This is a genomic window from Bacillus sp. ISL-39 (assembly GCF_018613295.1).
Taxonomy (GTDB): domain Bacteria; phylum Bacillota; class Bacilli; order Bacillales; family Cytobacillaceae; genus Mesobacillus.
In genome coordinates this window covers 173,014-284,468 of record NZ_JAGGQM010000002.1, presented here as the reverse complement: position 1 = coordinate 284,468, position 111,455 = coordinate 173,014, and the positions used below count along the sequence as shown (strand labels likewise).

General features: G+C 41.4%; 133 protein-coding genes, 1 tRNA gene, 1 pseudogene and 2 riboswitches (1 of these 137 running past the window's edge). Of the genes and pseudogenes, 102 read left to right on the top strand and 33 right to left on the bottom strand.

Going from position 1 to position 111,455, the window contains the following annotated elements; genetic code table 11:
• Together J7E37_RS03185 and J7E37_RS03180 are read left to right on the top strand one after the other, a co-directional pair.
• A protein-coding gene (locus J7E37_RS03185; RefSeq protein WP_214776832.1) for an MFS transporter crosses the window boundary here: on the top strand, positions 1-996 show its 3' portion. 300 nt of this gene lie to the left of the window's left edge; the window shows 996 of its 1,296 coding nt (coding positions 301-1,296); its start codon lies beyond the left edge, outside the window; it ends in the stop codon at positions 994-996.
• 115 nt (positions 997-1,111) lie between these two features.
• Entirely contained in the window at positions 1,112-1,753 is a 642-nt protein-coding gene (locus J7E37_RS03180) for a Type 1 glutamine amidotransferase-like domain-containing protein (protein ID WP_215022450.1), read from the top strand.
• A gap of 496 nt (positions 1,754-2,249) precedes the next feature.
• Here the strand turns inward: J7E37_RS03180 and J7E37_RS03175 are convergent, their stop codons facing one another.
• Entirely contained in the window at positions 2,250-2,603 is a 354-nt protein-coding gene (locus J7E37_RS03175) for a response regulator transcription factor (RefSeq protein ID WP_215022448.1), read from the bottom strand.
• Between the two features lie 340 nt (positions 2,604-2,943).
• On the opposite strand from J7E37_RS03175, the gene J7E37_RS03170 reads away from it, so the two are divergent.
• From J7E37_RS03170 to J7E37_RS03150, 5 genes are read left to right on the top strand one after another with little or no spacing between them, the layout of a single operon-like run.
• Complete coding sequence (locus J7E37_RS03170) at positions 2,944-3,591, top strand: class I SAM-dependent DNA methyltransferase (RefSeq protein WP_215022446.1); 648 nt, start codon at positions 2,944-2,946, stop codon at positions 3,589-3,591.
• A 23-nt stretch (positions 3,592-3,614) separates the two neighbouring features.
• The gene (gene mtnN, locus J7E37_RS03165; protein ID WP_215022444.1) at positions 3,615-4,313 is read left to right on the top strand and encodes a 5'-methylthioadenosine/S-adenosylhomocysteine nucleosidase; all 699 of its coding nucleotides are present in this window, start codon (positions 3,615-3,617) and stop codon (positions 4,311-4,313) included.
• Positions 4,313-4,780, top strand: coding sequence for an S-ribosylhomocysteine lyase (locus J7E37_RS03160; protein ID WP_214737839.1), 468 nt, complete (start codon positions 4,313-4,315; stop codon positions 4,778-4,780). Before mtnN ends, J7E37_RS03160 begins: the two co-directional genes overlap by 1 nt.
• A gap of 15 nt (positions 4,781-4,795) precedes the next feature.
• On the top strand, positions 4,796-5,719 hold the full coding sequence (locus J7E37_RS03155) for a PLP-dependent cysteine synthase family protein (RefSeq protein WP_215022442.1): 924 nt from the start codon (positions 4,796-4,798) through the stop codon (positions 5,717-5,719).
• Positions 5,720-6,853, top strand: a complete 1,134-nt coding sequence (locus J7E37_RS03150) for a bifunctional cystathionine gamma-lyase/homocysteine desulfhydrase (protein ID WP_215022440.1) — start codon at positions 5,720-5,722, stop codon at positions 6,851-6,853.
• A 124-nt stretch (positions 6,854-6,977) separates the two neighbouring features.
• Here the strand turns inward: J7E37_RS03150 and J7E37_RS03145 are convergent, their stop codons facing one another.
• The gene (locus J7E37_RS03145; protein WP_215022438.1) at positions 6,978-8,288 is read right to left on the bottom strand and encodes a nucleobase:cation symporter-2 family protein; all 1,311 of its coding nucleotides are present in this window, start codon (positions 8,286-8,288) and stop codon (positions 6,978-6,980) included.
• Positions 8,285-8,890 (bottom strand): xanthine phosphoribosyltransferase, encoded by a 606-nt coding sequence (locus tag J7E37_RS03140; RefSeq protein WP_215022436.1) that lies wholly within the window; start codon positions 8,888-8,890, stop codon positions 8,285-8,287. Before J7E37_RS03140 ends, J7E37_RS03145 begins: the two co-directional genes overlap by 4 nt.
• Before the next feature lie 131 nt (positions 8,891-9,021).
• A riboswitch (purine riboswitch) is annotated at positions 9,022-9,123 on the bottom strand.
• Positions 9,124-9,316: 193 nt separating this feature from the next.
• Between J7E37_RS03140 and J7E37_RS03135 the strand changes: the two genes are divergently transcribed.
• Entirely contained in the window at positions 9,317-11,065 is a 1,749-nt protein-coding gene (locus tag J7E37_RS03135; protein ID WP_215022434.1) for an ABC transporter ATP-binding protein, read from the top strand.
• Positions 11,066-11,068: 3 nt separating this feature from the next.
• A complete protein-coding gene (locus J7E37_RS03130) occupies positions 11,069-12,862 on the top strand; it encodes an ABC transporter ATP-binding protein (RefSeq protein ID WP_215022432.1) in 1,794 nt (597 codons plus the stop codon).
• A gap of 60 nt (positions 12,863-12,922) precedes the next feature.
• Here J7E37_RS03130 and J7E37_RS03125 read toward each other — a convergent pair whose 3' ends face one another.
• Complete coding sequence (locus tag J7E37_RS03125) at positions 12,923-13,093, bottom strand: aspartyl-phosphate phosphatase Spo0E family protein (protein WP_192471306.1); 171 nt, start codon at positions 13,091-13,093, stop codon at positions 12,923-12,925.
• A 301-nt stretch (positions 13,094-13,394) separates the two neighbouring features.
• Between J7E37_RS03125 and J7E37_RS03120 the strand changes: the two genes are divergently transcribed.
• The 16 genes from J7E37_RS03120 to J7E37_RS03045 all read left to right on the top strand — a co-directional run bounded on the left by J7E37_RS03120 (position 13,395) and on the right by J7E37_RS03045 (position 22,423).
• Complete coding sequence (locus J7E37_RS03120) at positions 13,395-14,102, top strand: cytochrome c biogenesis CcdA family protein (RefSeq protein ID WP_213367218.1); 708 nt, start codon at positions 13,395-13,397, stop codon at positions 14,100-14,102.
• A 293-nt stretch (positions 14,103-14,395) separates the two neighbouring features.
• Positions 14,396-14,755: a response regulator gene (locus J7E37_RS03115; RefSeq protein WP_214776811.1), complete on the top strand. Its 360-nt coding sequence runs from the start codon at positions 14,396-14,398 to the stop codon at positions 14,753-14,755.
• Positions 14,756-14,837: 82 nt separating this feature from the next.
• The gene (locus tag J7E37_RS03110; protein WP_215022430.1) at positions 14,838-15,320 is read left to right on the top strand and encodes a CcdC family protein; all 483 of its coding nucleotides are present in this window, start codon (positions 14,838-14,840) and stop codon (positions 15,318-15,320) included.
• Positions 15,321-15,520: 200 nt separating this feature from the next.
• Complete coding sequence (locus J7E37_RS03105; RefSeq protein WP_215022428.1) at positions 15,521-16,075, top strand: HAD-IIIA family hydrolase; 555 nt, start codon at positions 15,521-15,523, stop codon at positions 16,073-16,075.
• A complete protein-coding gene (locus J7E37_RS03100) occupies positions 16,072-16,212 on the top strand; it encodes a hypothetical protein (protein ID WP_215022426.1) in 141 nt (46 codons plus the stop codon). Before J7E37_RS03105 ends, J7E37_RS03100 begins: the two co-directional genes overlap by 4 nt.
• Positions 16,209-16,373, top strand: a complete 165-nt coding sequence (locus J7E37_RS03095) for a hypothetical protein (RefSeq protein WP_214776802.1) — start codon at positions 16,209-16,211, stop codon at positions 16,371-16,373. The genes J7E37_RS03100 and J7E37_RS03095 overlap by 4 nt, the downstream gene beginning before the upstream one ends.
• Before the next feature lie 135 nt (positions 16,374-16,508).
• Positions 16,509-17,138: a class I SAM-dependent methyltransferase gene (locus tag J7E37_RS03090; RefSeq protein WP_215022424.1), complete on the top strand. Its 630-nt coding sequence runs from the start codon at positions 16,509-16,511 to the stop codon at positions 17,136-17,138.
• Positions 17,139-17,204: 66 nt separating this feature from the next.
• The gene (locus J7E37_RS03085) at positions 17,205-17,741 is read left to right on the top strand and encodes a hypothetical protein (RefSeq protein ID WP_215022422.1); all 537 of its coding nucleotides are present in this window, start codon (positions 17,205-17,207) and stop codon (positions 17,739-17,741) included.
• A 246-nt stretch (positions 17,742-17,987) separates the two neighbouring features.
• The gene (locus J7E37_RS03080) at positions 17,988-18,464 is read left to right on the top strand and encodes an NUDIX hydrolase (RefSeq protein ID WP_215022420.1); all 477 of its coding nucleotides are present in this window, start codon (positions 17,988-17,990) and stop codon (positions 18,462-18,464) included.
• Between the two features lie 34 nt (positions 18,465-18,498).
• Complete coding sequence (locus J7E37_RS03075; protein WP_251009424.1) at positions 18,499-19,050, top strand: nucleotidyltransferase domain-containing protein; 552 nt, start codon at positions 18,499-18,501, stop codon at positions 19,048-19,050.
• 11 nt (positions 19,051-19,061) lie between these two features.
• A complete protein-coding gene (locus J7E37_RS03070) occupies positions 19,062-19,430 on the top strand; it encodes a cupin domain-containing protein (RefSeq protein WP_215022416.1) in 369 nt (122 codons plus the stop codon).
• An 18-nt stretch (positions 19,431-19,448) separates the two neighbouring features.
• Entirely contained in the window at positions 19,449-19,985 is a 537-nt protein-coding gene (locus J7E37_RS03065) for a GrpB family protein (protein ID WP_215022414.1), read from the top strand.
• 54 nt (positions 19,986-20,039) lie between these two features.
• The gene (locus J7E37_RS03060; RefSeq protein ID WP_215022413.1) at positions 20,040-20,579 is read left to right on the top strand and encodes an O-methyltransferase; all 540 of its coding nucleotides are present in this window, start codon (positions 20,040-20,042) and stop codon (positions 20,577-20,579) included.
• Between the two features lie 6 nt (positions 20,580-20,585).
• Positions 20,586-21,017, top strand: a complete 432-nt coding sequence (locus J7E37_RS03055; RefSeq protein WP_215022412.1) for an NUDIX hydrolase — start codon at positions 20,586-20,588, stop codon at positions 21,015-21,017.
• Between the two features lie 10 nt (positions 21,018-21,027).
• The gene (locus J7E37_RS03050; protein WP_215022411.1) at positions 21,028-21,585 is read left to right on the top strand and encodes a GNAT family N-acetyltransferase; all 558 of its coding nucleotides are present in this window, start codon (positions 21,028-21,030) and stop codon (positions 21,583-21,585) included.
• A 13-nt stretch (positions 21,586-21,598) separates the two neighbouring features.
• Positions 21,599-22,423, top strand: coding sequence for a DUF2268 domain-containing putative Zn-dependent protease (locus J7E37_RS03045; protein ID WP_215022410.1), 825 nt, complete (start codon positions 21,599-21,601; stop codon positions 22,421-22,423).
• 47 nt (positions 22,424-22,470) lie between these two features.
• Here J7E37_RS03045 and J7E37_RS03040 read toward each other — a convergent pair whose 3' ends face one another.
• Together J7E37_RS03040 and J7E37_RS03035 are read right to left on the bottom strand one after the other, a co-directional pair.
• Entirely contained in the window at positions 22,471-23,055 is a 585-nt protein-coding gene (locus J7E37_RS03040) for a histidine phosphatase family protein (RefSeq protein WP_215022409.1), read from the bottom strand.
• Positions 23,056-23,067: 12 nt separating this feature from the next.
• Entirely contained in the window at positions 23,068-23,457 is a 390-nt protein-coding gene (locus tag J7E37_RS03035; protein WP_215022407.1) for an NUDIX domain-containing protein, read from the bottom strand.
• 489 nt (positions 23,458-23,946) lie between these two features.
• Between J7E37_RS03035 and J7E37_RS03030 the strand changes: the two genes are divergently transcribed.
• From J7E37_RS03030 to J7E37_RS03015, 4 genes are all read left to right on the top strand, one after another.
• Entirely contained in the window at positions 23,947-25,119 is a 1,173-nt protein-coding gene (locus tag J7E37_RS03030; protein ID WP_215022405.1) for an FAD-dependent monooxygenase, read from the top strand.
• A 163-nt stretch (positions 25,120-25,282) separates the two neighbouring features.
• Positions 25,283-25,837, top strand: a complete 555-nt coding sequence (locus J7E37_RS03025) for an NUDIX hydrolase (RefSeq protein WP_251009423.1) — start codon at positions 25,283-25,285, stop codon at positions 25,835-25,837.
• A 35-nt stretch (positions 25,838-25,872) separates the two neighbouring features.
• The gene (locus tag J7E37_RS03020) at positions 25,873-26,268 is read left to right on the top strand and encodes a VOC family protein (RefSeq protein WP_214776775.1); all 396 of its coding nucleotides are present in this window, start codon (positions 25,873-25,875) and stop codon (positions 26,266-26,268) included.
• Positions 26,261-26,533 (top strand): DUF3977 family protein, encoded by a 273-nt coding sequence (locus tag J7E37_RS03015; RefSeq protein ID WP_215022402.1) that lies wholly within the window; start codon positions 26,261-26,263, stop codon positions 26,531-26,533. Before J7E37_RS03020 ends, J7E37_RS03015 begins: the two co-directional genes overlap by 8 nt.
• 50 nt (positions 26,534-26,583) lie before the next feature.
• Here J7E37_RS03015 and J7E37_RS03010 read toward each other — a convergent pair whose 3' ends face one another.
• On the bottom strand, positions 26,584-27,057 hold the full coding sequence (locus J7E37_RS03010; RefSeq protein ID WP_215022400.1) for a hypothetical protein: 474 nt from the start codon (positions 27,055-27,057) through the stop codon (positions 26,584-26,586).
• A gap of 113 nt (positions 27,058-27,170) precedes the next feature.
• On the opposite strand from J7E37_RS03010, the gene J7E37_RS03005 reads away from it, so the two are divergent.
• The 5 genes from J7E37_RS03005 to J7E37_RS02985 all read left to right on the top strand — a co-directional run bounded on the left by J7E37_RS03005 (position 27,171) and on the right by J7E37_RS02985 (position 29,577).
• Positions 27,171-27,623 (top strand): GNAT family N-acetyltransferase, encoded by a 453-nt coding sequence (locus J7E37_RS03005; protein WP_353049984.1) that lies wholly within the window; start codon positions 27,171-27,173, stop codon positions 27,621-27,623.
• Positions 27,620-28,093: an 8-oxo-dGTP diphosphatase gene (locus J7E37_RS03000; RefSeq protein ID WP_215022398.1), complete on the top strand. Its 474-nt coding sequence runs from the start codon at positions 27,620-27,622 to the stop codon at positions 28,091-28,093. The genes J7E37_RS03005 and J7E37_RS03000 overlap by 4 nt, the downstream gene beginning before the upstream one ends.
• A 32-nt stretch (positions 28,094-28,125) precedes the next feature.
• Positions 28,126-28,617: a GNAT family N-acetyltransferase gene (locus tag J7E37_RS02995; protein WP_251009422.1), complete on the top strand. Its 492-nt coding sequence runs from the start codon at positions 28,126-28,128 to the stop codon at positions 28,615-28,617.
• A gap of 51 nt (positions 28,618-28,668) precedes the next feature.
• Complete coding sequence (locus tag J7E37_RS02990) at positions 28,669-29,133, top strand: GyrI-like domain-containing protein (protein ID WP_215022396.1); 465 nt, start codon at positions 28,669-28,671, stop codon at positions 29,131-29,133.
• Positions 29,134-29,211: 78 nt separating this feature from the next.
• Complete coding sequence (locus tag J7E37_RS02985; protein WP_215022394.1) at positions 29,212-29,577, top strand: DUF2500 domain-containing protein; 366 nt, start codon at positions 29,212-29,214, stop codon at positions 29,575-29,577.
• A gap of 51 nt (positions 29,578-29,628) precedes the next feature.
• On the opposite strand, the gene J7E37_RS02980 is transcribed toward J7E37_RS02985, so the two are convergent.
• Positions 29,629-30,129 carry a CBO0543 family protein gene (locus J7E37_RS02980; protein ID WP_215022392.1) on the bottom strand — a complete coding sequence of 167 codons (501 nt, stop codon included), beginning with the start codon at positions 30,127-30,129 and terminating at the stop codon, positions 29,629-29,631.
• 120 nt (positions 30,130-30,249) lie between these two features.
• Between J7E37_RS02980 and J7E37_RS02975 the strand changes: the two genes are divergently transcribed.
• The 8 genes from J7E37_RS02975 to J7E37_RS02940 all read left to right on the top strand — a co-directional run bounded on the left by J7E37_RS02975 (position 30,250) and on the right by J7E37_RS02940 (position 35,654).
• Positions 30,250-30,576, top strand: a complete 327-nt coding sequence (locus J7E37_RS02975; protein ID WP_214776767.1) for a hypothetical protein — start codon at positions 30,250-30,252, stop codon at positions 30,574-30,576.
• 134 nt (positions 30,577-30,710) lie between these two features.
• Positions 30,711-31,130, top strand: a complete 420-nt coding sequence (locus tag J7E37_RS02970) for a VOC family protein (protein WP_215022390.1) — start codon at positions 30,711-30,713, stop codon at positions 31,128-31,130.
• The gene (locus tag J7E37_RS02965; RefSeq protein ID WP_215022388.1) at positions 31,127-31,687 is read left to right on the top strand and encodes a DEAD/DEAH box helicase family protein; all 561 of its coding nucleotides are present in this window, start codon (positions 31,127-31,129) and stop codon (positions 31,685-31,687) included. The genes J7E37_RS02970 and J7E37_RS02965 overlap by 4 nt, the downstream gene beginning before the upstream one ends.
• Positions 31,688-31,743: 56 nt before the next feature.
• Positions 31,744-32,511, top strand: coding sequence for a phosphotransferase family protein (locus tag J7E37_RS02960; protein ID WP_214776764.1), 768 nt, complete (start codon positions 31,744-31,746; stop codon positions 32,509-32,511).
• Positions 32,512-32,522: 11 nt separating this feature from the next.
• Positions 32,523-32,957 (top strand): GyrI-like domain-containing protein, encoded by a 435-nt coding sequence (locus tag J7E37_RS02955; protein WP_214776762.1) that lies wholly within the window; start codon positions 32,523-32,525, stop codon positions 32,955-32,957.
• Positions 32,958-33,198: 241 nt separating this feature from the next.
• Positions 33,199-33,939, top strand: coding sequence for a class I SAM-dependent DNA methyltransferase (locus J7E37_RS02950; protein WP_214776760.1), 741 nt, complete (start codon positions 33,199-33,201; stop codon positions 33,937-33,939).
• Positions 33,940-33,946: 7 nt separating this feature from the next.
• Positions 33,947-34,411 carry a GNAT family N-acetyltransferase gene (locus J7E37_RS02945; protein ID WP_215022386.1) on the top strand — a complete coding sequence of 155 codons (465 nt, stop codon included), beginning with the start codon at positions 33,947-33,949 and terminating at the stop codon, positions 34,409-34,411.
• Position 34,412: 1 nt separating this feature from the next.
• A complete protein-coding gene (locus tag J7E37_RS02940) occupies positions 34,413-35,654 on the top strand; it encodes a S41 family peptidase (RefSeq protein WP_215022384.1) in 1,242 nt (413 codons plus the stop codon).
• A gap of 893 nt (positions 35,655-36,547) precedes the next feature.
• Here the strand turns inward: J7E37_RS02940 and J7E37_RS02935 are convergent.
• Positions 36,548-37,456 (bottom strand): nuclease-related domain-containing protein, encoded by a 909-nt coding sequence (locus J7E37_RS02935; protein ID WP_215022382.1) that lies wholly within the window; start codon positions 37,454-37,456, stop codon positions 36,548-36,550.
• Between the two features lie 138 nt (positions 37,457-37,594).
• On the opposite strand from J7E37_RS02935, the gene J7E37_RS02930 reads away from it, so the two are divergent.
• On the top strand, positions 37,595-37,816 hold the full coding sequence (locus J7E37_RS02930) for a hypothetical protein (protein WP_215022379.1): 222 nt from the start codon (positions 37,595-37,597) through the stop codon (positions 37,814-37,816).
• A gap of 27 nt (positions 37,817-37,843) precedes the next feature.
• Here the strand turns inward: J7E37_RS02930 and J7E37_RS02925 are convergent, their stop codons facing one another.
• Entirely contained in the window at positions 37,844-38,134 is a 291-nt protein-coding gene (locus J7E37_RS02925; protein WP_214784631.1) for a hypothetical protein, read from the bottom strand.
• 86 nt (positions 38,135-38,220) lie between these two features.
• Here J7E37_RS02925 and J7E37_RS02920 point away from each other — a divergent pair, with 86 nt between their 5' ends.
• On the top strand, positions 38,221-38,397 hold the full coding sequence (locus tag J7E37_RS02920) for a hypothetical protein (RefSeq protein WP_215022377.1): 177 nt from the start codon (positions 38,221-38,223) through the stop codon (positions 38,395-38,397).
• Positions 38,398-38,416: 19 nt separating this feature from the next.
• Entirely contained in the window at positions 38,417-38,938 is a 522-nt protein-coding gene (locus J7E37_RS02915; RefSeq protein ID WP_215022375.1) for a P-loop NTPase family protein, read from the top strand.
• A gap of 34 nt (positions 38,939-38,972) precedes the next feature.
• On the opposite strand, the gene J7E37_RS02910 is transcribed toward J7E37_RS02915, so the two are convergent.
• Positions 38,973-39,404, bottom strand: a complete 432-nt coding sequence (locus J7E37_RS02910) for a DUF2621 domain-containing protein (RefSeq protein WP_214784640.1) — start codon at positions 39,402-39,404, stop codon at positions 38,973-38,975.
• A gap of 138 nt (positions 39,405-39,542) precedes the next feature.
• Here J7E37_RS02910 and J7E37_RS02905 point away from each other — a divergent pair.
• Positions 39,543-39,639: transfer RNA gene (locus J7E37_RS02905), tRNA-Sec, on the top strand.
• 195 nt (positions 39,640-39,834) lie between these two features.
• Here J7E37_RS02905 and J7E37_RS02900 read toward each other — a convergent pair.
• Positions 39,835-41,109 (bottom strand): aminotransferase class I/II-fold pyridoxal phosphate-dependent enzyme, encoded by a 1,275-nt coding sequence (locus J7E37_RS02900; RefSeq protein WP_215022373.1) that lies wholly within the window; start codon positions 41,107-41,109, stop codon positions 39,835-39,837.
• Between the two features lie 224 nt (positions 41,110-41,333).
• Here J7E37_RS02900 and J7E37_RS02895 point away from each other — a divergent pair, with 224 nt between their 5' ends.
• From J7E37_RS02895 to J7E37_RS02885, 3 genes are all read left to right on the top strand, one after another.
• Entirely contained in the window at positions 41,334-43,028 is a 1,695-nt protein-coding gene (locus tag J7E37_RS02895) for a M3 family oligoendopeptidase (RefSeq protein ID WP_215022371.1), read from the top strand.
• Between the two features lie 292 nt (positions 43,029-43,320).
• Complete coding sequence (locus J7E37_RS02890) at positions 43,321-44,541, top strand: hypothetical protein (protein ID WP_215022369.1); 1,221 nt, start codon at positions 43,321-43,323, stop codon at positions 44,539-44,541.
• 233 nt (positions 44,542-44,774) lie between these two features.
• Positions 44,775-45,287, top strand: coding sequence for a GNAT family N-acetyltransferase (locus J7E37_RS02885; protein WP_251009421.1), 513 nt, complete (start codon positions 44,775-44,777; stop codon positions 45,285-45,287).
• 87 nt (positions 45,288-45,374) lie between these two features.
• On the opposite strand, the gene J7E37_RS02880 is transcribed toward J7E37_RS02885, so the two are convergent.
• Together J7E37_RS02880 and J7E37_RS02875 are read right to left on the bottom strand one after the other, a co-directional pair.
• Positions 45,375-46,304 (bottom strand): LCP family protein, encoded by a 930-nt coding sequence (locus tag J7E37_RS02880; RefSeq protein WP_215022367.1) that lies wholly within the window; start codon positions 46,302-46,304, stop codon positions 45,375-45,377.
• 160 nt (positions 46,305-46,464) lie between these two features.
• Positions 46,465-47,220 carry a DUF3891 family protein gene (locus tag J7E37_RS02875; protein ID WP_215022365.1) on the bottom strand — a complete coding sequence of 252 codons (756 nt, stop codon included), beginning with the start codon at positions 47,218-47,220 and terminating at the stop codon, positions 46,465-46,467.
• 116 nt (positions 47,221-47,336) lie between these two features.
• On the opposite strand from J7E37_RS02875, the gene J7E37_RS02870 reads away from it, so the two are divergent.
• Both J7E37_RS02870 and J7E37_RS02865 read left to right on the top strand, forming a co-directional pair.
• Positions 47,337-47,645, top strand: coding sequence for a DUF3817 domain-containing protein (locus J7E37_RS02870; RefSeq protein WP_214784058.1), 309 nt, complete (start codon positions 47,337-47,339; stop codon positions 47,643-47,645).
• Positions 47,646-47,912 carry a DUF1450 domain-containing protein gene (locus J7E37_RS02865; RefSeq protein WP_215022363.1) on the top strand — a complete coding sequence of 89 codons (267 nt, stop codon included), beginning with the start codon at positions 47,646-47,648 and terminating at the stop codon, positions 47,910-47,912.
• A gap of 31 nt (positions 47,913-47,943) precedes the next feature.
• Here the strand turns inward: J7E37_RS02865 and J7E37_RS02860 are convergent, their stop codons facing one another.
• Together J7E37_RS02860 and J7E37_RS02855 are read right to left on the bottom strand one after the other, a co-directional pair.
• Complete coding sequence (locus J7E37_RS02860) at positions 47,944-48,129, bottom strand: hypothetical protein (RefSeq protein WP_215022361.1); 186 nt, start codon at positions 48,127-48,129, stop codon at positions 47,944-47,946.
• Positions 48,130-48,147: 18 nt separating this feature from the next.
• Complete coding sequence (locus J7E37_RS02855) at positions 48,148-48,303, bottom strand: hypothetical protein (RefSeq protein ID WP_214784008.1); 156 nt, start codon at positions 48,301-48,303, stop codon at positions 48,148-48,150.
• A gap of 107 nt (positions 48,304-48,410) precedes the next feature.
• Between J7E37_RS02855 and J7E37_RS02850 the strand changes: the two genes are divergently transcribed.
• The 6 genes from J7E37_RS02850 (at position 48,411) to J7E37_RS02825 (ending at position 53,143) form a co-directional block, all read left to right on the top strand.
• The gene (locus J7E37_RS02850) at positions 48,411-48,758 is read left to right on the top strand and encodes a hypothetical protein (RefSeq protein ID WP_215022358.1); all 348 of its coding nucleotides are present in this window, start codon (positions 48,411-48,413) and stop codon (positions 48,756-48,758) included.
• 204 nt (positions 48,759-48,962) lie between these two features.
• Positions 48,963-49,475, top strand: coding sequence for a cell wall hydrolase (locus J7E37_RS02845; RefSeq protein ID WP_214784002.1), 513 nt, complete (start codon positions 48,963-48,965; stop codon positions 49,473-49,475).
• Between the two features lie 336 nt (positions 49,476-49,811).
• On the top strand, positions 49,812-50,591 hold the full coding sequence (locus J7E37_RS02840) for an SGNH/GDSL hydrolase family protein (RefSeq protein WP_215022356.1): 780 nt from the start codon (positions 49,812-49,814) through the stop codon (positions 50,589-50,591).
• Between the two features lie 13 nt (positions 50,592-50,604).
• Positions 50,605-51,516 (top strand): ABC transporter ATP-binding protein, encoded by a 912-nt coding sequence (locus J7E37_RS02835; protein WP_215022354.1) that lies wholly within the window; start codon positions 50,605-50,607, stop codon positions 51,514-51,516.
• Positions 51,509-52,489: an ABC transporter permease subunit gene (locus J7E37_RS02830; protein ID WP_215022352.1), complete on the top strand. Its 981-nt coding sequence runs from the start codon at positions 51,509-51,511 to the stop codon at positions 52,487-52,489. Before J7E37_RS02835 ends, J7E37_RS02830 begins: the two co-directional genes overlap by 8 nt.
• Before the next feature lie 477 nt (positions 52,490-52,966).
• Positions 52,967-53,143, top strand: coding sequence for a hypothetical protein (locus J7E37_RS02825; RefSeq protein WP_215022350.1), 177 nt, complete (start codon positions 52,967-52,969; stop codon positions 53,141-53,143).
• A gap of 37 nt (positions 53,144-53,180) precedes the next feature.
• On the opposite strand, the gene J7E37_RS02820 is transcribed toward J7E37_RS02825, so the two are convergent.
• On the bottom strand, positions 53,181-54,593 hold the full coding sequence (locus J7E37_RS02820; RefSeq protein ID WP_215022348.1) for a LysM peptidoglycan-binding domain-containing protein: 1,413 nt from the start codon (positions 54,591-54,593) through the stop codon (positions 53,181-53,183).
• A gap of 165 nt (positions 54,594-54,758) precedes the next feature.
• Here J7E37_RS02820 and J7E37_RS02815 point away from each other — a divergent pair, with 165 nt between their 5' ends.
• The 11 genes from J7E37_RS02815 (at position 54,759) to J7E37_RS02765 (ending at position 64,650) form a co-directional block, all read left to right on the top strand.
• Positions 54,759-55,127: a hypothetical protein gene (locus tag J7E37_RS02815; protein ID WP_214783984.1), complete on the top strand. Its 369-nt coding sequence runs from the start codon at positions 54,759-54,761 to the stop codon at positions 55,125-55,127.
• A gap of 103 nt (positions 55,128-55,230) precedes the next feature.
• Entirely contained in the window at positions 55,231-55,569 is a 339-nt protein-coding gene (locus J7E37_RS02810) for a YolD-like family protein (RefSeq protein WP_215022346.1), read from the top strand.
• A gap of 146 nt (positions 55,570-55,715) precedes the next feature.
• Entirely contained in the window at positions 55,716-56,381 is a 666-nt protein-coding gene (gene rpiA / locus J7E37_RS02805; RefSeq protein WP_215022344.1) for a ribose-5-phosphate isomerase RpiA, read from the top strand.
• 166 nt (positions 56,382-56,547) lie between these two features.
• A complete protein-coding gene (locus tag J7E37_RS02800; protein WP_215022341.1) occupies positions 56,548-57,081 on the top strand; it encodes a cysteine hydrolase family protein in 534 nt (177 codons plus the stop codon).
• A 132-nt stretch (positions 57,082-57,213) separates the two neighbouring features.
• A complete protein-coding gene (locus J7E37_RS02795; RefSeq protein WP_214783973.1) occupies positions 57,214-58,134 on the top strand; it encodes a DMT family transporter in 921 nt (306 codons plus the stop codon).
• Between the two features lie 604 nt (positions 58,135-58,738).
• Positions 58,739-59,401 (top strand): sigma-70 family RNA polymerase sigma factor, encoded by a 663-nt coding sequence (locus J7E37_RS02790; protein WP_215022339.1) that lies wholly within the window; start codon positions 58,739-58,741, stop codon positions 59,399-59,401.
• A 20-nt stretch (positions 59,402-59,421) separates the two neighbouring features.
• Positions 59,422-60,003 carry an ATP-dependent Clp endopeptidase proteolytic subunit ClpP gene (gene clpP, locus J7E37_RS02785; RefSeq protein ID WP_215022337.1) on the top strand — a complete coding sequence of 194 codons (582 nt, stop codon included), beginning with the start codon at positions 59,422-59,424 and terminating at the stop codon, positions 60,001-60,003.
• Between the two features lie 349 nt (positions 60,004-60,352).
• Positions 60,353-61,534: an LL-diaminopimelate aminotransferase gene (locus tag J7E37_RS02780; protein WP_215022335.1), complete on the top strand. Its 1,182-nt coding sequence runs from the start codon at positions 60,353-60,355 to the stop codon at positions 61,532-61,534.
• A gap of 82 nt (positions 61,535-61,616) precedes the next feature.
• Positions 61,617-61,722: riboswitch (SAM riboswitch) on the top strand.
• Between the two features lie 142 nt (positions 61,723-61,864).
• Positions 61,865-62,914 carry an LLM class flavin-dependent oxidoreductase gene (locus J7E37_RS02775; protein ID WP_215022334.1) on the top strand — a complete coding sequence of 350 codons (1,050 nt, stop codon included), beginning with the start codon at positions 61,865-61,867 and terminating at the stop codon, positions 62,912-62,914.
• Between the two features lie 30 nt (positions 62,915-62,944).
• Positions 62,945-63,898 (top strand): ATP-grasp domain-containing protein, encoded by a 954-nt coding sequence (locus tag J7E37_RS02770; RefSeq protein ID WP_215022332.1) that lies wholly within the window; start codon positions 62,945-62,947, stop codon positions 63,896-63,898.
• A gap of 209 nt (positions 63,899-64,107) precedes the next feature.
• Complete coding sequence (locus J7E37_RS02765; RefSeq protein WP_215022330.1) at positions 64,108-64,650, top strand: hypothetical protein; 543 nt, start codon at positions 64,108-64,110, stop codon at positions 64,648-64,650.
• A 54-nt stretch (positions 64,651-64,704) separates the two neighbouring features.
• Here J7E37_RS02765 and J7E37_RS02760 read toward each other — a convergent pair whose 3' ends face one another.
• Positions 64,705-65,541 carry a DUF2785 domain-containing protein gene (locus J7E37_RS02760; RefSeq protein WP_215022328.1) on the bottom strand — a complete coding sequence of 279 codons (837 nt, stop codon included), beginning with the start codon at positions 65,539-65,541 and terminating at the stop codon, positions 64,705-64,707.
• 232 nt (positions 65,542-65,773) lie between these two features.
• Between J7E37_RS02760 and J7E37_RS02755 the strand changes: the two genes are divergently transcribed.
• A complete protein-coding gene (locus J7E37_RS02755; RefSeq protein ID WP_215022326.1) occupies positions 65,774-65,965 on the top strand; it encodes a hypothetical protein in 192 nt (63 codons plus the stop codon).
• A gap of 89 nt (positions 65,966-66,054) precedes the next feature.
• On the opposite strand, the gene J7E37_RS02750 is transcribed toward J7E37_RS02755, so the two are convergent.
• Positions 66,055-67,476, bottom strand: coding sequence for a VWA domain-containing protein (locus J7E37_RS02750; protein ID WP_353049980.1), 1,422 nt, complete (start codon positions 67,474-67,476; stop codon positions 66,055-66,057).
• Positions 67,477-67,761: 285 nt separating this feature from the next.
• Positions 67,762-68,421, bottom strand: a complete 660-nt coding sequence (locus J7E37_RS02745) for a YqcI/YcgG family protein (protein ID WP_353049979.1) — start codon at positions 68,419-68,421, stop codon at positions 67,762-67,764.
• A gap of 370 nt (positions 68,422-68,791) precedes the next feature.
• Between J7E37_RS02745 and J7E37_RS02740 the strand changes: the two genes are divergently transcribed.
• Positions 68,792-69,364, top strand: a complete 573-nt coding sequence (locus J7E37_RS02740) for a hypothetical protein (protein ID WP_215022322.1) — start codon at positions 68,792-68,794, stop codon at positions 69,362-69,364.
• A gap of 107 nt (positions 69,365-69,471) precedes the next feature.
• Positions 69,472-69,861: a thiol-disulfide oxidoreductase DCC family protein gene (locus tag J7E37_RS02735; RefSeq protein WP_215022320.1), complete on the top strand. Its 390-nt coding sequence runs from the start codon at positions 69,472-69,474 to the stop codon at positions 69,859-69,861.
• Positions 69,862-69,902: 41 nt separating this feature from the next.
• Here the strand turns inward: J7E37_RS02735 and J7E37_RS02730 are convergent, their stop codons facing one another.
• On the bottom strand, positions 69,903-71,225 hold the full coding sequence (locus tag J7E37_RS02730; RefSeq protein ID WP_215022318.1) for a DUF3238 domain-containing protein: 1,323 nt from the start codon (positions 71,223-71,225) through the stop codon (positions 69,903-69,905).
• Between the two features lie 239 nt (positions 71,226-71,464).
• Between J7E37_RS02730 and J7E37_RS02725 the strand changes: the two genes are divergently transcribed.
• Positions 71,465-72,394, top strand: coding sequence for a DMT family transporter (locus J7E37_RS02725; RefSeq protein ID WP_215022316.1), 930 nt, complete (start codon positions 71,465-71,467; stop codon positions 72,392-72,394).
• Between the two features lie 1,551 nt (positions 72,395-73,945).
• Here the strand turns inward: J7E37_RS02725 and fosM are convergent.
• Positions 73,946-74,365, bottom strand: coding sequence for a FosM family fosfomycin resistance protein (gene fosM, locus J7E37_RS02720; protein WP_215022314.1), 420 nt, complete (start codon positions 74,363-74,365; stop codon positions 73,946-73,948).
• 181 nt (positions 74,366-74,546) lie between these two features.
• Between fosM and J7E37_RS02715 the strand changes: the two genes are divergently transcribed.
• The 4 genes from J7E37_RS02715 (at position 74,547) to J7E37_RS02700 (ending at position 77,115) form a co-directional block, all read left to right on the top strand.
• The gene (locus J7E37_RS02715) at positions 74,547-75,341 is read left to right on the top strand and encodes an NUDIX hydrolase (RefSeq protein ID WP_215022312.1); all 795 of its coding nucleotides are present in this window, start codon (positions 74,547-74,549) and stop codon (positions 75,339-75,341) included.
• Between the two features lie 207 nt (positions 75,342-75,548).
• Complete coding sequence (locus J7E37_RS22420; protein ID WP_353049978.1) at positions 75,549-75,974, top strand: CPBP family intramembrane glutamic endopeptidase; 426 nt, start codon at positions 75,549-75,551, stop codon at positions 75,972-75,974.
• A 218-nt stretch (positions 75,975-76,192) separates the two neighbouring features.
• Positions 76,193-76,690, top strand: a complete 498-nt coding sequence (locus J7E37_RS02705) for a GreA/GreB family elongation factor (RefSeq protein ID WP_214782619.1) — start codon at positions 76,193-76,195, stop codon at positions 76,688-76,690.
• Positions 76,691-76,731: 41 nt separating this feature from the next.
• The gene (locus J7E37_RS02700) at positions 76,732-77,115 is read left to right on the top strand and encodes a VOC family protein (RefSeq protein ID WP_214782622.1); all 384 of its coding nucleotides are present in this window, start codon (positions 76,732-76,734) and stop codon (positions 77,113-77,115) included.
• 624 nt (positions 77,116-77,739) lie between these two features.
• Here the strand turns inward: J7E37_RS02700 and J7E37_RS02695 are convergent.
• The gene (locus tag J7E37_RS02695) at positions 77,740-78,606 is read right to left on the bottom strand and encodes a PIG-L deacetylase family protein (protein WP_215022308.1); all 867 of its coding nucleotides are present in this window, start codon (positions 78,604-78,606) and stop codon (positions 77,740-77,742) included.
• 318 nt (positions 78,607-78,924) lie between these two features.
• Between J7E37_RS02695 and J7E37_RS02690 the strand changes: the two genes are divergently transcribed.
• Positions 78,925-80,262, top strand: a complete 1,338-nt coding sequence (locus tag J7E37_RS02690; RefSeq protein WP_215022306.1) for a S8 family serine peptidase — start codon at positions 78,925-78,927, stop codon at positions 80,260-80,262.
• Positions 80,263-80,611: 349 nt separating this feature from the next.
• Entirely contained in the window at positions 80,612-80,839 is a 228-nt protein-coding gene (locus J7E37_RS02685; protein ID WP_214782629.1) for a hypothetical protein, read from the top strand.
• Here J7E37_RS02685 and J7E37_RS02680 read toward each other — a convergent pair.
• Together J7E37_RS02680 and J7E37_RS02675 are read right to left on the bottom strand one after the other, a co-directional pair.
• Positions 80,836-81,306 (bottom strand): DODA-type extradiol aromatic ring-opening family dioxygenase, encoded by a 471-nt coding sequence (locus tag J7E37_RS02680; protein WP_215022304.1) that lies wholly within the window; start codon positions 81,304-81,306, stop codon positions 80,836-80,838. The genes J7E37_RS02685 and J7E37_RS02680 overlap by 4 nt on opposite strands.
• A complete protein-coding gene (locus J7E37_RS02675; RefSeq protein ID WP_215022302.1) occupies positions 81,240-81,668 on the bottom strand; it encodes a DODA-type extradiol aromatic ring-opening family dioxygenase in 429 nt (142 codons plus the stop codon). The genes J7E37_RS02680 and J7E37_RS02675 overlap by 67 nt, the downstream gene beginning before the upstream one ends.
• Before the next feature lie 154 nt (positions 81,669-81,822).
• Between J7E37_RS02675 and nhaC the strand changes: the two genes are divergently transcribed.
• The 4 genes from nhaC (at position 81,823) to J7E37_RS02655 (ending at position 85,900) form a co-directional block, all read left to right on the top strand.
• On the top strand, positions 81,823-83,232 hold the full coding sequence (nhaC, locus tag J7E37_RS02670; RefSeq protein WP_215022896.1) for a Na+/H+ antiporter NhaC: 1,410 nt from the start codon (positions 81,823-81,825) through the stop codon (positions 83,230-83,232).
• Positions 83,233-83,338: 106 nt separating this feature from the next.
• Positions 83,339-84,181, top strand: a complete 843-nt coding sequence (locus J7E37_RS02665; RefSeq protein WP_215022300.1) for a manganese catalase — start codon at positions 83,339-83,341, stop codon at positions 84,179-84,181.
• A gap of 425 nt (positions 84,182-84,606) precedes the next feature.
• Positions 84,607-85,176 (top strand): hypothetical protein, encoded by a 570-nt coding sequence (locus J7E37_RS02660; RefSeq protein WP_215022298.1) that lies wholly within the window; start codon positions 84,607-84,609, stop codon positions 85,174-85,176.
• Between the two features lie 118 nt (positions 85,177-85,294).
• Positions 85,295-85,900 carry a hypothetical protein gene (locus J7E37_RS02655; RefSeq protein ID WP_215022296.1) on the top strand — a complete coding sequence of 202 codons (606 nt, stop codon included), beginning with the start codon at positions 85,295-85,297 and terminating at the stop codon, positions 85,898-85,900.
• Positions 85,901-86,037: 137 nt separating this feature from the next.
• On the opposite strand, the gene J7E37_RS02650 is transcribed toward J7E37_RS02655, so the two are convergent.
• Positions 86,038-86,556, bottom strand: coding sequence for a ferritin-like domain-containing protein (locus J7E37_RS02650; protein ID WP_215022295.1), 519 nt, complete (start codon positions 86,554-86,556; stop codon positions 86,038-86,040).
• A gap of 136 nt (positions 86,557-86,692) precedes the next feature.
• On the opposite strand from J7E37_RS02650, the gene tatA reads away from it, so the two are divergent.
• On the top strand, positions 86,693-86,887 hold the full coding sequence (gene tatA / locus J7E37_RS02645) for a twin-arginine translocase TatA/TatE family subunit (protein ID WP_214782647.1): 195 nt from the start codon (positions 86,693-86,695) through the stop codon (positions 86,885-86,887).
• A gap of 81 nt (positions 86,888-86,968) precedes the next feature.
• Here tatA and J7E37_RS02640 read toward each other — a convergent pair whose 3' ends face one another.
• Complete coding sequence (locus tag J7E37_RS02640) at positions 86,969-87,262, bottom strand: hypothetical protein (RefSeq protein WP_214782650.1); 294 nt, start codon at positions 87,260-87,262, stop codon at positions 86,969-86,971.
• Complete coding sequence (locus J7E37_RS02635; protein WP_215022293.1) at positions 87,262-88,554, bottom strand: TolB family protein; 1,293 nt, start codon at positions 88,552-88,554, stop codon at positions 87,262-87,264. Before J7E37_RS02635 ends, J7E37_RS02640 begins: the two co-directional genes overlap by 1 nt.
• A gap of 227 nt (positions 88,555-88,781) precedes the next feature.
• On the opposite strand from J7E37_RS02635, the gene J7E37_RS02630 reads away from it, so the two are divergent.
• The 5 genes from J7E37_RS02630 to J7E37_RS02610 all read left to right on the top strand — a co-directional run bounded on the left by J7E37_RS02630 (position 88,782) and on the right by J7E37_RS02610 (position 94,775).
• The gene (locus tag J7E37_RS02630; protein WP_215022292.1) at positions 88,782-89,024 is read left to right on the top strand and encodes a hypothetical protein; all 243 of its coding nucleotides are present in this window, start codon (positions 88,782-88,784) and stop codon (positions 89,022-89,024) included.
• Between the two features lie 1,161 nt (positions 89,025-90,185).
• Entirely contained in the window at positions 90,186-90,431 is a 246-nt protein-coding gene (locus tag J7E37_RS02625; protein WP_215022290.1) for a hypothetical protein, read from the top strand.
• 332 nt (positions 90,432-90,763) lie between these two features.
• Positions 90,764-91,540, top strand: coding sequence for a TerC family protein (locus J7E37_RS02620; protein WP_214782663.1), 777 nt, complete (start codon positions 90,764-90,766; stop codon positions 91,538-91,540).
• 158 nt (positions 91,541-91,698) lie between these two features.
• A complete protein-coding gene (locus J7E37_RS02615; protein WP_215022288.1) occupies positions 91,699-93,330 on the top strand; it encodes an acetolactate synthase large subunit in 1,632 nt (543 codons plus the stop codon).
• Between the two features lie 17 nt (positions 93,331-93,347).
• Entirely contained in the window at positions 93,348-94,775 is a 1,428-nt protein-coding gene (locus J7E37_RS02610) for an aldehyde dehydrogenase family protein (protein ID WP_251009418.1), read from the top strand.
• A 154-nt stretch (positions 94,776-94,929) separates the two neighbouring features.
• On the opposite strand, the gene J7E37_RS02605 is transcribed toward J7E37_RS02610, so the two are convergent.
• The 3 genes from J7E37_RS02605 to J7E37_RS02595 form a co-directional block, all read right to left on the bottom strand.
• Complete coding sequence (locus J7E37_RS02605) at positions 94,930-95,526, bottom strand: hypothetical protein (protein WP_215022285.1); 597 nt, start codon at positions 95,524-95,526, stop codon at positions 94,930-94,932.
• Between the two features lie 496 nt (positions 95,527-96,022).
• Positions 96,023-96,778 (bottom strand): nucleotidyltransferase domain-containing protein, encoded by a 756-nt coding sequence (locus J7E37_RS02600; protein WP_215022283.1) that lies wholly within the window; start codon positions 96,776-96,778, stop codon positions 96,023-96,025.
• A gap of 2 nt (positions 96,779-96,780) precedes the next feature.
• Positions 96,781-97,632 (bottom strand): patatin-like phospholipase family protein, encoded by an 852-nt coding sequence (locus J7E37_RS02595; RefSeq protein ID WP_215022280.1) that lies wholly within the window; start codon positions 97,630-97,632, stop codon positions 96,781-96,783.
• A 475-nt stretch (positions 97,633-98,107) separates the two neighbouring features.
• On the opposite strand from J7E37_RS02595, the gene cls reads away from it, so the two are divergent.
• From cls to J7E37_RS02560, 7 genes are all read left to right on the top strand, one after another.
• Positions 98,108-99,289 (top strand): cardiolipin synthase, encoded by a 1,182-nt coding sequence (gene cls / locus J7E37_RS02590; RefSeq protein WP_215022278.1) that lies wholly within the window; start codon positions 98,108-98,110, stop codon positions 99,287-99,289.
• 86 nt (positions 99,290-99,375) lie between these two features.
• Entirely contained in the window at positions 99,376-100,110 is a 735-nt protein-coding gene (locus tag J7E37_RS02585; protein ID WP_251009417.1) for a phosphatase PAP2 family protein, read from the top strand.
• A gap of 85 nt (positions 100,111-100,195) precedes the next feature.
• On the top strand, positions 100,196-101,041 hold the full coding sequence (locus J7E37_RS02580) for a metallophosphoesterase (protein ID WP_353049977.1): 846 nt from the start codon (positions 100,196-100,198) through the stop codon (positions 101,039-101,041).
• 99 nt (positions 101,042-101,140) lie between these two features.
• Positions 101,141-101,443: a hypothetical protein gene (locus J7E37_RS02575; protein ID WP_214782685.1), complete on the top strand. Its 303-nt coding sequence runs from the start codon at positions 101,141-101,143 to the stop codon at positions 101,441-101,443.
• Between the two features lie 111 nt (positions 101,444-101,554).
• Complete coding sequence (locus tag J7E37_RS02570; RefSeq protein ID WP_215022276.1) at positions 101,555-102,580, top strand: processed acidic surface protein; 1,026 nt, start codon at positions 101,555-101,557, stop codon at positions 102,578-102,580.
• Positions 102,580-103,200, top strand: coding sequence for a class D sortase (locus J7E37_RS02565; RefSeq protein ID WP_251009416.1), 621 nt, complete (start codon positions 102,580-102,582; stop codon positions 103,198-103,200). Before J7E37_RS02570 ends, J7E37_RS02565 begins: the two co-directional genes overlap by 1 nt.
• Positions 103,201-103,220: 20 nt before the next feature.
• The gene (locus tag J7E37_RS02560) at positions 103,221-103,427 is read left to right on the top strand and encodes a hypothetical protein (RefSeq protein ID WP_215022274.1); all 207 of its coding nucleotides are present in this window, start codon (positions 103,221-103,223) and stop codon (positions 103,425-103,427) included.
• 124 nt (positions 103,428-103,551) lie between these two features.
• Here the strand turns inward: J7E37_RS02560 and J7E37_RS02555 are convergent, their stop codons facing one another.
• Positions 103,552-104,298 (bottom strand): AAA family ATPase, encoded by a 747-nt coding sequence (locus tag J7E37_RS02555; RefSeq protein ID WP_215022272.1) that lies wholly within the window; start codon positions 104,296-104,298, stop codon positions 103,552-103,554.
• Between the two features lie 365 nt (positions 104,299-104,663).
• Between J7E37_RS02555 and J7E37_RS02550 the strand changes: the two genes are divergently transcribed.
• The 6 genes and pseudogenes from J7E37_RS02550 to J7E37_RS21990 all read left to right on the top strand — a co-directional run.
• Entirely contained in the window at positions 104,664-104,807 is a 144-nt protein-coding gene (locus J7E37_RS02550) for a hypothetical protein (protein ID WP_215022270.1), read from the top strand.
• 139 nt (positions 104,808-104,946) lie between these two features.
• Positions 104,947-105,180: a glutaredoxin family protein gene (locus J7E37_RS02545; protein WP_214782697.1), complete on the top strand. Its 234-nt coding sequence runs from the start codon at positions 104,947-104,949 to the stop codon at positions 105,178-105,180.
• 325 nt (positions 105,181-105,505) lie between these two features.
• A complete protein-coding gene (gene lepB / locus J7E37_RS02540; RefSeq protein WP_215022268.1) occupies positions 105,506-106,051 on the top strand; it encodes a signal peptidase I in 546 nt (181 codons plus the stop codon).
• A gap of 618 nt (positions 106,052-106,669) precedes the next feature.
• Entirely contained in the window at positions 106,670-107,410 is a 741-nt protein-coding gene (locus tag J7E37_RS02535; RefSeq protein ID WP_215022266.1) for a PAS domain S-box protein, read from the top strand.
• Between the two features lie 350 nt (positions 107,411-107,760).
• Positions 107,761-109,419 carry a catalase gene (locus J7E37_RS02530; protein WP_483297194.1) on the top strand — a complete coding sequence of 553 codons (1,659 nt, stop codon included), beginning with the start codon at positions 107,761-107,763 and terminating at the stop codon, positions 109,417-109,419.
• A 136-nt stretch (positions 109,420-109,555) separates the two neighbouring features.
• Positions 109,556-109,679, top strand: a pseudogene (locus J7E37_RS21990) (NAD(P)-dependent oxidoreductase); the annotation flags it as partial.
• A gap of 248 nt (positions 109,680-109,927) precedes the next feature.
• On the opposite strand, the gene J7E37_RS02525 reads toward J7E37_RS21990, so the two are convergent.
• Entirely contained in the window at positions 109,928-110,068 is a 141-nt protein-coding gene (locus tag J7E37_RS02525; RefSeq protein ID WP_215022264.1) for a hypothetical protein, read from the bottom strand.
• A 335-nt stretch (positions 110,069-110,403) separates the two neighbouring features.
• Here J7E37_RS02525 and J7E37_RS02520 point away from each other — a divergent pair, with 335 nt between their 5' ends.
• A complete protein-coding gene (locus J7E37_RS02520; RefSeq protein WP_215022262.1) occupies positions 110,404-111,420 on the top strand; it encodes an STAS domain-containing protein in 1,017 nt (338 codons plus the stop codon).
• The last annotated feature ends 35 nt before the right edge of the window (positions 111,421-111,455 follow it).

Below are 111,455 nucleotides of genomic sequence, written 5' to 3'. Positions count from 1 at the left end.
GGCCTGGCATCAGGATTTTTAACAGGTGGAATTGGTGCGATTGGTGTAATCATTGCCGCAGTGACGAATAACATCTTCCTGTTATTTGCGTCTCTATTGGTTTATGGTGCAGGGAGTGCGACAAATTTACAAGCTCGCTATGCAGGGACAGACCTGGCCAGTTCAAAACAACGTGCGACAGCGGTCAGTATCGCGATGGTCTCCACGACGTTTGGTGCTGTAGCTGGTCCTAACCTTGTCGAGGTAATGGGGGAGTTTGCAATATCTGTAGGGGTTCCGGCTTTGTCCGGACCATTCATTCTCGCAGCCGCAGCCTATATCGTTGCTGGATTAGTACTATTGTTTTTCCTTCGACCCGATCCGTTTGTGGTCGCAAGGGCTATAGCTTTGGCGGAACATAAAGTTAAATCCAGTTCCCCAGATTATGTCGAGGAAGAACTTGTTACCGATAAACGAGGAATCGGAGTTGCCGCCCTGATCATGGTCCTCACCCAAATGGTGATGGTAGCGATTATGACAATGACTCCCGTACATATGGGCAGCCATGGACATGGTTTAAGCGCGGTTGGCATGGTAATTGGTTTCCACATTGGGGCAATGTATCTGCCTTCTTTATTGACTGGGGTACTTGTTGATAAAATCGGACGTGCGACGATGGCGGTCGCTTCCGGAGTTACACTGCTGGCTTCCGGTGTTATGGCGGCTGTTGCTCCGGGTGAATCTATGCTCTGGATCACACTTGCACTCATTCTGCTCGGTCTCGGCTGGAACTTTGGCCTGATCAGCGGAACCGCTCTGCTTGTCGATGCCACAAATCCGACAAATCGAGCAAAAATGCAAGGAACTGTTGATGTAATGGTCGCGTTGTCGGGAGCCTCTGGCGGAATGCTATCAGGCATGGTTGTAGCTAATTCAAGCTTTGCCTTCCTTTCGCTCGCTGGTGGAGCACTTTCCTTAGTGTTAATACCATTTGTAATATGGTCAAATAAAAAGTAATGATTTTATCTTTTGAGTCTGGATATCTCCAGGCTCTTTTTATTTGGTCTTTTTAAAGGTTTTTGCAGTTTCTTTATCGAAATAATTATTAAAATTTTGGAAAGAGATGAACAAGATGAGAAGACTAGTATTGCTGAGTGATTTGAGAAATATGAATCACACTTTAATAAGCAAAATCAAAAATGTTATTGGTGGCCAATCTTTTAGGCTTGCTTATATCCCGTCACGAACAGATAAAGAAAGATGGTATTTTGAAAAAGCCAAGCCAGAGTTTTCGAAATTAGGAATTACTGATTTCTTTTATTTTGACGTAGACGAAGATTTCGAATTATCACAGCTGGAGGAGTTTATAAGCTGTGACGCCATTTTTCTGTCAGGGGGAAATACATATCATTTTTTGAAAAACCTGAAGGAACAGAACATTGTAAAATATATCAAAAAAATGGTGGACGAGGGGAAGCCTTTAATCGGTGTTAGTGCCGGCAGCATTATCATGTCCAAATTAATCAAGATTGCCGCATTCCATGACGAAAATGAAGTCCAGTTAAATGAATTAAGTGGGTTAGGACTGGTGGATTTTGAGTTTATGCCCCATTGGAACAGAGAAAGTGATCAGCTGGATGAGCTTTTAAAATATTCCCTTATTCAGGAAGAAAGCATTTTTACCTGCGATGACGGTGATGGAATAGTCATTGAAGGAGATGAAATTGAGTTTTATGGACATATAAAGGAGATTCGAAAAGGTGCGTTGCTATAAAATTAGAAAAGAGTATGCTATACAAACCTCTATCGGACAAACGGCGAAACGCATGAAAAGTGTCCGATAGAAGAGCTCTATCGGACAAACGGACGGCGAAACGCATGAAAAGTGTCCGAAAGAAGAGCTCTATCGGCCAAACGGAAGGCGAAACGCATGAAAAGTGTCCGATAGAAGAGCTCTATCGGACAAACGGACGGCGAAACGCATGAAAAGTGTCCGAAAGAAGAGCCCTATCGGCCAAACGGAAGGCGAAACGCATGAAAAGTGTCCGATATAAGAGCTCTATCGGCCAAACGGAAGGCGAAACGCATGAAAAGTGTCCGATAGAAGAGCTCTATTGGACAAACGGAAGGCGAAACGCATGAAAAGTGTCCGATAGAAGAGCTCTATCGGACAAACGGAAGGCTGACGCATAGAAAAGTGTCCGAAAGAAGAGCTCTATCGGCCAAACGGAAGGCTGACCGCATAGAAAAGTGTCCGATAGAAGTCTATATTACAAGAGCCCCTTTATCTTCGAAACTACATCCTTAGGGCTGAATGGCTTCAAGATGTATTCGTTGGCTCCTAATTCTTCTCCTCGTTTAAGGTCACTAGCTTCCCCTTTAGCTGAAAGCATGATCACGGGTGTGTCTTTGATTTTCCTGATTTCCTCTAATACTGAAAAACCATCCCTTCCAGGCATTAATATGTCCAGAATAATGACATCAAATGAATCCTGTAAAGCTTTCTCCAAAGCTGCTTCCCCATTGTTTGCAACTTCAACGACAAACGCTTCTCTTTCTAAATACATCTTTAATAAATGGCTAATTCTTTGTTCATCCTCAGCAACTAGCACTTTCTTTCCCATGTTTTCCCCCTGAAAAATCTTTGTTATGGCTGTTTTCGTAAAGCTTGATAAAAAGCCAATTTGTAGGTCGGTATTAAGTGTGCAAGCTCTGTTTCTCACCATTGTGAGAAACATAGGTCATTCAATCCTACTTTGTAGTCAATAGCAACAAATTTTGAGAAAAGAGCCTTGTTTATTGTAAGTATACACTATTGCCAGGTTGTTTTCTTCGATAGTGAGGGAAATTTATCACGGTAAAAAAATTGATTTTAAAAATTGAACGTGATAATATGTGACCTATAATGTTTTAATTCATACTATGCTTATAGGAATTATAATAATTAAATCGGAGTGAATGAAAATGGGTCGGGAATTTATCCCCTTATTTGATGATTGGGCCGAATATTACGAGGACACAGTGTCCGGACTTGATCGTGAATACAAAGAGGTATTTGAAAATTATGATAAAATATTAGAAACAGTTGCCATAAAGTCGAACAGTACAGTTTTGGAGTTTGGAGTAGGTACAGGGAATCTTACTGAAAAGCTGATTTCATTAGGAAGGGTTGTATATGGAATAGAGCCTTCCAAAGTGATGAGAGAAAAAACAAAAGCTCGATTCACGGATTTGCAATTATTCGACGGGGATTTCATTAACTTCCCGGAGATGCCTGGAAAAGTAGATACGATCGTAAGCACGTATGCTTTTCATCATTTAACAGATGAAGAAAAGGATACAGCCCTAAAATTGTACAGCAATCTCTTGGGTGAACAAGGGAAGATTGTGTTTGCTGATACTGCTTTTGTAAATGAAGAGGACCGGGAAGAACGACATCGAATCGTAAAAGAGCAGGGGCATGAAAATTTGCTTGCTGATCTAAAGAGAGAATACTACACAACTCTCGAAGCTTTGGAGAGGCTTTTCGAGAAAAATGGGTTTCAGGTTTCTTTTGAAAAAATGAACTCCTATGTTTGGCTGATGGAAGCTGTTAAAGTAAGCAAAAATTAATATGGTATTGGAGAGTTGCAGCAATGAGAGTTGGAATAATCGGAGCAATGGATGAAGAGGTTGATTTACTGCGCAGCAAGCTAGAGGATAGAGAAGATACGATTCTAGCAGGAAGCGAATTTTACAAAGGCAAGATTGATAGTTTAGAAGTTGTGCTCCTTAAATCTGGCATAGGAAAAGTGAACGCGGCATTGGGAACGGCTTTGTTGATTGAAAAATTCGAGCCGGATGTCATTATCAATACGGGATCTGCAGGCGGCTTCCACAAGGATCTCAATGTTGGAGATGTAGTCATTTCTACTGAAGTGAGACACCATGACGTTGATGTTACGATCTTTGGCTATGAATATGGCCAGGTCCCGAGAATGCCAGCATTTTTTGCTCCGGATGATAAGCTTGTAGCTGTGGCAGTAAAGAGCGCTGAACAAATTGATGGTATCCAGGTTGTTAATGGCTTGATCGCATCGGGCGATTCCTTTATGAATGATCCAGAGAGGGTGGAATTCATCAGGACCAAGCTGCCTGATTTGTATGCTGCCGAAATGGAGGCAGCAGCAATCGCACAGGTCGCATACCAATTTGAAAAACCATTTGTTATTATCAGGTCGCTCTCCGACATTGCCGGCAAGGAATCGAATATTTCATTTGACCAATTCTTGGAAACAGCAGCCAAAAATTCCGCAGAACTGATTTTACTAATGTTAGAGGAGTTGAAGAAGTAATGGTAAAGAAAATGAATGTAGAAAGCTTTAATTTAGATCACACGAAGGTGGCCGCACCATATATCCGTTTGGCAGGAACAACACAGGGTGCCAGTGGCGATGTCATCCACAAGTATGATATCCGCTTTTGCCAGCCGAACAAGGAGCATATGGAAATGCCAGGCCTTCACTCACTTGAACATTTAATGGCTGAAAACATTCGCAATCATCATGCAAGTGTCGTCGATATTAGTCCGATGGGCTGCCAGACTGGATTTTATCTCTCAGTGATCAACCATGATGATTACGACAATATTCTAGAAGTATTAGAAGAAACTCTTAAAGATGTGCTTGAAGCAGATGAGGTTCCTGCCTGCAATGAAATTCAGTGCGGGTGGGCTGCGAGCCACAGCCTTGAGGGAGCAAAAGAAATTGCAGCAAAGATGCTGGAAAAGAAAGATGAATGGCGCCAGGTATTTGCTGAATAAGGAGAGTTAAATGCAATGACGGTTTACCGCAGTATCCATGAATTAATAGGACATACACCAATGGTTGAACTTACCCAATTCCATTTGCCTGAAGATGTCCGCTTATACGCAAAGCTGGAATACTTAAACCCAGGAGGCAGCATTAAAGACCGGCTGGGAGTAGAGTTGCTAGACGAGGCATTCCGTACAGGCAAGTTGGAAAAAGGCGGCACTCTGATCGAGCCAACTGCCGGGAACACGGGGATCGGGCTGGCGTTGGCAGCAATCAATAAAGGGATTAAGGTTATCTTTGTTGTGCCGGAAAAGTTCAGCTTGGAAAAACAAACGTTGATGAGAGCACTTGGTGCAAATATCATCCATACACCTACTTCGGAAGGGATGGCTGGAGCAATTCGCAAAACAGAACAATTGCTCGAAGAAATCCCTCATTCCTACTCACCAGCTCAATTTTCCAATCCGTCAAATCCGGAAACGTATTATAAAACACTGGGACCAGAGATTTGGCAAGACTTAGATGGCAGAATTGATATTTTCGTAGCAGGAGCGGGAACCGGAGGAACATTCATGGGTACTGCAAAGTTTTTAAAAGAGAAAAATCCAATGATAAAGACCGTCATTATTGAACCGGAAGGATCGATTCTAAATGGAGGCGAGTCTGGTCCCCATAAAACAGAAGGAATAGGAATGGAATTCCTTCCGCCATATATGGACACTGCTTTATTTGATGAGATTTATACCATTTCCGATGAAAATGCATTCGACCGCTTGAAGGAACTCGCGGCTAGAGAGGGAATACTTGCTGCAAGCTCATCAGGCGCAGCTCTTCACGCAGCTTTACAAGAAGCACGAAAAGCCCCTCCTGGCACAAACATTGTTACTGTCTTTCCAGACGGAAGTGAACGTTATTTAAGCAAGAAAATCTACGAGGGGGGAATTTAAATGAAACGCAAAACAAAAATGATTCACGGAGGGATACCTGGAGATAAAACTACAGGTGCTGTTTCGTTTCCTATTTATCAAGTAAGTACTTACAAGCAAGATGAGGTTGGAGTCCATAAAGGGTATGAATATTCACGGACAGGCAACCCAACGAGATTTGCTTTAGAAGAGTTGATCAAGGATCTGGAGGAAGGGGAAAGGGGATTTGCCTTCGGTTCCGGAATGGCGGCAATCACAGCCGTGATGATGCTCTTTAATTCAGGAGACCATATCATTCTGACTGATGATGTATATGGCGGGACATACAGGGTTATGAACAAGGTCCTAAACCGTATCGGCATTGAATCTACATTTGTGGACACAACAGACCTTGAAGCGGTGAAGGCTGCAATTCAGCCAAACACTAAGGCCCTTTACATCGAAACACCAACAAACCCACTTTTAAAAGTAACGGACATTAAGGCATGCGCAGAGCTGGCAAAAGAAAATGACTTGTTGACTATTGTCGATAATACTTTCAGTACACCATACTGGCAGACACCTTTGACTCTGGGTGCTGATATGGTCCTTCATTCTGCAACCAAGTATCTAGGCGGCCACAGTGATGTAGTGGCAGGGTTGGTCGTCGTGAATGATGAAAAGCTTGCAGATGATCTTCATTTTGTCCAAAACTCAACCGGAGGAATTCTTGGGCCTCAGGATTCCTGGCTGCTTGTACGGGGGATTAAAACTCTGGGTCTTCGGATGGAAGCGCACGAGGCGAACACTAAGAAGATCGTCGAGTTTCTATCAGAACACAAAGGTGTGGAGAAAATCTATTATCCCGGTCTGGAAACTCACCCACAGCATGCAATTGCAAAGGAACAGGCAGGTGGATTTGGCGGTATGGTCAGCTTTGACGTAGGAAGCGCTGAAAAAGCGGCTGAGGTGTTAGGGAAGGTAAAATATTTCACACTTGCTGAGAGTCTCGGTGCGGTGGAAAGTTTGATATCTGTTCCGGCAAAAATGACCCATGCATCTATCCCTGCAGAGAGAAGAGCAGAATTAGGAATTACCGACGGATTAATCCGCATTTCTGTCGGAATTGAAGATGCAGAGGACTTAATAGAGGATCTGAAGCAGGCATTACAATAGAAATCCTGTGCCGATTGGCGCCCGAAAATCCGAGATTTGCGAAAAACAGAACACCAATAGAGTAATATAATGAAAACAGGCACCGGATTTCAACCGGTGCCTTAATTTTGTTATACCAACTATATTATGAAGCCTTCTGCTCAGCAAAAGAAGCTTGCTGGGCTGCTTTTTCCCCTTTAAAAACATTGAATACCAGATTCAATGCGATGGCGGTTAAACTGCCGGCTACGATACCGTTGTCTGTCAGGATTCGGATGCTTGATGGCATTTGTGTGAATAACTCCGGCACGGCTGTCACACCGAGACCCATTCCGACTGAGCATGCAATGATCAATAAATTCTCCTGTGATGAGAACTCTACCGCGCTAAGCATTTTGATTCCATAGGCGACAACCATGCCGAACATAGCTACCATTGCTCCTCCTAAGACAGGGGTAGGGATGATCGTAGTCAGGGCACCAATTTTTGGTACAAGTCCGAGCAATACAAGAAAAGCACCCGCTGTGTATATGACATTCTTTGTTTTGACTCCTGACAGCTGAAGAAGTCCAACGTTTTGTGAATAAGTGGTATAAGGAAAAGCGTTAAAGAATGCTCCGAGGATAATCGCAAGACCCTCGGCACGGTAGCCATTTGCAAGATCTTTTTCCTCCAGCTTTTCTTCACAAATATCACTCAAAGCAAAGTATACTCCTGTTGATTCCACAAGACTGACCATCGCCACAAGAATCATTGTCAGGATCGCTGATACTTCAAATGTTGGCAAACCAAAATAAAACGGTGCTGGCATATGTAACCAGGAAGCCTCCCCGACAGCGGCGAAATTAACCATTCCCATAAAATAGGCAACGGTAGTTCCAGCGGCTAATCCTAACAAAATAGCTATGGCACGAACAAATCCTTTAAAGAAACGGAATAGCACAATAATGAACAGCAATGTGCCAAATGCCAATCCGATGTTTGTTAGAGAACCATAATCAGGGCTGCCCTGTCCGCCTGCCATATTATTCATCGCTACAGGAATTAAAGTGATCCCAATAATCGTTACAACAGATCCGGTGACAACCGGAGGGAAAAATCTGACGAGCTTTCCAAAGAACTTTGAAATCACGACGACAAATATACCTGAAACAAGTATGGATCCGTAGATTGCTGAAATACCATATTGTCCGCCAATCGCAATCATTGGTCCGACGGCAGTGAAGGTACAGCCTAGTACGACAGGAAGGCCGATGCCGAAGAATTTGTTGCGCCATACCTGCAGGAGGGTAGCGATACCGCACATGAAAATATCAATCGAAACTAAATAAGTCAGCTGTTCTCCTGTTAATCCGAGGGCTCCTCCGACAATGAGGGGAACAATCACCGCTCCTGCGTACATAGCCAGAACATGCTGGATTCCTAATGAAGCTATTTTTATAGGATTCTGTTTCATCGTGTCAATTCCACCTTTTTCTCAGAAGTAGGTTGTTCAAAACAGACTAAGCCACCTTCAAGGGAGCTTATTACGGCCAATGATTCGACCCGATAACCTTTTTCTCGCAGAAGGGATCCGCCATTTTGAAAACCCTTTTCAATCACTATGCCGATTCCTGCTATTGTTGCTTTCGCCTTATTGGCTATTTCTGCAAGGCCAAGTGCTGCTTGTCCGTTGGCGAGGAAATCATCAATGATCAAAACTTTATCGTCTTCAGACAGGTATTGATGCGAAACAGAAATTTCACTAGTCTCTTCCTTGGTAAAAGAAAAGACAGAGGCTGTAATCAGATTATTTACGAGAGTTAGAGACTTTCTTTTTCTTGCAAAAACAACTGGTACACTCAGCTGAATGCCTGCCATAACAGCAGGAGCTATTCCAGATGATTCAATCGTCAATACTTTGGTTATCCCGCTACCCTCAAACCGCTGGGCAAATTCCTTCCCGATTTCCAGCATCAGCTGCGGATCAATCTGGTGATTTAGAAATGAATCTACCTTTAGTACAGATGATGACAGGACGATGCCTTCGTTTTTAATTTTTTCAACAAGCAGTTCCATCGTATTCCTCCTCTTTAGATGAGGGCCCAAAATACAAAAAAAGCCCATAGCCTTGCATTCACAACATAAAATGAGTGAAGCAATGGCCTTGGGCTTACAATAAGCTGCGGGCAAACAGAGGTTGAACAGGACCCTCTGCATTGCTCACTCATAGTCGGATCATTTACGGTAATCCGGTAGAAACTTGCAGGCCATATCCCCGCGATTATATGAGTGAATGTATGAATTTAAAAATATTATATCACTATTTCAATTTGTTTCAACAGGAAAACTCTGAAAAGACGAACAAATCGGAAATAGTTTAAATGAAATATTCGCTTATTGATATTTAACTCGTCAAGACGTGATTTAAAATAAAAAATCTTCCCCATTTTACAAATATTTGATAAACTATTTAAGCATTTGAGGGGTTTGGGGGATATACAGATGAGCGTATTCAAGGATTTATTATGGTATTTCAAGTCAGAGAAAAAGGCTTATTTGACAGGAATTTCTCTTCTGTTATTTGTAGCTTTGCTTCAGCTCGTCCCGCCGCGCGTCATTGGAATAATCGTAGATGAGATCACCAATGGGACACTGACGGCCAGGAAACTAGGGAAATGGATTTTAGTTTTAGCCGCTTCAGGGCTGACAATGTATTCGCTAAGGTATTACTGGCGGATCATGATTTTTGGTTCAGCGGTAAAACTGGCCCGCCTATTAAGAAATCGGCTTTATGCCCATTTTACGAGCATGTCGCAATCTTTTTACCAAAAGAGAAGGACAGGGGACCTGATGGCTCATGCCACTAATGACCTTTCGGCGATCCAGCAGACTGCTGGTGCCGGTGTCCTGACCTTTGTTGACTCTGTCTCAACCGGTGGCTTCGTCATCATCGCGATGGCAGCGACAATCAGCTGGAAGCTGACATTGATCGCTCTGATTCCTATGCCGTTCATGGCTTTGCTGACTAGCTGGTACGGGACGATGCTACATAAAAGGTTCCATAAAGCCCAGGAAGCTTTTTCAAATCTAAACGATAAGACACAGGAAAGCATTACGGGAATTAAGGTCATCAAAACATTTGGCCAGGAAAAAGAAGATATCGAGGATTTCCGTAAACAGTCTGAGGATGTTGTGAAGAAGAACATTTCCGTCGCGAAGGTTGATGCTTTATTTGACCCGACGATTTCCATCATTGTCGGTATCTCATTCTTCTTATCGATTGCTTTTGGAGCTAGGTATGTTTTGAACGGTGAACTGACAATTGGACAGCTGGTGGCTTTCACTTCCTATCTAGGCTTGCTGGTGTGGCCGATGCTGGCGTTCGGCTGGTTTTTCAATATTGTGGAACGTGGAAGGGCCTCATATGACCGTGTTTCCGCATTGCTTGATGAAAAAATCGACATCCAGGACACACCAGATGCCCTGGATATTGTGCCGAATGGCGACATTAAATATGATATTGAGTCATTTACCTATCCTGGTGACCAGCAAGCTTTATTGAAGGATATCAAATTTGATTTAGGGAAAGGGCAGACGCTGGGAATCGTCGGAAAAACCGGTGCCGGAAAAACGAGTCTATTGAAGCTGTTAATTCGTGAATTCGACCTTTCAGAGGGCAGCATCTGCATTGGCGGGAGAAGTATCCGGGACTATAAGATGGATCGATTGAGACAGGCGATCGGATACGTGCCACAGGATCATTTCCTTTTCTCCGCGACTGTCATGGAGAACATTGCCTTCGCAAATCCTTCGGTTGATAAGGAAGTTATCTATAGTTCAGCAAGAGTGGCGAACATCCATGATGACATTCTTGAATTTACGGATGGCTACCAAACGGTTGTCGGGGAGCGGGGAGTTTCACTCTCAGGCGGCCAGAAGCAGCGAATCTCGATTGCCCGCGCATTGGTGATGAATCCGGAAATCCTGATCCTGGATGACTCCCTGTCGGCGGTCGATGCGAAGACCGAGGAACAGATTTTATCAGCATTGAAAGAAAATCGAAAAGACAAGACAACAATTATCACTGCACACCGATTGAGCGCCATCCACCATGCTGATCTGATCGTTGTCCTCGAGGATGGCCGGATTGCTGAACGCGGCACTCACGACCAGCTGATGGAGCATGACGGCTGGTACAAGGATATGTATTTGAGGCAGCAGCTTGAAGAGCTTGTCGAGCAGGGAGGGTGACCAATGGAAAAAACGCCTGTGTTAAACGCAAAAGAGCAGCGTTCCGTGCTGTTTCGGCTTCTTGCCTATGGGAAGCCGCATTTAAAAATGATTTTTGTCGCATTCGGATTCCTTCTGCTCGCAACGGTTGGTGACGTGCTTGGTCCGATTTTGGTAAAAATCTTCATCGATGATTACTTGAGGGAAGGATACATGCCTTTCGAGCCATTGTTGATGCTGGGTGCTGCTTATATTGGCATTCAAATTCTCAATGTGCTTGTTTCTTATTTTCAGCTTCTAAAGTTTCAGGAGATTGCCTTAAAAATCATCCAGCAAATGAGGATTGATGTATTTACAAAGGTCCAGCAGCTAGGGCTGAAATATTTCGATAAAACGCCTGCCGGCTCGCTTGTGTCAAGGGTTACCAATGATACTGAGGCGATCAAGGATATGTTCGTCAGCGTCATTGCGACTTTTATCCAAAGCGGCTTCTTGCTGTTCGGGATCTTTGTCGCGATGTTCATCCTGAATGTGAAGCTGGCATTGTTCACGATGTTGATTTTACCATTCATCGTGTTCATCATGAGCTTATATCGTAAACTGAGCTCAAGGTTTTACCAGGATATGCGTGAACGGCTTAGCCAGCTGAATGCGAAGCTCAGTGAATCACTACAGGGAATGTCGATTATCCAGATGTTCCGACAGGAAGAAAGGTTGAAAAGGGAATTCGGTGAAATCAATGACAAGCATTTTGATGCAGGGATGAAAAACATCAAGGCAGACGGACTCCTGCTGCGCCCGGCGGTTGACCTTGTCTATATTTTAGCGTTAATTATCGTACTCAGCTTTTTTGGGATTACTTCTTTTGACAGTCCGATTGAGATAGGGGTGCTGTATGCATTCATCAATTACCTGGATCGCTTTTTCGAGCCGGTGAACAATATGATGATGCGCCTTTCCATGTACCAGCAGGCGATTGTTGCTGCGTCACGTGTTTTCAAGCTGCTTGATGAAGATGAGCTTGCACCGGGCCAGACTGGGACAGAAGCTGATAAAATCAATGAAGGAAAAATAGAATTCAAGGATGTCAGTTTTTCCTATGATGGCAAAAAGGATGTATTGAAAAATATCAGTTTCACCGTAAATCCTGGGGAAACTCTTGCCTTTGTCGGCCATACTGGAAGCGGGAAAAGCTCGATCATCAACCTGTTGATGCGCTTTTATGAGTTCGAACGGGGCGACATCTTAATTGATAATCGTTCAATAAAAAATTATCCTGTAAAAGAGCTGCGGGAAAAAATGGGACTTGTGCTTCAGGATCCATTTTTGTTCTATGGAACAGTTGGGGATAATATCAGGCTTCACAACAGTGATTTGACCGAAGAAGATATTAAAAAGGCAGCTGAATTTGTGCAGGCAGATTCATTCATTGAAAAACTGGAGGATGGATATGCACAAAAAGTGACGGAGCGAGGCTCAACTTTTTCGAGCGGACAAAGGCAATTGATTGCTTTTGCGAGGACGATTGCGGCAAATCCGAAAATCCTTGTTCTCGATGAAGCGACTGCAAATATTGATACGGAAACCGAAGAGGCCATCCAGACGGCACTCGCCAAAATGCGCAAAGGTAGAACCACGATAGCCATTGCCCATCGCCTGTCGACCATCCAGGATGCAGACCAGATCATCGTCCTCCATCATGGAGAAATAGTTGAACGTGGAACACATCAGGAACTGCTTTCACAACAGGGACTTTACCATAAGATGTATCTCCTTCAGAATGGTTCAGTAGAACGAGTGGAAGATGTTGTTGGATAAACAATACTGATGACATAAAAAATAAAACAGCTATAACGCTTATGGCGTTTTAGCTGTTTTTTAGTGGGCTGCTATCTTTTTTATATAAACACGGTTATATTCATTTAATAGTTCATCAAGTTCCTGGCTATAAGTGATAGCTATGGTAGAATTCAAGCCATTTTGAGAAGCGATTTGGATTAGCTCTTCGCGTTTCTTTTCAATGAGGGTGATCAGTTGCTCTTTAGACAATGTGAAAATCCTTTCTTGTTTTATCTCTCGGCAATATAGGAAAAAAGCTTATGTAAAATCGTTATAAATATAGTAATTATTACAAGTGCTATATTAGTATATAGCATATACTGCCATATTTCAAAAGAAACATTTGTAAAATATTTTCCTGTTAAAATTATACACCATAGTTTATTACCCAGTTTTTAAAAAGGTAAACACCTTTTCTATAGAAATTAATAAATTGTTCACAGTTAAACTATAATAGTAGTATATGGTTTTGTTAGAATGGGACTAACGAATATGGACTGGAGATGGAATGATGACAGATATTAATATTTTCATTGCTATGGGAGCGGGGTTCCTTAGCTTTATTTCTCCATGCTGCTTGCCGCTTTACCCCGCGTTTTTATCTTATATTACCGGAATGTCCGTGGGTGAATTGAAAAGCGAAAATGCGATGCTGCAAAAGCGCAGTCTGCTCCATACATTATTTTTCCTGCTGGGCTTTTCGGTCATTTTCATTGCAATTGGCTTTGGAACCTCTTTCGTCGGCCAATTTTTCATGCAGTACCAGGACCTCATCCGTCAATTGGGTGCCATCTTTATAGTTGCTTTCGGGTTAATGGTAATCGGCTTCTTTAAGCCTGAATTTTTGATGAAAGACAGGAAGATAGAATTCAAGAACCGCCCATCCGGTTATTTCGGGTCCTCATTGATCGGTATGGCATTTGCAGCCGGATGGACTCCATGTACTGGCCCGATCCTCGCCTCAGTCATTCTGCTTGCGAGCTCAAACCCAGGATCAGGAATGCTGTATATGATCGCGTATACTCTTGGATTTGCGATTCCGTTTTTCATTCTTTCTTTCTTTATCGGAAAAATGCAGTGGATCCGTAAGCATAATGTGAAAATTGTTAAAATCGGCGGCTATATCATGATATTAGTCGGAATCATGTTGTTCTTCGATTGGATGACGAAGCTGATTTCGATTCTTTCAATGTTTTTTGGTGATTTTACAGGGTTTTAAAAAGGGATAATTGGATTCCTGTGACTCTGTGCTTAATGGCATGAGAACCTTTTAATTACAATGTTTATGAGAAATAGGTAAATATAGAGAAACCCAATTAAAGCCGTTATAACTTCAGGATAATCAGGAGCATATGCCCATATTTATGATTATTTTCATAAGGAAAATTCACCATGCGAGAATTTTGTCGGTGTCTTTACATTGAAAATAATGGTTAAATATAGTTATATAGTAACTAAGGAGAATTTTAACAAATTAATATAATTGTTGTGATTGTCGGGGAGGATACAGCAATGGCCAGAATTTTGATAGTTGACGACGCAAAATTTATGAGAATCACCTTAACCAATATTCTGAAGAAAGCGAATCACGAAATAGTAGGGGAAGCTGAAAATGGACGTGAAGCAGTCATGCTGTATCGTGAGCTAAAGCCCGACCTTGTGACAATGGATATTACAATGCCTGAAATGAGCGGACTGGATGCCGTAAAAGAAATAAAACGGGAATTCAAGGATGCAAAAATCATCATGTGCTCTGCCATGGGTCAGCAGAAAATGGTGGTGGATGCAATCGAGGCAGGGGCAAAAGATTTTATCGTAAAGCCTTTCGATGATTCACAGGTGGTCGATTCTGTATTAAGAGTATTAAGATAAGAAACAGCCATTTAAGTCTATCTTAAATGGCTTATTTTCATTATAATTATGGGGAAATCTATTATAAGGGATGAAATAAAGAATGAATTATGTTCTGGCGTCAACAGTTGGAGCAATTGGCATGGCCATCTTCGTGACTTTCATGAGGATGAAGGCTGCCAAAAAACCAGCATCTGCCAAGAAAATTATCTTACCGCCAATCTTCATGAGCACCGGTGCGCTCATGTTCATCTTCCCAATGTTCCGGGTTCATTTTTTACAGATTATTGAGGCACTTACAGTGGGAATGTTATTCTCGATCCTTCTTATCAAGACCTCTAAATTTGAAGTAAGAGGCCGGGAAATCTTTTTAAAAAGATCCAAGGCATTTGCCTTCATTTTAATCGGTCTGTTGATCGTACGTGTAATTGCTAAGCTTATGCTAAGCAGCTCATTCGATGTAGGCGAACTGGGCGGCATGTTCTGGATCCTTGCCTTTGGAATGATTGTTCCGTGGAGAGTCGCGATGTATTTGCAGTTTAAAAAGCTTCACACTGAATTGAATAGTGGTAAGAATATGAATTAATCAGAAATCCCCTGCCAATAGGCGTGGGATTTTTTTAGTGCTTTCATCCTGCTTCGGAATATATGGATATAAATGTATTTTGTGGAATGGTATGATGGAAATGATTGAATTATTAAAAAGTATGCAGGTGCCAGGTGAAAATAATATGTACCGGCAAAACCTAAAATTTACTTGGAGTTTGTTTTGTAGGGGGAGATATTATGTTGCATATCCAGGCTGTTTTTATCGATCGGGATGGGACTCTCGGCGGAAGTGACAAAGTGATTTATCCGGGGGATTTCAAGTTATTCCCGGGTGTCAAGGAATCAATTAAGCTATTAAAAGACAACAATATTTTAGTTTATTCTTTTACGAACCAGCCAGGGATTGCGAACGGTGAAGCTGATGTCGATCAGTTTGAAGAAGAGTTGAACACTTTTGGATTTGACAAGGCTTATATTTGTCCTCATCGCCATGAGGAAGGCTGTGCTTGCAGGAAACCTTCTCCCGGAATGCTAAAAAAAGCTGCGTCAGAAAATAATCTGCAATTACATCGATGTGCAGTGATTGGGGATAGATGGACAGACATGGTGGCTGCTGATGAAGCTGGTTGTTTCAAGATATTGGTCAAAACGGGAAGCGGCCAGGAAGCCTATGATAAATACATAAACAAACAGTATTTTGGCCGATGGGGACAAATTCAGCCGGATTTTATTGCGAGGGATTTGAATGAGGCAATAGACTGGCTTATGGGGAAGGAAGGAGTAAAGAAGTGACGGTCATTATAGCCATTCTTTTATTTGCATTTATGGTCGATTTCACAAAGCTCAGGAAGCAAAATGAGAAAATGATTGAGCAGAACGATCAAATCATTTCTCTGCTGGAGGAGATGGAGAAAAGAGGAAAAGAATGAGTCAGCGGAATATAAGATTGATACAGGAATATGGCAAGGAAGTAGTGGTGGAATTAATCGAAGATTCGAAGGAGACCGAAGGGTTTTATAGAGCTGTGGAAAGAATCACGGAAAAGCCGGTCGCGGAATTCGAACAAGATGAACTTGGTTTTTATCGTTAAATGAATTTTATGAAGGGTGGCGATTGAGATGAAACAGGCAAGAAGGATTATGGGCATCAGAAAAATAATGGAGAACATCGCAGTCTAAAATTGCGAGGGAGTGCTCGATGTTCTCAAATAATTGGAGGAGCATTCATGTTAAATAAACTAGGTTTTGATTTGTGGGCAGACGGCTATGACAAAACAGTACAGGTTAGTGAAGAAAATGGAGTATACCCATTTGCGGGGTATCGAACAATTTTGAATACAATTTTTAATGAAGTGATGGAAAAAGAAAATGCGAGAGTTCTGGATATCGGCTTTGGTACAGGTGTTTTAACATCAAAACTGTATGAAAGTGGATATCATATTGATGGAATCGATTTTTCGGAGAGAATGATTGCCCTGGCACAGCCTAAAATGCCGAAGGCCAATCTCATTGAATGGAATATTGCCAACGGCTTGCCCGCAGAATTAAAAAGAAAAAAATACGAGTATATCGTAAGCACCTACGCTTTGCACCATTTAACTGACGCAGAGAAGGTTTCTTTTATAAAGGAATTATTGCCATTGCTAACGGATGGCGGCAAAATCCTGATTGGGGACATTGCCTTTGAAACGAGGCGGCAGCTCGAAGATTGTAAAAAAGACAGCAAAGGATTTTGGGATGATGATGAATTCTACTTTGTTTTCAATGAAATCGGTTCTGATTTAGAGGATAGCTGCAAACTGGAATTCCTGCCAATTTCCCACTGTGGCGGAGTGATAGAAGTTACGAAGAAATGATTAGGTTAGCACTGCTTTGGTTAGGCAGTGCTAATTCTATTTTTAAAAAATGGAGGCAGATGAAGGGTGAAACCAAAACTAGTATCCTTTTCCATAGCAGTCATTCTTTTAGCTGCGGCTTTGACAACATTCCCAACAGCCAGCCACGCTTGCAAATGTGTGGAAGAGAAAAGCGTTGAAAAAGAATTGGAAAGCTCCAAAGCGGTATTTCGCGGGAAAATCCTTGATATAAAAAACAAGAATAATAATAGAAAGATATTATTTGAGGTGGAAGAAACATGGAAAGGTATATCACAAACAGAAATCATATTGAAGGATGAATGGGGCAGCTGTTCTATTGATTTTTTTGACGGAGAATCTTACTTGGTATATGCCTATGACTTCCAGGGTGAATTGACAACCAATATTTGTGACCGAACCAAAGAATTAAGCAGCGCCGGGGAGGATTTAGCGACACTAGGAAAAGGGTCGAGGCCAACCGAAGAAGTGAATCTGCAAAATAAGTTGCAAAGCCCAGTCGTCCGCTACATTTATATCTGGATTCCGTTGGTTGGCCTAATGATAGTGTCCTTCATATTGCTTAGAAAGCGTTCCGGAAATTAATTGAAAGGATGATGGACAGCAAGAGCGGAATCGAGAGAAAAAGTGTCCGTCATCTTTGTTTTAAAATAAGAAAATACATAAAAATTGTTCAGAAGCGGTTCTTAAAGAAACGCTTTTTATTTTTAGGAAAAAGAAGGAAAATTTCTCCCTTTGTCGAATTCTGTTTAACTAGAAATTTTTTACTTATCACGGAGGGAATATGGAGTACATATGGCAAATACTCTTTCAAAATGAGGAGGACGAACAATGGATGCGACGTTTTACATGGAAAAGGCTGTTTTTAATTATCGGGTAGCGGCGATTATGATCGTGGACAACCACGTGCTGATCCATAGGCAGGCAAAGGACGAGCACTGGGCATTGCCAGGAGGAAGGGTCGAGCTCCAGGAGGATTCACAGACAAGTGTGGTGAGAGAAGTAAAAGAAGAGTTAGGGATAGATGTAAAGGTGGAAAAACTTCTCTGGTTCACTGAGAACTTTTTTGACTATAACAATAAAAATTATCATGAAATCGGGCTGTATTATCAAGTTTCCCCTTTGAATGGCAGCTTCAACTTCCACAAGGGAGAGTTCTTTGGAGAAGAGGGTGAGCGGCTGGTCTATCAGTGGGTGCCAATTAGCAGGCTTGAAAAATTCAAACTATACCCAGAGTTCATCAGGACATCTTTGAGTGAATTGCCTGAGGCGCCACAGCATCTGATCGTTCATAAGTATAGTATTTGAGGACAAGGGAATGTCATTTGAAGCATGTTTCATAATGCATTCACTGATGTCAGACTTCAAGAGGCCATGGTATATAGCTGGCGGGTGGGCAGTTGACCTTTATCTTGGCTATGTTTCCAGAGAACATAAAGATATTGAAATTGTGGTATTTAGAGAAGACCAAACCTTCCTGAAGGATTATTTGGGAAAATGGGATATCGACAAAGTCGAAGACCGTGAACTAAAATCCTGGGGAAGGGAATTCTTACATTTGCCAGTCCATGAATTGCATGCCAGCAATAAAAAATCCGGTGACAAGTTTGAAATTCTTTTAAATGAAACGGAAGGGTTAGAATGGGTGTATCGCAGGGATTTGAGAGTGAAGATGCCGCTTACGGAGGCAGGGAGTTTTACGCCAAGCGGTCTACCTTATTTAAGTCCATTAATAGTCCTTCTTTATAAATCAAAGCACATACGTCCAAAGGATCAGCAGGACTTCTTAATTATTTATGACAAGCTTTCCAGCAAACAGAAGAATTGGCTATCTAATGCCTTGGTTTTACAAGACCCAGAACACCTGTGGCTGGAAAAATTGAGGGAACAATAGGGGGTAGAAAAGTGGAATTCTACAGCTTCAATAAAGCCAACGGAATAAAAATAACCAAATTCGATTCGAACTTTGTGATGTCCCGGATTGTAAGAACGACTAATGCTGCTCATATTGGTTATATGTATCTGGAGCCAAAAGGAATCATTGGGTACCACCAGGCGACAATGCCACAGCTTCTATTGGTGATCAGCGGCGAAGGACTTGTAAGAGGAGAATCCGAAGAATACTATAAAATTGAGCCTGGTACTGCGGTATTTTGGAAAAAAGGTGAATGGCATGAAACGAAGACGGAAGCTGGATTAAATGCAATCGTTATTGAAAGTGAAGAGTTGAATCCATCAGCTTATATGCCTTTCACCCATCGTGCTGATGAATAATACTGTGGAGTTGATTCGATGAAATTAGGTTTGAAAAGGGACGAAGTTAAGCTGGATACATATACGCCTGAGTGGAGCAACGAATTTGACAGGGTGAAAAATGCAATCATCAAAAATACTAAAATAGCAGAACAACAAATTGAGCACATAGGGAGCACCTCGATCCTAGGGATGGATGCTAAACCGATTATTGATATCCTGGTCGGAGTTGATGATATAACAAATTTAGATGAGGGAATAATTAGTGGTTTCAAAAACATAGGATTTTTAAGGCTAAAGGTCCAACGTTCAAGTGAAATTGTTTTTTCCAGGTTTACAGATGAAACATTTTTGGTGAAAACACATTTTATCCATTTAGTAGAGTATCGAAAGGAATTGTGGAAAAACCTTATATTTTTTAGAGATCACTTGAATTCATATGAGGATGCCAAGTTGGAATATTTAAAGGTCAAGAAAGCTTACCTCGAAAAGTCGTCTACTGGTATTAATGAATACACCGCCCATAAAGAGGATTTTGTTAAAAAAATCTTCAGCCTAAGGACTAAAGGAGTTTAGCTGCTAATGCTTACATATAGGTACAATACATTTATTCCAGAGCTGGTCTCAATCATGAAAAAATTAGCTGAGAATCAATCGTTCGATGGTTCATGTACGGATGAGGCTGGAAGATTGCTGGCGGTACTTTCCGGACAAGTGAAACAGGGTAAGATTCTTGAAATTGGCACAGGCTTTGGCGTGGGAAGTGCGTGGATGCTGTCTGCTATTCAACCTCATGTACAATTTGTTTCAGTAGATTTAGAGGAACATAAGGTTAAGTTAGTTCGAAATAATCTTAACCACACGCAAGCAACGTTCATATGTGGAGACTGGAAAGAAATCATTAAGTCCGGACCTTTCCAGTTCGTTTTTGCAGATGCTTCTGCCGCTAAAAGTATTGAAGGAGAATTATTGATTGATATTCTGGAGGCGGGCGGATTGTTATTTATGGACGATTTCACTCCAGAAGAACATTGGCCTGAACAGTGGCGAGGGAAGAGAGACCCGGTAAGGGAGTTCTGGTTGAATCATGAAAACCTATCAGCAACCGAAATTTATCTAACGCCCACATCCTCTGCCATTTTAGCTGTAAAAAATAACATGAATAGGTGATTGATAGTGAAAAAAGGAGTCATCAGGCCGCTGGCTATTTGTCTATTTAAAAAAGGCGAGTCGATTCTGGCAGCAGAAGGTTATGATTCGGTGAAGAAGGATTACTACTACCGGCCGATTGGCGGTGGAATTGAATACGGTGAAAAAAGCTTGGACGCACTTAAAAGAGAAGTGCATGAAGAAATTTCCGCTGAGATTAAGAATATGAACTACCTAGGAACAATTGAAAATATTTTTACGTTTAATGGTGAATTGGGCCATGAAATTGTGGTTGTTTTTGAGGCGGAGTTTGTGGATGAAGCCTTCTATGATTTGGAAACTTTTACAGGGAAGGAAGATGACGGATCTGTTTTTTCATTAAAGTGGATTCCTGTAAGTGAATTTGGATCTGGCAAATTGAGATTGGTTCCTGATGGATTGCTGGATTTAATCAGCTAGGAGTGGAAGGGTGGTAAAGGTGGATTTGTATACTGAAACCGAAAGACTGGTTTTACGCCCTTTTAAACGAGATGATTATCATAATTGGTATCGGCAGTTTGACAACCGGTTGCCATCTCAATACGGGTATGACGATGGACGCCCATCCAATCTGGATGCATACACGGAAGAGTGGTTTACCCAATGGGTAAGTAATTTTGAGCGGTCAGCAAAGGAAGATAAAATGTATAATCTTGGAGTTTTTAGAAAAGAAGATGGTGTGAATGTTGGAAAAGTAGAACTAATGACCCTTATGAGAATGGATTATCAATGGGCAATGATGGGTTACTCGATCCATAATCAATGCTGGAAAAAAGGCTATGGAATTGAAAGTGTCGTTGCTGCGACGGAACTATTTTTCAATAGACTCGATTTTCATAGAATTGAACTGCATATTAATGAAGACAACCTTCCGTCGATCAACTTGGCCAAAAGAGCAGGTTTCATTTTTGAATGTATTAGGAAGGATTTTTCTCTTGAAGATGGCCGCTGGACTGATTTTTGTATTTATTATCAAAACCTAAGCTAGGAAGGTGACACAAATGAACAAGGTGATTCAGCTGACCCCTATGGACCTTTACCTGCATAGAGGTAACTTAGATTCTTTTCTGTTTAAAAATCTAAGTCCATTAGTAAATGAAAATACATGGATGAAAGAGTGGAAACAAATTGCCGAAAGATTTCAGCTGTTTAAATTCAAAGAACTCACAGAAGTGGAAGCTGGAGCTTATTCCTGGGATGCCGAAAGGGTAAATGAAATCATTGATGATACAATTAACAACGCTCGTAATCATCTTTCCTTTGATGAGGTAACAGTGACTGTTTTTCCAGCGTTACCATTCCCATGGCACAAGAACCTTCCTCAATCAATGTGGACAAATGGATTTACCAACGGTCCAAACAACATCCAGATTGCGATCCCGCCTGAACCAGACGAAGACTTTCTCAGTTATATGATTGCCCACGAACTCCATCATGCCACACCATGTAATCCTATCTATGACCTTACTCTGAATTCTTTTTCCCTGGCCGAATGGTTTAAGATGGAAGGGGGCGCTGAATTTTTCAGCTTAAGCCTTTACCCCGATAAGCGGTGGTGGAAGGATGAGTTTACCTCAGAAGTGGAGTTGGACTATTGGAGGGAAGCGAAAAGCGTATATGATTCTACCGATGGTAAGACCAAAAACCTTTTTGCTTTTGGCAATCCGAAGCAGGGAATCCCATATATGGCAGGCTATGCATTCGCATATCATCTTTTCCTGGCTTTCTCTGAGGTTTATCCTGATAAAACGTTTGAAGATTTACTACTCATAAAACCTGAATCGTTCCTTGAAAACTATCAGAAAATTGGATTGGGGAAAATGTAGTTAATGTGAGGGCAGCCAGACTTTGTCGGTAGCTGCCCTCATTATTCTCAAGTGCGAAGGAGTTCTTCCTTCCAAAGCCGTTCACAAGCGACTAATTCAAAGTCATCATTAATTAAGAGTTTATAAATATCTGGTTTGGTGGTTTGTTTCCAGAACTCGAAGTCATATTTTTTGTCAAAATAGTTCATCGTGCAGGCCATAATATTACCGTGAATTCCTATTGCGATTTTCTGGCCTTTATACTTCTTCACGGCATCCCTTAACCCATCAATTCCTCGTTGCTGCACTTCAAGATTGGTTTCTCCTCCAGGAAATTTGTATGCAGGGTTTGAGAAGACTTTTTGCATGGCTTCCTCTGGATTTTCAAAATGATGATTTCTGGCAGCCAGGTCCCGTTCTCTGAACCTGGGATCTAATTCAATTTCCTGATCCAGCAGTTTTGCCAGTCCTTCGACCGTTTGTCTTGCTCTGACATAAGAACTTGAAATGATTTGATTGATATTTTCCTGTGAAAGAATTTGAGTGATTCTCTCTGCATCTCGCCAGCCTTTTTCGGAAAGTTCCCGTGTCTCCTCATTCTCCAGGGAGAAGACCGAATGTGCATGTCTTACGAAATATACTTCTGTAATCATCTTTTAACCCTCTCAGATTTTTAACTTCATAGCTTCTAATACCTTAGCAACGTGAAGATCATCCTTCACCGATTCAAGCGAATGCCATTTCACTTCTTTTAATGTTTGTTTGTCGCCAAGTTCAGGGTCGTGGCCGAGCGTGGCTTCTTTGCCGTTTAATGGGCGAACTAAAAAACACCTTTCCTCCCCACCGCTGTATCGACCAGTAAAAAGATAGTCGACTACTTCCACATCCAAATTCACTTCTTCCTTCACTTCCCGAATGACTGCGTCTTCATAGGTTTCTCCTGCTTCAAGACCTCCGCCAGGAAGTGTCCAGAAAGAACCGTCCGGATAGACATGTTTTGTCATAAGTATATAATTATTTTTAATGATGGCAGCAAATGCTCTCGGTCTAGTCAAAAAATTACCCACCTTACTAGTAATATTATAGAAATTTTACTATATTTTAACATATTAGAAGAATCTATTGGACAATTAGAATTTGGATATCGATAAAAATGTCCGATAGAAAGACTCTATCGGCCAAACGGAAGGCGGTAGCCGAGAAAAGTGTCCGATAGAAGGTCTCTATCGGCCAAACGGACTGCGGAAACCGAGAAAAGTGTCCGATAGAAGGGCTCTATTGGCCAAACAGACTGCGGAAACCGAGAAAAGTGTCCGATAGAAGGGCTCTATTGGCCAAACAGAAGGTGGAAACCGAGAAAAGTGTCCGATAGAAGGGCTCTATCGGCCAAACGGAAGGGAGAAACCGAGAAAAGTGTCCGATAGAAAGACTCTATCGGCTAAACGGAGGGTGGAATCCGAGAAAAATGTCCGATAGAAGGACTCTATCGGCTAAACGGAAGGTGGAAACCTCAAAGAAATCTCACAGAAGGGGGCAGGTTGCAAATGGTCAATTCAATAAACCATCCAGATACAACGATTATCGGTGCTGGTATCGGCGGACTATCCGCGGCTATAGCCTTGCAGCAGCTTGGCCAAAATGTGAAAGTTTTTGAGAGAGCTTCGGAACTAAAGGAGATGGGTGCGGGTATTGTGTTGTCTGCCAACGCAATCAAGGCATTGGAAAAACTCGGGATAGCGGAACAGGTGCGCCAGGCTGGCTCGCCAGTAAAAAAAGCAGAAATTATGACGCCTGATGGACAACTTATTGTCAATATGCCGGTTCACATGCAGGCAGAAAGATATGGGACGTACAGCTATTTACTATACCGTCCTGAATTACAAAGAATTTTATATGAAAAGTTAGAGCCTAATACACTAGTGCTTGGAAAAAAGTTTTTACGACTGGAACAGGACCTTGAAAAAATCACAAGCTTTTTTGAGGATGGCGAAACACTAAATTCAGGCCTTCTCATTGGAGCGGATGGAGTACATTCCCGAGTAAGGCAGTATATTATGGAGGAATCGAAGCTGCGCTATTCAGGCTTCACTGCTGTCAAAGGAATTTCAAATTATGAAGATGCCCGTTTTCCGGCCGAACTGGGCGGAGGCTTCGAGGCCTGGGGAAAAGGGAAGAGATTTGGTTTTTCACATTTAGGAAAAGGTCGTGTGTTTTGGTTCGCTGCAATCAACACGCCTAAAGGGACACTCGTGAAGGAGGAAAATAAAAGACATCTCGCTTTGCAGCAATTCAAAGGTTGGTGGGGCCCAATTACAGATGTCATTGATTCTACAAAAGAGGAGAACATCCTTGTCCATGAAATTTTTGATCGCAAGCCACTCAAAAAATGGCATAAAGGAAGAGTGACTCTGTTGGGAGATGCAGCTCATCCCATGCTGCCGAACCTGGGGCAAGGCGGAGCCCAGGCGATGGAGGATGCTATAATTCTCGCACGCTATCTCAAGCAATATCCTCAAGAAGTTGAGGAAGCATACAGTCGATATGAGCAAGAGAGAATACCGCGCGTCACCAAAATTATTCAGGGCTCAAGAATGATGGCAATAATGATGCAACTTGAAAACCCTGCGGCGATTGTAGTCAGAAATCAAATTTTACGGCATGTGCCAGATCAACTTAAAATGAACAGACTGGATTGGATACTTGGATACAAAGCTTAAAAAGAGCTGCTTTCGAGCAGCTTATTTTTATATATTAACCATCTTCAAGAGAACAATATTTTCTAAAAGAAGGAAAATACAGTGTAAATGTAGAAAACTTTTATGAAAAGTGGAGGGATATCCAATGCAGACGAAACATGTCCGCACATCCGGGGCTTATATCATGTATAAAGGATTATTTCCTTTTCAGGTGGGACCAACACGAAAAGGGGACAAGCTTGGCGTGGTCAGGCTTGGTGGTCATCGGGAAAAAGGAGAAAGTGCCCAGGAGACAGCAATACGCGAAGTTTTCGAAGAATCTTCCATGAAAATCAAGCTTGTCAATTCCCCGGTCACTTTTTTCAAAAAAGAATGGAATGACACAGCTATTAAAATACAATCATCTGAAAATATAGCGCCAATACTGGTAAAAGGGGCAGGTCCAACTGCTTCAACAGCAATGTATCTGGCCTATTCAAATACGGCTCCTGTACCGTCTTCCGAAACAAGTGGTCTTCTGCTGTTATCACGAGAGGACATCTCACTTATATGTAAGCAGAAAATCACGTTGGAAAAGTTTATTGAACAGGGAGGCAAGGTTATGTTAAGTCAAAAGATTAACTTAGGACTGAGCCTCGAACCTTTTCCCCAGCTGCTTTTTTTAGCTGAATTATTTGAGAAAGAAGCTAGCTTAATCGAACAAGTTATTTCAGTACTGGAGTCTGGCGTGGATAGATGATATTACACTAGAAGGTTAAGAAGGGGGCTGATGGAGTGTTTGTTGAAATGACATACCAGGTACGAGTTTCTGATTTTGATAAAGGCCTAAAATGGTATAAATCTCTATTGAAAAAAGAACCTGATTTTACACCGCATAATGGCTTTGCCGAGTGGGAATTGATACCCGGTTGCTGGCTGCAGGTAGCAGAGGGAACGCCAGCAGAAGGAAGCGGCCCGCTGCGTTTAGGTGTTAAATCAATTGAAGTCGAAAGGTCCAGGTTGATCAATGAAATAAATATCGAGTCATTTGAAATTTTTTCGAGAGAAGAAGTCCCAGTAAAATGGGCAACATTTTCCGATCCCTGGGGAAATCGCATAGGATATTTTGAGTACATAGAAGAAAAGGAAATGAATGAGAGAATAAATGTCGTCTTAGGAAAAAATGGCTGAATTGTTTCCAACAAAATATATTGAAATCGGTATCGGAAATACCTGGCTTGTCAGAACAGAATTTGAAATGGAGAACGGGGATGAATATCAGGAAAAGGGGATTAAGGGGCCTGTATATTTTCACTCAGCTTATATAAGAATCTGGTTCCGGAAGTCAGTGATCATTCTCGATTCCAAGGAAGGTATAAAAACCATGATGAAGAACGATAAGAAAATTAAATTTATTTTTGGAATCGTAAGCAAGCAGTGTGGTTTGTCCAAATAAAGAAGCACAAATCTTCAGATTTTGGACATCTGAAGATTAGTACCGTAAATTCATCTGTAAAATCCCCTGGAATTTCTCCTTCCGGTGTAATAAAGGAGATCGGATGTTAAAAAAACACCTACAGGCGGAATAGCTTCTGTGTTGATTGGCGGACCGGTCAACGCTATATCAGTGGTAGCAATCCAGCTGCCCGATTCACCGGCTTGCAGGGATGGAGGTTTCATTAGAAACTTGCCGCTTAACACCAAATGGCGGACATTGATACCTGGATCATCATATATCGTCAATTGGCCAGCAAACGAAGCATAAGGTGAATCGAATTGGATTGTTTTTGCATTTTCATCCCAAGTTCCCTGGATCGGGATAGGACTCCCCCGAAAATTAGCGGTTCCAGTCAAGGTATTCCCTGAGAGGGAATTGATTGTGATTGTCCCTCTGACAATCGGTTTCCCGGCAATCTCCGCGTCAATCCCCCAGAGTGAAGGAACCGGCAAACTTTGCGCCGCATTCTGTCTAATGTACAACTTGATCTCTCCTTATTTTATAGATAAAGGGTTTCAGCCTATTAAAGAGTATATGCAGCAATCATTTAAATGGGGAATGGGCAAGCATGGCTAGGAGGATGAGCACTTGAAAAATAGATTTTGAAGTATACTGCTGCATTCCTGAGAACGGAGTTTTAGAAGGTATTTTAGATGTCCACAGAGTTATATTCGGTACATCTGATGGAGTTATAGAAAAAATACAGAATAAGCCTCATCTTCTGTTCAGTGTAGCTTTTGAAGGCTCCAAAGTGATTGGTTACAAAATAGGGTATGAACTCACGAATGAAAAGTTTTACAGCTGGCTTGGCGGAGTAGACCCGGATTATCGCCATTTAGGTGTGGCTTCTAAGTTAATGAACATTCAACATCGCTATTTGGAAAACGAAGGCTACAAAACAGTTCAAACAAAGACATTGAATAAATGGCGCGGTATGTTAATTTTAAACATCAAAAGCGGTTTTGACATTAGAGAGACATATATCGACCGGCACGGGAATCTGAAGATTGTATTGGAAAAGGAATTAACTAAAGAGGAGAAGAGATGAACGATCACATTAACTATAAGCTATGGACTGTGTGTATGATTCAAAATGGAGACAAAGTTTTACTGATCGACCGACAGCATGATCATTTTAAAGGCTTTATTCCTCCGGGTGGCAAAGTCGATTTTCCCGAAAGTATCATGGAAAGTGCTGTTAGGGAGGTAAAAGAGGAAACAGGTCTGGAAGTTTGGAATTTAAAGTATAAGGGTCTATATGAATATGTAAATCCTGTAGCAATGGACCGTTATATGATTTTTAACTATATAACCAGTGATTTTAAGGGTGAGCTGCTGGAGAACGGGCCGGAAGGAAGAGCGGTTTGGGTCAACATGGAAGAGGCCTATCACCTCCCTATGCAGGAATCCATCAGAAGAAGGTTTCCATTTTTTTTTCGGGAGGGAACGTTCGAGATCCAGGTTACATGGAATCACGAAGAGAACAAAGAGGGCAAGGTTGCGATAAAAAACACTTAAATTACTGGTGATTCATTTTAGGAGAGATCATGATGTCAATTGTTGAAAAAGAAATCGTATCTTTGGTCTTTTACCAGCCAGAATATAAAGCGCTGCTGTCGAATTACAATTTGTCTGAGGAGCAGCAAAGGTATACAGCACTTCCGGTCGATGCATTGGAAAAATGCGATTCTGAGCCAGACAGGCACCCAATGATCATATTGTATGGGCGTCAGCCTGCAGGATTCTTTGTCCTCCATGGATGGGAAGGTGTTAAAGCTTATAGCGAAAATAAAGAAGCAATTTTATTACGTGCTTACTCAATAAATGCAGAGTATCAGGGGAAAGGTATTGCATCACAGTCTATTACGCTATTGGGCCCCTTTGTTAAGAAGCATTTTCCAAATGTAAATGAAATCATATTGGCTGTAAATCATGCAAATGTAGTTGCACAGAATGTTTATAAGAAAGGCGGCTTCGTGGACAAGGGCATTACTGCAATGGGAAGAGAGGGAGAAATGTTTATATATCATCTTGATGTTTAAATGGATTTGACAGGCAGCTCGCGTATAGTGTTAAAAAAGGGGGAGTCAAATATGCCAGAAGTAAAACAGTTACCAGGATTGAAGTTGGTGGGGTTCCGGGTGTTGTGTCCAGGTGACCAATATGTCATCGAGATTCCGAAAGCTTCAAAGTGGTTGAGTGAGCGTACGGGTGAAATTGCCAATGTAGTAAATCCGGGTTTTCAGTATGGAGCTTTTGTGGTCGAACATAGTTCAAATGAGCAAGACGGATATTGGGTATGTGTTGAGGTTTCAGAATATGAAGGGATTCCCGAAGACATGGTTGGCCTAACCATACCTGGTCAAATGTACGCCGTTTTAAGACACAGAGGTGCTAACGGTGAAATCAGGCAGGCGTATACCGAGCTGCATCAATGGATTGAAGCTAATGGCTACCTGAGATTAACGGAAAAATGGCATTTGGAAGCCTTTCATAAATGGTCCGATCCTGCCAATATAGATGTGGAACTCATGGACACAGTTGCCTTTGAAGTGTAAAAAATGGAAGTATTTGAAACCTGATATCGTCCTCAATCGTAGATAATTAATATAGATGAATACAGGGGGAAGATTATCATGATGGTAGAAGCACAAGGGGATTGGATGTTTACTTTTGTCCCGATTTTTATGGGAACAATCTTTATTTTAGTAATGGGAATCATAATTTTTACAATCATTAAAAGCATAGGGAGCTGGAGTAAAAACAATCAGGCACCACGTGTGAATTCTAACGCTCAAGTAGTGACGAAAAGAACGAGCGTGCGCGGCGGGGGAGAAACGAATGCCCGCAGCCTATATTATGTGACGTTTGAATTCGATAGTGGAGACCGGCTGGAGCTGCAGGTTGACGGTCAGGAGTATGGCCATTTGGTTGAAGGGGATTATGGAGAACTGACTTTCCAGGGAACGCGTTATCTAGGTTTTACAAGACATCGATCATGATTTATTCGTTTAAAAGACCAAATCAATTTTAGATTTGGTCTTTTTTGTGTACTAATCCACGGAAAGGTCATCCCTGTTGATCATACGGATGGTTGAAATGATGCCTCGGCACACTAACATTTTAATGGCTAAGCTGATAAAGGAGTGCTGCCAGCTCCATCCCCTTTTCCAAGTAATTAAATTTGTTTTCCTGGCCGCGAATGTTTCGACTAATACTTGCGGGAGGAGAAAGGGAAATAGTTTTAGGATAATCCCCAGCGGCTTGCTATTGAGTGTCCATTGATTGTAATAAAGAAGCATTAAAGGGTAATGGACATAGTCAAAAGGTAAATGGATCTTGAAGCTTTTTTTGAAAGGCCGGATATTGTATTTCAGATAACCTCTTGAAACAAGGTATCGATCTGCCATCGAGTTGCCTAAAATACTGACAAGATAAACGATAACCCAATCCTTGAATGAACGTTTTACAATCGCAAAGGGTAAAAGGAAAATGCCTATGATTGTTAAAGTATAAAGAAATCCTACGGATATATTCTTTTGGTTTTTTCGCACGAGTACCACCTCATCATTAAAATGTAACATAGAGGATAATTTATGCATGGCAATCTTTTTCTATAAAAACTGCGCTGGAGGGAATAATGCATTTAAAAGAGTAAAAAGCAGGTGAGACCTTTGCCAAGAAAAGCCGCAGATCACTCAGAGGAAAAGGAAAATGAACAGCAAGAAAAAGTGACGCACCAGGCCGGACCAAAAGATGAAGTGGAACGATTAAACCATATGTTGGCAGCTGTGCTTAACTATATATCCGATGATGAAGTCGAGGTCATTGATATTGAATATTTGCTCAACAACACAGAAGGACTCCGGGAGTGGTGGGACCAATACCGTGAAAGAAACAGAAAAGAGATTGAAGACGAAATCTCAAAGGCGCTTGGCGGACTATCCATCGAGGAGTTAGAAGATCTCAGGGAGAAAATAAAGGGGAAAGATAAAGAGTGAAGAAGGACCGACAAGAAGGACCGACAAGAAGCACTCCCAAATTAGGGAGTGCTTTATATATTCTAAAGGAAAATATAGACAAATAAGAAGGTGAATACCAGAATGTAGAGAATCTATATACTGAGGTGAGGCGAATGAGAAACCAATTAATCAGGGTAGGAACAATTTATATACCGGTAGCGGATCCAAAGGAATCGTCGAATTGGTATCGAGATATGCTTAAGGCTAAGCTGAATTATCTGGATGAAGACAAGGCGATTATGGACCTGGCTGATATCAGTCTGTTTTTGGTGAAGTCTCAGGGGCAGAGTTTAAACTTTACGGACATTAATGGGGAGGAAAGGTTCATTCTAACCTATGAAGTGTATGGTCTCGAGTCTCTGGCAAATTTACATAATGAGTTTATGGAACGTGGAATCAAAGTCGGTGAGATTGAAAACAGAGGCCATGCAGGCAGGAATTTTGTTTTTAGTGACCCCGACGGAAATAAGTTCGACGTGTGGAGTGAGTTAAGCCCACATTATAAAGAGAAGCTTGTGAAGGAGGAAACATGAAATTTGTTTTAATTTTTGGGCCCCAGGCTGTCGGTAAAATGACGGTAGGGCATGAACTTGAAAAGATAACTGATTTAAAGCTTTTTCATAATCATATGACGATTGATCTGGTTAATCCTTTTTTTGACTACGGGACAAAGGAAGGGAAGCGATTAGTCGGACTCTTTCGCCAGGAAGTTTTTAAGTCAATGGCAAAAAGCGACCAATATGGCTTGGTCTTTACATATGTCTGGGCATTTGATATGCAGGAAGACTGGGGTTATGTAAATCAAGTATGCAAGATATTCGAGTCAGAGGGCGGAACGGTGTATTTTGTGGAATTGGAAGCGAATGTGGATGAAAGACTCGAACGTAATAATAGCCCTCATCGGCTCCAGCATAAGCCATCAAAACGAAATCTGCAATGGTCGGAGCAGGACCTGGTAAAGTCGATGGACCAATACCGCCTGAATTCATATGCAGGTGAGATAGATAGAGAGAATTATATTCGAATAAATAACACGCATTTAAACGCAGCTGAAGCGGCACAGCAGATAAAGGAGTATTTTAGTTTGTAAGTTTGCAAGGAAGGGGTTATTTTGTTGCCGGATGGCAAAGGTTTGGGGGAACAAACATGGAAATGAGGAATAGTCAGGCATTCTTTAAGGATGTTCTAGGTGAGATAAAAAAGATTGTTAAGCTTCCTGATCAAGGTTGCACTTCTGAAGTTAGCCGGATTTTCACCGGAGACGGGACTTACCTCCTGAAAAGTGCCTTTAAGGAAAAATATCGAGAGTGGCTAAAGTCCGAGGCGGAGGTTCTTGAGAGTTTGTCATTACAGAGATCAATACCGGTACCAAGATTATATGGATTCATGGAAGATGAGCATGCAAGCCATTTGCTGATGTCGTTTGAGAAAGGAATCTCTCTGACTGCTGCATTAAAAAATGCCGGATCAAGCTGTGAACAGCAGAGACTAATCCGCAGTTTTGGCCAGTTTATGATGCAGCTTCATGAACAAGAGCCTGTATTCATGACAGATTCTGACTGGCTGGAAACCCAGCTGAATAGAGCTCGTAAATACGCTGAATCAGGTCAAGCAGATGGCAGCCTGGAATTGCTGGAACAGTTGATCGCCAATAAACCCAATTATGTAAAACAAACTATGGTCCACGGAGATTGCACATCAGATAATGTGCTGGTGATTGAAGGGGAAGTCAGGGTGTTCATTGACGTAGCTGGTATGACCCTTGGCGATCCACGTTATGATGAGGCTTTGGCTACTCGAAAGATAAGAAACAATCCTGAATTGTTGGCTGCGTTTTATGAAGGATATACTCGTTACAGAGTTACGGATGAAGAATTCCAATATTTTGAAGAAGGTTTATATGAATTTTTTTAGGAGACTATATTATGTGCCAGGTTGTGAAAAAAGAATTTAAAATCATTGCTGAGAAACACACAGGGCTTTACAAAGATTATGCTGAGTTAATCCCGAAGGCAGCACATCAATTTTTACAGAGAGCGTCAAATTTAGCGGGAACCGAGGTTGCGGTGTACGAGCCTAAAGCGAGTGAGAGCCATACTGAGGGAACTTTCTATGTAGGGGTATTGGCAAGTGAGGCGGATACCTTACCCGAAGGAGCGGAATTTCTTGATATACAGCATACATATGGAATGATTAGAGGAAAAGGGACAGAGATGGGCAGTTTATATTCAACGCTGGATCAATGGATTGATGAACAGGGCTACTCGCGGGATACTTTGGAAAATTTCATCTTAGAAACCTACCATCCAGCGGAAAATGACGTGGAGGAAGTAGAAATATATATTCCTATTAAAGCTTAAGATATATGGTAATATATTAAGGATTTGTCTTTCTTTAGGGCTCTTTTCGAAACTTTATTGCTTGCATAAGCAAAAGTAAAAACCGGCACTTGGGTTTTTTACAAGTTTTAATGCAATCCCAGTTTAAACGTTTTCTCTCGAAAAGAGCCAATACCTTTCCAAACGTGGAAGCAAAGAGTAGTTCGGAAGCTGTAAAAATGAAATGTGAAAATAGCATTTATTAGGATGCGGAGGGGATAGGATGGAGTTCAGAGGTGCCTCTGTTTATGACGAAGGGGAATTTTACGAGAGTTATATGAAGCGGAGAAACAGGCCGGAAAGTCCAAACAATATCATTGAAAAGCCTATTTTGCTAGAGATGATAGGAAATGCAACTGGAAAGAGAATTCTGGATTTAGGATGCGGTGATGCGGAAATTGGGGTTGAGCTATTACAACGAGGCGGAGCTTCTTATCTAGGAGTGGAAGGCTCGCAGAATATGGTGCTGGCTGCAGCTGAAAGTCTGGAAGGAACTATTGGCCGGGTAATACACTCTTCAATGGAAGAATGGCAACCGCAGCCAGAGGAATCTGATCTTGTCGTTTCACGTTTTGCTCTCCATTATTTAGCTGATTTATCGAGCATCTTTAAAAAGGTTCATGATTCACTAGTGCCTGGCGGGAAGTTCATCTTCAGCGTTCAGCATCCGGTTCTTACCTCCTCGACGAAAAGTGCAGAAGGCTCGGGCAGAAGAATTGATTGGGTAGTGGATGACTATTTTAAGCAGGGCGAACGGGTCGAACCGTGGATTGGGAAAAAGGTAATAAAATACCATCGGACAGTCGAGGAGTACTTCCAGCTTTTATTGGCTGCCGGTTTCATGGTTAAGGATTTGAGAGAAGGAATCCCGAGGCGGGAGAACTTTTCCAGCCTGGAAGAGTACGAACGCAGGATGAGAATTCCGCTGGTATTGATGATTTCCAGTACGAAGCGAGGGGAATGACAACCGGATGGAAATTCGGCCAGCAAAGCCAGAGGATGTTAAGGAAATACTGTCTATATTAAATTCCGTGTCATTGGCTTTACTTGATAAAGGGATCAACCAGTGGTCCTATCCCTGGAATGAGGAAAAGCTTGTGGATCAGCTAGGTTTTTTGTACGTGGGAACAGTTGGAGGGAATGTTATTGCTACATTCGGAATGAAAGTTTTGAATGATTGGCATGTAGGAAAGAGCGGAAAGTATCTGTATCAAATTGCCATTCAACCGGAGTATCAGGGAAAGGGATATGGCTCTGTGATTACATGCTGGGCAGGCGAATATGCCCGGCGGCTAGGAGAAGAACTGTATCTAGATTGTTGGGCAGGAAGTGCTAAATTAAAAGACTTTTACAGTGAGAATGGCTTCGAATTTGTCGGCGATTTTCCAGAAGAGGAGTATGACATAAGCGTTTTTAAATGTAAGCAGGAGGGGTAGTATGGAAGCTATTTTTAAAGAAATTGTCCATATTATGCACAATGACTACGCAGGATGGAAGGACAAGGAAGGCTGGGACCGGCCTGAGCATTTTTTGGGGGAGATTCAAGGTGATAATTTTGCTAGTGTTGTAAATGAATACTTACTTGACTTCAGAGATAATCATATCTATTTTACAGAAACGGATGCTGAGAAAAATGTCGGGAAAGATAGAGGGTTTAAGGTAAGACGGTATGAGGAGAGGCTTTATGTCACCGAGGTCGGATCAGAGGAGCGTCTTGAAAAAGGTATGGCATTCACAGCGATTGGCGGGTGGTCCATTCCGGAGCTAAGGGAGCGGCATGCGAAGCTGTTGAATGAGAGCCATGCCGAACGGGAAAAATGGGCGCCAATTCTTGCGCTTTATGAGTATGGTGAAACGGATGCCGGGCAGGAGATACGGTTTCGTTTTTATCCAAAGGATGAGTATCAGCCCGTATATTCTGTAGAGCCCTTGAATGATAAGACTCTTTTGATGACGATAACGGATTTTGCGGATCCAGATTCGATTATAAAGATGATCGAAGAGAATAAAGACCTCCTTGAGTCTATTGAAAATTGGATAATTGATGTAAGAGTGAATTATGGCGGAGGTGACGCAAGTTATTTTAACCTTCTGCCATATTTGATGCCGGAAGAAGGAGTGGAGCTGGCGGACCCGGATGAAAAAATGCTTTTCAACTGTACCGGAGCCAACTCAGACAGGCAGCTTGCAATGGTAGAGGAGCAGATGAAAGGCGTACGGGATGAACAGACATTGGTTTTCTTGAGAGCATGGCAGCGGGAATGGGATCGGAATAGCGGTAAAGGTTTTGTCGAATTCGATTTTAGTGAATTTATTCCTGATACTTTTGTTAAGGGAAAGTCCGTGCCTAAATCCATTATTGTAATGACCGATGTTTATTGTGGCAGTGCCGGGGACTCGTTTGTTGAAACTTGCAAGAAATCCAGTAAAATCACCGTAATTGGAAGACCCACTGCAGGGTTGAACGATTATGCGAACCTGGCAATCCACCGTTGGGAAGAGGGCTATGAACTATGGTATCCGACCTCGCGTTTGTCCAGAATTGATCATGGTCGGGGCATGACAGGAGTGGGGATTGAACCCCATATTTATATTCCATGGTCACCGAGACATCTGGAAGATGATGTCGACCTGGCTGCAGCGATGAAACTGGTATCCTCTAACTTATCTACATATTAATAGAAAATACGGTAAAAAGTTTACAAAATAGCCGTATTTCTTTTAATTCATCTTTACAATAGTGTGTTAAAGTATAAATGTAAGGTACTCTCAATATAAGGAGTGTTGGCGATGGTTTACAAAGTCATCATAAATTTCTTATTGGTATGTGCCCACTTCTATCTGCTTTAACAATTGTTTAAAATGTCTTAACAAATAACGGCAATGAACTTTATTTTACTCCATTAAAATAGATACTAGGCAGGATAGCAAGTGTGGCTATCGCAGCAACCGGCGCAGGTGGGGCCGGTTGTTTTTTTTGTGAGTTTTCTTTTTTTGAGAACGGAGCGGTGGTCTTCGCAGTTATGACGGCTACTGGAAAGCTCTATCGGGCAAACAGAGGCCATGAACGAGGAAAAGTGTCCGATAGAAGGGCTCTATCGGCCAAACGGGAGGGATGAAGCAAGAAAAGTGTCCGATAGAAGAGCTCTATCGGCCAAACGGAAGGGATGAAGCGAGAAAAGTGTCCGATAGAAGGGCTCTATCGGCCAAACGGAAGGCGCGAAGAAAGAAAAGTGTCCGATAGAAGGGCTCTATCGGCCAAACGGAAGGGATGGAGCGAGAAAAGTGTCCGATAGAAGTGCTCTATCGGCCAAACGGAAGGCGCGAAGCAAGAAAAGTGTCCGATAGAAGGGCTCTATCGGACAAACGGAAGGCGCGAAGAAAGAAAAGTGTCCGATAGAAATGCTCTATCGGACAAACGGAAGGGATGAAGCGAGAAAAGTGTCCGATAGAAGTGCTCTATCGGCCAAACGGAAGGCGCGAAGAAAGAAAAGTGTCCGATAGAAGTGCTCTATCGGACAACCAGGACTGATATATGAGATTTCACTATGCTCAGCCTAATGCAGTGTACTCTATCTATATTTTGTCCATTTCCTGGATCCGTCTATTGTAAGATGTTTTGTAAGTAATCTTCTAATCCTTTTACCATCCTTAATCACCACACAAAATTCCTGGATCGCTGAAGTAGTAATTGCTGTTTCTGGGGAAATTAATCTAAACTCCTTCACTGTTCGCATTACAGCTGATTCCAATGATTCTTTACTTCCACAAACATCACACACAAGAAACTTATGAGTGGCGGTCACCTCAAAAGACTCACACTCCGAACAGGTAATACCCTTCTTCAATTCATCGTAATGAAAGGCAGGTAGTTTATTGTGGGATGAGTCAATCTTGTGGAGGGAGACTAGTTTGGCTGCGAGTTTATAATGGTTGGTGGAAACGTTTCCCGGCTGGTTGTTGAGGTTGTCGTGGAGTCGATTAATCTGCGTAGGGAAAATGAATGGGAGGTCTGGATGTGCGTGATACAGAGTGAACTCGGGGTTTACAAAAACGACTGAAGCTTCGATTTTATGATTGTAGCCTAATTGATTTAATAGTTTCTTGAAAAGCAGCTTGGTTCGGTTGAGTTGGTCGAGGGGATTCTTGATTGTTACTCCAGTTGTTTTTGAGGTTAGACCTTCTTGTTTGTAGAGGTAATCACCCTGGTTTGTCTTTATCTCAAATAGATAAAATGTGCCGGAAAATATGATTAGAGTATCGATTTGAAAAGTTGTTCTTTCTACTTCGAGCAGCAACTCGTTCAGGATCAAACAGCTGCTTGTCAGTTTTTCCGTCATAGCATCGAATTGTAATTCGCCTTTATATCCCTTATCAAGATATGAAAAATACCTTTTTTCCTCGTCTGATAACTCAAGTCTTTTATTCAAGATTCTCAGTTTAGATAAAATAATAGGTTCAGTCCGTTCTTTAAAAGCCATGTGCATCATCCTCTTCAATAATTAGTCATGATAATCATACTATTTTACCGAATTAAAAATATTGAATTTTTTGTGAATTGTGGCAAGGCTGCTTGAATACAATGATAAAACCACTCGATTCAGTCAGGAGGAGTAGGGATGTCATTGAAGGTTTATGCCATTATGCTGAAAACCGCAGGTCTTGCCGTTTTCCTTGTACCGATGTTTATGAAGGGGATGGGATATATTGCGACCATTTCTCCAACGGTCATGTTTAGTTTAATCGCAATTGGAGTCGTTTTATTGATCGTCGGGAATGTTTTTGAGGCAAAGGCTATGCGGAACGGCGCTTATGGCAGGCGAAGAGGATTTAGGAAATGAGGAACGAGTTTCAGCATCTGAAACTCGTTATTTTTTTAACGAAAGTATGAACCAAACAAGCAGGTAGAGATAACCCGCAATGGTGAAAATGGCCCATAATGCTCCTTGCTTGAACTCCCTCGCCAGAAATTCGAATTCGTTCATCTCCAAAGGCCTTCCGATACTATTCATGAGGCTGACCATTGGCACCGAAATAATGACGAGGATTGCAATCATAGCAAGAGGAATTTGTTTTTTCTTTATCACACTATAAATAGCCCTGACAAAAATAGTCATTAACAACAAATAATAAATGATCCAAAATAAAACTTCACTCATAGAAATAACCTCCCTAAGGAATTCTATCATTTTTTTATCCCGGATGCCTGTTAGATTGTGGTAAAATTGCTTGAGAGGTGAGTATTTTGATAGTAATCAATATTTGGTTAATTGTCATTCTGGCCGTTGCCTTTTTCGCGGCAATTGGAGCCTGGCTGAATACTAGAATCATTTTAAAAGACTTCGCTGCAATCAAAAACCATTTCGGTATCAAGGATGAGCGGTCGCCTTCTGTTTTTGATAATGACCTCGATAAAGATTAATTAACAGGGTGGAAGTACAGTGACGAAAATACATATAATTGGCGGTCCCGGAAGCGGGAAATCATACATAGCGGCAAAACTCTCTAAAATGCTGGTTCTTCCTAAGCATGACTTGGACAACTTCTTTTGGGATCACGAGTCCGAGTATTTTGGTTCACAAACTCCTCCTGTAAAAAGGGCGGAAAAACTGGCGAGAGTGGTGTCGCAGGAAAAATGGATCATCGAGGGAGTCTATCATAGCTGGCTTGAAGAAAGCTTTCGCCAGGCAGATTATATATTCGTGCTCAAGACGAATGTCTATGTGCGTGACTGGAGAATCCTGAAAAGGTTTGTACTAAGAAAGGTGAAACTGGCTTCTTCTCCGCGAAAAGAGAATCTTAAGACACTAATGGATTTGTTAAAGTGGAACCATCACTATGACGGGAAAAATCTAGTAGAGGCGATCAAACTGATGAAGCCATACAAAGACAAAGTCATCATCCTCACGAAAAATGACGATGTCTTCAAGCTCTTCAAAAAGCGGAAAAAGAAGGCAGGCTAGTATTAAAAAAAACTGCCTTTAACCAAAGGCAGTTTTAGAACAAACTCTCATATGGTGCGGTGCTGATCTGTTTTTCAGCAAGCCGCTTTCGTAAAAATTTATGGTCACGCTTTGGTGTTGCCAGAATATAGCCCCGGATAACAAGCTCCTGAGTGATCCTGTCGGCTTTTTCCTTCAACGCAAGCTCGCCAATTTTGCCGGCAATCTTATGCCTGGCCACATCCCTGAACAATTCAGGTACCGGACTCACCAAATCCTCGAGCAATGCCTTCTGGTCATCCGGCCATAAATGCCTCGTTTGATTCACATAGTACTCTTCCCAGTCCATATCCGATTTGCCATCGTTCTTCGGAAGCTTTTTCAAAAACTTGCGGAACATGAAGAATCCGCCAATCGCGAATAAACCTACTAAAACAACGACCCAAAACAATATAAATAACAAAAACCAACCTTCAAGCTGATACATTACCCTTCACCCACGCATTTCTAATATCTTTTCTTATTATAGTATCAGCGGTCAAGGGAAGACAAGTCTTGTGACAATTTGAGTAACACACTTGTAAAATCGGCAGCTTGTAAGTATAATAGACCTTGTTCTCAAAACGGGGCTGAATGGGGTACTGGTGTCCCCCACGGTCTTCAAAACCGCTTGTGACCTGCGTGCCAGGTTAGCTGGGTTCGATTCCCAGGCGGTCCCGCCAATTCAATTAAATCAAAGGTTTTATGGACATTAAGTTCAGTTCGTAAAGATTAATTTGTATATAGTGAATTTTTGTTACCGGGTGCCCTCTAGGGGGCCATTTATAATTCTCAAAGCTATAACGGATTTTTGTGGCAGTTGTATACAGTCTGAATGCTTCTCATAAAAGAGAAGCATTTTTTAGTTTCTTTTATTGTTACGAATTAGAATAAATACGATCCACATCTTTTAAATTGATATCTAGTTGCATCTTTTGGTGATCGCGGAGTTTACGGAATACATCTACCGTAAAGTTAATTTGTTCATCACTATGAGCAGCGGTTGGGATGATTCGGAACATCAACATTCCTTTTGGAATCACAGGGTACATGACAGCCTGCAAAAACACTCCGTTTTCTCTTAAAAATTTTATCCAAGGAAGACCGATAGAAAGATCGCCTCCAGGAACATAAACAGAGAGAATCGGTGATTCCGTATCGGCCACAAAATATCCAAGATTTTTAAGTCCTTCTGTCAATTTCATCGATACTTCAAACAATCTATTACGGTTCTCGTCTCCTGCTTTGACGATTTCTAATGTTTTTCGAAGACTTTTTACATAAATCATCGGAAGACTTTTGGCGAAAATTTGCGTTCTCGCATTGTAACGAATCCAGTCGATAACTTCTTGACTAGCTGCTGCAAACCCGCCTATTGCTGTAAAAGCCTTCGCAAAAGTGGCTAAATAAATATCGACTTTATCCTGAACACCAAAATGTTCAGCAGCCCCTTTTCCCGTTTTTCCTATAACACCAAAGCCGTGTGCATCATCAACGAACAATCTTGCCCCGTATTGTTCTTTGAGTTTGCAAATTTGATCGAGTTTCGCAAGATCCCCAGTCATACTGAATACACCTTCTGTTAAGATCAAAATACCGCCTTTGCGTGTTTTATTGACTGTTTTTAATAGTTTTTCCAAACTATTCATGTCATTATGTCGAAATACTCGGATGTTTCTAGGATTCGATACTGAAAGTTTTGCCGCATCAACAATAGAAGCATGACATAATTTGTCCATGATGATTACATCATCTTTTCCGACAAGGGAACTAATAGTGCCAATAATACCTAAATAGCCGAAATTAAAGAGAATAGATGCTTCTTTATCCGCAAAAGCAGCAAGTTCTTTTTCTAACGCTTCATGCTCTCGCGTATTGCCACTAACCATTCGGCAACCCATTGGACCGCTAACTCCCCATTCGGCAGCTGTTTCAATGGAAACATTTCGGATATCTGGATGATTGGCAAGACCTAAATAGTCATTGGTTGCCCACATCACTTTTTCTTTCCCAGCATATTGAATTGTCGGACCTGGTATTGAATCGATTACTGGAGAAATAAAATAATCATCTCCAGAAGTCCTAAAATCACCGAAATATCCTTGATTGGTTTTGCATTTATCAAAGATATCTCTGTATGCAGTGCTATTCATGATAAAGTTTCCCCCTTAAAAGTATGTAGCAGATCTTACTTGATTATTATAACAAAGGTGGAAATTATAGGATATATTTTAACGTGCCTGTGCTTCTCTTAAGAATACGGCAGAAATTATATTTCGAATAACGAAATTTTTTTCTGAAATTAAAAGGAGATTGTCTCACTTTGTCGAAATAGGTACTTTATACGATATTTTTACTACATAAGGGGGATTCTTCCATGCAGTTTAACGATTATCCATATACAAGGCCAAATATTGAAGAGGTGGAGGAGAACTTTAACCAATTACTCGAGAGGTTCCAATCTGCTGAGTCCTTTGAGGTTCAGGACGGAGTAATGAAAGAAATCAATGAGTTACGCTCAGAGTTTGAAAGCATGAGGCAGATTGTTCAAATCCGTCAGACGATTGATACAACGGATGAGTTTTATAAGAAAGAAAAGGATTTTTTCAATGAAGTAGGACCAGCATACAAGGGTCTGATCACAAAATATTACGAGGCACTTACAGGTTCTAAATTCCGCTCTCAGTTAGAAGAAAAGTGGGGTAAACAATTATTCTTATTAGCTGACAGTCAATTAAAGACGTTCTCTCCTGATGTGTTGAAAGACATGCAGGAAGAAAACAAGCTCGTTAGTGAGTATGTTGATTTACTTGCTTCAGCTAAAATCCCGTTTGATGGAGAAGTAAAAAATCTTGCTCAGTTAGTTCCTTATCACCAATCGCCTGATCGTACCATTAGGAAGGAATCAAATGAAGCGAAGTACAGCTTTTTCGTTGAGCATGCCGATCAATTAGATGATTTATACGACAAGCTTGTAAAAGTACGTACTCGTATTGCTAAGAAGCTAGGATTCTCTTCTTTTACAGAGTTAGCCTATGCCCGGCTTTCTCGTACTGATTATGATGCTGAAATGGTAGCAAAGTTTCGTGACCAGGTGAAAGAGTACATCGTCCCTTTAGCTACGAAACTGAAACAAAGACAGCAGGAACGAATTGGTGTAGATACATTTAAATACTACGATGACAGCTTCAGCTTTAAGACAGGAAATCCTGATCCAAAAGGAGATGCGGAGTGGATTGTACATCAAGCGAAGAAAATGTACGAGGAAATGTCTCCTGAAACGAATGAGTTTTACACTTATATGGTAGAAAACAACCTTATGGACCTATTAAGTAAAGCAGGTAAGGCTGGCGGTGGATACTGCACCTATATTAGCAAACATAAGTCACCATACATTTTTGCAAACTTTAATGGAACAAAAGGCGATGTTCGTGTATTAAAGCATGAAGTAGGACATGCGTTCCAAGTATTTGAAAGTCGTGTGTTTGAAGTGCCTGAGTACGGATTCCCTACACTGGAAGCGTGTGAAATCCACTCGATGAGTATGGAATTCTTTGCTTGGCCTTGGATGGAGCTTTTCTTCGAGGAAGATACGGATAAGTACAAGTTCTCTCATTTAAGTGAAGCGGTCCTGTTTATTCCTTATGGTGTAGCAGTCGATGAATTCCAGCATTTTGTGTATGCCAACCCTGAGGCAACCCCAGCTGAGCGCAAGCAAGCATGGAGAGAAGTCGAGAAGAAGTACCTGCCACATCGCGATTATGAAGGAAATGACTTCTTGGAAAACGGCGGTTTCTGGCAGCAGCAGGGACATATTTACAAGGTTCCATTCTATTATATTGATTATACACTAGCTCAAATTTGTGCTCTGCAATTCTGGAAACGTACGCAGGAAAATACAGAAGATGCTTGGAAAGATTATCTGCACCTTTGTAAGCAGGGTGGAAGCCAGTCATTCACGGAGCTAGTCAAAGAAGCGAACTTAATTTCTCCATTTGAAGATGGTTGTGTGAAATCTGTTATTGATGAGATTGAAGCTTATTTGAATACAGTTGATGATAAGGCTCTTTAAAGCAGAAACCAGCAAACTTTAAAACAGCCTGTGACCTGGGTAGCACGTCATGCGGGGGTTCAACGGAGCCCCGTCAAAATTCATAAATTAGTCACCGCTCAGTATTCTGGGCGGTTTTTTGTGAAAACTGATTCTTGCGCAACTTGCAATGTAAAACTCCTTTTTCTGTTTAAAACATAAGGTACGGCCTTTTGCTTCTGCGAAATTAAATTGTAACTTGCAGTATGGCTTTAAACACATATAATATGAAATTAAAAGTCTTAATCGAAAAAAGTAGAATGGGGTATAAGTATTGCGAATTGATATATATTTTCATGATTACAAAGATAAAAGTGCATCAAACAGAACTTTGGAGGTTCTGGAGTTATTCCTTAACAAACATACAAGCATGAATAACTATAGTGATGTATATAATAGTTTATCATTTAAATATTTAAATAACCCACCTATTAAGCGGCAAGCAAAAGTACTTATGCCTTATGGAATTCATCCTGAGGTAGAGATTCTCTCATATTTTGAAGACAATGGGGAATTATCCATAGAAACGTTTCAACTTGCACTAGGTTTGATACAAGCAGCTATTCCTCGGATAGTACATGCCCCTTCTAAGAAAGAGTATGAATTTAATGTTGAAGGACTCTTGAGAGATATGAGTATAGCCGCTAAAGTTGCTCCACAAACCAAAGAAGCACTTGAACATATGGAAAAAAACAAAAAGCAGATTACGATACAAAATCGAATGAATCACAAATTAAGGGTAATTGAAAATTTCAGAGAGAATCCGAGACCTTTAGATACTAAACTTATTGGTGTTCGTATTCTTAGCGATCGAAATCGATTTAATGATGATGAGGATTTTTACTTTTATAAGAATATGTATGCAACAATCTTTTCTGATGTTCTCCGCAGGTATGATATCTGTTTACCTGGTTATAAGGAAATTTATATCGAATTAGTAAATTCATTAGAAGAAGCTCTTGATATTTCCACTAGTGAAGAAGACTGGTTTCAGTACACTCATGGAATAATAGATTACACAATTTTTAAACAATCATCCCAAGAGATGAAAGAGCAATTACTATTAGATAGTTTAGTTGTAGCACTAAGATACATTGCAGATTTTGACCACTTAGAAAAGGACAAAATTGAAAGAGCAATTGAGTATATTCTAAGGCAAAAACTGGATACACCACTTATCTATTTCTCAAAAGAAAATGAGGAATACAAGGTGAGAATACAATATAAAGTATCAAGAGAAACTATCATTAGGAACTATGTAAAGGCGAGTTATGAGTTGCACATTTCCCAAAAGGCAACTGGAGAAGAGCGTGTGATTCCTCTCGGGGTCTTTGAAACATTTAATGTTCCCTATATTTTAGGAAGTATTAATGTTACCAAAAAACAGGTCACAATCAAAGGGAGAAAAGGAATAAGAGCAGAAATCTATCGTTCAAGCGAAAAAGCACCTAGTGAGTACAAATTTCAGCTTCAGGATCTCTTTATGAACAAGTGAGACGGTAATACTTTTGGTAGACTATAACAATGCGAGTCATAAATTTAACAGTGCCAATTTAGATAAAATGAATAAAAGTAGATTATCAATAATACTTATAAATATTAGGATCAGTACATTAGAAAAGTATAATCAAATCCAAAATGACAAAAGGGCATCCAAAGATTCCAACAGAAAGAATAGGATTCGTTGTATAGATATAGTTAACTTAGGTATTAAAGGAGAAGGATGATTTGAAAATCAGAGAAATGAAATACGGAGAAATTGAAACTGTAAGGAATCTAAGATTGGAGAGTTATCAACAGTATGAACAATTAGTTTCAAGAGAGCATTGGGCAGTATTAAAAAACACGCTTCTTTCCGATAATGATATAAAAAATAATGCTGAAATATATACAGCTGAACTGGACTGTCAAATAGTAGGCAGTATTGTTTTGTTTCCACCATCCATTCAAGCTTATGAGTGGAACGAAAATATACAGAACTACCCCGAGATACGTATGCTTTCTGTTAAACCTATGATTCGTGGCAAAGGCATTGGGAAAGCATTAGTTGAACATTGTATACAAGTCTCGAAAGAAGATAGTAACTCATATATCGGCCTGCACACAGCTTCTTTCATGAAAAAAGCATTATCGCTGTATGAAAATATGGGCTTTGAACGCCTTCCTGAACTGGATTTTGAGCCGATGAATGATGGAATTATCGTAAAAGCCTTCATAATGGATTTAAAAAAGAACTCTTAGGATGTTCTTTTTTCAATAGTGCTTCGTCATTTAAAATCTCAAGCCAATAAGCAAAGAAGAAGCATAGTTCCCTATGCTTCTTTGTAACTAGTTATCTTCTTTTAAAAACTTCTCCAATTCGTATTTATTCTGCTCCAAATCCACCTCCAAAACTTCACCAATCCCTTCATAAGTTTCATTCTCAAAGCTGCCATCTGCAGGAAGGCGAAGGGTTTGTATGTCCCCGGTTTCATTGGTGAGTATGTCTTTTCCGATGGTCAGGATTGTGGGTGTTTCGATATTGGTATCGACGTATGTACTTAACAGGTCTAACAGTTCGGGGAGCTTGGCTACACTGTTTAGGGATACGGCTTCTTCTTTTAATTTGGATACGACTTCCTGCTGTCTTTGGACTCGTCCGAAGTCACTAAGTCGGTCCTGGCGGAAGCGGACGTAGCCTAGCAGTTCTTCGCCATTCAGTTGTTGGGTTCCTTCCTCCAATGTCATTCCGATTCCTTCGGACATTTCGTATGGGATTTCTACTTCAATTCCATTGGGCACGAGGAGGTCGACTGCTTTAACAAAGCCCTTAAAGTCGATTATCGCATAATGGTGGATGTCCAGGCCTAAATTCATTTTGATCGTTTCCCTGAGCAATTCGGGGCCGCCAAAGGAATAGGCAGCATTCAATTTTTGCTGTCCGTGTTCTGGGATATTCACATACATATCGCGCATAAGGGAGATCAGTTTTACCTTATGCGTTTGTGGGTTGTAATGGGCGACCATGATTGAATCGGTTCGCGCACCTTCTTCTCCGCGTGAGTCGCTGCCCAATAACAGAACATTCACTTCCTCTGTCGTGTTTTCCTCTCCTTGAAAGGAATCTGCTTCTGCCTTTTGAAATGGTTGATTGATTGCTTTAAACGTTCCTTCTATGTACTGAAATACGGTAAAAAGACCAACCATGAAAATTCCTAGGAGCAGCAGGGCGCTGAAAACTCTTCCCCACCTTACTCTTTTGTCTCTCTTTTTTTTCATTTTTACACCACCCGGGCTGAACTTTCCTTTTTACCAGAAGTGGTCATTATCCCATAACTTCATTTCAGGTTTTTGTAGATGAGGTTACAGTTGTTTGAAATTCTCTTTACAATGCTGAAAAATAGTATAGGAAAGCCGCACAGCGAGTTATTCTGTACGGTTAAAGGAATGTTACTTCTCTATATAAAATCGGGCTGTTTCGATAAGCAGAAGCCAATCCTCTTTCTATAATCTGGTCCTTATCAACTGTTTTATAAGGCAGAGTGACATTAAGCTCTTTTTTAAAGGGGGAATTCGACAGTGACACGGTTTCCTGGTCTAACCATTTTGCATGGATGGTTTGATGATCAGCAAAAGTAAATTTCTGCGGAAAGCCATTTTGGTAAAAATAGTGTTCTTTTTCTTTTGGCGTTCCAGGGTCATTCAGGCAAATATACAATGACAGGTTGTCGCAGAATTTTAATAGATTTAAATGGAAGGAGAGGGTTTTGTCATTAGCAATCCCTAATTCCTTCAATAACTTCTGCTGTCTTTGTTTTTCCGCGACCCAAAAATCCTTCCCGATCGTGCTTGTTGCCTCCTTCAAAAATGAAGCGTAGTGGAGGCTGCACAGAAGGCCGGCATATGGGTCCATCTGTATAACTTCATCGATTCCTTCTTTGTAAAAGGCAAGCTTCGGACTACCCGGGTAATCCATAAAGGAGTAGGGCTGCTTGGTATGTTCGTTCCATAATGGTTCTTTATCGGGATCAATCCAGCAGCGATCATGTTCTCGTACGGCAAGTACAACCGAATCTTTCTTGTCTATTCCGAAAAAATAATCATCTCTCCAAGATTGTGCAGCATCCCGGGATACAAGGGCATGATCATGCTGCGCCACCATCACAAATTCATGATCCCGTTCATGGATTATCATTTCATATCACCCCTATACCTAGCATATTTTAATAGGTGGTTATATGCTAGAATTTAGTATTTCTAGTCATTGATAAAAAATGTTATAATTTCTTGGTTAGGAAGTAGGTGTTGAGTATGCAAAATACGGCTATTAGTCGTTTTCGTATGATGGGTTTGCTTGAGGGTGGATCATTGCTGCTGCTTGTGTTCATTGCGATGCCGCTTAAGTATTGGGCTGGTTTTCCTGAGGCTGTTCGGTTCGCAGGTTCTTTGCACGGTTTCTTGTTTGTTCTATATGTGCTTACAATTGCTTATACGACCTTCAAGGTCAGATGGTCCATTTTATGGGTTGTGAGTGCGTTTGCAGTTGCGTTCATTCCTTTTGGCAATATCGTTTTGGATCGCTTTTTACAGCGGACTTTTTCAGTAAAGGAAGCCTCATAAATGAATGTAATCCAGAAGCTTTTTTCAAAAAAAAAGAAGGTGAAGGTTGAATTCTGCCAGCGTAATCTGGAGCAGTTTTTACCGGAAGAGAACTTTGCCGACTATAATGAATTCATGAGCCGCAAAAATGTAGAGCATAAGGAATTTGAATGCCAGAGCAGGTGCAAGGAATGCAGAGTGTCTCCGTATGCTATGGTCAATGGTGATTTTGTAACCGCAGAGGATTCGGACGAGCTGCTTAAGAAAATGGCTGAATATATAGATTAAAAAGCATCGAAAAAGTCGATGCTTTTTTATATTACTGACCTTCAGTGGGTCCATTTCCGCCTGGGAAAATGAAAGACTTGTCATGCAAGGCTTGATCTTGTTCGATTCGATGGTTTTCAGAATCGAGTTTCGGGTCACCGGTTCCTTTCTTTTTATCCATATAAATAGCCAGGGGAACCAAAACAATTAACGGGGACAGCAAAGCTAACCACAGCATATTTATTCCTCCTTCCGTCTATAACCAATCAATGTACAGATTTAAGATAAAAATGACAATGACAACAAGAGCAATAATATTGATCCATAAAGAGGAGCGATTTTTTTCTGCTTTTTTACTGATTTTCTCCTGATACTTCTTTTGGATTCTCCTTGTTTGAAAATTGGATTTCATTAAGAATCACCCCATATGTTCATTTTAACATAAATATCCATTTAGAATGATGGAGTTTTAAAAATCCCTCTTAAAACATATTTGTTTTATAGAAGGAGTTGGTGTAAATGAATTTCGAAATGCAGAAAGCCAACCTGCTGGCGGAGAATATCAAGGGTTTTGCGGAGTTTGTCCAGAAATGTTCTGACAGCAAATCAGGGTTGATTCTGAATCATGATAAGCTGTACCAGGTGAAGCTCTGGGTGGAGGAGTATAAATTTAACCAGCTCGCTGAGGAGCTCGCGAGAATAAACATGTTTGAGTGGGATGAAAAATATACAGTATTGCTGGTGGAGCGGTTTTGGAAAGGGCTGGTGATCATAGATGATTATGTTGAATATCATCATTCAGACTTATTTATCCTGACAGCTAGAATCCATATCCTTAAAAATTTGAGAACACTTTTTACTGTATAAACGGAGGCCTCATTCGAACTAATGATGTTTTAATTTTGTAACAAAGGTTACGAATACATCTTATTACGTAATAATAAATACAGTTTTTACCCGTGTTGGTATGAAGTTTAAAATTCACCCAGTGATTAACTAGTGTGGTATGATTGTAAACCTGTTAGCCTAATATAGGGCCTGTTCAGTCTAATACAAAACAGGAGGTTTACAATGAAAAAAATTCTTATGCTAGTTTCAATCCTTACATTAGTAATTGGTTCATATACAGTTTATGCAGAATCAACAAAAACGACCAAGCCGGCTGAGACTTTGACAGCCAAAAAGGTAGATGTTGATACGAAGGAATCTTCGGTTACAGACAAACGCTTCATCAAGGAAGAAGAAGTGAGACTGCTTGCCCGCCTGGTCCATGCGGAAGCAAAAGGCGAGCCATATGAAGGAAAGGTTGCTGTTGCAGAAGTCGTACTGAACCGAGTGGAACATGAACAATTTCCTGATACTGTAAAAGAAGTCATTTATCAAAGAAACGCATTCCAGCCGGTCCAAAATGGTGCAATCAATAAACCTGCAGGTGAAGAAGCAATTAAAGCAGTAGAAGATGCCCTTGTAAATGAGAATAATATAAAATCTCTTTACTTCTATAATCCTGAGACAGCAACAAGCCAGTGGATTTTCACTAGAAATGTCGTCAAAAAAATTGGAAAGCATGCATTTGCTATCTAAAAGCGCGTACAGCATATAAAGCTGCGCGCTTTTTTGCTTAGGCTCTTTTCTCAAACTTTGTTGCTACTGACCTCATAACATGACCTATTTACCTTCGGAAAGTTGGATCTTTTGTGAGAAAAGAGCATGCAAGCTTAATACCGACCTGCAAAATGGCGTTTTATTACGTTAAAATCGGCTTTAAGATTTTAACAACAATCCTTACGAAAACAAGCTTTTTGCATTTTTAATTGGCAAAAGCACACTCCAGCACATTCGCCACACTATTATCATTTTTATTCCGATCGAAATTATTATAAAATAAAGCTTACCAATTAGTGGAACGAGGGTGGTCTGGTGAAAAGGTATTCGCTTAGTTTGACACTGGTTTTTTCAGTGCTTTCATTATTATTAATGCTGTTCGGTCTTGGATGGACGATTCAGAATCAATTTTTCAGCAATGGAGCGTCGGGAGTCATCGAAGAGAAAAAGCCAGTAGAAGATGATACGGAAAAGGACGGCAAGGTGGTTGTGGCCCTTGGGGATTCACTGACTCGGGGAACCGGGGATGATACAGGCAAAGGCTATATTGGCTATCTGGTTGATGAGCTTGAGGAAAAATCAAAGGAAAAGATCACAATACATAATTTCGGAGTTAAAGGATACCGTTCCAATCAGCTATTGGATCAGCTGAAGCAAGGAGAAATCCAGAGGAAGATTCAAAGTGCAGACTACATCCTCATAACGATTGGCGGCAATGATTTGTTCCAGAGCGGGCAAACGTTTTTGCAAATGGATGAGCAGCAAATAGCACAGGCCAAGAAAAGTTATTTGAAAAACCTTGATTCGATTTTAAAAGAGTTGACGACAATTAATGACTCGGCTGTCATTTTTCATATTGGACTATATAATCCGTTCATCGATTTGAATGATTCCGAGCAGACAACGAAGATCGTCCGAGATTGGAACTACGATACAAATCAGCTGCTTGACAAGAATGAGAAAGCCGTTTATGTGCCTACTTTCGACTTGTTCCAGCTGAGTGTGAACGATTACTTGTACACAGATAAATTCCACCCGAATGCTGAGGGCTACAGGTTGATTGCAGAACGGGTCGCGTCTTTGATTACATGGTAAGGGGGGGAGAACAATGAGTGAGATCACGCTGTCTGTAAAAGGGCTGAGAAAGACGATTGGCAAAAAAGAGATCATCAAAGGAATCAACTTTGATTTAAGACGAGGCGAGGTCTTTGGGTTTCTTGGTCCGAACGGTGCTGGCAAAACGACAACAATCCGTATGCTTGTCGGATTGATCAAGCCAAGTTCCGGGACAATCGAAATTGGCGGCTGCAATGTCAGAAAGGATTTTACGAAGGCAATGTCACAAATGGGCTGTATCGTCGAAAACCCCGAACTCTACTCCTATTTGACAGGCTGGGAGAATCTTGAGCATTTTGCGAGGATGCTTCCCGAAATGGACCGCGAGCATATGAATTATGTGGTTGAACTGGTGCGGTTGAATGAACGGATTCATGATCGTGTCAGTACGTATTCCCTTGGAATGCGGCAGCGTCTTGGGATTGCCCAGGCTTTGCTGGGAAAGCCAAAGGTTTTGATTCTGGACGAGCCGACGAATGGATTGGATCCAATGGGAATTAGGGAGATGAGGAACTTCATTCGATATTTGGCCGAAGAAGAAGGTTTGACGGTGCTGGTATCGAGCCATTTATTAAGTGAAATCCAGCTGATGTGTGACCGGGTCGCGATCATTTCGAAAGGCTCAGTTATCAAAGTGGACTATGTTGAAAATCTATTGGCATTGCAGGAGAAAGTCATCTGGCAAGCGGAACCCCGTGATACTGCGAAAGAGATTCTGAATGGAGTGACAACGGTTGCGGATGGGGCAGATGGAGCTTTGGTTACTCCTTATTTAGAAAATGAAAGTGCTAAATGGAACCGGATGCTGGTGGAAAAGGGTGTCCAGGTGAATGAAATGAACAGGAAATTGCCTGCACTTGAAGACCTTTTCCTTGAACTGACTGGAGGTGAGTCGATTGATTAACCTCGTCAGGAATGAAATGCTGAAGATTGTTCGCAAAAAAAGAATCCTGATTGTCGCTGGAATCATAGCGGTGCTGGTCGCACTTTTTACCTATTCTCAATACAGGGAAATTGAAAGAAGGCTCGAGCGCTTTGGGGATGTTGATTGGCGGACGACTCTGCAGCAGCAAATCATCGATACTCAAAATCGGATCACGAGCAGTGGAATCTCAGATGAGTGGAAAAGCGAACTCCAGCTCCGTATCCAGCAGCAGCAATACTATCTTGATAACAATGTGAATCCGATGGAGCCTGGCGCGCCTAGCTTTGCACGTGTTTTCGCGGAGCACTCGATCAACTTGTTCCTGCCATTGATGATTATGGTGGTGGCAGCTGATATTGTTTCCTCCGAACGGAGCGCAGGAACGGTAAAGCTTTTGCTGACAAGGCCGGTGAAGCGCTGGAAGATTCTGATGAGCAAATATATCACTTTGATTCTATCCGTATCAATCATTGTCGTGTTGTTTGGGGTGCTGTCCTATTTGATATCCGGCCTCATTTTTGGGTACCAAGGCTGGGCTGCTCCTGTTATAACCGGGTTCAGTGTCGAAGGAAATGAATTGAATACGAATGCGATTCAGATGATTCCCCAGTGGCAATACTTGTTAATGGAGTTCAGCCTTGTGTGGTTTGTGGCCCTGATTGTTGGAACAATCACTTTCATGCTGTCGGTTCTGATACGGAATACGCCAGCCGGAATGGGCGTCATGCTCGCTGCGCTGATTTCCGGAGCAATCCTTAGCAATATGGTCTCATCCTGGGAGTCAGCAAAATATTTGTTTATGATCAATTTGAATCTGACAGGCTATCTTTCTGGCCAGGCGCCGCCAATTGAAGGGATGACCCTTGGTTTTTCTCTTGTCGTGTTGGCGCTGTGGGGATTGGCTGCTTTGATTGTTTCATTTACCGTGTTTATCAGGCAGGATATCTATTGAATTGTGAGAACCCTGGCCAATATTGGTCAGGGTTTTAATGATTCTATTGGTTTGAGGGGTGTGAATGGACTGTTAGAGAGATGTATGAGCGGCTATAGGGGTTATATTAACGGTTGCAGCAATAATTTTGACGGTTAGAGAGAATATATTAACGGTTGTCGCAGTTTTATCAACGGTTAGAGGGAATTTATCAACGGTTGGAGTGAATTTATCACCGGTTGACATGTTTTATAGCAGTACCAATAAAAAGGTTGAAACTTTTAATACATAAAAAACGTATTTAAAACCGAGGTGAAGGTCATGTTCAAAATCACGGCACGGTGTTCGGAATGCGAGAAGGAAATTCAAGCAAATGAAGAGATTTACGTAAAAATGAGGTACCCGGAAAAGAAGGGTATGACGGAGATCAAAGCTTTTATCCAGTATCAGGGTAAGATCATTTGCGAAGAGTGCAACAATAAATAGGAGGAACCTGAAATGTTAGTAGAAAAACGGTCTGAAAAAAGAAGGCAAAAGAAGCAGGATGGCAGCTATAATTTTTGGGACTTTGTTTTTGATGTGCTGTTTTGGATTCCGGAATTGATCATTCTTCCGTTCCGGCTGGTTTTCTATTTGTTCAGGTTTCTTGCAAGGTCTATATTTGATGGCATATAAAAATCCTGCGATCCCGGAATCGCAGGATTTTTCATATTTATAGCTTCCTCACCCTAAAGTTATTATGCAGGACTGGCCAGTTTTGAGGAAATGATGGCCCTAATGTCCAGAAGCTGACACCGCGCAATCCATAATTTTTCACTGTATCGTACTTGGCCTGAACGCTTCTTGCGTCTTCGAACCAGACTTCGTGCTGCTGGCCGTCTGCGTCGGTATAGCGGAAGAATGGTGATTGGTACGTATCATTGAATTGGATATTGACGCCCTGTTGTGCCGCAAGATCCACTGCTCCTTTGGGGCTGACCGTTCGCGCATAGGTTCCCTGCACCCAGGGAATGCGCCAGTCTCTTCCGTATAAAGGCACGCCCATCAGGATTTTATCAGGGGGGATGGCTGTTACGGCATAGTCGAGAACTTTCCTTACTTCATTGATCGGTGCGATGGCCCATGGCCTGCCGCCGGACCAGCCCCATTCATATGTCATGATCACGACAAAATCAACTATTTCTCCGTGTGCTTCGTAATCATGCGCTTCATACAGCAAACCTTGCTGACCGGCACTTTGCTTAGGAGCCAGTGCAGTCGAAACGGTATACCCTTCCGGATGCAAACGCGCAACGGCTTTTCGTAAAAAGTTATTATAGTTTTCGCGGTCCTCCGGATAGACGTATTCGAAATCGATATTCAAGCCGGTATAGCCTTTTTCTTTCATTTTAGCGACGATATTGCTCAACAATGTGTCCTGGACGGTAGGATTTCGCAGGATGGCGGCTGCCCGATCTGAACTGAAGGAGCCATCCGCTTCATTCGTAATCGTCAATAATGGTGGGGTGTTGGTCATGTTTGCCGCTTGAAGAACATTTGTATCCTGTAGATTCAGGAGTGATCCATCTTCACCCATCTTATAAGAAAAAGGAGCAAGGTAAGTGAAAAGGTGCCCACGTGACAAAACATTTCTTCTGCCTGTCTCATCCATTCTCGTTATATAGGAATTTACTTCAATTAATGGTTTAGGAGGCGCAGGTATTCTTAATACACTTCCTGGATAAATGAGTGAAGGATTCGATATACTGTTAGCTTCTGTGATTTGGTTAATACTTACACCGTATCGCTGGGCAATTGCCCATAAGGTTTCACCAGAACGCACGGTGTGACTCAAGAATGGCATCTGAAGCATCTGGCCGACAAAAATCAGCGAAGGATCTGCGATATTGTTATAGCTAGCCAGTTCCTGTACAGTTACTCCGTAGCGTGAGGCTATTCCCCATAAGTTGTCACCCTGCTGTACGATATACTCACGGTTAGTTTCCGGAATCACAAGGGACTGTCCAACCACTAATACATTCGGATTATCCATCTCATTCGCTAAAATAATCTGGTTCATGGCAGTTAGGTAGCCTTGTGAAATGGCCCATAAAGTGTCACCAGGTCTTACAACATGTATTTTCATATTAAATCATCCTCCAAGTTATGGTGCCTCTTATCATGATATGCCAGCCAAAGATGTCCTATCTGTAAAACGGCTTATTTCAGAATATTTAGAATAGGTGTATATATTTTAAAAAATACCGATATAATAGAGAGAAAAACTATAAAGATAAAAGGGGAAAATGGTATGGTTACGTACGGAGCTTTTTTACTTTTAGTAGAAGAGGCGGAAAAGTTGAACTGCAAGGTGATTTACGACTCTAAGAAAAAAATCAATTTTAATCCAAACATGTCCATAACGATTCCATTATCGACTACACTGGAAAATGTATATGCCTTTGCACACGAGATTGGCCACTGTATTGATTTTGTTAATGACGATCTTGACTATGAAAAATGGCTGAATGATTGGTCTTATAGAATTACTGCTGAAATGAGCGCATGGGTACACGCCTATAAAATCCTGAAGAAACTGAATGTTCCTTTAGACGGGTGGAAGGACCACGTTGATTCCAAGCTTTCTACTTATTTTAAATATCATGAAGTGATTGCATAGACTGGCCTAGGCCAGTTTTTTTATTTAAAAATTAATTTTCTCTAGTTTACGAACGTTTGTTCGGGATATAATAGCTTTAAGTACTCCCGAAAGGATGGTCAGCATGAGAATACGAGACAGAGGAAAAATCAAATTCATGCCTGCACACTTTATGCCTGAGCACCGGGCATTACTGCGCGAACTGGCACGTGACGAACTGCGGCAAGCCAGGCCGCTGCTGGACGAATACGAAATTCAGGAGTTTGAAAATCGGATTTGTTACGCCATGGAATATACATACCCAGTTAAAATTACGAAGTGGGAAGATGGATTTACATATGAAGAAAAAGGCCATGTCCATTTTCTTGATCTAATACGGAAGGAGATCCGGATGGTCGGTGAAGATGGAAGTGTGATAAGTATTAAATTTAAGGACATAGTTGGTGTAGAGGTTAAAGAGTAAATTATCCCAAACAAATGTCCCGTTTTAATTAGCACAATGCCCAGGTTATTATATTTGTGTTTATATAGGCTCGGGTTAAATGCGAGTTTTATTCTTTTAAAAGGGTAAAATGAAAGATGTATTTAATTTCAGCAGAGGTGTGGGCAATGAATGAAAAACAAATGGTTGGCGAGAAAGCTGTAGAATACATAAAAGATGGAATGGTCGTTGGACTTGGAACTGGATCAACCGCTTATTATACAATCAAAAAATTGGGTGAGTTAGTGAGAAACGGTCTAAAGATTAAAGGAATCCCAACATCGGAGCAAACTGCTGCACTAGCTGTGGAGCATGGTATCCAGCTTGTGGATTTTAAGGATGTGGAAGGGATCGATGTCGCAATTGATGGAGCCGATGAATTTGACGCTGATTTGAACTTGATTAAAGGCGGCGGAGGGGCACTGCTAAGGGAGAAAATCATCGCGAATGCTGCTTCTGCCTTTATTGTCATCGCGGATTCATCCAAAGGAGCAAATAAATTGGGAACCTTCCCGCTGCCGGTTGAAATCGTAAAGTTCGGCGCAGAAATGACCTCGAAGAAAATCGCTGAGCTTGGCTGTAAACCGAAATTAAGACTAAAAGGGAACCAGCCAATCATTACTGACAATGGGAACTATATTCTCGACTGCGATTTTAAACAGATAGAATCACCTGAGGAATTAGAAGGGAAGCTGAATATGATTCCGGGCGTGGTTGAGAACGGTTTGTTTGTGAATATGGCTAAAAAGCTGATTACGATTGAAAATGGTGAACTGGTTGAAAAAACAAGGTGAATTTTGAACGGTGCTTCTAAGTTGAAGTACCGTTTTCTCTTTTCGGGAAAGGGGAATGGGATCAGGTTATAGAAATACAATGTAGACGATTAATTTTGAATCACTTTAATGCTTTTGCCAGTGAAAAAAACGTAAAGAAGCTGGACAAGATACTGGGGGAATGAGAATGGAAAACAAAGCATTAGTCATCATTGATGTTCAAAACACGATGTTTTTGGAAGGAGAAGAAGTTTTCAATGGGAATGAACTGCTGCAAGGAATCAAGGCGCTGATCAAACAGGCACGTTTGGCAAAAATACCTGTCGTATATATCCAACATAATGAAACAACCGGATATCCATTGGAAAACGGTACATATGGCTGGGAAATCCATTCAGAAATTAGCCCGGAAGAGGGAGAAATAGTTGTTCAAAAAACTACCCCGGACTCCTTTTTAAAAACAACCCTGGACCAGAAGTTAAGAAAAAAGGGAATCGAACACCTCTTTCTCGTTGGCATACAAACGGAGATTTGCGTTGATACGACATGCAGAAGTGCATTCAGCAAGGGATATGAAGTTACTTTAGTTTCCGATTTACATAGCACTTGGCCAAGCTCCGAACTAACAGCACAGCAAATCATCAACCATCATAATAAAGCATTGCGCTGGTTTGCAGATGTGAAGTCTAGCGATGAGATTCAATTAAGCCCGAAAGCCTGAGAATGAACACTGAAACCTTCTGAACCTTAAACAGAAGCTCAGAGGGGAAATCCTCTAAGTTTTTTCGAGGCTTTATCTTAAAGGGAAATTCACTTATTAAGCAGAATATACTTTCTGTAAAAGGGGGCCATTATGGAAAAAACAAATCTTCATCCACTCATGTTCATCGTCCTAGTTGTTGTCACTACATTTCTCATGGGCTCTTCTTTTACCGTCGGAAAGATTGGTTTAAATTATGTCTCGCCCTTGCTGTTGGTTGGATTAAGATTCACGATTGCCGGGTTGCTGATGGCGGTACTTGTAAGAAAAAGGAGTAAGCCGGACAAGCTCGCTGACTGGGGAAGGATTTTCACGATTGGTATGATGCAGACGGCAGGGGTCATGGGCTGTATTTTTCTTAGCTTGCGAACAATCACTGCTGGAGAGTCCTCAATCTTAACCTTTACCAATCCCTTGATGGTTGTGGTAATGGGAACGGTATTCCTGGGAATCCGTTACAGGCTTCTTCAGTGGATTGGGGCTGTTGTCGGTTTTTTCGGTGTATTCATTACGCTCGGATTCCATTTGCAACTGACAACCGGAACGCTTCTGGGACTTGGAGCAGCGGTGTCATGGTCGATCGGGACCATTTTGATCAAACAATGGGGCAGCCGCTTCAATGTCTGGGTGTTGACCGCTTATCAAATGCTATTTGGCGGAAGCATCCTGTTATTGTTGGGTGTGACTCTCGAAGTTCCGCGTCTGACGATCAATATGGTGTCAGTTACGGTCATATTTTGGCTGGCGATAATGGCATCTATCGTTCAGTTTGCGATTTGGTTTTACCTTTTAAATGAAGGTGACCCAGGAAAAACAAGCGCGTTCCTTTTCCTCGCGCCTTTTTTTGGCGTACTAACCGGCTGGGTTCTGCTCGATGAAGTCGTGGAGTGGTATGTGTATGCAGGCGGAGCGCTGATTTTCATAGGGATTTTTCTGGTGAACTGGACGTTTAAAAAGGGGACAGGGAATCATGAGGGTGACATAGATAAAGTGGCAAAACCATTAAATGGCTAGGCTGATTTCATAAGTTTCGTCACTTTTTCTGAATGTAAAATCGCTGCCTGGTTTTTACAAATGGCTCTTTTCACAAACTTTGTTGCTTTTGACTACAAAATAAAATTAAATGACCCATTTTTCTTCGCAAAATTGACTCCTTTGTAAGAAAAGAGCATGCCAACTTAATACCGACCTGCAAAATGGCCTTATAATAATACGTTAAAATCGGCTTTAGGATTTTAACAACAATCTTTACGAACAGACTTACAAATCCATTTTTCAAAATCCTTCAAAAAGATTAAGATACCTTTAATGATAAGAATATAAAAACAATTTTTAATGCGTATTTATTTCATAACTAAGTGTGATGTTTTTTTCTCACCTAAGACGGAAAAGGGATGAATCCATATAGACTTATTTGCTGGCTCTAATACCAACTTTAATAGCAATCACTTTAATACCATTAGCAGTAGTACTTAGAAAAAAATAAACGGTATGAAAAAGCTGGCTAAGTTGTTTACCAGCATATACTGAAAAAAGAATTAAAATTATTTTGTAAGGCCGTATCTTTTCTCTCCCTCCAGCCGTTTAAGGGGCAGAGAGGTTCAAAGGAGTGAACAGGATGTCGATCAATAAACTCAGGAGTTTGAATAGAGCAGAGGATTCCGGAATCATGATCCACTATAAAAGTCTGCAGCGATATTGCCGTTTTCTTACCAAGAGCAGCTGGGACGGCGATGACCTTGTCCAGGAAGTAACGGTGAAGGCAATTCGCCATTATGAGCCGTCTCAAATCAGCGCGGCCTTACTGAAAAAAATAGCTTATCACCAATGGGTGGATACAATCAGGAAGCAAAGCCGCGAGATAACGGGCATACCTGAAAATCTCGCCTCATTCACTCAGGGGAGCGTAAGGGATACAGTCGAGATGGTCATGTCCAAATTGACGCCGAAGCAGGCAGTGATTTTTATCCTGAAGGAAGCATTTCGTTTTCAATCACGTGAAATTGCCGAACTGCTGGACTCAACAGAAATGGCGGTTAAAGCAGCACTTCATCGTGCAAGGAAAAGGCTTGAGAGGGAAGGCGGCCTGCGTGAAGTGGATCAGGAACTGAATGACGAGGAAGAAAAGCTGCTGTCAGACCTGCTTTGCGAATCTCTTCAGTCTGAGGATCCGACTGTGCTGCTTGAAAATATCCAGGAGATTCCGGCACTTGCTCCTTGTTCACCGGAAATGTCTCTGCACTCCCGTTCACCTCTCTCTACTTTCAAAATGGCTGCGTAAGCAGGAAAGGGAGGACCAAAGTGAGTACAATTCCTTATGTCATAGAACAATCCAACCGTGGAGAGCGTTCATACGATATTTATTCAAGGCTTTTAAAAGACAGGATCATCATGCTTGGAGATGAAATCAATGACCAGGTGGCAAACAGCGTTATTGCTCAGCTTCTGTTTCTTGAAGCAGATAATCCTGAAAAGGATATCTCCATCTATATTAATAGTCCTGGAGGTTCAACCACAGCAGGCTTCGCGATTTTTGATACGATGGAATACATCAAGCCCGATATCAGCACAATCTGTATCGGAATGGCCGCATCGTTTGGAGCCATGCTGCTGCTTGCCGGTACAAAAGGGAAACGATTTGCATTGCCAAACAGTGAAATCATGATTCATCAGCCGCTGGGCGGTGCAAGGGGCCAGGCGACGGAAATTGAGATCTCAGCCAAAAGAATCCTTAAGCTGCGTGATCATGTGAACAAAATTATATCCGAGAGAACAGGCCAGCCAGTGGAAAAAATCGCAAAGGATACAGACAGGGATTATTTCATGAGTGCCCAAGAAGCACTCGAATATGGGATTATCGACAAAATCATCACACGAGAATAGTGGAGAGCTGCCCTGGGCAGCTCTTTTTGTGTTTTAACATCGATATTCGCAAATCTAACCTATCCGGTTACCCGAAATCCCAACTGGTATTAAATTGTTGGTAACAGGTATTAAAAGGCTTTCAATCAATGTTAAAAAAAATCAAACTGACATTAAAAATCACCACCAACTGGAATTATCCGCAATAAAAGCTTAATCAGTTGCAAGTTAAGGTGGATAGCAGCTCATATTATTTTTTTCTAGAACTGATCAAACGAAAATGCTATAATCGAATTTATATTTTAAAAATTCAGATGAATCAACCTCGACGAAAACATCATGAATGAATGAACAGTAAAGGGGAATGTCCATGAAAATCTACGGATCAGAAAAGATTAGAAAAATGACATCCAGTATTTTTCAGGAAGTGGTTGACCGTAAGCAGGCGGCCTTGATGAACGGGAAAGATGTGATCGACCTGAGTATTGGAAGCCCGGATTTTGGACCGCCTTCTTTTGTCATGGAGGAGCTTGCTAAATATTCGATGAATCCAGGGAAATATGGGTACACGCTTAAGGGAATTAGTGAATTTAACGAGGCGGTAAAATACTTTTACCATCAGCGTTATTCGGTTGAACTGGAAGCTGGAAGTGAAGTCCTGCAGCTAATGGGCTCGCAGGATGGGCTTGCGCATCTTGCTACAGCCATCATTGATCCTGGTGATTATGTACTTGTTCCAGATCCAGGTTACCCGATCTATGAAGCGAGTGTTACCATCGCAGGCGGCACTATTTATCCTATGCCTTTACTGGAAGAGAATAAATTCCTGCCGCAGCTTAATGAGATTCCTCTTGAAATTTTACAAAAAACAAAAATGGTGATCTTGAGCTATCCTGGAAATCCTGTCACTGCACTTGCTGACACCAGCTTTTTTGAACAGGTGATCGAATTCGCCAACGTACATAATATCCTAGTCGTACATGACTTCGCCTATTCTGAATTGATTTACGATCATAACCCGCAAATCAGTTTCTTATCCGTCCCTGGTGCAAAGGAAGTTGGAGTAGAGTTCAATTCACTCTCAAAGACTTTCAATATGGCAGGCTGCCGTATTGGATATGTAGCAGGAAATTCACAGGTCATCGATATTCTTGCTTCCTTTAAATCACATATCGATTACGGCATCTTTTACCCAATCCAAAAAGCAGCGATTGCCGCACTTACTTCTGATTATTCTTTCCTGAAGGATCAGCTAAAGCAGTATGAAGCACGGCGGGATGCTTTGGTATCTGGTTTTCGGGACAGCGGATGGGAAGTGGCTAATTCTCCGGCAACGATGTTTGTGTGGGCTAAAATTCCTGCCGGCTGGAAATCCCGCGATTTTGCCTTCAAGCTAATTGAGGAAGAAGGGATTGCCGTCGTTCCTGGTGATGCTTTTGGCAAACAAGGCGAAGGGTATGTCAGGATCGCTATGGTTCAGCCTCCAGAAAGACTAATAGAGGCATCTCGGAGGGTAAATAAATTTCTGTCAGGATTTCCGATAGAAATATAAAAATATTTCGATAAACGAATTGACTTTTGTTTGAATTTAGAATATTATCACTTTATTAAACTAAAATTTAATACATGATGTCTTCTTATCAAGAGAGGTGGAGGGAAAGGCCCTGCGAAACCTCGGCAACAGGTTCTGAAAGAATACTGTGCCAATTCCTGCGGACAATTTTGTCTGAAAGATGAGAAGAGAGTATTCTATGGCTCTCTTCTTAAAGAAGGGAGCTTTTTGTGTTTAGGAGGCTTAATTTTAAGTCTCTAATGTTTTTCCTGTAAAACCAACTTATCGGGTTGGTTAAGTTGAGTTTAAATGAGCAGAGGAGAGATTGTGATGAAGTATGGATTTTGGCTGCCGATATTTGGCGGATGGCTAAGGAATGTAGAGGATGAAAACATGCCGCCTACCTTTGATTATGCAAAGCAGGTGATTCAGTCAGCAGAAGAGTGGGGCTACTCAACTACTTTGATCGCCGAATTGTATCTTAATGATATCAAAGGCCCGGAGCATGACTCCCTAGAAGCCTGGACAACAGCTGCTGCTTTGGCTTCTGTGACTGAAAAAATCGAGATCATGGCTGCTGTTAGGCCGGGTTTCCACAATCCTGCAATCACAGCAAAGATGGCGGCAAACATAGACCAAATCAGCAACGGGCGATTTACCCTCAATGTCGTTTCTGCCTGGTGGGAGGAAGAAGCGCGTCAGTACGGCGGGATCTTTACCGAACATGATGAAAGATATGAGCGGACTACGGAGTTCATTGATGTACTCAAGGGACTATGGAGTGAAGATAGCTTCTCTTATGAAGGGAAGTTTTATCAGCTGAAGGATACGAAGCTGTTCCCGAAACCAGTCCAGCGGCCAAATCCGATTCTTTATGCCGGCGGGGAAAGTCCAAAGGGAAAACAGACTATTGTTGAAAAATGCGATGCCTATGTCATGCATGGCGGAACAGTAGAAGAAATTGAACAGAAAATAACCGATATGAAAGACCGCAGAGCTGCTACGTCAAATCCAGGACTGTCAGAGTTCGGAATGGCTGCCTATGTCATTTGCCGCGATACCGAAAAAGAAGCATTTGCAGAATTGGAACGGATCACGACTGTAAAAGAATCAAGTGCCTATGCGGGCTTTAAGGACTTTACAAGCAAATCCCAGCTTGAACAGCAAATTCAGCTTCAGGATTACTCGGTATCAAACCGTGGACTGAGGCCAAATTTAGTAGGGACACCAGAACAAATCGCCGAGCGGATATTGCAGTATGAAGATGCCGGTTTAGGATTGCTATTACTGCAATTCTCTCCGCAGCTCGAAGAAATGGAACGTTTCGCAAAACAAGTAATGCCGCTTGTTGAGGCAAAAAGAAAGCAAGCGATTGTATAATCTACATTAAACTAAGGGGAGGAAGAAATAATGAGCAAAGTATACATCATCCATGAAAATAGTGAATGGACCATTCATTTAACAAAGAGGCTTGAGGAGCTGGGGATTCCTTTTGAGGAATGGCATCTGGACGAAGGCCTGCTGGATTTATCGAAGGAACCGCCAGAAGGTATTTTTTACAGCAGGATGAGCGCTTCCTCTCACACAAGAGGCCATCGCTTCGCCCCTGAATATACAGCGCAGGTTCTATCGTGGCTGGAGAACAACGGCAGGAAGGTATACAACGGATCCCGGGCGCTGGAACTGGAAGTAAGCAAGGTCAAGCAATACCTCGAGCTGGCCAAGCATGGAGTAGAAACTCCGAGGACAATTGCGACTGTCGGGAAAAAACAGCTATTGGATGCTGCGAAGGAATTTGACGGGAAGGCATTTATCACGAAGCATAATCGAGCAGGAAAAGGTCTTGGGGTCCAGCTGTTTCAATCAATCGAAGCACTGAAGGCATATGTTGACGGACCTTCTTTTGAAGAACCGGTTGATGGTGTGACACTGATTCAGGAATATATCCAGTCCCCGGAGGGCTATATTACCAGATGCGAGTTTGTCGGCGGCCAGTTTGCTTATGCAGTGAAAGTCGATACTTCGGAAGGTTTTGAATTATGCCCGGCTGATGCATGCCAGATTGGAGACCTGTTCTGCCCGGTAGGTGAAGAGGTTGAAGAAAAGCCGAAATTCCAGGTAATTGAAGGCTTTAATGATCCCATTATTGAAAAATATAAAAGAGTACTTGAATCAAATAATATTCATGTTGCCGGAATTGAATTCATCAGAAACGAGGCAGGGGAAATCTTCACTTACGATATCAATACAAATACGAATTACAATCCCGATGCAGAGGCAAAGGCAGGAAAATTTGGCATGCTTGAGCTGGCAAAGTTTTTAAGAGAAAAGCTGGCTGCCGAGTACGGGGCTGTGACAAGATAAGCAGGGATTTCCCCTGCTTTTTTTGTTTTTTCTGAGGTAAAATGTGATAATCTATCTTGATTGGAAGTATCTTCAGTGTCCTGGCGGTGGGCTTTGGAGCAAACGTTTGGAACAATAAGAAATAATGTTTGGTTAGTTTTTGAGTATTTGGGTAAATTTTGAAACTTTTCCAGCGTTCTTCCGTATTAAAAGGTAAAGGGGGAGAAAAGATGAAAAAGTTATCATTTATTCTTATAATCCTAATACTATTGCTTTTCGGCTGCCAGCAAAAACAAAATGGAGCGCTCGATACTAGTAAACTCGAGAAAGTGGAACAAACCGGGAATGCCACCGAGGAACAGTTGAAAAGAATACCGATCTTATATAATGTACCATCCTTGAAAGTAGGCTTAGATGCATTGCCATTTGAAGTATACCCGCCTAAGGAACTTCCTTTTGACGGTATGCCGCTGAAAATGACCATTGAGGATTTCAAGCACGATGGGAAAGAGTTAAGAGTCGATTTAATGAGTGTTTCAAAAAACAAAGAAGATAACATCATTCTTATGATTTCTATCCATAACTTTAAAGTGGAATACGCCGAGTCGTTAGGGGATGAAGTTCAAATAACTGAAGAAGTCGCAGGGTACTATAACGGAACCCTTTCTTTTGAAAAGGATGGGGTCTATTATAATATTGGCTACAACAATCCGAATATATCCGAAGAGCAGATTAAGAAAGACACCATTTCATTGGCCAAACAAATGTTATAAGTATGAAAAGGACGCAAAGCACCTTTGCGTTCTTTTTAGTCCCCGAAAATTTCTTTATACTATGATTTGAGATTTTAAAATACGTTCAATCTCCTGTCTTGTATTCATCCCTGTGTTTAAAAACAGCAGCCGGAAGTAAAGCGATTTTATGAATTGATTTACATTCGTGTTCATCCGGAAGAAGTAAGGGGTATACCCAGCTGTATTTTTAATATCCACTACTTTGTTTGATAGATTCACAATCCACTCTTTTAATAGATGTTCATTCATCCCCTTTTCTAATAGGGCAAACACCGCATAGATAAGACGCTCATCTTCTTCATCGATATAAGCTGTATCTTTTAGGATGCAACCGCCGATTGTATTAAGGCATTCGCTTGCTAAAGATAAGTCAAATAATGGGTGCTTAACAGCCTCAGCCAAAAGGTCAGCTCCGTGCGCTATAGAATGGGCCCAGCCTTTTTCCTCGACGTATTTTCGAGTATCTTCTTCTTCTTTTAAATAAAGAATGCTGCTCTCTATGGCTTTAAGGGCTAATTCTTGCGAAAGAAATCGTTCTTCACGGTCCCTGTCTAAAATAAGCGCAATCACAAGGGTAGAAAATGCTCTCGTGAATACCGAATCATCGTCTGTCAGACCAATGCCTTTATATAAGTGGTTTTTGCCAAGACAGGTTTCGATTAAGTATGTCATTTGTTGATGATTTAAATAATCATCTTTCGTTAAATAATAAAATGAAGTGTAAATCAATTTATCCCTTAGTACGGGGTCAGTAGAACCGATATGCTCAACCATTTGTTGAATAAGATGATTAAGATCCTTGCTCTTAGCTGTTTCAGGTTTTTGAAAATCTAATTTTGTCAATTCTGACTTTAATTGCTCAGCATGCATAAAACTTCTCATCCTCCCCAGTGGGCTCTTAGTGATTTTAGCATATTTTACCTTGTGGAAATATACATACGATCAAAATTTCAAGAGTATATCTTTCTAATTCATCGCAAACTACCTTTAGGTGATAAAGATGAAAAAAATACTCTATTTTGTAATTTGGGTCTTCTGCATTATTCTACTGGCGTTCGCGTATGAGGATTATCTCTATTCAAATTTTAAGGTGGATTCTGCAGTGGGAATTGTTGAAGATAAAGGGATCAGTGTAGCAACCAGGAATATTTATGGGAATTTTGCAGAGGAACGGCAATACTGGATCAAACTGAACGGAGAAAAAATGGTTGTGAACAAATCTGTTTATGACGGTGCACAACAATACAAGAAAATCAAACTAATGATTACTAACCATGGTGTGGTGAGAGAATAGAAACTCTTGCTGGACAAAGTATAAGCCGAAACAAAGGGCCCTCTATCTGAGGGCCCTTTGTTTAAAATGTACAATTAAAACGAGGCGCATTACCACGTATCGCCGCGCTCTTTTTTCAGTTCTTTCATTTTCTCCACCCAGTCGTCGACTCTTTGCCTGATTTCCTTGCTTTCGGTCTCTGCTTTTTCACGATTGGTTTTGCTCATGGCGTAATGGAGTTCTTTCATGGCTTCACTGCGTTCAAAGCCCCAATCTCTTAACTCGGAATATTGTTCATCGCTGATCCAGCCTTTCTCGGACATGATGGCGGCTGCGTCGATGATCCGATGTGCTTCCTTTCTTCCAACGGTCCAAAGTTCAAGAGGGTACTTTTCTGCGACTTTGTATTCTGCGACCATATCCCATCCATCTGGCGCCATTGTAAATGCAAATGCCAGGTCGAGGGTGGAAGGGAGCCACTCGTATTGGATTGTATTTTTCAATTCCTCAGGGTTGTCAGCCTTGAAGTATTCTCCGTTTCCGGCTTCAGCAACTGCCTTCAACTGATTCTCTGTTCCACCATCTACATCGAATCCGATGATGTTCACTGTAGTTTCAGCATTCTGGGCCACCAGATCCTTGCTGGCCCCGACGGGATCACCATCACAGGTTTCGGCTCCATCACTGACAATGTAAATCGTTGTATTGCCGTCATAGCTGCTGCTCATCTCTGCGGCCTTTTGGATGGCACCTGCAAGTGGAGTCCAGCCTTTGCTATCAAATGAATCGACAGCTCCGTGGAAAACTTCTTTTTCGTATTTGCCCATAGGATATACTTCTTCAATTCCTGAGCAGGAAGCTCCTTTATCGGCATCTGAATCGGAGCCTTTATGACCGTATACTAGCAGTGAAACCTCACTGGATTGGCCAATCGTCTTGGCGAAGCTTTTTACCGCGTCTTTTGCGATTTCCATTTTGATACGGCCATCTGTTTGTTGAAGCATACTTGAGCTTGCATCAAGAAGGATGATCGCTTTATCAGAAGCCTTCGTTTCCTTTTCTTCACTTACAGACTTTGTCGGGTCAGGCAGGAAAGGCTCTTCGAAATGCGGTTCATAAGCTTTAGCATTTTCGATAATATGTTTATAATGTGGACTGGCTAGCAGGGAAACGAGTCCCTTTTTAATTGTCTCCAAGTCAGCTGCGCCATTGGCGAGTTCTTCGAGTTTCGCCGGCAGTTGATTTTTTAGCTCGGAGTCTAATTCAGGTGTATTGAAACCAATGTCTTCTATGTCCTTTTCATAGCTCAGGTCGCCCATCATCGAGCCGGGCTCCAGGTCCATCAGGCTTTCCTCTGTAACCTCTATACGTATATTCTTCAAATGTTCAGATTTAATCTGCTTTGTTACTTCCTTTTTAACAACTTCCTTAGCCGGTTGTTCGGCTCCGACTTTTTCATCCGGTTCATCACTGCTGCACGCAGAAAGAACGAGTGACGTGAATATCAAGAAAAACAGCGAATACCGTTTCACAAAAATCCTCCTCATCAAGTTTTCGCCTATGTAAAAAACATCTTCATAGAGTTTACCATGATTAGCAATGAGATTTGAAGTAATTTCCATGATATAGAGTGATTGTGAGTAAAAAGTCCAGCAGTGACAAAGAATACGGCTGAAATCATTAGGCAGTTGAATGAACAATAAAGCGCAGGAGCCAGCTTTCTGCGCTTATTTATCGATGCCAAGGAATCTAAGCACTCTATGGTATGGGCATTTTGATAAAGAAGTATCATCATCCCGGAGGAAGTACTGCCGCCATTAAAAATTATCCTCAGCTCCGTATGTGTTCAGATCTGGGTGAATCGCAATGCTGTCATATTTCGCAAGCCGTTCTCTCACCTGGGCCTTAATTCTCCCTGCATAACTTTGTGACTTATTAAATTCCTGCAGAACCCAGCGCGGAGTAATCGCAAGCATCATCACGTCAAAATGCCTGCTTTTCCGGTTTTTGTGTGCAGGGGTAGCACAATACATAAAATATTTCTCGCCACTGAAGCAAAATTCCCAAATAGGATCATGTGGGTCAGTAGGAATATCCTCTGGCCAATCAAATTCATCCAGTGTGCTTAGACCACTTAAATGATTCCAGAATAATTGTTCAAATTCTTCAACGGATTCATTCTTCATTGATTCAGGTGTCTCATAAAAAATAACCAAAGAAGTATAATTTCCTATCTCCTTTGAATGCTTTGTATAGCTTGTCAGTAAGCTGGCAAGTTCGTTAATCGTTGTTTCCATTCCTGGATTGCCAACAAATCCATATCGCAGCTGATTCATCGAAAATCCAATCGTTGCCGGGATGCATGGGAAGGGCTTTTCTTTATCGCTCATTTTAACGAAGAATTTTTCAAGTGCCTGCTTTTCCCAATCCTGCAGATCTCCCAGCGGTGAGGAACCATGTGTATACAAGCCAGTCATCACAGTCACCTCCCATAGCTTCTACACTATATTCAAAGCAAGGAGAATAGGATAGATGTCCCGGGGCAAATGGGCAGTCACCCAGAATTCACAAGCGTTATTCCTGGCCATAATGTTTATGCATCGGTTAAAAATATCATAGTAAAGGTCTGTTCAAGATTCTTTAATACCATTTAAAGTTCATCGGCTATTTTTTGGAATAAAAAGGGGATTGTTAGCATCGAGTTTGCGATTGTCCATGAAAAAATAATACATGAAATACTTCTTCAGGAATACATGTTAGAGATGGATTCAATTTGATTCCTTTACAAAGAGGATGTTTGAAGCCTTTCTTAGACAAAATCGATGATTTAAGCAGGGGGATATGCTTGTGGGTTTAATCAATTTATTTCAAAAAGAGCATCAGGCCATTCCTGGACATCATTCCAAAAATGTCAAGCTGATCACCGGTAGCCTGCTGGGGACGATTGCGGCGATTCTTCAATCAGCAGGATTATTCGGAGGACTTGGTTATGCTTTCAGCATTGCAGCTACAGGTCCTATTGTTCTGGCGACTGTCATTTCGGCCCGCATTGGTTTTCTCACTTATGTGGTCACTGCCATGCTATTAATTTTCCTCCAGCCGTCAGAAGTGCTTATCTTTGTATTTACGACAGGATTGCTCGGCGTCTCGCTGGGTACCGGATTTAAACTGGCAAAAAATCAAACCTCAGTTACAATCACTGGAGGGCTTTCCCTGGCATCTGGAATCTTAACCTTGCTGTACTTGTTCCAGTTTCCGGTGTTGGGTCCTGCGATCTCGAGCAAAATAAGTGTTAGTGTTACGATAGGAGTTATTGTTTTCAGTCTGTTGTACAGCTTTATTTGGATGCGCCTCAGTTTGGCAGGGATGAAATACTTAAACAGGCTCATGGTCAGAAGTAGCGTACTGGAGAAGAATTAACCAGAGATAAATCCTGAGAAAATTCTGAAGCGTTGTTTTATCTTCCTCAAAAAGGATAAATGGTACAATAGAGATATCACTCAATCTCAATTGAGGAGGGATGGAGCATGCAGCCTGTTATCTTATTCGATGGTGTATGCAACTTTTGTGATGCCAGTGTCCAATTTATCCTCGACCGTGACGACAAAGAGCTGTTCCGTTTCGCATCGCTCCAGAGTGATGCAGGACAGGAATTGCTGAAGAAACATAATGTGCCTGATGATGTGGACAGCATGATTCTGATCGAGAATGCGAAGGTTTATTATAAATCGTCCGCTGCACTGCGGATCAGTCGCCATTTGCGCGGAGCATGGAAGCTGCTTTATGTGTTCATGATCGTTCCAGCGCCAATCAGGAATATTGTATATGATCTCATTGCCAAAAACCGATTCAAATGGTTCGGCCAGAAGGACAGCTGTATGCTGCCTCCGCCTAATGTGCGAAAGAGATTTTTATAAGAGAAAAAACGGAAAAGCTGGCAGTCAGCTTTTCCGTTTTTTTAGTTAGTGAAAGTAGAGTAGCGCCAGTAATGATTGGCCATTGGTTCTGCCATCATTTCGAGACCTTTGCTGTGAGCCTGGTGGATGACATGCCACTCATCTGTGCCTGGTTCCTTAAGATATACCTCATGCTCAGGCGCCTGATCGTGGATTCCGACAAGGTCATATTCGTTGTCATTATAAAAGGTTCCGCAAACATGATAGTCAATGGCAGGGGAGACGACGAGCGGATTGCTGACAGAATGGTTCAGGTGAAACTTGACTCTGTCATCGTCTGTAAGAACCTTTTCCAATTGAATTCCTTCGTCAGAAGCGCTCGCGGTTTCTATAGGTTCCTGTTCACTGTTAAATGCTTCTGTTTTACTGGTAGCCTTGCTAAGAAGGGCAGATGGATTTTCAGTGTCGATAAATACGTCGCCTCTGGTCCTGAATTCAGAGGACTCAGGATCGAATGAGCGGTGGTCGCCTTTGAAAACCTGCTCCTGTGATGCGGCATTTGGATTTTTAAGCCATTCTTCTTTTAAAAAAGTTGTGTACCTAAACTGCCAGTTTCCTGGATTAAGCTTTCTTTCCTGCGGGGGTTTCAGCAATTCCTGTATTGGTCCAATCCTTTTTGTGATAGTAAATTCCTCATCAGCAGCCATTTCAGTGGAAGAATCTTTCTTGATTGCCCCCACCGCATTGGCGATAACCGATTTCAGCTCCCACTTTACCTGTTCGGAACGCTGCATAGGCCGTCTGGCTTCAATCCTGTAAATATAATTCTCGTGATCATCAATCCCTTTATCGATAAAAGCACAGGAAGTCACTGTTTTCAGCTTTACGCCATTCCTGAAAATACTATACTCTGTAACACCCTCGATCGGTTCCCATTCAAAACTGATTTGACCAGGAGTAACTATTGTTGTTATGAGCAAATCCTCAAGAATATTCTCTCTTTCCCTGAAATCAACTGCTGTAGTTGTTTGGATTCGCATTCTGTCCAATACATTGTCTTGGTCATCAAGGGTTTCTATACAGTAGGTGTAAAGGGTTCCTGGAACAAGGTTTTGGTCCACCAGCTTTGGCTCCAATCCTTCGTATACGAGTTCATCACCTCTAAATACACGATAAGGCCTGTTCATACCCTTCCATTCAAGCTTGATATGTTTAGAGTCCTGCTCAATATTTTTAAGCATCCTTGAGTGGGAAAAAGCGGCAGTCTTGCGCCGGCGATTCCATTTGACAGCATAGAGTGTCCCGGCAATTCCTAGAGCAGCAATCGGTAATATCTTGCCAGTCCGATATTGTTTTAAAGTTTGCAATTGGGTCTGACTATTCATTCATCCACCACCTTGATTTTTTTATTATTTACCCAAAGTAATGACATTCTAATAGAGTGTCTGTCGATTATGGACTGGTAAAATAAGGTGCAGCAACTCTAGTTTAGATGGCTATTTATGAATGGCATTTGTTTTTTTATGGTAAGATAATATTTAATGAGATAGACGGTGCCCGGAAAGGTAGATTTCCGGTCTTGTAGATTTATATATATTTCAAGTCAAAGACAGGAGCGGTGGCAATGGTACGTTTAAAAGGAATACTCATGATTGTCATTGGAGCCATGCTCTGGGGAATGACGGGGTCGATCACGGAGTGGGTGCTTGCTAATACTGAATTATCAGTTCCTTTTATCCTGACAATCCGGATGATGATTGCCGGAAGCAGTATCCTGGCGTTCCTGGCAATCAAAAAAGAAGATATCTTCACAGTGGCGAAAACGCCATACTGGCGGAATCAGCTAATCGTATTCAGCATTCTTGGAATGGTCGGGTTGCAGTATACTTTTACCATGGCCATTGAAGCAAGCAATGCTGTCGTAGCAACCTTGCTGCAATTCTCCGCTCCAATCTTTGTCGTACTTTATGTTTCTTTTAATCATAAAAAATGGCCGCCGCGCTATCAGATGCTGGGGATAGCTGGTACATTGGCCGGGCTGTTTCTGTTATTGACGAACGGTTCCATTAGCAGTCTGCTAGTCAGTTCTGCTGCCTTGCTATGGGGAATAGCGGTGGGGCTGACATTTGCTTTCTATACCCTTTACCCGGCTCGCTTAATGAAGGAATGGAGCGTACTGGCGATTGTTGGCTGGAGTATGCTGTTTGGCGGAATTGTTCTGGGATTAATGAACCGGGTTTGGATGAGCAATGAATGGCTCATATTGGCTCAGCCGAAGATGATTTTTATCATGGCCATCTTGATTTTCTTTGGCACATTGGCCTTCCTGCTATTCTTAGGCAGCATGAACTATATTACTGCAGTTGAAACTAGCATTCTATCAAGTGTTGAGCCTTTAACGGTTATGGTCATTTCAGTGATATGGTTTGATACGATGCTCCAAAGCGTCCAGCTGATGGGAGCAATGATCATGCTCATCTTCGTGACCTGGCTGTCGATCGGCGATAAGAAAGTGTCAGTTGAAGGACAAGTTGTTAAGCAAAATAATAGTTAAGGACTAGAGCCGCCAATTTGGGCGGCTTTGTTTTTATTGGGCGTGTTAAATTTCTATGTAGGTTAGACTTCGGACAAGTTTAGAGGAAACCGGTGGAGGTTTGTCTGAACCCAGGGCGACTCTGGACAAAATCAGAGGAAGCCACCGGACTTTTGTCCGAACCCCGGGCAACTTCGGACAAAATCAGAGGAAGCCACCGGGATTTTGTCCGAACCCCAGTCAACTTCGGACAAAATCAGCGGAAGCCGCCGGGATTTTGTCCGAACCCGTGGCAACTTCGGACAAAATCGGAGGAAACCGCCGGACTTTTGTCTGAACCCCGGGCAACTTCGGACAAAATCAACGGAAGCCGTCGGACTTTTGTCCGAACCCGAGGCAACTTCGGACAAAATCGGAGGAAACCGCCAGACTTTTGTCCGAACCCAGAGCAACTTCGGACAAAATCAGAGGAAGCCACCGGGATTTTGTCCGAACCCCGGGCAACTTCGGACAAAATCGGAGGAAACCGCCGGGATTTTGTCCGAACCCGTGGCAACTTCGGACAAAATCGGAGGAAACCGCCGGACTTTTGTCCGAACCCAAGGCAACTTCAGACAAAATCGGAGGAAACCGCCGGACTTTTGTCTGAACCCCGGGCAACTTCGGACAAAATCAGAGGAAACCGCCGGGATTTTGTCCGAACCCAGAGCAACTTCGGACAAAATCAGAGGAAGCCACCGGGATTTTGTCCGAACCCCGGGCAACTTCGGACAAAATCGGAGGAAACCGCCGGACTTTTGTCCGAACCCAAGGCAACTTCGGACAAAACTAAAGGAAACCGCCGGACTTTTGTCTGAACCCCGGGCAACTTCGGACAAAACCAGAGGAAGCCGCCGGACTTTTGTCTGAACCCAGAACAACTTCGGACAAAATCGGAGCAAGTCAAAGGGAATTTGTCCGAACCCAAGGCAACTTCGGACAAAATCAACGGAAGCCGCCGGACTTTTGTCCGAACCCGATGCAACTTCGGACAAAACTAAAGGAAACCGCCGGACTTTTGTCCGAACCCCGGGCAACTTCGGACAAAACCAGAGGAAGCCGCCGGACTTTTGTCCGAACCCAAGGCAACTTCGGACAAAACTAAAGGAAACCGCCGGACTTTTGTCTGAACCCCGTGCAACTTCGGACAAAACCAGAGGAAGCCGCCGGACTTTTGTCCGAACCCAAGGCAACTTCAGACAAAATCGGAGGAAACCGCCGGACTTTTGTCTGAACCCAAGGCAACTTTAGACAAAATCAGCCGAAACCGCCGGACTTTTGTCCGAACCCGATGCAACTTCGGACAAAACTAAAGGAAACCGCCGGACTTTTGTCCGAACCCGATGCAACTTCGGACAAAACTAAAGGAAACCGCCGGACTTTTGTCTGAAACCAGAGCAACTTCGGACAAAATCAGCCGAAGCCGCCGGACTTTTGTCTAAACCCAAGGCAACTTCGGACAAAATCGGAAGTTTCCAGCAACAAGTTGTCTAAATCAAGCGTGAGCTTCGAACACTTTACGTCTTTCTAAATCTAAAAAAACTCCATATGTCCTTTTTCTTGTTTGTAATAATCAATTCTATCTTGTAACGTCCCCGTATGGAACTCGAATTTATGGCCATCTGGGTCCGTAAAATAAATAGACATTTTATCTTTTTCATCTCTAAGGCGGCCTGGTAAAATATTTACTTCTAAATCTTTCAACCTGTTATACATGGGTTCAAACTCTCCTTCATCAATTGAAAAAGCTATATGTGTATAAGATTGGTGTATTTCTTGACGAGGTATGTCTTTCTCCACATTCAGGGCTAGCCATATACCATTAAGATCGAAGTAAGCGGTAGTTTTGCCTTTTACTAACAATTTTGCCTCAAATACGTTTTTGTAAAAAGCAATTGATCTTTCCAAATCAGAAACAGAAAATAATAAATGGTTAATCCCCTTGATCGCCACTTGTCTCACCTCAAAATAATTTTACCTGCAGGAAAATCTATTCCTATAAATAAAATATCAGAATAACCAAGTCCCTTGATGTTTCTTTTAAAAATTTCTAAAAAACCGTTCGGTACTTTAAAAAAAAAAGGATTTTCATCATCGATGTGGAAATTAAAGGAAGAGAAAGGGGAGCTGGATAATGATTTTTATGAGAAATACATACAGTATACAGCCTGAAAGATTGAATGAAATGAATCATTTCTTTCATTCATATGTTTACCCAATCCATATTAAAAATGGAGCTAAATTAATTGGGCGCTGGGTGAATGATACAAAAGAAGAAATTCTGGTTATTTGGGAATATAGCAGCATGGAGCTTTATGAAAGAATCAATAGTTTAATTGAAAATAGTGAAGAGTACCAGTCAGCGATGGAGGAGTTAGGCGAAATTCAAATAGAAGCAGAAAAAGATTTCTTGTCTTCAACTGCTTCCTATCATCCGCCTAAACATATATTGTCTGTTAGCGGATATATCACAAACAAAGATGGCGATGTACTCCTAGTCAGGAATTTTCACCGGTCCGATACAATGGAAATGCCTGGCGGCCAGGTAGAAGAAGGTGAAACATTGGAAGAGGCCATTCACCGCGAGATATTTGAAGAGACTGGAATTAAGGTGATCTTAAATGGTATAACAGGCATTTACCAAAACGTGACGAGCGGAGTTACGTGTGTAGTTATCGGAGGTGAGTATCAGTCTGGTGAAACCAGGACAGCTGAGGGTGAAACTTCAGAAGTCTTTTTTACAAAAATAACGAAAGAAAATATTGAACAAATTATTACGAGGGAACAATTTAGAAACAGGGTTCTGGACGCAATGGATGCTAACTACATCCCATATGAAGCATTTAAAGCAAGACCTTACGAATTAGTCAAAAGATTTGATGTGAAAAAAGAGTATAACGTGGAACCTTCCAATACAGGGACATATTAGTGGTCGGAGGGATAAGAAATAAAAACCAAAGCCACTCTGTACATATTGACCCTAATATTTACTGGTTATTTAATTAATAACCTCTCAAAAATAAACACTGACTTAAGTGAGTTTGAAACTGTATTCTGGCTATCCACATTTTTATCTGTGACATTCTGTTTTGGTGTAACAAGACAAATCATTGTTTCATTAATAAACCTCAGTGTCATGAAAAACCTATCAACATATTTTTATATCCTGGTTACGTTAATTTTACCTTATATGATTCTTATGTTGAGTTTTCAATATGAAGTATTATTGGACAAGCGGCTAATCTTTTACTATAAAAACGGACTTTTAGAAGGAAAGACTTCCATTGGTCTATTAAATGCAGTTTTACTTACTCCGATATGGGAAGAGATGTTCTTCAGAGGTGTTTTGCTATTCACTTTACTAAAGTTCACCAAACCAGTCTTGGCAATTTCATTATCTGGAGTTGTTTTTGCATTATTTCATCCTATGTATTGGATTGTTACCCTAGCTTCAGGCGTGCTTTTATCCTTGACAGCTTATAAAACTAAATCTTTGATTCCATCGTTTATTTCCCATTCACTATGGAATTTGTATAGTGCAAAATTCTTTCTATATTTTTAACAAACCAGATTTGCTAAGTCTGTAATTCAATAATGTAGATAAATAATTTATACTTCATACCTTAAGTACGAAACCCGTATCTTTGACAAGCGTAAGATTATATTTAAACCGAGTTTCGGGGTATATTAGAATGGTCGATGGCTTTTTAATTTTAGAGCGATTGGTTGAGAGATTTCTTATTACTGGTTAAGTTAATACTAAATTTAGAGGAGATTATAATGTCTGTTAAAATCACACCTAAGGGAGAGCAGCTGGTTCTTCAACAAATAGCAAATTTGGAACAAGAGCTGAAGCAAGTGCGATTGGATAAAAATATTGCCTTTAATGCTTGCGGGGACGATAAGATTGCTAATCCTAATTTTCATAAATTAGAGCAGGATGAACGTGTATTGGTTGAACGCATTCAAGAGATCCAACATGTATATAAGACAGCTGAATTGATTACGGTTGATGAGCGTAATACTGAAACAGTAGAGATTGGCTCAATCGTGAAGTGCTCATTTGAATACACAGATTTTACGGAAGAAGAAGTATATGAAATTGTCGGTTACGGCGAGTCGGATATAGACGAGAACAAGATATTCTATGATACACCAGTTGCGAAGAAGCTGATAGGCTTAAAGATTGGTGACGAAACGGTGTTATCAGTTCCTTCTGGAAAAGTGAAATGCAAGGTTTTGCAAATGTACAGCGGATGGGAAAAAGCAGAGGGATAAATTGTAAGGGGAAAGTGAAAATCGAAGGAGGCGAAAACTGTATGAAAATCATTGTTACGAGTATATTTGTTCAAGACCAAGAGAAAGCATTGAAATTTTATTCGGAAACACTGGGATTTGTAAAAAAACATGATGTTCCCGCAGGAGAATTTAGATGGATTACGCTTGTTTCGCCCGAGGAGCAAGATGGTACTGAGCTTTTGCTCGAACCGAACAACCACCCAGCTGCTAAAGAGTATCAAGAGAAGTTATTTGCTGAAGGTATTCCAGTAACAATGTTCGGCGTTGCGGATATACATAAAGAGTACCAGCGATTAGTGAAAAACGGTGTGAGGTTTACGATGGAGCCGACAAAAATGGGCGAACTTACAATTGCGGTTTTCGATGATACATGCGGCAACCTTATTCAAATAATGCAGAATTAACTATTTGACGAATTTAAATGTTCCCTATCAAATAGATATTTAATATAAACGAGCGTTGATCCATCATCTGGGATTAACGCTTTTATTGTGAGTAATTACGTTTTTTAGAGAAGAGTTGGATTTGTGTAAGCGAAATTGATTAAGAAAAAAACTGCCCAAGGATTGAGCAGATTAATCGGATTAGTCTATTGAAAAAAGTGGAATAGAAGCATAACGAGAAGACCGGCTACACTGGAGACTCTTTTTATTTTTTTGTTTGCTGCGGGCTTGATAAAAAGTGAAATAATAAAGCCCAGAGGTATCAGAAGTCCATTGACTTTGAGATTGAAAATTCCAAGGGTATAGTATCCTATCAGTTTCAAAGGTAAACCCTGTTCATCCACGTCTCTATTTTGGTTGAGGTAGATGAAAAATAGAGTTAGAAGAATCAGTCCTAATATAGTTATGAAAGCATCCACTCAAATTCTCCTTTATATATAATGTTTTTATACTACCATAATTTTACACTTGTTGTGTGTTTTAACATAAATTTTAAAATGCTTCTGTAAAATGACAGCCAGCACTCTTTTTCGTCTCTTAGGAATACTCTGGATAAAAACGTACAGTAGAAATATAGACGACTGTTTATTTAGTTTTCACTAAATGATAATACTCACGGTCGAAGATTCGATAATAAATCCAAGATGGAACTTTGTCATGATATGGCTGCACACTTGCTACGGTTTTCCATTGTGTTTCATGTGCAAGCAGTTCTTGTTTGCGTGATGATGCCTCGGATGCCATTGGGAAGGCGATGGTTGGCTCTGGCAAACCCTTATCCCGTGGGTATCTCTCTTTAAAAGTAGGAGAAAGCTTGAGAGCAAGATTAATCATTGGTTTGGGAAGGGTGGCGAAATAAAGCCGCTTCACAGGAGAATCCTCTTTTTTCATTTCCGCTGTAACGACTTCTTTTGTCAATTTGCTCATTACTACATGATCAGGATGTCCGTACAAACCGACTACATCATCGTAGGTAATGACAGTTGTAGGCTTATATTGATCAATTAATTCAGTAATTGTTTCCTTGATGTCCTCATGATTCGCATCAGCCAGGCCGCTGTCAGGGTAATCATAGACTTCAAGATGGTCAATATTGAGGATTTCCGCTGATTTCTCCAATTCCTTTGTCCGTGTTTCCCCCAGCTTCTCTTTAGGCACAAGTCCACCAGTTCCGCCGGCCTCCCCTCTGGTAAAAGTAGCGAGGACAGAGGTAACATCTTTATCTTTATTCAACTTATGGAACGTTCCGGCTATCATGATTTCATCATCTGGATGAGCAAAGATGGCCATGATTCTTTGAGGCGCTCCACCAGGCAAAAGCTCCTCCGAAACCCGGATATTCTCATCATTCACATAAAAGTTAGCATACAGTACCGCTCCAGCAACCAGCAGCACCAGCAGACCTGCAGTTGAAAGCAGGATAACGATCAAAGGTTTTTTCCAATTTTTCATCAGTTTCCTCCTTAGGAAAGACTATTAATCTAGTATATGAGCTAACTGATGATTCATTACGACTATGTTTTATTAAAATGATAAAGTTAAATATAAAATTATTATGTAAACAACTAAAAAGTCTTCATTTGCTATATAAATTTATAAAGAGTATTTAACTCAATAACTTGATGCCCACACTGGGTCTTCCACCCCAGTACCAATGTAATCTTTTTCTTCCTTTTTATTATCGAAAACACTTCTTTCGCCCAATTACATAATCATGCAACAGTTTTTATAATTAAACTGTACATATTTCGAGATTCGAAGGAGGATGTTATGAAAAAGGTTCTATTGCTTTTAACTGTTTTCCTGCTAGCTTTGGGGACAGGCCAGTTTCCTGCGACCGCACAGGAATCGGCCGGGAAGGATTACATTGTAGTATTAAAATCGGGTCAAACTGACAATGCCTCTCTGCAATTACTAAAGGATTCTGGTGCTGAAATTCTTATGGACGCTTCGCAAATTGGCGTTGTTAACGTAAGGTCCTATGATCCGGGGTTTCTTGAAAAGCTGGAAGGAAACTCACATATCCTCGCTGTTTCCGAAGATTTAGATATCCGTGTTAACGAAGAAGAAGGGTCAGTTTTAAGCCTTCATGAGAGTGGAACGGAATCCCATGAAAGAGCTGATCTGTATGAACAATATCAATGGGATGTTAAACGAGTGACTGAAAATGGAAAGTCTTGGTCGATCAACGCTGGGAACAAGGAAACACTAGTTGCGGTTATCGATACGGGTGTGGATTTTAGCCATCCTGATTTGAAAGAGAACCTTGTATTCGGCAAGGCTTTCTTCCCTGGAGCACAGCCTGAAGATGCATTTAAAGATGCAGGATCTCACGGCACGCACGTAGCTGGAACAATTGCGGCTAACGGAAGAGTGATGGGGGTCGGACCCGAGCTTGCGATTGCTTCCTATCGTGTATCTAATAATCAGGGTCGAATGAACTGGACGGGAATCTTAACGGCGATCACGACTGCTGCTGATGATGGTGCCGTTTCAGCGAATTTAAGCCTCGGAACTTACAGCCTTATGAATGATAAGCAGGACCGCGCGCTTCACCTGTCCTCTCAACGGGCTGTGCAGTATGCTCTGAAAAAGGGTATGCTGATTATTGGGGCGAATGGCAACAATGGAATGGATTTAGGGAAAAGAATGGAAACGGATAAAAAGACTGGCAAAGTATATGACGGTCCATTGTTTGATACTTTTACCAGTATCCCAGGTGTGATTGGTGTATCTTCATCAACAAACCGTGACACTTTAGCTTATTATTCGAATTATGGATCATCAAACGTGAACCTTGCCTCACCAGGGGGAGATTATGGACCTAACTGGCCGAATGAAGCCGGAGATACAACCCAGAGGGATTTAGAGGCGCGGACTTTATCAACCATACCGGTTTCCCAGGGTTCGTACGGTTGGAAAATCGGAACTAGTATGGCTGCCCCTAAAGTAGCTGCTGCTGCTGCTCTTGTTAAATCACAGTTTCCTCATTTGTCAGCTCAGCAGATTTCAACTCACCTGCAAAGAACTGCTGAAGATTTAGGGGAGCCGGGTCATGACGAGTATTTTGGCCATGGATTGGTGAACGTTTTTAATGCATTACAATAATGAAGAAAGCTGAAGAGTAACTGCTTCAGCTTTTTTTATATCATTTTCCGAACAACATAGATTTCTTATAAATAATTTAATTCGAGTTGAGGAAAATACAAGAGAGGGTAAAAGTTTCTCTATTATTTCAAATCGTCCAGCTTATACGAAAAAGTTTTTAGAATTCGTTTCTCTCCTTTTGAATTTTGAGGAATTTGAGCAGGAACCAAACTAAAAATACAACTGGAGCCAGAGAAAAGAACAGTGTTACGATCGGCAGAAAGGAAAATAGATTCTCAGTTACCATGTTAAACCTCCTGGATTTGGGGTATTTTTTTAGTAACAAAACATCTTGCAAAGGAGTTTTCCTATGAAGCCCTATTCAATCAAAGAAATGTACAGTGATCAGGAATCATATGGTGAAGAGCATGTAACCACTGAAATCACCTTTGAGGAAAAAGACTATATGTTAACCTTTCAGAAATCGGATCTTGAATTAATGAATGCATGGGTTCTCGAAAATGGTACATCCCTTCCTGCAAACCTTTCCGAAGACCTAATCGAGTTAATTAAAGAAGATATAAGTAGGAAAATCTAGTTAACAATACTAGGTTTTTCTTTTTGCAAAATCCCTGCACAGATCAAACCGAAGTATGTTGGTGCTTCATAAGATAGGAATTCTATATGCCTTTCCTCGAGAGGTATTGCACCAGCAAGGATAAGGGTTTGCCATATTCCATCAGGTTTGGCGGCTTCTATGAAAACTGCATTGAAGTCTGCCATTTTTTCAAGTTGATTGGTCTTGATCAGCTCAACAGTTTGCTTATCGAACTCTTGTGCTGCCGGATCAAACCCATATGGTCCTTGTTCATCATGAACATGAGCCCAATCGCAGCTGGCAATCAAACCAACTCTTCTATTGTATTGAGCGACTGCTGAACGAAGAGATTCACCGAATTCGATATGTTGTTGGAACGAAAGATCTCTTGATGGTGTAATCACAATGACTGGAACATCTGGCATGAAACGGAGAGGGACAATTGCACCCCATCCAGAGGCAGGCATGATATTGGGCCTGCTGAAGTCCCAAAATTTATGGTAGAAGCAGGGAGTCCGTTTCTTATAGCTTCCTCGTAAATTTTTCGCGCTAAGTGCCGTTCTACTCTTTTTTTCATCGTAAAAGCTGCCTCGTTCTCAGTCCAGCTTCCTTCAAGACGTTCTGAATCGGTTATGGAAAACCGGCCATTGATCCTTGTTCCGTGTGGACTAAGAACAACGATACAATCAGGTTTGGCAGCTGCCATTTGCTGTCCAAGCTTCTCCATGCTTTTTCTGGTGACAGCCATCCGCTCGGGGTTGGACCCTTGCAGTTCAGTGATAATCTCACCGCCGTGGGGAGCAATACAAGCATAAACAAATGGATTCAAAGTTACGACCTCCTTTTTTAAGTGTAATTAGATAAAGTTTATAAAAATTCCTTCTTACATTCTGATTTTCCAAATTCTTGCTTGTCTAACTGTCCTGATTTATGGGTAAAGATAGCTAACGAGACACCAAGGAGGAAAACAAATGGGGAAAAGTATTGAAAGGAAAGTGCCATTTGGACTTGCCGTTATCCCATTGTTGGTTATGGTAGTATCAATGGCAGTAACGATTGTAAAATTTGAAGGAGACCCGCATATTCCGTTGATTATTGGAACGGTTGTGGCAGGTCTTGTTGCCTGGTTTGCAGGCTTTAAATGGAATTTTATCGAAGAAGGTATATATAAAGGCATTAAAATGGCTTTGCCGGCAATTCTTATTATTATCACAGTTGGAATGATCATCGGTTCATGGATTGGCGGCGGAATTGTCGCAACGATGGTATATTATGGCCTTAAAATCATGAGTCCGTCCATGTTTCTTGTATCCATCAGTATCATTACGGCATTGATCACCCTGGCTATAGGGAGTTCATGGTCGACAATGGGTACGATTGGTGTTGCTGGCATGGGAATCGGCATGAGCATGGGAATTCCTGCACCAATGGTAGCAGGGGCGATTATATCAGGCTCTTATTTTGGAGATAAAATGTCACCATTATCTGATACGACAAATCTGGCGGCAGGGATTACGGGAACAGATCTGTTCGCGCATATTCGCCATATGATTTATACGACAGTTCCTGCATTTTTGATTGCCCTGGGTGTCTACTGGTATCTTGGGAGAGACTTTAGCAATGCAGGAGTCGATAATCAGCAGATTCTTGAAATCATGAATGTGATTCAAAAAAATTTCGTGGTATCACCCTGGCTGCTTTTAGTTCCCGCGGCGGTTATTTTACTGGTAGCCTTTAAGGTGCCAGCACTTCCAGCCCTAATCGTTGGCGTGTTTTTAGGATGGATTACGCAGTTTACCGTACAAGGTGGAGCGATAGCTGATGCGGTTAATACACTTCAAAACGGTTTTGCGATTGAAACGGGGAACGCTTCTGTCGACGAGCTATTCAGTCGAGGAGGAATACAGGATATGATGTATACCGTCTCTCTCGCTCTTATAGCGATGGCATTTGCAGGTGTGATGGAGCAGACCGGTATGCTGCAATCAATCGTAGAGAAAATACTGAAGCTGGCACGAACTGCACGAAGTTTAGTTGTGTCGACGGTTGCAACCTCATTTTTAACAAATGTTGCAGCAGGGGAACAGTACCTGTCGATCCTTTTACCAGGACGAATGTATAAAAAAGCATACGATGACAAGGGGCTTCATTCGAAAAACCTATCGCGTGCCGTTGAGGATGGAGGCACGGTGACATCACCGCTTGTTCCATGGAATACTTGCGCCGTGTTCATTATTTCAGCACTGTCTGTCCATCCATTTGAATACGCGCCGTATGCTGTACTGAATTTCACAGTTCCGATTTTATCGATTATCTTTGCACTATTCGGTTTTAAATTGGAATTTGTCAAAAAAGAAAGTTATGAAACAGAATCCGAGAGGAAAGCTTCATAGTTTCAAGGGCAGTGCCTAGAGGGTACTGTCCTTTTTTATGCTTGCATATTTTTGTTCTTGATAACAAATGTTAACCATGTATGTTAAAAAGTTTGGAGGTTAGCAGATGTTCTATCATGTTAAAGAATTGCAGTATAATGCCAAGCCGGACAGGCCGGATCCTGTATATGCTAAGAAGCTTCAGGAAATCCTCGGCGGACAATATGGAGAAATGAGCGTCATGATTCAATACCTTTTTCAGGGGTGGAATTGCCGCGGCGAAAAGAAATATCGGGATATGCTGCTGGATATCGGTACGGAGGAAATTGCTCATGTTGAGATGCTAGCGGCGATGATTGCCCAGCTCCTCGATGGTGCACCAGTGGAGGAACAGGAAGCAGCTGCAAAGGATCCAATTATTCTCGCAGCAATGGGTGGAATGAATCCGCAGCATGCGATAGTCGGAGGGCTTGGCGCGAAGCCGGATGACAGTCAGGGATATCCATGGAATGCAAGATATACAATCGCAAGCGGCAATTTGCTGGCCGATTTTCGTGCCAATTTGAATGCAGAGTCACAGGGCAGACTTCAAGCGGTAAGATTGTATGAAATGACAGATGATCCTGGTGTCAGGGACATGCTATCATTCCTAATTGCGAGAGACCACATGCATCAGCTCCAATGGATCGCCGCGATTTCAGAGCTTGAGGAAAAAGAAGGGCTTGTCGTTCCAAGCACCTTTAACCAGCAGTATGAAAAGCAGGAAGTGAGCTACTCCTTCATGAACTGCTCAAAAGGAACGGAAAGTGCTGAAGGAAAATGGGCTTCTGGCGCCACCCCAGATGGAAAAGCGCAATTCGAATATATTGAAAATCCTGAACCGATGGGACAAATCCCGGAATTGGCTCCGGCACCAACTCATATGCACGGGACACCTCCACCAGGTAAAATGCCACCGAACAAAATATAAGATATTTGGAAAAGAGATATTAGTTTTGCAGGCCAAATCCCACATGATTTGGTCTATTTTTGATTTTTTAAACAAGAATTTTTTCGTAAACTTCATTGCTTTCACAGCCAAAGTGAAAATCGGCATCTTGGTTTTTACAACTCTACTTAGCATTTAAAGTTCTGAACACTCCTCTCAAAGAGCCCCGATGCCTTTCAAAATGCATGTGCAGGATCAAGTACGAAATGCAAAAGGAAAACAGCCTATAATAATCAATGAACATGCTGATTTTATGTCAGAACTCCTAGGAGGAACTACTTCATCTTGTTGTTGTCAACGTATTAATGATTTTTCTGGAGGATTCTTGTTATCTATGTTGAAATTTAAATAGAGGATATGCTGTGCATTTTAATAAATAAGTAAAGTGACTTCAGGGGGATCACAGAATGAAAATGGAGATGAAATTTAATAATGATGAGGAGCAAGAAAAACGAAAGGTATGGAAGGATCAAAGAACCTCACTATATTGGCTGCTAGGAATTATTTATATTACTTTTTTAAGTATGCAGCTTGGCAGGGTACAGGCTATTAGTGATTTCAATTATTCATTGCATGAGATGTTATATATACCCGCAACTTTATCTTTTTTCCTTGTTCCTATAGCGCTTTTATTTTATATATATTTCGTTATAAAATACTTGCGGAAATGGGGAGTACAAAAGCCGAATATAATGACTAGTGTTAAAGCAGTTTTCGTTATAGTCTCCCTTATAACAATATTTTCAATCATAACATCTCAATCTAACGAAATTTCTACAGGTGGGATCCTTATCATTGAACAGAAAATACAAGAAGAAAACAAATATTTTTTTGTACTGAATGGTAAAAAAATCAGAGTATCAAGGAATGAGTTTCATTTAGTCGAAGTGAACAGAGAATATTTTGGGTCATATGTCTGGAATTCACAAACGGACAGGGGAAAGCTTGAAACCATTGAACCAATTTTGGAAAAATAAAGCATGGATTCGCGTCGGTCATTAAATAGTGTAATGCTTCATCTGAATAAAAAGCCAACTTGGCTAACCAAGCAGGATTTTTAAATATTTTATATACTTCTTAAATGAGGTGAGTTTTATGCTTTTTCATTATCATTTTTGGACCCCATATGTTGAAAAAACTGAGAGTTTTTATGTTAGTAATGGCTTTCGGGTATCCCAGCGTATAGGAAAATACCAGGGAGATTTTTTGAATTTTGATCCACCCTTAATGTGGGATGATTTTCGGGAGAAGAAAGTACTTTTTCGTATTATCGAAGTAAGGAAAGGAAACGTCAATATTACTTTCGGATATGGAAAAAAGGTGATATTCGACCATATTGGCTTTTTAGTATCAAACAATGAACATGACAACATATGTGAAAATGTAAATAAACTGAATTGGAAAGTTGAAAAAGGTGAGCGAAGAACTTTTATTACAACACCTTATAATTTCAGAATCGAACTTCAAACAAATATTGACATAGTAGATTCTGATGCCAAAGACATCAAAATACAAGAATTAAGGTTAGAAACGAAGATAAAAGGACTGGAAAATGACTTACATATTCTATTCGGTAAAACTGTGGACACAATTAAAACAGTAGTCGGTGATAAAGTGACCATTAAAGAAGCTATTATCAAGGATAATCGAGCTAAACAAATACAGGACCCTAATGGGGTAAAGATTATAACTAAAGCATAGTCAAATGAATATTTAAAACGCCGCTTGGATCTTTTCAAATCCGAGCGGCATTTTTTATTGTCTTTTTATATAGTATTTGAGTTCATTTTCTTAAAATTAAAATGCTAACTTTTGATTTCTTTGTTATGATTAACCTTTTAATTCCTGCCTGCACCTCTCTGAAAGGCTCTCAGGTGGTTTTTTGAAGCATTTCCTAGCTGGGTGAATACGGCTTTTACATCCTCTGGCAGGGAAGGGATGGTTTTTAACTTATCGTACATTGCAATGTTGTCGATTTCGCCCTGAACTCCTTCATTAAATGCTTCCTTCAAAGTACCAGGTACTGAAGCATATTGTTTTGCATTGTCCTCAGGAATTTGTTTATTGTATTTTTGGAACAAAGTAACGAGAGCACTGATATGCTGCTGTTCTGCTGCCTTAATATTGCTGAATGGCCTGATGCTGCCATATTTCCCAATCACGGCATGGTATCTGGCCTGTGCGAGGTATTCATCCTGGATGGCATATACTAATGCTTCATCCATTGTAACCGAGGTATCCTGAAGAGCCCCCTTTGCACCAAAATCAGCAGGCACCTCAGTTTGAGCATGGACAGCACCGGAAAAACTGATGAATAAAAACAAGCAGGCTGCTACTTGAACTAATTTTGCATTCATTTTTAAACACCCCTTATAATATATGATCAACCTTATTGTTTTCATAGCGGGGAATTTGATCCGTAATAGGCTATGGGTTTAATTTACGAGAATGATTCGATATAATAGACGTAACTTTTTCAATAGGAGAGATACAATGTTCTCAAATATAGGATTTCCAGGATTAATCCTGATTCTCGTAATCGCCCTGATCATCTTTGGGCCAAACAAACTGCCAGAGATCGGCCGAGCGGTCGGCAAGTCGATGAAAGAGTTCAAGAATGCGACGAGTGGACTCACTGATGACATCAAGAAAGAAATGAGAGAAGACGAAAAAGATAAAAAGAGTTGATGATTAAAAGCTGCCATTGGCAGCTTTTTTGATTTTTTCCAAAAAAAACTGTTCGGCAGATTATGACCGAACAGAGTTGAATCATTTCCTGAAATAAATATGAATGGCGGACAACAGCAGAATCAGACCATTCAGTAGATACAAACCGGTAAAAATGACAGTCAGTATTCCGGCACCCCAGCCGCTGTCGTTCCATATAACGCTGAAATAAAGGGTACTGAAAAAGATTACGGGAGTGCAAAGGAGGAAAATGATCCCTGCAATGATTCGTTTTTTTATATTCCTGATAGAGTGCTTCACCGCAAAAAAATTCGCCAAGCCAAAAAGGGCAATATTCATCAAAAGGGTCAAGACAGTTCCAACAGATTCGGACATTATTTCTTTACTCCTTTTCGGAAAAATTTAAGGGCCAAGGCGAAGAGAAATACAAAAGCCGTGGAGACCAACACTCCAAATGCCAGCATGCCCACACCGATTCCTCCCCACGGATCGATCGTGGCAGCAACAACAATGCTGGCAGCTATCGTGAGCATGCTGATGGACAGGCTGATGAATGAAGGCAAAAACACCTTCCCAGGGAAAAGGTAAACTGTGAGCAACATGAAAAGCACCGTATACAACAGGCCCACCGTCCAGCTATTCACCGAATAATCGATGGCTTTCATGACAAAGTTACTGGTTTGCAGGTCCGGCATTTCAATTGTAATCTCTTTTAATTTTTTGGTTTCGAGGTGCACGGTCCTCAATTTGTACTCCTCTGGCTCTGCTGGCCAATTGAAATACTCAAGAAAGAGAATCTCATTTCTTGTGTTAAAAAACACCGGAGAAACGACAGATGAATTCAAGTCTGTAAGCCTCTTTGTCTTCCCATTTTCCAAATCCTTGTGAAATAAATCATATTCAAACAAGGAAGTGTTCCTCGATTCATCAGCAACAGTCGTATAAACAACTGCATTTTTCTCAGGAGATATAGTTAAGTGGAAAATATCTGCGGGCATTCCCACGTTAATATCCGCTGTATACACCTGTTGGTCTTCAAGGTCAAAGGCATTCGTAGCATTAAAATCCTTGAAGATGATTTCCTTTTTATCAGCCGAAAAGAAAAGGCTTTCCATTGTATAAAAGTCACGATCAGTTAACTGCTGCATACCAGTGCCATCAACCTTTACAGAAAATAGGTCAAAACCTTCCTGAGTTTCCCCTTCAGACTTAAGAGATTCTTCAGCCGGCATGCTCGAAAAGAAAATTGTTTCACTGTCATCTGAAAAGACAGCGTTTGAAATATGCTGTGAGTCTTCTGAAAGTTTCTTAGGGTTGGTTCCATCGACATTGGCGGTGTAAAGGGACTGAATACGGTCTTTATTGCGTGACAAATATAAAATCTTGCTGCCATCAGGTGAAAACTGTGGATTAGAGTGATAAACCTGGTCAGGATTGCTCACTCTTTTCACATCTGATCCATCTTGCCTGGCTGTATAAATCGCAGAGCTGCCATTATTGAAATAGGAAAAAGCAATGTGCTGATCATCCTCAGAGATAGCCAGTCCGCTCCCAAGCCCTGTATAATATTTGTAAGTATCTCGATCACCCAAAAGTAGATAGGTGATACTCGATATAAACAACAAAGCAACAATTGCCATGGTTCCCACTAAAGCCTTCTTTTTCACTGGTCATCCCCCTTTTGTTTACCATACATACAATATAGTGTAAATTTACACCAATTAAAAGGGTTTTTTAGGAAAAATATATAAAAATTTCTTAGTCAGGTGATAATTCATTGGCGTGGAAAGGCCCTATACTTCTTTTGAAAAAATTCTCAGATGTTCAATAATAGGACAATTACAATCATGATAAAATTATAAGGAAGGAACAGTTGTAATCAGGGGGTGCAGAGATGGATTCAAGGGGTCATTCAGGTAAAAGTAAAAGGCATCCATCAAAACGTGTGGTCACTGCCAGAAGACTAGCGCGGTCTGCGCATTTACTCCATGAATTCGATGAAGACGATCATGACTGGAAAAAGGAAAGGAAACACAACATTCATCGCTCCCAATCATCCGCTTCAAAAACCCACGACTACAGGGTAACAAAACTTAAAAATAGGGAAGCTTATAAAGCCCACCAGGACGAATTTTAATCGAATTGATATAGCTGCCAAAAGTGGCAGCTTTTTTGTAGATTTGAGATTCATTTAGAATAAGCACGTGTGTGAGCAAAACTTCATCAGCTCCCGATACTTTGTTTGAACCGGTCGTAACCTCGGACAACTTAGGGGGATTGCTAATTGCACGGCAAAGCAGTCAGAAAAGCCCCCGACATCGGACAATATGGGGAGATCACAATGCGCATAGCTGTCAAGAAACTAGAGGAATTGTGACAGCTTTGGATGCAATCGAGGAAAAGCTGTCAAGGAAACGAGGGAATTAAGACAGGTTTGGGTGCAAATGGAGGAAAGCTGTCAAGAAAACGAGGGAGTTAAGACAGGTTAGGGTGCAAATGGAGAAAAGCTGTCAAGAAACCGAAGGAATTGTGACAGGTTAGGGTGTAAATGGAGAAAAGCTGTCAAGAAACCGGAGGAATTAAGACAGGTTTGAGTGTAAACGAGGAAAAGTTGTCAAGAAAACAAAGGAATTGTGACAGGTTTAGGTGCAAATGGAGAAAAGCTGTCAAGAAACCGGAGGAATTAAGATAGGTTTGAGTGTAAACGAGGAAAAGTTGTCAAGAAAACAAAGGAATTGTGACAGGTTTAGGTGCAAATGAAGAAAAGCTGTCAAGAAACCGGAGGAATTAAGACATGTTTGAGTGTAAACGAGGAAAAGTTGTCAAGAAAACGAAGGAATTAAGACAGGTTTAGGTGTAAACGAAGAAAAGCTGTCAAGAAACCGGAGGAATTAAGACAGCTTTGGGTGCAAATGGAGAAAAGCTGTCAAGAAAACAAAGGAATTGTGACAGGTTTGGGTGCAAATGGAGAAAAGCTGTCAAGAAACCGGAGGAATTAAGACAGGTTTGAGTGGTAAACGAGGATAAGCTGCCAAGAAACCAAAGAGATTTTGTACAGCAGACTATGTCATAAAGGACACCATCGCCATTATTAGCCATAAAGTGTCCAGGAGTTCTATCGTCAAACACATTAGATACTTTAAAATTAGATGAAGGTTAAAAACGTGAATTTGTATTTTGGTCTCCTTTCGGATTAATTCAAGCTGCCAGGTTTAGCATTTTTTTTATTTCACTATCGGAAAAAAGTGGTATAATTGGAAAGTGTGAAAAAGCTAGCGTGAAAAAGGGAGGGCTACCTATGCAGCTTACGCTGTCTGCAATTGCCTTTATAGCTATTGTTTCCCTTGCCATTTTCATCCTCAAAACTAGGGCCGAGGGGCAAAGGAGAGCGATTGTTGGGTTAATCTTCTTATCAACTTCATCTGTGGCGATTGCTTTAGCGTTGAATTCGTTGTTGATATTTTTCGCTGCGCAATTAATATTATTGCTGATGGCCATAAGCTTGGCGTTAAGGGAACATAAAGAACAAAGGAAAAAAGGATAACGCAGAAAGATTCCGGTATTCTGCATGATTGCCAGGTATTCGGTCCATTATCCAAACGGACAAGCTGTCTGTTTATTTTTTGTTTCTGAATAAACAAAAATGTTGAATATTTTCTTGAAAAAATATAGAGTATTATAGTCTCAACCATTATTCTGTTGGTAAGTTTATCTATTGCTTTTAAAAGGTATATGGATATAGGGAAATAAGGAAGACATAGAATGACTTTCAGTAAACTAAGCAATATTCGTGTGGATTTTGCAAGGCTTAATGGGTAATTCTATTGTTAATGAGACATCTACATATGAATTGTGGAAAAGGAAGGAGAGAGGTTGATGGAAGGAATTTGGCTTGAATATGCCTGGGCATTATTGATATTGATCGGTCTCGAAGGTTTGCTATCGGCTGACAATGCTCTTGTACTGGCAATCATAGCAAAACATTTACCTGATGATCAGAAGAAAAAGGCGATAAGTTACGGAATCATGATGGCATTTATTTTCAGGTTTGGGGCTCTATTTGCGATATCATTCATTGCAAACGTCTGGCAGGTACAGGCAATCGGTGCAGCTTACCTGCTTTACCTGGGACTGAAGCATGTCATCCAGGCTAAATTTGGTAAGGAAAATGAAAATATTCGTAAGGAAGAGGAGAAGGAAGCAAGAGGAATGGGCTTCTGGCCGACTGTTGGTAAAATCGGTTTAGCAGACCTTGCGTTTGCGATTGATTCCATTCTTGCAGCGGTAGCTCTTGCGCTCGGGCTTCCAGATTCACCGCTAGGAGATTTTGGCGGAATGGATGGCGGAAAGTTCCTTGTAGTTGTTCTTGGAGGAATCGCAGGCCTGATCTTGATTAAATACGCAGCTACCTGGTTCGTTAAGCTGCTTGATCAGCGTCCAGCATTGGAAACAACCGCATATGCAATCGTGGCATGGGTTGGTGTGAAACTTGCAGTCATTACTCTTGCACATGAAGACATTGCGGTATTGCATCATGATTTCCCTCATAGCACACTTTGGACAACCATCTTCTATGGTGTATTAATAGCAATAGCCCTTCTAGGTTGGTTTGCTCCAGCCAAAAAAACTAAGGGTGAAGGCAACTCTTTATAATGAATGAAGCAAAAAGTGCGAGTAATCCAGAATGGATTGCCGCACTTTTTTTTGTTGCTCCTGAGCTTCCGGAATCTCCTGAAAGTTTAACAGTACTCCCGCGTGGAATAGTCCTTTATAAGAACTCAATTATCTATTCCAAGTAAAGGAGTGTTGGTATGAACGCAGCAGAGTTAATGATTAAATGTTTGGAACGTGAGGGAGTGGAATATATATTCGGTGTTCCCGGTGAGGAAAACCTTGATATTATGGACGCTCTCCTCGATTCGAGTATTGAATTCATAGTTACTAGGCATGAAACGAATGCCGCTTTTATGGCTGGGACATACGGAAGATTAACGGGTAAGCCGGGTGTTTGCCTTGCGACTCTTGGACCAGGCGCGACGAATCTTTTAACAGGAGTGGCCAATTCAAATATGGATCACAGTCCCATTGTGGCAATTACAGGACAGGCAGGGCTGGACCGCCAGCATAAGATTTCCCACCAATATTATGACCTGGTTTCGATTTTCGAGCCGGTGACGAAGTGGAATACACAGGTGAAAAAGGCTGAAATCATTCCTGAGGTTGTCCGGAAAGCATTTGATGTGGCACAGGGTGAAAAGCCAGGAGCCACCCATATAGACTTGCCGGAGGATATTGCCGCAATGGAAGTTGAAGGAAATCCTCTGGAAATAAGTAAACCGACAATCATGGAAGCAGGAGAGCGAGTCATCAAGGATGCTGCTAAGCTAATGGAACAGGCTAAGCATCCACTGATCCTTGCTGGGATGGGTGTTGAAAGAGGACAGGCTGAGAATAGCCTTAGAGCTTTCGCTGAAAAAGCGGATATTCCGGTCGTTCATACGTTCATGGGGAAAGGAGCGATTTCCTGGAAAAATGATTTAAGTCTGCTGACGGCAGGCATTGCTGGCAAGGACTACATTACCTGTGGATTCGAACAAGCTGATTTGATCATTGCAATCGGTTTTGATATGGCTGAATATCCGCCGAAAAACTGGAACCCCCATGGAGAAAGCCCTATTTTACACATCGATACAATAGAAGCCGAAACAGATGCTAATTATCCTGTAAAGCATAGCGTGATTGGAGATATAAAGGAAAACCTTTTGCAGCTGGAAAATGTCATCTCATCCAAGGAAAGAGATAATAAGTGGGTTTCCCATGTAAGAGAGAAAACACTTGATGAATTCCAGTCCTATGCAGAGGACACTGGGTTTCCTGTCAAACCACAGAAAATCATCTCAGATCTCAGGTCCGTCATGAATGATGAAGACATTGTCATCTCGGATGTAGGGGCCCATAAAATGTGGATGGCGAGAATGTACCATACATTTGAACCGAATACTTGCCTGATCTCAAATGGTCTTGCATCCATGGGAATAGCCGTCCCGGCCGCCATCGCTGCAAAAATGGTCCATCCGGAACGTAATGTTGTCGCCGTCGTTGGTGACGGTGCATTTCAAATGTCGAGTGCCGAACTTGAAACGGCAAAGAGATTGAATCTGCCCATTATCATCCTCTTATGGCGAGATGGCGGCTATGGCCTGATAGAATGGAAGCAGATGAAGGAGTTTAACAGACCGTCGAATATCAAGTTCGGCAACCCTGATTTTATCCAGCTTGCAAAATCATACGGTTTCGAAGCGATTGGGATAGAAGAAGGGGGAGAACTGAAGGATGCCATCAAGAAAGCGGCCGAGATGAATAAGCCAGTGTTAATCGATTGCCCTGTTGACTATAGCGAGAATATGAAGCTAACCGAGAAACTAGGTGAAATTTTATGCTAGAAACAGGAGGGAATGTCATGAAAATTGCGTCGATCATCGATGGTGCTGAAAGGATTGATAGCAGCAGTGAGACGATGGAAGTGAGGAATCCCTACAGCGGCGAGTTGGTTGCCGAGATGACCCTTGCGAATGAAAAGCTTATGGAAGAAGCGATCGAGAACAGCCGCCAGGCATTCCAGCGAACAATGAAAAAGATGCCTGCTCATGAAAGATCGGATATTCTGCGCAGGGCATCGGATCTGCTAGAGGAAAAGCAGGAAGAGTTTGCCGAAATTATCGCTATGGAAGCCGGCAAGCCAATCAAGCATAGCCGGGCGGAAATCAAACGCTCGATTCAAGTTATCCGTTTCTCAAGTGAACTGTCCAAGCATATGGAGGGAGAGGTGTTGCCCATGGATGCAGCTCTCCGCGGGGATAACTGTATGGGCATGGTTAAACGCGTGGCCATGGGTGTTATAGGCGCGATTACTCCTTTTAATTTCCCGCTTAATCTTTCGCTGCATAAGATTGCCCCGGCTATTGCTGCCGGCAATACGGTCATTTTTAAGCCGGCTGAAAAAACACCTATATCAGCGTATATGCTTGCGAAGCTTTTCAAGGAGGCAGGCCTTCCAGACGGGGTATTGAATCTTGTGCTTAGTACCGGTAAGGTAGCAGGATCCACCCTTGTTCCCCACAAGGATGTCCCGAAAATTACCTTTACAGGAAGCCTGACAGTCGGAAAAATCATCCGCGATACAGCCGGTTTCAAAAAGGTCACAATGGAGCTTGGTTCCAATTCACCAAACATCGTTTTTGAAGATGCCGATATTGATGATGCGGTCGAACGCCTTGTGAATGCTGCGTTCGGTTACTCAGGCCAGGTTTGTGTATCGGCCCAAAGAATTTATGTCCAGGAAAGTGTCTATGACGAGTTCCTCAAAAAGTATGTTGAGGCAACGAAAAATTTAAAAATCGGTGATCCGCTTGGGGAAGAAACCGATTTTGGTCCGATGATTGATGAAAACGCCGCGAAAAGAATCCAGGATTGGGTTGAAGAAGCTAGGAGTGAAGGAGCAACAATCGAAACTGGCGGAGACAGAAAGGGCACATTGATGTACCCGACAATCATTACCAACGTCAAAAAAGACATGAAGGTCGTCAAAGAAGAAGCGTTCGCGCCGATTGTGACCGTGATACCATTTAAAACGGAAGAAGAAGCGATTGAAAATACAAATGACTCGATCTATGGACTACAGGCTGGCGTATTCACGAAAGATATCAGCCGTGCTTACCGGGTCGCAGACAGCCTGGAAATGGGCGGCGTCTGGATCAATGAATCCTCCGTCTTCCGCCAGGATAATTATCCATACGGAGGAGTGAAATTGAGCGGACTTGGAAGAGAAGGCGTTAAGTATGCAATGGAAGAGATGACTGAATTGAAGTTTATAGGGGTTCGTCTGTAATAAGAAAAGGAAGCTCAATGGGCTTCCTTTTTTGGTTAGCTGGTTTTTCGGATGATCGATATTCCTGAAAAAGCCCCTTCTCCAGTTTGGAAGAAGGGGCATTTCATTGAGGTCAGGTATTAGTTTATTGATGCCGACAGGTAATAAACTGTTTTTAGCGGCCAAGTAGATTGTTGACTTGGTCCAGCAAGCCAGTTAACTGGCCAAGCAAACCAGTTACATCACTTAGAAGACCATTTCCGTCAAGAAGACCGGCTACTGAGCATAATAGGTTTCCAAGCAGGTTCCCCGGTCCTGGTACAGCAGTCAGGTCCAGTACGATTTGTGATAAATCAAGCTGCAGACCCAATAAATCAAGATTTAATGGTCCAAGGTCAAGGAACAGGATTTGGCAGCCTTCTTCTTGTTGTTGGGCAGCCAGTGTGCTCATCGCTGATTCTGCTCCTGTAAGATTTGCAGTTACACCATTGAAAGTTTCCTTTACATCTTGAACTGTACCATCAGCCTTGGTTACGGTACCTTTTACCTCACCATCAGCGAGGAGGCCTTTCTCCAAGTCGTAAGCTAAATTTGTTAGACTTACTTTCCCGTCGAATGTACTTCCATCTTCCAGAGTACCAGAAACGTTGATATTTTTTAAGATTTTTGAGCCTGTCGCAGTAGACGAGGCAGCAAATGCACCCATTGGGGCAATTAGGAGTGTTGCGATTAAAAGTAAAGTCAAACTAAGTATAGAGTAACGAGCTTTCATCATATTCCTCCTTAAAAGTATCAATTTTTTTATTGCAATACCTGTCAGCCGTTTGAATTTTACCCGGGAAAGGAATATGTAAACGATTTCATTGAATTATCGTTCTAAATACTTATATGAAGGATATAAATTGGATGGCGTAAAAGGAACGGAAATATTTGATTATGTTTTTCCCTGTATTTTTAGTGCAAATTAATCAAGTAAAGACCCTGTTCATTATTGACTAGAAGAAATATACCTATTCTACTGTTATAGTGATTAGAGAAAAAGTATCGGGTTTATGAAGACCTAAGAAGGAAAATAGGAGAAGTGACGTGAATGAAAAGGGGAACCGCTGGATTATGGGCAATTCAGTGCGAGGATAAAATGCTAGGCATAAAGTTAAATGGATCCATGGAACCTTCTGATAGAGTTGCCGCCGTTTAAATGGCCTGCCTAAAGGGGAGCCTATTAAATCTTTCTGACATTTAATAGGCTTGAATCAAAAATCTGGATATTAGTCTACAACACTATCCCATAAGGCCTTGACTTTATCCGTATTGGATATCTCATTAAAAATCCACTCTGTTTCCCGTCGTAATAGTTTGCGCAGTAACTGAACAGCTTTCTGGTTTTTTTGCGGAGTGATATGTTCCTGGATTTGTAAGACTTCCTGTAAAATAGAAATTGGCAGGGATGCTTCCACAGTCTTCATTTCAAGCTGAGCTCGTTCAGGATTGTAACGATGCAGCAAAACTTTAGAAAGGTGCACCATTACCTGGTTAAGCAAGTTAACTGACCATAAATCATTCCTGCGTGCCGCAGATTTTTTATATTGAAAAAGAAACCATGCAATGTCATCGACTGCATCCTGGAATTCTCGAGGAGATAATTTGAGACTTTGTGGTGCTTTGTATTTTTCCAGGCGCTGGTATGGGTCGTAGATGATCTTAAAATAGTCTTTTTGAATAAATGTTTCCTCTGTTACAGCAAACAAATCCACATGAAGCATATTTTCATACACCGCTAGAATCTGCGGCGCAATGATGAAAATATCATCATAAAAGAGTAATTTTCCATATGACTCTAGATGGCCAATCCGACTCTGAAGGAAGCCATCAAGGTCTTTTTCATCTACAAGGCAATACAAATCCACATCCGAATGTTCGTCTTGCTCTCCGCGCCCGATAGATCCTTTGACAAAAATAGCTAGAACTCTAGTGTCTTGTTTAAGGCTTTCCGATAAAACATCAATTGCATCATTCAAGACCATTTCTATTCCCCCAGCCAGTCTTTCAATTGCTGAAAACTTCCCTTTGCATCTTGATATCCAACTTCATATAATCTGGTTAGTTTATCAGGATTGCGTTCAACTCGTCCCACTTTTAGATCCTGAGAGGGTCTGATTACGATGATTTCATCCCTGTCTTCAAGTTTTTCTATGTAATCGAGCGTCTCGTTGTATTTTTTATAGCGTATTTCAAGTGCCTTGTGCAGTCCTTTAAAATCCTTATATACATAACGCGGCAGCCAGGAGAAGGAGGACTTTCTCTTACGGTATCCCTTTGTTTTCGTTAGTACAATCACGCTCTTCTGCACTCCATCAGCCATTGCTTTCCTGACAGGTATAGGGTCAGAAATGCCGCCATCCATCAGTGTCTTTCCCTGAAATTCGATTGCCGGGGCCATGAATGGCAGCGTGCTTGAAGCCCGAATGATTTTGAGGAAGTCATCAGAAACCTCATTTTTGTCAAAGTAAACGGGTTCACCAGTGATGCAATCGGTAGTGCCTACAAGGAACTTTTCTGCAGCGCTGTTAAATGTTTCGAAGTCAAATGGAACCAGCTCGTTTGGGAGTTTATCAAAAATGAAATCCATCCCAAACAATTCTCTTTTCAAGATAAAATTTCGATAGGAAATATAATCTTGATGCGTAACATAATCAATTGTAACCTGCTTGTTCCGGCCGGGCTGTCTGGCCACATAGGATGACCCCTGGCAGGCACCAGCAGAAACCCCGATGACATAAGGGAAAAATAATTCTTTTTCCAAAAAATACTCCAGTACGCCGGCGGTGTAAACACCTCTCATGCCTCCACCCTCAAGAATCAAACCACTATTAAACAAGCGTACTCCTCCTTTATGGTCTATTTCTATAAAACTCGTGTTGTTTTTATAAAAATAGTCTATCACAGAGTATGCAGATTTTTACAAATTATGATTGTGAAAAAGTAATATCCTCTTGCAATCCTGTATAGGTCAGGGGCTAAGAACTAAAAGATTTTTAGCGGTAATATAATTTGAACTATCATGGTCCGAGTTTCCACCCTAATAAGAGTTAAATCAAAAGTAAATTTACGTTTTAATTACCTGTTTACACGCAAAGTAAAAACGAGCATAAATCATTCGAATGTCTCTGGGATAGAATCCCGATTTTCTAAATTGTAGTGTTCGAAAAGCAACAATAAATGCTAAATCAACTTATTACCAAAAAAATTTGGCATCTATAGATCCGGAAAGGTGAGTATAGTACTGTCGTTTACCCGCTAGTTTGGCGGGTATAGGCGAATATAGGATGTTTTGTCGGAGGGAGATTGGTATTGTGAGGGTTTTACGGTTAGTAGGTTTATTATTCATTTGGATGAGAGTGGACTTTATGCTGGGAAAAAAGTTAAGGTCCCGGCAGCTTCGTGAATATCCAGTGCGGCGCGGTGAGACAGAGTTTTTCGGGAATGGAACTTATTATTTCGATAAACTCTTTCATGATATTTCGGAAGCGGAATCCACGATTCATCTATCATTTTATCGATTTAAATACGATTCTTTCGGCATGAAATTGCTTGAGTTGTTAGAGAAAAAGGCAAAGGAGGGAGTAAAGGTCCGGCTTCTGCTAGACTTAGTCGGAAGCATCCATTTCCCCAGGAAAGCAGTCAACGATTTAAAGAGAATTGGGATAGAGTTCGCTTATTCCCATAAACCTTCATTTCCCTTATTCTTCACTACTCTTAACAGGAGAAATCATCATAAAATTATCGTTTTGGATGGACAGATTGGGTATTTGGGCGGTTTTAATGTTGGCGATAACTATGCAGAAAAGGATTCGGAAATCGGCTTCTGGCGTGATTACATGGTTAGGATTAATGGAAGCGGTACGGAGGATTTACAAAAGGAATTTTTGGAGGATTGGGTAAAGGCTGGAATGGAGTGTAATGAAAGCGACTCGCTTTATCCTCAAAAGGAAGAGGGAGATTCATACTTCAGGATGATTTCTTCATGTGGAGGATTTCTCGATGAGAAATTGTTACCGCTGATTCATTCTGCAGACAAGAGTATAATCTTGGGTTCTCCTTATTTTGTTCCAACTCCAGAGGTGAAGACGGCCCTGGTGAATGCAAAAGAACGTGGAGTGGAGATTAAGATTGTCTTACCAGAAAAGTCAGACCATCTTTTGGTCAAGGAGAGAGCATTTGAAGAATTTTCAGACCTCATTCCTAAAGGAATCAAGTTGTACCTCTATAAAAAAGGATTTTACCATGCCAAAATCATGCTTTTAGATGATAATGCTGCTTATGTTGGAACTTCCAACTTCGATGTCCGCAGTTTCCGCACAAATGATGAAATGATCCTTTTTACGAGGGATAAGAAAATGCTGGAAAAAATCGCTGATAATCTTCAAGCTGACTTTGAAAATAGTGAGAAGCAAGAGCTCCATAATGTGCAGGGGAGAGGGGCTGCCTCAAGAGTGAAGAGGACGCTGGCAAAATTATTTCAAAACTTTTTATAGAGTTTCGAATTTTTTACCTGGGCCGTTAATGCTTGTAAAAGCAAAACTAAAACAAAAATAACGGTTTAGCAGAAAGGAGTGTCGCCTTGGAAACGAACAAACAAAAAGCAAAGAAGGTCGGATTTCCGTTCCTGTTGATGATTGCAGGGATTGCGTTTTCTGTCCTTTTTATTATTCTATTTGCCAATTTGGCGGAGGAAATGCTGGAAAAAGAGGTTGACGCCTTTGATGAGGCAATTATCAACTGGTTTAAATCGATAGAAAACGGCACATTGGACCAAATTATGATTTTTGGTACGGAGCTAGGCTCTGTTTGGTTTTTAACAGTATGTACAATTGCGGCCATCATCGGATTATGGGTAACAGCAAGGGATAAATGGGGAATTCTTTTCCTCGTGATCGGAATCGGTGGTGGAGGTCTGCTGACAACCTTGTTAAAACACCTATATGAACGGGGACGTCCATCAATCAATCCGGAAATAGATGCGATTGGCTATAGCTTTCCCAGCGGGCATTCGATGGGTTCGCTGATCTTTTATGGATTTATCGCCTATTTCATTGTCCGGTCTATCCAAAAGAGAGCATTCAAGTGGCTGGTGATTCTGGCTGCAGGGTTGCTCATACTTTGGATAGGGTCGACACGGATTTATTTGGGTGCTCATTACCCAAGTGATGTCTTGGCTGGTCATTTAGCTGGAGCTATTTGGTTGATTCTGACCATTCTTGCACTGGAATGGGTGGAGTGGCAAAGCGCCAACTCCATAAGCCCAACACAAGTTTTTAAGAGATTCATAGGGAAACATTTGAATTTTTTAAGTTAGAAGGGAGACGGTCAAAATTTTTAAAAAAAATAAACTAGGAAAAATCGTAGGGCTGATTCTCGTCGGCATCCTGATTTGGGGATTAGTGGAACCTTATTTTTTAGATATTGAGAATGAGAAGGCGGCTATTCCGAACCTTCCACAAGAATGGGAAGGGAAGGAAGTGGCGGTGTTTGGAGATTTTCAGGTCGGTATGTGGATGGATAACACAAAAACTGTAGAGGATGCTGCTGAAAAAATCGCCGAAATGCAGCCTGATGTAGTCCTGATTATCGGAGATTTTATCTACCATTCGCTTGAGGATCCAGATGCAGAAATGCAAAAGGTTGAAAAGCTGATCAACCCTCTGGTAAAAACGGATATTCCTATATTCGCTGTGCTCGGGAATCATGATTACAATATGCATAACAAAAAGGACGATCCCAAGAAAGAATCTGCCCAACATGTAAAGGCCTCACTTGAAGAGATGGGAATCACAGTGCTGCACAACCGCTCTGTTCCTTTAAATTTGACAAAGGAAAATGAAGTAGTAATCGGAAAGCCCCAAGAAAGTAGTTTTTATTTAGCCGGATTAGGGGCACGCTGGCCTGATAATGCAAAACCAGCGAAGGCAGTGAGTGATATTCCATATGCTGCTCCCCGAATGATTATGATGCATAACCCAGAAACATTTGCGAAGCTTCCGGCAAATTCTGCACCAATTGCAGTCGCCGGACATACGCACGGAGGGCAATTCAGAATTCCGTTTGCACCGGAGTGGTCCTATAAAAGTCTGGTGGCTGAAGACAGGGCTACGGTAGATGGATGGATCGACGATTTTGGAGCCAAGGGAAACCATCTGTATGTAAACAGGGGAATCGGTTTTAGTGATCTTCCGCTGAGAATCAATACACCCCCGGAGATTACCGTATTTACACTGACAGAAGCCTAGGATTAAAGAAGACGTTTATCGCATTTTGTGTCGGGTAACAGATTAATATAAGGCTAAAGCATTAGTTTGCTAATCAAATTACAAGGAGTGAAGTCATCTATGAAAAAAAGAAATCTACTACTCGCTTTACCTTTAGGAGCAGGTTTGGTTTTGGGAGGCTGCGCAGAAGGTGCGCAGGAGGATACAGAGGAACCGAATACTGAAGAGGTTGAAGTAGAACACAATAAACTAGAATCAGAATCAAATGGGACGGAATCGAATGGAGAAGAAGGCAATACAGGAATGGATGAAGAGGAACCAGATTTGGATGAAGAACCATCTGAAGAAGAAGGGAACGCTGGAATGGACGAAGAAGAACCTGATCTGGATGAGGAACCTTCTGAAGAAGCAAACGGAAACTAAAGCTTGGTCATTTAAAATAAAAAACCAGCGCCTATTGAATCTATAGGCGCTGTTATTTTTTAGGAACCTGGACAACTGATAACTGATAACAGAAATGAAGGAGGCAAAATCATGAAAAAAAAGGTTATTCCCTTTGCAGTAGTATCAACATTAGTTTTTGCACCGCTAACTACGGGAGCAGTTGAATATAATGACGTAAAAGAGCAATATCCAGCTACGACATCATGGACAGAGGTGGACTGGAACAATTATCTTGAGGATAATTTTGGGTCACAATTAGATGATTATGACACCATGAATGAATTGGAAGCTGATATTGGTGAACCAATAGATGTCAATCAACTAGCTGACGGTAATCTAGATCAGAATGTACTGGACATCATTGAAAGGTACAACATGGATGCCAGTGAACTTGCAGCATTCTTAGAGGAATACGACAACAAGGACAATATCCACTTTGCTGGCGATTTGGCAAAGGCCTTGGATGAAGGTGGATTCGTTGACGAAAATGGTACAGACGATAGCAATGGGGGTGCTGGATCAGATAATAATGAGGGCCTAGTTTCAGATAATGACAATGAAGGTACTGATTCAACTCAAAACAGTGATGCTGCAGTTACAGATAATAACAATGAAGACAATACCACTAATGAAACTGATGCTAATAGCCAAAACGAAGATACAACAACAGATACACTGGATGAAGCCCAGCTAGAGGAAACCTACCTGGTACCTCTGGGATGGACGGTTGATGAATTCAACCAATATTTAAGTGACAATTACGAAACAGACCTGAATGATTACACTTTGTTTAATGACCTGGAAGCTGAGGTTGGCCCGCTAATTACCGACGAGAACGAATTAGAACTAATTGAAGAATACGGGTTAACACCTGAAGAGTACGAAATCTTGTTGGCGGAATACGGGGAAAGTCCGGATGATTATTATTTCCTCAATGATCTGCGAGAGTCTCTAGACTATTATACAAGCGATCAGCCTGAGGAAGCAGGGACGGAAAAGGGCGGTGACATGCCTGATACGGCCACAAATTCCCTTGCCTATGTTTTGCTAGGAGCCGGACTCATAACGCTTGGCGGGATTACATTGAGAGCGCGTAAACGTTTTGGTGATAACTAATGAGCAAAGATAAAAAGAAAGGTAAGCGGGAATGGATTGTTCCCGCTATTGCCTTCTTCCTGATCATATCAGGAATGTATTTGGCAGGAACCCACGCATATAGCTGGGCAAAAGGTTTCATGGCCGTGGAGAAGGATAGTAATGGAGTAAGCATCAGGAATATGGAAAAACAAATGGATGGAAAATCAGGAAGTTCAAATCCCGAAAGACCTGAACAAGGTGAAAAGATTGGGGAAATTTCCATTCCAAAGCTGGGCATGTCCGTTCCGATCTACGAAGGAACCAATGAGGAAGAGCTTGGTAAAGGAGCCGGACATTACTCCAACAGTGTCATGCCAGGTGAAGAGAATAACACCGTCATTTCAGGACATCGGGATACCGTCTTCCGCAGTCTGGAGAATGTCGGAGAAAATGATTTAGTTGAAGTCGAAACAGCCGAAGGAAAATATACCTATCGAATCGAAAAGGTCAGGATTGTCGATGCGGAAGATCCAACTGTTATCGTCCCGAAGCCTGAGGCAACCTTAACTTTAACAACCTGCTATCCATTCACCTACATCGGTGATGCCCCTGAACGTTATGTACTAGTTGGAAACCTGATAGACTCATCGGAAAAATAACTGATCATGGAGGGATTACCTTGAAAAAGAACTTACTGATCGCGGTCCCGCTTGGACTATCCCTTGTTCTTGGAGGATGTTCCGAAGGGCAGGACGAAAGAGTCCATGAAGAAGAACCAGCCGAAGACAGGCCAGTTGAAGATACTGATTCGGAATTTAATAATGATGATTATAAACTGGATGAAGAAGAAACAGCTAGTGACGAGGACGAGGACGAGGAGTTGTAACCTGGCATGCAAGGCAGTCTGTTGGTAAATCATTAAGCCAAGTTGGTCACCAATGATTCGGAATTGGTGACCTTTTTTTTACTGGAGCATAGCGGTTTAGCTGCTTCGTGTCCTTTTAAGACGGTTAGTCTTCCAATAAATGATGAATCATCCTTGGTGTATTTTCGAAAAATTGTTTCATGATGCGAAAATGATTCGTATCTTCGAGCTTTCTTTTGAAAATGCCTTCTTCACTGAACTCATAGATTGCTGCATCTGGATAGGCCATGATGATGGGAGAATGCGTGGCTATGATCAGCTGGGAGTTTTCATTGATAAGATCGTGAATTCTTGTCAGCATCGACATCTGCCGTAACGGAGAGAGAGCAGCTTCAGGTTCATCCAAAATATAAATGCCATTCCCGCGGAAACGGTGAAGAAAGGTTGAGAAGAAGGCTTCTCCGTGTGACTGTTCGTGTAAAGACTCCCCGCCAAATGAATCAATAACCTTTGGGCCGATACCCTCACGATCCAACTCTTCTATATTTGAAGCCACATTATAAAAGCTCTCGGCACGGAGGAAAAATCCATCCTGCGGTCTTTCTATTCCTTTCACAATCCGTAAATAATCCCCCAAATCCGAATGGGAGTCATAGGTGGAAAAATTGAAATTATATGAACCGCCTTCAGGATTAAAACCGAGACCAACTGCAATAGCTTCAAGTAAAGTCGATTTTCCTATCCCATTCTCACCAATCAGAAAGGTTACCTTTGGGTGGAGAATCAGTTCGTCCAATGCTTTGAAGCTCGGGAGATTGAACGGATATTCCTGAAAAGAGGGCACATCATCTCTTTTGAGGCTGACACTTCTGACATATTGCCATTTCAACATGGATTTACCGCCTGACGTTTCTTTTTTCTTTATTTTATCATGAGCAAAATTGAAAATGGAAAAAATACTTGAAAATTACCAATTCGCTATAAAAAAGGGAAACTCGCTATAAAAAAGGGAAACTCGCTATAAAAAAGATAAACTCGCTATAAAAAAGATAAACTCGCTATAAAACTGTCTTGCAGCATGATTAAGTTCTAAATCTAGATCGTAAAATTACGTTAGAAAGCAAGTACAAACCATTTTAGGAAGTGATTTTCATTTTTAGCTCGATAATATTATTCATTTTGGCAGGATTAGCCGAAATTGGCGGAGGCTAAGGAGGAAAACCGTTTTATTGGCGAATAGGAGGGGGGCTGGCAACAATGAACGAATTTAAGCACGTACATATATTGTTCGCGTTCACTTTAATCGTGCTTGGTGTCCAGGACCTGATAGTGAAAAGATCATTTTTTTCGTATTGCATCATCGAACTTGCCGCTTTGATTATAGTCCTTTCTCTCTCTTAGCTGGATACCTCCTATCCTGTTTTTTTTTCGTGAAATAGGGAAAAACATAGGTATCCCGATGCTTCTTTTTTGCATAATTTTAGCATTTCTGGGATAATACAATATAGGGTATTTGAAAATAATGAAGGAGGCATACAAAATGAACGATATTACTGTTTACACTACAAACACTTGACCTTACTGCACAATGATGAAACAATTCCTTGAGGGTCAAGGATTAAACTACAAAGAAGTAAATGTCCAATACGATCAAGAGGCTGCGCAAAAACTGGTTGAAGAAACCGGCCAGATGGGTGTGCCGCAAACAAAGGTGAATGGCAACTGGGTTCTCGGTTTTGACCCGGATACACTAATGCAGTATGTAAAAAAATAATCTTAACCAGAAAAGGGGCTTACGCCTCTTTTTTTGTTTTTGGCTCTAATCTCAAACTTTGTTGCTATTGACTACAAAAAAGGATTGAATGACCTATTTTTATTCGAAAAGTTCCTCTCTTGTGAGAAAAGAGCATGCAAACTTAATAACGACCTGCAAAATGGCTTACATTACATTAAAATCGGCTTTTAGGATATTATCAACAATCTTTACGAAAACAGTCTTGTTTTTTCAGGAGCCTGCGAAAATTTAATCGAGAGGAAGGAATTCCAATGACGAATGTGGAATAAAATCCCATAGAGACATTAGGAAAGGATGACGGGATATGGCAAAAGAGCGGAATGAGATTTGGGAATGGGTGAAGGCAATTCTTATTGCGATAATACTGGCTTTTGTTGTTCGAGCCTTTTTGATGACTCCGATTGAAGTAAAAGGGGCCTCTATGGAGCCCACTTTGCACAGCCAGGAAAGGATGTTCGTAACGAAAATCGGCGAGCCGAAACGATTTGATATAGTTGTTTTCCATGCAACCGAGGAAACGGATTATATCAAGCGGGTCATTGGACTTCCTGGAGATCGGGTGGAATACAAAGATGATGTACTTTATATAAATGGAAAGTCGTATGCTGAGCCCTATTTGGATGAAAACAAAAAGCAGGTCACTCATGGGCCGCTAACCGGTTCGTTCACACTAAGCGAAACACCAGTTGGGAGTGATGTAGTTCCAGAAGGGCATGTTTTTGTGCTGGGCGATAACAGAAGAGATAGCAGAGACAGCCGGCATATTGGAGCTGTTCCGATTGATCGTATAGTTGGAACAACAAAGTTTGTTTATTATCCGTTAAAAGAAATGAAGATAATTGGTGAGTAACTAATTGCGTTGATCCACTGGATCAGCGCTTTTTTTATTACTTTTGCTTTTGCTTATAAACATAGACTTTCTCCGCACTAAAACCATTTGAAAGGAATGGCTGACCCGCGAGAAATAAAGAAACCCTCCACATCCGCAGTATGTTCGTAATAAAGCATCAACCAGGGAATTGTAAAAAGTTGTCCGATTAAGTGGAGGAAACCAGTTGTAAAAAGGAGGGAACCAAGAGCCACTGCCCAGGCTTTTGAATGTCATTCAATCACCTCCTGCTTTGTATATGTCTTACTTCGGAAAGATTGCAGCCTTCTCTGCTTTGAGCAGAATACCCTAAAGTGTTTAGCAGATAATCCTAGGTGTGAATAGTAAGATTTGGTATAATGAAAAAAAAAACGGACGATAGGCAGGTAAAAGTGAACGCGCTCGATCGCATAAATCTAAATAAATTCTTCCACAAGTAACCTAGTGGCTCCTTCCAAAGATTAATAGAAGAATTTCATTACAGACACTATTATCACCAGGAAAAAGAGCTCTGCAGAACTGATACAGGATGGCTGGCATCATTTTTTGGTCGAGAATCAAGGCGGCGGAAAAAAGACAGACAAATACGGGGGAAATATAATGTCTAGTGTAGTTCAATCAGAAATCTTTCTTTCTACAATGTTAAACTCGGTAACTGAGGCAGCAATGGCCCTTGACCCTCAATATAATGTTATATTTATTAATGATTTGGCAAAGGAAATTCTAGGTGTAAAGAATGATAATGTAAAAGGCAGAAACGTTTATGATGTTTGGCCGGATGCCCCAGACGATGTCCGTTTTGTAGAGAAAACAGTCAGGGATAAAGAAGAATATTATGTAAAGGCAATGCCTTATAAATGGGGAAAGTTTGATAAATATTTGGATATCCGAACCTCCATTTTAGAACATAAATCAAAATTTATGGGTGCAGCGGTGTATTTCATGGAAGTTACAGATACGATTTCCATCCAAAAGGAATTAAATCAACGAATTGATGAATTATCTGCTACGCTTATTCCGCTAAAAAATAAGGTCGCCCTACTTCCAATTTATTGGGCTCCAGGGCAGTCAGGATTGAAACTCGAACGGACACTGAAACAAGTGACTGAAAAAACAGTTAAATCGTTGATCATTGATTTATCAACTGTCAGAGAACCTGATGCAGAGTTTATAGAATCACTAAAAAAAGCCAAACAAGCCCTTGGATTGCTCGGAGTAGAAGTTTTAATTAGCGGTGTACGTCCAGAAATGGCAAGAAAATGGGTGGAAACCGAAACAGCTTTAGACGACTTAAAGTTTATAAACAATGTCATCACAGGATTGAATAGATATATAGATTAAAAGCGCAGGGAGTGAATCCGGCGCTTTTTTTCTCGAATTTTTTGGCCTGAGAGCAATATTCACAACTTGTTAAAAGAGCTCGTTTAGTTAATAGTTTATTAGGGTATAAACTGGGTGAAAGGGAATTTTTTTATGAAGACTATATGGTTCCTTCTTAAAAGATGCCTTACATACTGAAGAAAACAAAAATATATGGATTGTGAACCTGGGGAATCCGTTCACAAAGGTACAACAATGTATCAACTTAATTTTCCATATAGGTTGTAATGCATATGGAATCCTGATACATTGTATAAATTTCCCACACGGAGATATGATATGGTGGAAGAATTTAAGGAGGTTTTTTCAAATTGGCTGAGAACATGGATAAATACTCTTCAAGCGGAGATGACATGAAACGAGAGAAGCTGACGACACGCCAGGGGCATCCGGTTAGGGATAATCAAAATATCCGCACTGTTGGCAATCGAGGTCCGGCAACTCTTGAGAATTATCACTTTATCGAAAAAATTTCCCACTTCGACCGTGAAGAGGTACCTGAACGGGTGGTACACGCCCGTGGATCTGGTGCGTTCGGTTATTTTGAAACATACGGAAAAGTAGGCGATGAGCCTGTCGAGAAGTATACTCGTGCAAAAGTCTTTTCAGGTGCAGGAAAGAAAACACCTCTAATGGTCCGTTTCTCGACGGTTGCTGGAGCGAAGGATTCACCGGAAACGGCACGTGATCCTCGCGGCTTTGCGGTTAAAATGTATACAGAAGATGGCAACTGGGATCTAGTCGGCAATAACCTGAAGATTTTCTTTATCCGAGATGCAATGAAGTTTCCTGATATGATTCATGCATTCAAAGCTGACCCGGCTTCTAATGTGCCAAATCCAGAGCGCATGTTTGACTTCGTCTCAAGAACACCTGAGGCTACACATATGATTACATTCCTATTCTCACCATGGGGTATTCCGGCTACATATCGCCACATGCAGGGTTCTGGTGTTAATACTTATAAATGGGTAAATGAAAAAGGTGAGGCAGTGCTGGTGAAATATCACTGGGAGCCGAAGCAAGGAATCCGCAACCTGACACAAGAGGAAGCTAATGAAATTCAGGCGAAAAATGTAGGACATGCAACCCAGGATCTTTATGAAGCGATTGAGCGTGGAGACTATCCAGAATGGGAGCTCTTTGTCCAGATCATGGAGGATGACTACCATCCAGAACTCGATTTTGATCCGCTCGATGATACAAAGCTTTGGCCAGAAGATCAATTCCCATGGCTGCCGGTAGGACGTATGGTTCTTGATCGCAATCCAGTTGATTTCCATTCTGAAATTGAGCAGGCTGCATTCGGTACTGGAGTTTTAGTTGATGGTATGGACTTCTCGGATGATAAAATGCTGCAAGGACGCACTTTCTCATACTCTGATACACAGCGCTATCGTATTGGTGCTAATTACCTGAAGCTGCCGGTCAATGCACCGAAAGCGCCAGTTCGCACTAACCAGCATCGAGGCCAGATGGATGTGCGTGATCCGAAAGAGTCAGGAGACAATCCACATATCAATTATGAGCCATCGATGTTGGGAGGCTTTAAGGAAACGGGTAATGAAGGCCACCCGCCACATCAGCCATCCTATAATGCAGCGGTGATGAGCGCGCCAATTGACCGTCCGAATAACTACGGACAAGCTGGACACACATATCGCAGCTTTGATGACTGGGAGCGCGATGAGTTGATCAATAACCTTTCAGACGCCCTTGCTGCATGCAACAAAAAGATCCAGGATGCGATGATTGAGCACTTCACACAAGCTGATGAAGACTATGGCCGCCGCGTGAAGGAAGGAATCGAAATGCGCGTGAAGGAACTAGGAGCAATGGCTAAGGAAGACAAGGTTCCAGGCCGTGAATCTGGTAACTCTAAATATGGCCAGGGTGGACAAGGTTCATTAGCTGCCAATGAAGCAACAAAAGATGCTGTAAAGAAAAGTTACGAAACAGGTCCATATTAATGTTAATTGGAAATTGGCTGCATGGAGTTTTGTCTCTGTGCAGCCTTTTCATTTTATTCAGTTTCTTAGAGAATGGAGTCTTACCCATTAAATAAACGGGTAATACTGCTCATAGCGCGGGTAGGTGTAATAAGGCTGGACACCGCTCATTCCATCGAGTTTTTCGGGAGACCAGGTAGCTTTGGCTGGAAATCCCATGGACCGGCAAGGCAGCTATTGAGATAGCACCAATCTTTGTTTACCTGGCATCAGGCGATTAACGTTTCGTAACAGGGCAAACCCTCCACGTGAACGGCGGCCAGGTAACAGGGTCTTGAAGTAAGCATGGGATTCCTCTCATGCTTTTTTTTTAATAAAAGGCTAGTTTTCATTGGTTGTTGCACTTCGAACATGGATGGAGCTCTTTTCGAGGTGACTTCTGAGTAACTTGTAAAACCCAGAAGCCGGTTTTTAGAAAGTATCAAAATTTACGAAAAGAGCTTAGAAAAGGAGAAGGATCGTGACTAAATCACGAATCCTTTCTGATTTCATCCAGCTTACTCTGAACTTTAGCATTATGGTAAATGGTCAAACCTAAAATAACCGTACTCATGACACCGGATATAATAGAACTTCCGACTAGTAAACGATCCTTTTGAGTGTTTTTCATTATTTTCACCACACTTTCATTACTGGAAAAATTATTCTCTTAAAAGCGCTATTAATTGAGCAAAGATTGGAGACAATCTCCCGAAAATGATGGTTAATTTCCTGTTAAAAACCGTTAATCTCTCGAACATAGCCCTGAATCAAGCCATTTACCTTATTTTGTAAAATAGAGTTATGCAGTTCTATATTAATTTACCCTTGGAGTATGAATATAAGCTATCTTCATACACTGATTAAATTGTCATTTTTGGCAGGAAATGAAAGAGAGTGAGTCGAAATTATATTGATAATAAATCTCGATTTTTTTTACATAATTTATTACTAGTAGGTGGATGAATGGAGATGCAAAAGAGTCTTGTTGTTGGCGGCGTTGATTTGAAGTGGGATTTGGCGACTGGAAAGGTATTGTTTGAGGGAGGGGACGTCGTTTTTTTCTGGGTTTCTGCCATGAAAACCTTCTTCGACACCATTAATGAAATCTCAGGTGAAGAGGCAACGAATCTCGTGCTTGAAACTACAGGTTACCGTCAGGGAATCATAGTGGGCGAAGGGTTCAAGGAAATGAAAAATATTGATACCTCCAATGTAGTCGATTGGCTGTCCAATACGTATGTTCCGGCAGGATGGGGATATGTGAAAGTTAATGAGATAGATCAGGAAAATAATATATTTACTTTATATATCAAGGATGACTGGGAATATAAAATGAATAACCTGAATGAACAGCAAAAAGATGGAATATTTGTGCCTGCACACTATGCTGGTGTATTTACCGGTCTATTTGGGATGAATTTTTGGTATAAGATTATCCAGCATCAAAGTGAAAAGAATGAATATACAATTGTAAAATACTTCCCTTCCGAGATCGATATACAGCAAAATATCCGTAACATGGCGAGGAAAAAAGAGGCCGAAGAAATCATGCAGCTTGAAGCGATGGTGGAAGAAAAAACGAGAGCACTTCAAGTTCTGGTAAAAGAGCTTTCTTCCCCGCTAATTCCTGTACTTGATGGTATTGTGGTGGTTCCTTTGATTGGGAGATATGATGAGGATCGTGCGGATGACCTGATTCAGAACACATTAAACAACCTGCCGAAATACCGGGCAAGATATGTTCTTCTCGATTTAACAGGGTTGAATAAAGACATCTCCATTTACACAGCAGAATTGATTGATAAACTAGGATCGGCTTCGCGTCTCCTCGGTGTGGAAGTCATCCTGGTAGGAATATCTGCGGAATTGGCGATAGAGATATCACATACACTGACCGGCCTAAAAAAATATGAATGCATGCAAACCCTTCAGCACGGGATTTACTACGCCCTTGGTAAAAGCGGCCGCAGGATTGTTTAAAATATCGAAGAGCAAATCAATTCCTTTGGTTACTA

Excerpts from the sequence above, each read along its gene's own strand:
- J7E37_RS03180 (WP_215022450.1), top strand. The coding sequence starts at position 1,112 with ATGAGAAGACTAGTATTGCTGAGTGATTTGAGAAATATGAATCACACT.
- J7E37_RS03175 (WP_215022448.1), bottom strand. The coding sequence starts at position 2,603 with ATGGGAAAGAAAGTGCTAGTTGCTGAGGATGAACAAAGAATTAGCCAT.
- J7E37_RS03170 (WP_215022446.1), top strand. The coding sequence starts at position 2,944 with ATGGGTCGGGAATTTATCCCCTTATTTGATGATTGGGCCGAATATTAC.
- mtnN (WP_215022444.1), top strand. The coding sequence starts at position 3,615 with ATGAGAGTTGGAATAATCGGAGCAATGGATGAAGAGGTTGATTTACTG.
- J7E37_RS03160 (WP_214737839.1), top strand. The coding sequence starts at position 4,313 with ATGGTAAAGAAAATGAATGTAGAAAGCTTTAATTTAGATCACACGAAG.
- J7E37_RS03155 (WP_215022442.1), top strand. The coding sequence starts at position 4,796 with ATGACGGTTTACCGCAGTATCCATGAATTAATAGGACATACACCAATG.
- J7E37_RS03150 (WP_215022440.1), top strand. The coding sequence starts at position 5,720 with ATGAAACGCAAAACAAAAATGATTCACGGAGGGATACCTGGAGATAAA.
- J7E37_RS03145 (WP_215022438.1), bottom strand. The coding sequence starts at position 8,288 with ATGAAACAGAATCCTATAAAAATAGCTTCATTAGGAATCCAGCATGTT.
- J7E37_RS03140 (WP_215022436.1), bottom strand. The coding sequence starts at position 8,890 with ATGGAACTGCTTGTTGAAAAAATTAAAAACGAAGGCATCGTCCTGTCA.
- J7E37_RS03135 (WP_215022434.1), top strand. The coding sequence starts at position 9,317 with ATGAGCGTATTCAAGGATTTATTATGGTATTTCAAGTCAGAGAAAAAG.
- J7E37_RS03130 (WP_215022432.1), top strand. The coding sequence starts at position 11,069 with ATGGAAAAAACGCCTGTGTTAAACGCAAAAGAGCAGCGTTCCGTGCTG.
- J7E37_RS03120 (WP_213367218.1), top strand. The coding sequence starts at position 13,395 with ATGACAGATATTAATATTTTCATTGCTATGGGAGCGGGGTTCCTTAGC.
- J7E37_RS03115 (WP_214776811.1), top strand. The coding sequence starts at position 14,396 with ATGGCCAGAATTTTGATAGTTGACGACGCAAAATTTATGAGAATCACC.
- J7E37_RS03110 (WP_215022430.1), top strand. The coding sequence starts at position 14,838 with ATGAATTATGTTCTGGCGTCAACAGTTGGAGCAATTGGCATGGCCATC.
- J7E37_RS03105 (WP_215022428.1), top strand. The coding sequence starts at position 15,521 with ATGTTGCATATCCAGGCTGTTTTTATCGATCGGGATGGGACTCTCGGC.
- J7E37_RS03095 (WP_214776802.1), top strand. The coding sequence starts at position 16,209 with ATGAGTCAGCGGAATATAAGATTGATACAGGAATATGGCAAGGAAGTA.
- J7E37_RS03090 (WP_215022424.1), top strand. The coding sequence starts at position 16,509 with ATGTTAAATAAACTAGGTTTTGATTTGTGGGCAGACGGCTATGACAAA.
- J7E37_RS03080 (WP_215022420.1), top strand. The coding sequence starts at position 17,988 with ATGGATGCGACGTTTTACATGGAAAAGGCTGTTTTTAATTATCGGGTA.
- J7E37_RS03075 (WP_251009424.1), top strand. The coding sequence starts at position 18,499 with ATGCATTCACTGATGTCAGACTTCAAGAGGCCATGGTATATAGCTGGC.
- J7E37_RS03065 (WP_215022414.1), top strand. The coding sequence starts at position 19,449 with ATGAAATTAGGTTTGAAAAGGGACGAAGTTAAGCTGGATACATATACG.
- J7E37_RS03060 (WP_215022413.1), top strand. The coding sequence starts at position 20,040 with ATGAAAAAATTAGCTGAGAATCAATCGTTCGATGGTTCATGTACGGAT.
- J7E37_RS03045 (WP_215022410.1), top strand. The coding sequence starts at position 21,599 with ATGAACAAGGTGATTCAGCTGACCCCTATGGACCTTTACCTGCATAGA.
- J7E37_RS03040 (WP_215022409.1), bottom strand. The coding sequence starts at position 23,055 with ATGATTACAGAAGTATATTTCGTAAGACATGCACATTCGGTCTTCTCC.
- J7E37_RS03030 (WP_215022405.1), top strand. The coding sequence starts at position 23,947 with ATGGTCAATTCAATAAACCATCCAGATACAACGATTATCGGTGCTGGT.
- J7E37_RS03025 (WP_251009423.1), top strand. The coding sequence starts at position 25,283 with ATGTATAAAGGATTATTTCCTTTTCAGGTGGGACCAACACGAAAAGGG.
- J7E37_RS03015 (WP_215022402.1), top strand. The coding sequence starts at position 26,261 with ATGGCTGAATTGTTTCCAACAAAATATATTGAAATCGGTATCGGAAAT.
- J7E37_RS03000 (WP_215022398.1), top strand. The coding sequence starts at position 27,620 with ATGAACGATCACATTAACTATAAGCTATGGACTGTGTGTATGATTCAA.
- J7E37_RS02995 (WP_251009422.1), top strand. The coding sequence starts at position 28,126 with ATGTCAATTGTTGAAAAAGAAATCGTATCTTTGGTCTTTTACCAGCCA.
- J7E37_RS02990 (WP_215022396.1), top strand. The coding sequence starts at position 28,669 with ATGCCAGAAGTAAAACAGTTACCAGGATTGAAGTTGGTGGGGTTCCGG.
- J7E37_RS02985 (WP_215022394.1), top strand. The coding sequence starts at position 29,212 with ATGATGGTAGAAGCACAAGGGGATTGGATGTTTACTTTTGTCCCGATT.
- J7E37_RS02970 (WP_215022390.1), top strand. The coding sequence starts at position 30,711 with ATGAGAAACCAATTAATCAGGGTAGGAACAATTTATATACCGGTAGCG.
- J7E37_RS02965 (WP_215022388.1), top strand. The coding sequence starts at position 31,127 with ATGAAATTTGTTTTAATTTTTGGGCCCCAGGCTGTCGGTAAAATGACG.
- J7E37_RS02960 (WP_214776764.1), top strand. The coding sequence starts at position 31,744 with ATGGAAATGAGGAATAGTCAGGCATTCTTTAAGGATGTTCTAGGTGAG.
- J7E37_RS02955 (WP_214776762.1), top strand. The coding sequence starts at position 32,523 with ATGTGCCAGGTTGTGAAAAAAGAATTTAAAATCATTGCTGAGAAACAC.
- J7E37_RS02950 (WP_214776760.1), top strand. The coding sequence starts at position 33,199 with ATGGAGTTCAGAGGTGCCTCTGTTTATGACGAAGGGGAATTTTACGAG.
- J7E37_RS02945 (WP_215022386.1), top strand. The coding sequence starts at position 33,947 with ATGGAAATTCGGCCAGCAAAGCCAGAGGATGTTAAGGAAATACTGTCT.
- J7E37_RS02940 (WP_215022384.1), top strand. The coding sequence starts at position 34,413 with ATGGAAGCTATTTTTAAAGAAATTGTCCATATTATGCACAATGACTAC.
- J7E37_RS02935 (WP_215022382.1), bottom strand. The coding sequence starts at position 37,456 with ATGGCTTTTAAAGAACGGACTGAACCTATTATTTTATCTAAACTGAGA.
- J7E37_RS02930 (WP_215022379.1), top strand. The coding sequence starts at position 37,595 with ATGTCATTGAAGGTTTATGCCATTATGCTGAAAACCGCAGGTCTTGCC.
- J7E37_RS02925 (WP_214784631.1), bottom strand. The coding sequence starts at position 38,134 with ATGAGTGAAGTTTTATTTTGGATCATTTATTATTTGTTGTTAATGACT.
- J7E37_RS02910 (WP_214784640.1), bottom strand. The coding sequence starts at position 39,404 with ATGTATCAGCTTGAAGGTTGGTTTTTGTTATTTATATTGTTTTGGGTC.
- J7E37_RS02900 (WP_215022373.1), bottom strand. The coding sequence starts at position 41,109 with ATGAATAGCACTGCATACAGAGATATCTTTGATAAATGCAAAACCAAT.
- J7E37_RS02895 (WP_215022371.1), top strand. The coding sequence starts at position 41,334 with ATGCAGTTTAACGATTATCCATATACAAGGCCAAATATTGAAGAGGTG.
- J7E37_RS02880 (WP_215022367.1), bottom strand. The coding sequence starts at position 46,304 with ATGAAAAAAAAGAGAGACAAAAGAGTAAGGTGGGGAAGAGTTTTCAGC.
- J7E37_RS02875 (WP_215022365.1), bottom strand. The coding sequence starts at position 47,220 with ATGATAATCCATGAACGGGATCATGAATTTGTGATGGTGGCGCAGCAT.
- J7E37_RS02870 (WP_214784058.1), top strand. The coding sequence starts at position 47,337 with ATGCAAAATACGGCTATTAGTCGTTTTCGTATGATGGGTTTGCTTGAG.
- J7E37_RS02865 (WP_215022363.1), top strand. The coding sequence starts at position 47,646 with ATGAATGTAATCCAGAAGCTTTTTTCAAAAAAAAAGAAGGTGAAGGTT.
- J7E37_RS02860 (WP_215022361.1), bottom strand. The coding sequence starts at position 48,129 with ATGCTGTGGTTAGCTTTGCTGTCCCCGTTAATTGTTTTGGTTCCCCTG.
- J7E37_RS02855 (WP_214784008.1), bottom strand. The coding sequence starts at position 48,303 with ATGAAATCCAATTTTCAAACAAGGAGAATCCAAAAGAAGTATCAGGAG.
- J7E37_RS02850 (WP_215022358.1), top strand. The coding sequence starts at position 48,411 with ATGAATTTCGAAATGCAGAAAGCCAACCTGCTGGCGGAGAATATCAAG.
- J7E37_RS02845 (WP_214784002.1), top strand. The coding sequence starts at position 48,963 with ATGAAAAAAATTCTTATGCTAGTTTCAATCCTTACATTAGTAATTGGT.
- J7E37_RS02835 (WP_215022354.1), top strand. The coding sequence starts at position 50,605 with ATGAGTGAGATCACGCTGTCTGTAAAAGGGCTGAGAAAGACGATTGGC.
- J7E37_RS02825 (WP_215022350.1), top strand. The coding sequence starts at position 52,967 with ATGTTAGTAGAAAAACGGTCTGAAAAAAGAAGGCAAAAGAAGCAGGAT.
- J7E37_RS02820 (WP_215022348.1), bottom strand. The coding sequence starts at position 54,593 with ATGAAAATACATGTTGTAAGACCTGGTGACACTTTATGGGCCATTTCA.
- J7E37_RS02815 (WP_214783984.1), top strand. The coding sequence starts at position 54,759 with ATGGTTACGTACGGAGCTTTTTTACTTTTAGTAGAAGAGGCGGAAAAG.
- J7E37_RS02810 (WP_215022346.1), top strand. The coding sequence starts at position 55,231 with ATGAGAATACGAGACAGAGGAAAAATCAAATTCATGCCTGCACACTTT.
- rpiA (WP_215022344.1), top strand. The coding sequence starts at position 55,716 with ATGAATGAAAAACAAATGGTTGGCGAGAAAGCTGTAGAATACATAAAA.
- J7E37_RS02800 (WP_215022341.1), top strand. The coding sequence starts at position 56,548 with ATGGAAAACAAAGCATTAGTCATCATTGATGTTCAAAACACGATGTTT.
- J7E37_RS02795 (WP_214783973.1), top strand. The coding sequence starts at position 57,214 with ATGGAAAAAACAAATCTTCATCCACTCATGTTCATCGTCCTAGTTGTT.
- J7E37_RS02790 (WP_215022339.1), top strand. The coding sequence starts at position 58,739 with ATGTCGATCAATAAACTCAGGAGTTTGAATAGAGCAGAGGATTCCGGA.
- J7E37_RS02780 (WP_215022335.1), top strand. The coding sequence starts at position 60,353 with ATGAAAATCTACGGATCAGAAAAGATTAGAAAAATGACATCCAGTATT.
- J7E37_RS02775 (WP_215022334.1), top strand. The coding sequence starts at position 61,865 with ATGAAGTATGGATTTTGGCTGCCGATATTTGGCGGATGGCTAAGGAAT.
- J7E37_RS02770 (WP_215022332.1), top strand. The coding sequence starts at position 62,945 with ATGAGCAAAGTATACATCATCCATGAAAATAGTGAATGGACCATTCAT.
- J7E37_RS02765 (WP_215022330.1), top strand. The coding sequence starts at position 64,108 with ATGAAAAAGTTATCATTTATTCTTATAATCCTAATACTATTGCTTTTC.
- J7E37_RS02760 (WP_215022328.1), bottom strand. The coding sequence starts at position 65,541 with ATGCATGCTGAGCAATTAAAGTCAGAATTGACAAAATTAGATTTTCAA.
- J7E37_RS02745 (WP_353049979.1), bottom strand. The coding sequence starts at position 68,421 with ATGACTGGCTTGTATACACATGGTTCCTCACCGCTGGGAGATCTGCAG.
- J7E37_RS02735 (WP_215022320.1), top strand. The coding sequence starts at position 69,472 with ATGCAGCCTGTTATCTTATTCGATGGTGTATGCAACTTTTGTGATGCC.
- J7E37_RS02730 (WP_215022318.1), bottom strand. The coding sequence starts at position 71,225 with ATGAATAGTCAGACCCAATTGCAAACTTTAAAACAATATCGGACTGGC.
- J7E37_RS02725 (WP_215022316.1), top strand. The coding sequence starts at position 71,465 with ATGGTACGTTTAAAAGGAATACTCATGATTGTCATTGGAGCCATGCTC.
- J7E37_RS02715 (WP_215022312.1), top strand. The coding sequence starts at position 74,547 with ATGATTTTTATGAGAAATACATACAGTATACAGCCTGAAAGATTGAAT.
- J7E37_RS22420 (WP_353049978.1), top strand. The coding sequence starts at position 75,549 with ATGAAAAACCTATCAACATATTTTTATATCCTGGTTACGTTAATTTTA.
- J7E37_RS02705 (WP_214782619.1), top strand. The coding sequence starts at position 76,193 with ATGTCTGTTAAAATCACACCTAAGGGAGAGCAGCTGGTTCTTCAACAA.
- J7E37_RS02700 (WP_214782622.1), top strand. The coding sequence starts at position 76,732 with ATGAAAATCATTGTTACGAGTATATTTGTTCAAGACCAAGAGAAAGCA.
- J7E37_RS02695 (WP_215022308.1), bottom strand. The coding sequence starts at position 78,606 with ATGAAAAATTGGAAAAAACCTTTGATCGTTATCCTGCTTTCAACTGCA.
- J7E37_RS02690 (WP_215022306.1), top strand. The coding sequence starts at position 78,925 with ATGAAAAAGGTTCTATTGCTTTTAACTGTTTTCCTGCTAGCTTTGGGG.
- J7E37_RS02685 (WP_214782629.1), top strand. The coding sequence starts at position 80,612 with ATGAAGCCCTATTCAATCAAAGAAATGTACAGTGATCAGGAATCATAT.
- J7E37_RS02680 (WP_215022304.1), bottom strand. The coding sequence starts at position 81,306 with ATGCCTGCCTCTGGATGGGGTGCAATTGTCCCTCTCCGTTTCATGCCA.
- J7E37_RS02665 (WP_215022300.1), top strand. The coding sequence starts at position 83,339 with ATGTTCTATCATGTTAAAGAATTGCAGTATAATGCCAAGCCGGACAGG.
- J7E37_RS02660 (WP_215022298.1), top strand. The coding sequence starts at position 84,607 with ATGAAAATGGAGATGAAATTTAATAATGATGAGGAGCAAGAAAAACGA.
- J7E37_RS02655 (WP_215022296.1), top strand. The coding sequence starts at position 85,295 with ATGCTTTTTCATTATCATTTTTGGACCCCATATGTTGAAAAAACTGAG.
- J7E37_RS02650 (WP_215022295.1), bottom strand. The coding sequence starts at position 86,556 with ATGAATGCAAAATTAGTTCAAGTAGCAGCCTGCTTGTTTTTATTCATC.
- tatA (WP_214782647.1), top strand. The coding sequence starts at position 86,693 with ATGTTCTCAAATATAGGATTTCCAGGATTAATCCTGATTCTCGTAATC.
- J7E37_RS02640 (WP_214782650.1), bottom strand. The coding sequence starts at position 87,262 with ATGTCCGAATCTGTTGGAACTGTCTTGACCCTTTTGATGAATATTGCC.
- J7E37_RS02630 (WP_215022292.1), top strand. The coding sequence starts at position 88,782 with ATGGATTCAAGGGGTCATTCAGGTAAAAGTAAAAGGCATCCATCAAAA.
- J7E37_RS02625 (WP_215022290.1), top strand. The coding sequence starts at position 90,186 with ATGCAGCTTACGCTGTCTGCAATTGCCTTTATAGCTATTGTTTCCCTT.
- J7E37_RS02620 (WP_214782663.1), top strand. The coding sequence starts at position 90,764 with ATGGAAGGAATTTGGCTTGAATATGCCTGGGCATTATTGATATTGATC.
- J7E37_RS02615 (WP_215022288.1), top strand. The coding sequence starts at position 91,699 with ATGAACGCAGCAGAGTTAATGATTAAATGTTTGGAACGTGAGGGAGTG.
- J7E37_RS02610 (WP_251009418.1), top strand. The coding sequence starts at position 93,348 with ATGAAAATTGCGTCGATCATCGATGGTGCTGAAAGGATTGATAGCAGC.
- J7E37_RS02605 (WP_215022285.1), bottom strand. The coding sequence starts at position 95,526 with ATGAAAGCTCGTTACTCTATACTTAGTTTGACTTTACTTTTAATCGCA.
- J7E37_RS02600 (WP_215022283.1), bottom strand. The coding sequence starts at position 96,778 with ATGGTCTTGAATGATGCAATTGATGTTTTATCGGAAAGCCTTAAACAA.
- J7E37_RS02575 (WP_214782685.1), top strand. The coding sequence starts at position 101,141 with ATGAAAAAAAGAAATCTACTACTCGCTTTACCTTTAGGAGCAGGTTTG.
- J7E37_RS02570 (WP_215022276.1), top strand. The coding sequence starts at position 101,555 with ATGAAAAAAAAGGTTATTCCCTTTGCAGTAGTATCAACATTAGTTTTT.
- J7E37_RS02565 (WP_251009416.1), top strand. The coding sequence starts at position 102,580 with ATGAGCAAAGATAAAAAGAAAGGTAAGCGGGAATGGATTGTTCCCGCT.
- J7E37_RS02555 (WP_215022272.1), bottom strand. The coding sequence starts at position 104,298 with ATGTTGAAATGGCAATATGTCAGAAGTGTCAGCCTCAAAAGAGATGAT.
- J7E37_RS02550 (WP_215022270.1), top strand. The coding sequence starts at position 104,664 with ATGAACGAATTTAAGCACGTACATATATTGTTCGCGTTCACTTTAATC.
- lepB (WP_215022268.1), top strand. The coding sequence starts at position 105,506 with ATGGCAAAAGAGCGGAATGAGATTTGGGAATGGGTGAAGGCAATTCTT.
- J7E37_RS02535 (WP_215022266.1), top strand. The coding sequence starts at position 106,670 with ATGTCTAGTGTAGTTCAATCAGAAATCTTTCTTTCTACAATGTTAAAC.
- J7E37_RS02525 (WP_215022264.1), bottom strand. The coding sequence starts at position 110,068 with ATGAAAAACACTCAAAAGGATCGTTTACTAGTCGGAAGTTCTATTATA.
- J7E37_RS02520 (WP_215022262.1), top strand. The coding sequence starts at position 110,404 with ATGGAGATGCAAAAGAGTCTTGTTGTTGGCGGCGTTGATTTGAAGTGG.